Raw genomic sequence first — 115,343 nt, forward strand, 5'->3', positions numbered from 1 at the left:
CCCGCGTCGGTCCACCGACGAGCAGATTGACGGCGGCGCCCATTGCAGTCAGATCGGCAGCGATGTTGATCGTGTTTGCAACGAGCAAGAGAATGACGGTGCCATATAGCAACCACCGCGGGTAGTGGCGTCGCAAATTCGTCGCGAGACCATGGCCACTCACCCGACCGATCCTCGCGCTCACGACCTGAATGGCCACCATCAGCGGATACGTTAGCAAGACCGTCCATAGGAGATTGAGGCCGAATTGCGCGCCCGCCTGCGAATAGGTTGCAATGCCGCTCGGATCGTCGTCTGCGGCACCCGTGATAAGCCCTGGTCCTAGCTTCGCAAACCATGCATCGGCTTCGCTTTCCGCCTTCGTGGACGCGTCGACGTCATATTCCATGACCGCTCGTAAGTGGCTGAGAAGATGTCCCATTGTAGAAGCGAACCAGCTGAATTTGGCAATGGGGCCGAACCCGCTATCGGACAATCATCCGGCCCGTGCGGCAGGGCTTCTGGTTCCCAAACACCTCGTTGAATCGCGCCAGGAACGTAGCGGCCTTCGTCCGCAACCCCGTCACGCCTGCGACGACGTCCAGCACATCGTAATTTCGCCATCGGCAACAACGCATCGTAGACCCAGTCCTATGTCTCTTAGAGAGGCCGCGGGATTTATAGCGATCGACTACTATCGGCAAAAGAGCCGCAGACTTAATTTACATCATGCGGCGTTCACTGACACGTTGGCCGTTCAATGGGTTGTTCGTCGTCACGCAGTTCGGTTTCTTGGCACTCACGCAGCTCGTCAGGAGTTGGACGCGGGCGGTACTTTTCCAGACACTGTCTGGAAGTGGTACTGGTCTGCCGCCGCGTGTCCGTTTGGCGCAAACGAGAAGCACCATCGGAACAGCGTCCCGTGATCGCACACCCGCAAATTGGAGTTGCGAGGCCGACTGCAACAAGGACAACATTGATCCATGCGGAGGATGGTCGCCGAAAGCTTCTCTCCCGATCACGGTGAAGCGAGGTCGTCGTAATCAACTCGGTCGGTTTTACGATTGGCACGTGAGACCGGTGTCGTGCTGTCGGTTGGCCGACCAGGTTAAGCTGATCGGAATGAAAAGGTTGCAGCCGGCGCGGACTCGACGATAGTCCTCGAATAGTGCGCAGGCCAAACTGCGCGCGGGCGAAACGAGGAGGCTAATGCGCGAGAGGTTCGACTCCCTGATGGATTTCCCTAGAGGAACCTTTCGGGCGAGCCGATTCGATCGAGTATTCCAGCGGGTCCAAAATGCTAGCGGGAGCGAGCACCACGTCCCGCCCACACTCATTTCGTTAGAGTAGATATCCATAGCTCTTTGTCCCGATAATTGATGTGGCCGCCTAGATCGTACTCGGCGCAACGCACCAGAATCTTTGCATTTCCGCTCGGGGTCGTCGATCGATACTTGTATTATCAACCAGCGACGTGCGGGGCTTACGCACCGAGCTGGGCAGCAGTACGATGAGGCCTCTTAGGAGTAAGCATTCGTCCAAGCACATCGACGCCATGTCGTACAAATATCTCGGCACTGGTCGCGACGCCCAACGGGAACACCTTCAGTGCCGCGAACTGCGATCCCGAGTGTTGCCGTCCTCCACATCAGTGCGTTATTTCCGGCGCATCGGGCACGAGATGCGCCAGCATCAAGGTGTCACGTCCGGATATAGGTGCGCCGGTCATGGGTAACGCCGAACGCGAATTGCCGGTACCTCCCTCCATCTCTCGCGTTGGCCAGCGGGCCAGACCCGGGATGCCGTCGGCGATTCTGGCGCCTAGCCGTACATGTACCTTCGCGACCATGCGAGCGAATCGTCCTGGCGTCCGGCTTTCTGACATACGACCTGATAGATCGAGAGTCGATCCTGCTGAAAAGCGTGGGCGCATCCAGCGAGATAGATGCGCCAGACTCGGAACGTCTCTTCCCCTGCGAGATCCTTGATCGATGGCGTGTTTCGTTCAAACGCATCCGTCCATGCGGCCAAAGTGTGCGCATAGTGTCGTCGCAGGTTTTCCACGTCGAGCGTTTCCAGGCCACCCCGCTGCATTGCTTCGAGTACTTGGCCGATATGCGACAGCTCTCCATTTGGAAAGACGTACTTATCCATGAACCCGCTGCCATCCACAGCCGGCGACCAGGCGATATCGGGGTCAGTCGACGTAATGCCGTGATTCATGGCGATTCCGTCGTCAGCCAGTAACGCAGCTATTCGGGCGAAGTACGCGGGAAGATTGGCACGGCCCACGTGTTCGAACATTCCTACGCTCGTGACGCGATCAAACTGGCCGTCGATATCGCGGTAGTCCTGGAGTCGAATTTCCACGCGGTCCGCAAGGCCTGCCTGCGCTACTCGCTCAGTGGCGAACGCATACTGCTTCTCGGAAAGCGTAATGCCGACGCACCGCGCGCCAAATTTTTCCGCGGCACGTATTACCAACGTCCCCCACCCGCATCCGATATCAAGCAGCGTTCGTCCGGGTTGCAACGCGATCTTTCTAAGAATGTGATCTATCTTCTTCTCTTGGGCCGTGTCGAGATCTTCGGCGCCGTTTTCGAAATACGCGCATGAATACACCATCGTGCGACCAAGCCACAGGCGATAGAATGCATCCGACACGTCATAGTGAAATTGAATCGCCTGCTTATCGGATTTCCTCGTATGGTGGAACTGCTTGAAGTTCACGAGGCTACTCGCAGGGGCGGCTTGCTTTCGTGCCAAGGCATAGGCGACAGCAATGACATCCGGCAAACGACCATCGATGTCGATCTCATTGTTCACGTAGGCTTGCGCCAGCCCGTCTAGCGTCGGTCGGCGCAAGCGTCGCAGTGCGGACGCTTGCTTGATGCTCAGGGTGACCTGGGGCTCGCCTGAATGACCTACATTGAATTCCCGCCCATTCCACAAAACAAGTCGCGCCGGAACCGGAACGAGTTTGCCTACATCGTCAAGCCACGACTCAAGTTTATTTTGCCAGAACATGAGTGACTCCTAGGTTACCCGCATGAATCGCGCGAACGAGGGCGTTGATATCGACCAATACCAAAACGTGTCGCGAAAGACGCACGTATGTCCGGACGAATTCCTGGTCGATGCGGGCAATTGGTAAGTCCTGCATTCCGTTGCAGGGTGGACCGGAAATTGCAACGTTTCAACTGAGTTAATTGTATATCACAACGTGATCTATAGTGGAATACAGCTTCGAGTCTGGTGGGTTTGCTGCCGCTGACATAGCGAAGCGACGGATCGTCGCTCCTCTCGCGTTGGTCGTTGTCTTCGCGATCCCTGGACTCCCGCAAAAACCAAGGACCTTTCAAATGAGCCAATCGCTCCCAACTTCACTGTCTGCCTCCGCGCTAGACGATCTGTGCATCAATACTCTGCGTTTTCTTTCGGTCGATGCCGTACAGAAGGCTGACAGTGGCCACCCAGGTCTACCCCTGGGTGCCGCACCCATGGCCTATGTGCTGTGGACGCGCTTTCTCAAGCATCACCCATCGAACCCGGCGTGGCTGGACCGTGATCGTTTTGTGCTGTCCGCAGGGCACGGCTCGATGCTGCTGTACAGCCTGCTGCATGTAACCGGTTACGATCTCTCGCTCGAACAGCTCAAGCAGTTTCGCCAATGGGGGAGTATTACCCCGGGCCATCCGGAACGCGGTCTCACGCCCGGCGTCGAGACGACGACGGGCCCACTGGGTCAGGGTTTCGGCAACGGGGTTGGCATGGCAATGGCCGAGGCGCATCTGGCCGCACGCTACAACCGTCCTGGCTTCGATATCGTCAATCACTTCACCTACGGGCTCGTGAGCGACGGTGACCTAATGGAAGGCGTCGCGTCGGAAGCTGCCTCCCTTGCCGGTCATTTGCAGCTTGGTAAGCTGATCTACCTCTACGATGACAATCGGATCACGCTCTCCGCCGGCACCGGCATCACGTTTACCGAAGACCGCGCGCGACGCTTCGAGGCTTACGGCTGGCACACCCAGTCAGTCGACGACGGCAACGATCTGGCGGCGATCGAACAAGCGCTCTGCAACGCTCGCGCCGAAATCAGGCGTCCATCGCTTATTTTGATCCGCACGCATCTCGGCTACGGTTCGCCGAACAAGCAGGATACTTACAAGGCACACGGTTCGCCTCTCGGGGCGGAAGAAGTGCGTTTGACCAAGCAAAATCTCGGCTGGCCAACCGAGCCGACGTTTTACATTCCCACGCCGGCCCGCGATCATTTTTGCGAAGCCAACGCGAAGGGCCAGCGAGACGAAGCCGAATGGAACACCAGATTCTCCGCGTACGCGCGGGCGTTTCCCGAACTCGCGCTCGAACTGGAACAAGTGACACGCGGTGAATTGCCCGCCGGTTGGGATGAGGACATTCCCATTTTTCCCGCCGACGCGAAAGGCATGGCCACGCGGATTGCTTCAGGCAAGGTGATGAACACCGTTGCGCCCCGTGTGCCCGCGTTGATCGGCGGCTCAGCGGATCTGGACCCATCCACGTACACCGCGCTGCAAGGACTCGGAGATTTCGAACCACCAGGCGTGAGTGCCCGCGATCGTCAGGGCTCCGAAGGCGGCGGCTGGAGCTGCTCCGGCCGCAATCTGCACTTCGGGGTGCGTGAGCATGGCATGGGAGCGATCCTAAACGGTCTGGCCGCCCATGGTGGGACTGTCCCGTTTGGCGCGACGTTCCTGATCTTTTCAGACTACATGCGCCCGCCGATGCGCCTTGCCGCGTTGATGGGTCTGCCGGTGATCTATGTGTTCACCCACGACAGCATCGCGCTTGGCGAGGACGGCTCTACGCATCAGCCCGTGGAGCAGCTTGCCTGCCTGCGCGCAATTCCTCGCCTCAACGTCATTCGCCCCGCGGACGCCAATGAAACCGCTGTGGCCTGGCGCGTGGCATTGGAAACCCGCGATCGACCAGTGGCACTGATATTGACGCGCCAAGACGTGCCGACTCTCGATCGCGCGCAATTTGCCGCGGCCGACGGTTTGCGGCGCGGCGGATACGTCCTGGCCGACGCGCCAGGCGGCAAACCGGCATTGATCTTGATCGCCACAGGCTCGGAAGTCGCACTGATCGTGGACGCACGAGAGAAATTGTTGGCGCGCAACATCGCTGTGCGCATCGTCTCGTTGCCAAGTTGGGCGCTGTTTGATGCCCAACCGCAACAATACCGAGACGCGGTGCTTCCGCCATCGATCGGCGCACGGCTTGCGGTCGAAGCCGGCGCTCCGCAAGGCTGGCATCGCTACGTCGGCGATCACGGCGATGTGCTTGGCATCGAACGTTTCGGCGCTTCGGCCCCGGGTGATGTCATGTTGCGCGAGTACGGTTTCACTGTCGAGAACGTCTGCGCGCGGGCTTTGGCGCTGCTCGATTGAGCATTGCACGCAGTCTCGGCCGGCACCTCATCTCACATTTGATGCACGCCGAGGGAGTTGAATTGTTCCAGCGACAATTGAAATACGAGCCCGCCCTCGGCGGCGTAGCGTCAAGACCGGCACTCCCAAAGTCGTTCGCTCTTGTGTCGTGGCGCAGCCGGTCTTCTGTCAGGCCTTCAAGGCTGGAGCAAAGCAGGTTCGGCCCGCACGTCAACACCCGGCACCAGAGAAACCGTGCGTTCGGGGGTATTTTTTTCGATGCGTCAGTCGACCATCATTCGGTGCTTCGCTTTACCGACGACCAGATTCGGTGCTTCGCTTTACCGACGACCAGAGACATGAGTCGCCGCGCGCGTGAGTCTCCGCGTACGCGCGAACGGCTTAACCGCTTAAATGACTCCTGCTGCCGCCGCAATCGCGTGGACCGTAAAGAAAATGTGATCAAGCCAGATTTCTCTGGACATGCACACTGTCTCCACAAGGGATCGCTGGCGAAGCGTTGCTTGAAGATGTAGCTTGCGCGCCTTCCCATGATGCTCCGCGGGCACCTTCCACGCCGGCCGCTCCGTAAGCAGTTAAATCTAACCAGTTCGCTTCGTGATCACGGTTTTCTGGCATGCGTTTGACCAAGCTTCTCCAGCATGGTGCTCTTCGAGGCGATGCAGTCCATCAGATCGTTCCACGACTTGTCGAAGGATTCGGTTCCCTCGCGCTGAAGTTGGGCAGCGAGCGCCGTATCGTCGACACCGGTCCGGGCGAATTCGGCGAGCACGTCTTCCGCATCACCGCCATCATCTGGCAAGACCCCACCCAGTTCACCGTGATCGGCAAACGCGAGCAAGGTCTTGTCGGGAATCGTGTTGATCGTGTCCGGTGCAGCCAGCGACTCGATATAGAGTGCGTCGGAGACGTCAGGGTCCTTCGTACCGGTGCTCGCCCAGAGCAGGCGCTGTGACCGGGCGCCAACAACCTCAAATTGTCGCCAGCGTGGCGAGATCAACAGTTCGCGGTAGGCTTTGTAGGTACGTTTGGCGATGGCGATCCCGAGGCGGTTGCGTAGCTGCGGTGGAACCTTATCCTTCACGGCAACATCCCAGCGGCTGACGAAGATTGACGCGACGGAGCCGACCATTGGATCGAGTCCCGCGGCAATCCGCCGCTCGATGCCGCGCATATACGCTTCTGCTGCCGCGAGGTATTGTTCGCGCGAAAACAACAGCGTGACGTTGACCGGAACGCCGTTGAAGATCGATTCTTCAATCGCGGGAACACCTTCGAGCGTACCCGGAATCTTGATGAACAGATTGGGGCGCTGCGCGGCTCGATGCAGGTTCGCTGCCGCGGCAATCGTGCCGACGGTATCGTGTGCCAGCAACGGAGACACCTCCAGTGACACCCAACCGTCAACACCACCCGTGCTGTCGTGGACCGGACGGAAGAGGTCAGCAGCCCGAGTCAAATCCTCGATCGCGAGGTCGAAAAACAACCCCTCGCCAGACTTTCCCTCAGCGGTCTGTTGGCGGATGGCAGCGTCGTAGAAGTCTGCGTCTTTGATGGCTTTATCAAAAATCGTGGGATTGGAGGTCAATCCCGTCACCGCAAATTCGCGGATGTAGCGCTGCAGTGTGCCGTCCGTCAGCATCCCGCGCGTGATGTTATCGAGCCAAAGGCTTTGGCCGAGATCATGCAGTTGCTGGGTTGGCTTCATGATGCCTCCTGTTGCGCGTGGCCCGTGGCGACCTTGCCGAACAGCGTGGCCAACCAGTATCGACCAGATCGCCGATGCGCTCAATCGTTATGTCGGCCGGCAAGTCGGTCGCCAGAATCCCGGAGCCAAGCGTAGTATCCTTGGCGCGAATATCTCAGCAAGTGTGATGTCAACTTGAGCCTATCGGTATCAGCAGACGTTGATACTTGCCGTAAGAGATCCTTGACAATCGTGTACTGAAGACAGCTCTCGGCTGCCCCGCCACCGGTCGACTTACGCCGTCAACAGAGGTGTCCCGAGCATTCCGCTGACAAACCATGGTGGTCGGCTCTGCCGGATCGTTGACTCGCCGTTTGCGAGTCGAAAAATCGCGTTACCAAAAGCAAACGAAGGCCGCTCATCCCTTTGCGTTCTCCGCATAAATCAGCACGCTGGATTCCACTACGCCGTCGGAAGTCTGCTTGGCAAGATCAGAAGGTATGTCCGAAACCTATGGGCTTTCACTCGGCGATGAAGTGGCCGCCAGACTTATCGGGCTTGTGCGCCACACGTTCGAGCCGTGGAGCCGGGCGCGCATGAGCGGGTATGTCGCCGACGCACAGCTGACGACCCGTCGCGAGGGGCGCTTTATCCTGGACGAACGAATCCTCAACCCCCGCTCACCGGCAAAATTTCTTAAAAACGCTTCCCCACGATATGAAACTTGCCGAAGGTCACCGCCGAATTGAAGATCGTGTGCCCGATGCCCGCCAGATTGATGAAGCGCGCCACGGCGGCAAACGGATCTGCTGCGTGAGCAAAAGCGCCTTCCAGAAAGTCGCAAAGCCGTCGTGGCCAACCCAATCTGGTTTGGCTCCCCACACGGAGCAGTGGCAACCGCCTGCGGCAGACGTACGTCCAGGTACTCCTTGTGTCGAGTTGTGCAGGCTCGTAAATTGCTGGTCACTATTGAATGTTCGCCACTGGTGTCGGCAGCCAGCGCAGCCGTCTACACCAAGAACAAGCCAATCGGACGCCGTCGTTTGCCGGTTCAACATCGACGCCTCGTGAGACGAAATCGCTTTGATTCCAAGTGCGGATCTCAGCAGTTGAATTGTCGTTTGTCGTTCGAAAAGTTGTCTGTCGCATTCTGCAGCGATCCACCACTCCTTTGTCTGGAGCGAATGTCAAGAATTATAATTCCGCCTCTCATCAATTTCGATCGGTTGAGCGGTCAAGGGCGGGCAGAAGCTCGAAAACGCGTCCTCGTGACGCACGGTGTAGAGAAGCTGGCGCGTCAATCGGAGCCAGCAGGAGCCCGGAATGCCGACGAACGATGCAGCAAGCGAAATGGTTGCTCTCGATCTGCATGATCTTTACGAAAACGCGCCCTGTGGGTATCACAGTGTCGGTCGCGACGGCACCATCCTGCGCATAAACCAGACGGAACTGACGTGGCTCGGCTTCACGCAGCAGGAGCTCGTCGGCAAGAGAAACTTCGCAGAACTCATTTCAGCCCGCTGTTGCAGCGAGTACAAACGCGCGCTCGAAGTACTCGTCACCGACCAAGAAATCTCAGAGATCGAGCTAGAACTGTTCCGCAACGACGGCTCGATGTTTGACGCATTCTTGCGGATTGCCGCAGTGCGAGATAGCCAGAGGACGTTTCTCTACACGCGCGCGACTGTAATCGATATTACGGCGCGCAAACGTGCTGAGACCGAAGCGCGGATTCATGCAGAGCAGTTGCGCGCCATATCGCAGCGCGTCGTTGAGATCCAGGAAACCGAACGGCGCGAACTGTCTGCAGAATTGCACGATCGTCTCGGCCAGGATCTCGCTGCGATCAACCTCAATCTGCATATCATCAAGGACCAGCTCCCGGCCGAATTATGGACTAAGGTTGGCCAGAGACTGGACGATTCCATCGCGCTGGTCGAACGTACGGTGGAGGTCGTGCGTGACGTGGCCGGCGCGCTCCGCCCGCTGGTTCTCGACGATTACGGACTCGCGGTAACGCTGAAATCGTGCGGCGAGCAGTTTGCGGCCCGAACCGGAATTCGCGTAATCGTCAACGCGAAGCACCCGGTTCCACGGCTCCAGCCAGAAGCCGAAATGGCATTGTTCCGGACCAGTCAGGAGGCGCTTGCCAATGTCCTGAAGCACGCTGGCGCGGCAGCCGTACGCGTGACGCTCGCGGCCGATGTGAAAAGCGTATCCCTGACGATCGCGGATGATGGCTGCGGTTTTGATGCCAAGCCCCGCACCGACCATCGAACCAATGGATTGGGATTACTTATCATGCAGGAGCGCCTGCGTGCGGTGCAAGGATCGTTGCGGATCGAGTCGCGACCGGGGGCAGGCACGAGCGTGATTGCGACAGTAAGGAGAGTGCAGTCATGATCAGAGTGTTGCTGGCCGACGACCATTTGATACTTCGTGAAGGCCTGGCAGCTTTGCTTCAGGCGCAGGAAGGTATATCGGTTGTCGCGCATGCGCAAGATGGTCGCGAAGCTGTGCGCAAGGCGACCGAATTCAAGCCCGACGTGGCGATCATGGATATTGTCATGCCGGAGCTGGACGGGATAGAAGCAACCCGCCTGGTCCATCAGCCGTCGCCGATGACCCAAGTGGTCATCCTCTCAATGTACTCGACCACCGAGCACATCTTCCGTGCGCTGCAGGCGGGGGCCAAAGGCTATCTTCTCAAGGAGTCAGCGGGGGCCGAGCTAGTGGCCGCCGTCAGGAGTGTTCATGCGGGGCGGCGCTATCTGAGCCAGAAGATCACCGAAGCAGTGGTCGACAACTACATTCGCGAGCATCAGCCGACCGACCCGCTCGGCAAGCTGAGCAGCCGCGAGCATCAGATCCTGCAACTCGTCGCCGAGGGCAAGAGCACGGCAGACATCGCCCGCACGCTATGTCTGTCGCCGAAGACGGTCGATACCTATCGCAGCCGGCTCATGCAGAAGCTCGATATCGACAGTTTTGCTGGCCTGGTCAAGTTCGCGATCGCCTGCGGGCTGACCCCTCCTTGATGGAGTGTAGCCGCAGGAGTCAAGAATGCCTGACTCCGGCTGTCGAGGTTTTCCTATTCTTCCATCTTTCACGCACGTGTAGCATCAGCTGCGTAAGCGAGGCGTTGCAAGGCTCCGGTCAAGCCCGAAATGGCGCACTCCGGCAAGGTGTGCGAACCGGGCCTACGAACTTGTCACAAGGGAGATCCGTCATGAAAAGACTTTTCGCGCGCGCGTGCACCGCGCTCAGAATGCTCTGGCTGCAACCGTTAGAATTATTGACAGTGCCCTTGCTGCGTCCAATTCGCATCACGGCTTCTCCGCCCGCTCAAAAGGCCCCATCCTCACGCCGGCGATAACTCATCGCCGATGTGACAGACTGCCTGGAAATGAAGCGAGAGCACGGCCGAAACTGTATCTCCAGCCGGTACCGTCATGGTGTCAGTGACCATTGATCGGCAATCCAAAGAGGATACCCATGCGCACTCCCGCGAGCATCTTCAAGCATCCGATCACCCGATGCTGATTGTCTTCCCGATCGGGCTGTGGATCTTTCGCTGGCCCGCGATCTGATTCGTCTGGCGGGTGCCTCGGGAAACGCGTGGCCGACAGTCGCGCTGTTCAGTATGGTGGGTGGCCTCGTTGGCGCGCCCTGCGCGGTGATACCCGGATTCATCGACCAGCTTTTCTACAAGGGCGGCACTCCTCCGGTCAAAAAATCGCGCTGACCCACATGACGATCAATCTCACGGTCGTCTTGCTGTATGCGATCAATATCTGGCTCCGCACCAGAGATCCCACGAGTATGGGTCCTGGCATGAGCACGCCCGTTTTGCTTTCGATTGTCGGTGTCGCGCTTCTCTTTGTATCAGGCTGGCTAGGCGGAGAAAATGGTGCATTTCTATGGCGTAGGCGTCGAAGAGCGGGAATAACAGCGCCGGGGCGCCGTCCTCCATCGCTCGATCTTAAGCCATGCAAGTATCAATCAGTGGATATCTATTTGAAGCACCAGCTTGCGCGGCGGTACGTGAGCATATGCCAACAATCATCGAAGTCAGGAGGATCGAATGAACGAACCCGAGAACAAGCTCAGCGGGCCGGACCTCATCAAGGGCGTCACGCTCTCGGAAGTCGCTGACGGCGCCATGCTGGCTGGGCACGCACACGGCGAACCGGTGTTGCTCACGCGGCATGGGACGGAGCTCTTCGCGATCGGAGCCATCTGCACGCATTATGGCGCCCCACTGGCCGACGGACTGGTAGTCGACGGCACGGTTCGTTGCCCATGGCACCACGCTTGTTTCAATCTGCGTACCGGCGAGGCCCTCCGCGCGCCGGCACTGGACCCAGTCTCCTGCTGGCGTGTCGAGCAGCAAGACGGCAGCGTGTATGTTCGCGAAAAGCTTGCACCTGCCGAACAGAAAGAGGTTCCGCTGGCGGCCAGCACACCGCAAGCTATGGTTATCGTAGGCGGCGGAGCCGCGGGCAACGCCGCCGCCGAGATGCTGCGTCGCGAGGGCTACTCCGGGCGCATTACCATGCTGAGCGCCGATGCATCGAGACCCTGTGATCGCCCCAACCTTTCGAAGGGCTTCCTCGGAGGCACCGCGTCTGCGGAGTCGAATCCATTGCGTCCGCCCGAGTTCTACCAGAAGCACCACATCGACCTGAAGCTGGACGCGTCCGTCGCCACGCTCGACACGAAGAGCCGGCATCTGCAACTCGTGGACGGTAGTCGCGTCGCCTATGATGCGCTGCTGCTTGCCACCGGCGCCGAGCCGGTGCGGCTCGACGTGCCGGGTGGCAATCTCCGACATGTGCACTACCTGCGCACGCTAGCGGATAGCCGTGCGCTTGTCGCCAAGGCGCTCACTTCACAGCGAGCGGTGGTGATCGGCGCGAGCTTCATCGGTCTTGAGGTGGCGGCATCGCTGCGGGCCCGCAATGTCGAGGTCCATGTGGTCGCACCGGACATGATTCCCATGGAGAAAATCCTGGGAGCGGACGTGGGAAAATTCATCCGCGAGCTCCATGAGCGCCACGGTGTGACGTTCCATCTCGGCACCACGGCTGTTTCCATCGACAAGCAAAACGTCCATTTAGCGAGTGGCGAAACCCTGCTCGCTGATCTCGTCGTCGTTGGCATCGGTGTACGGCCGATGATCGCCCTGGCCGAACAGGCGGGCCTCGCCGTCGATCGCGGCGTCACCGTAGACGAATATCTCGAAACCAGCGTCCCGGGCATCTTCGCGGCCGGCGATATTGCGCGCTGGCCCGACCGGCTCACCGGCGAGCGCATTCGCGTTGAACACTGGGTGGTGGCCGAACGCCAGGGGCAGACTGCGGCACGCAATATGCTCGGTCAGCGCGAACGGTTTGACGCCGTGCTGTTCTTCTGGACTGAGCAGTACGATTTTGGCCTCGGTTATGTCGGCCACGCGGAGCACTGGGACCAAGCCGCAATCGACGGACAGCTCGACGCTGAGAAGCAAGACTGCACGATCACTTATCGCCGCGGTGGCAAGAAGCTGGCCGTGGCTGTTGTTCGCCGCGATCTCGATGGCCTGTGCGCGGAAGTCGAGTTAGAGAGGACGATTGCCGCAACAGAGTAACCAAAATTCGCAATACATCGAGTTGTAGAAGGCTCGATAACGGAGGGGAACCCATCATGGCAGCGAAATTCAAAGTGGGCGATCACGTGAGCTGGAACTCGGAGGCCGGCCATGTCACCGGAAAGATCATCAAGGTTCATACAAGAGATGCCGATTACAAGGGCTTCACGCATCACGCAAGTCCGGATGATCCGCAGTATGAAATCAAGAGTGACAGGACCGACCACATCGCAATGCACAAAGGCGAGGCGCTGAAAATGACGCACACCTGAGAGCCTTCCGATAACAGCACGTCCACGCATGTTCAGGAACGAAAGAAGCTTCTGGACGACCATTGCCAACGAAAGGGATGCCGGCACGGGTCAAAATGCTCTCCACGCTGATCCGATCATATGTGTCTCGGGAATCGGGGAAGCAACGGTTAAGAGGGACGCCCTGCCCGTCGTGTTGACCGTTGGTGACTCGACGCGACCGCTCGTCGAATTTACTGCTCGGCTGGCGGCCCACTCGTTGACTCGTTGAGTCGACTCATTGCCGCGTTCACGGTGTCGCGATCGCGTCACAATCCGAACCTCAACCGCGACACGCTTCCGCACGCGTTGAAGGTCGCCGGGCATGCTACCCGTCTGGGTAGGCTCCTGACGCACCCATCATGGGTCCCTAATGGCTGGCAAAATGCCTTCTTTCGTGATTTCGCGACTACATGCAGACACCTGAATTCGCGGAGAATCTGGTCCTCCGCATCGAACAGGCGTCGTGTGAGCGAGTCGCACCCATGTGTGCCAAAGCCGTACCGTGCGCTCCTCGCTCGCTGATCGCCGGCGCGCGGGTAGTCCACGGCATCCATGCCGAGGAAATTATCACCGCGCCTCGTCCGGGGGTACACACCCTAACGCGTTTTGCCAAGACGGACAGTATGGAGTCACCGTCCGCCGCAAGCGCCGTCGCCCTGAATCGCGGAGCGTCTCCCGTTCACGCTCGACAATGCCAAACGGCCAGTTACTTGAGCCAACGTGCGTTGTTCCTACAGCCCGTATCGCTTTTCCACTGCACCGCGCGGTACGGACGTCGCGACGCAGTTCGGGCAACATCGTCGATCGCTGGGATGGACAAACGCATCATCGCGTGTCGCCTTTGCTGGCTGGTCCGTCGGACTAGCTGTGCCGCAGATCAAGCCGGTCATAACAGTCGAAACACCTCTGCTTCGGGTTTCGGCAAATGAAACACGCCTGCATCCCGGTTGGAAGTCGAGCTTGGAATCAGCTCTGGAACGCATGTTCGGCCTGCACACCGATCTGGCCGCGCTCCGTCGCTCCGATTCAAGCCACGACCGATATAGGAGATCGCGCGAATCACGCGCAAGTCGTGGTTCGCCCGACCTCAGGAAAGACGCGACAAGCTGACAAGATCGGAACGAAATTCGCTGAAAAAACCGAGGCGCTGGATTAGACGGGATCCGGAGTCAAGAATGCCTGACTTCAGCTATCGAGGTTTTCGTATTCCATCCTCGCTCATGCACGCGTAATGTCAAAGTTGGTAGCCGAGGCGTTTCAGCGATGGACCGCCCTCTATTTTTAATTCGTCGAAGGCTTGTCGTTCGACGCTCTCGAAGGAGAAGGACCCATGTTACGCAGCATGAGCGATCTGGAGGGCTACGCCATCGCCGCGACCGACGGCACCATTGGTCATGTGAAAGACTTCTATTTCGATGACAAAGCGTGGGTTATCCGCTATCTCGTTGTCGACACTGGCAGTTGGCTTTCGAGCCGAAAAGTGTTGATCTCACCTATTGCGATCGGCCACCCGAACTGGACGAAAAAAATACTGCCCGTTTCGATCAACAAAGAGCAGGTGAAAAATAGCCCCGATATTGACACCGAAAAGCCGGTTTCACGACAGCACGAAATGCGGTACCTCGGGTACTACGGCTACCCGAATTATTGGGACGGTGCTGGACTCTGGGGTGCGGGAGCGTACCCGAACTTGATGAGACCGGGCTACCCAGGCTTCGCATCGACACCGCAAGCCATACAGTCAGAAGTGGTGAAGGAGGCACGAGCCCAAACAGCACAGCATCAGGAGGACGATCCGCACTTGCGCAGTTGTCAAGCGGTAGTGAGTTATCACATTCATGCGAGTGATGGTGACATCGGCCACGTACAGGGTCTGCTCGTCGATGAGGAGACCTGGGCCGTTCGATACATCATCGTGAAGACGACCAACTGGTGGCTCGGTCATCATGTGCTTGTCGCGCCACAATGGATCCAAGACGTGCGCTGGCGCGACTCCACGGTCTCCGTCAACCTGACACGACAAGCAGTAAAAGACGCTCCGTCGTATGACTCAACCGAGCAACTGAATCGTGAACAAGAAAAAGACGTCTATAAACATTATGGGCGTCGCGGCTATTGGACGGACGAGTGAATGAATCCACAACATCACGCCACAACGTCCGCGCGATAGGTGACATTCCGAATCGCAAGCGTCTTTGACGCAAGGAAAAGCAACTTCGCCTTGATCGAACGACTCATTCTTTGACCTGGATTGCTGTGTTACCCATACAGGCAATCCAGTCGACTCAGGTCGAAACGTAACAAGGAGACAACATCATGAAATGCGATAGGGAAATAAGAGTCATGCATCACTCAGCCATTGCCGCTTCGCTAGCAGCGTGTCTGTGTCTGGGCTTTGCCCCCCCGCTGCTCGCGGCTCAGTCGACGGAAACCAACACGATGCACAATCCGTCTGGCACCGCGAACGCAGCCACCAATATGAGGTCCGCGCAGAAATGCCTGAGCGATCTGAGCACCTTCGACAGCCAGATGCAGAAGGACGGCTACTGGCTCCGCGACTCCAGCTCCGGCTACGGCTATCCGATGTACGGTTACAGCTCCACCGAGCCTGGAGCGTTGCCCGCCAGCGGCGCCACTGGCGGCGGCACTGTCACCAACCCAGTCGCGGCCGACTACGGGCAAGTGCGACCGGGATACGAGATTCGCACGCTCATTGCCTCCGCCAACATTCTCGCGCGACGCGGTCAACAGCAAGCGTGTGAGTCAGTGCTCACCGCCACTCGCGGCATCTACAAGGGCTATGCAGCAGATCTGCGCAATCGTGATGTGCATAAGATGGACATGCCCGGTTGGCGGAGCAAGCAGATATCGACGGCGCAACCGGTCACAGGTGACAGCAACTCTTTCCGGTCCGATCAGCTGGTTGGCACCGACGTGGTCAACCCAAAACAAGAGAATCTCGGCAGCGTAAATGATATTGTGATGAATCCGCAAACGGGCAAGATCGCTTACCTGGTGATCGGCCGAGGGGGAGTATTTGGGATCGACGAGAAATACGTCCCAGTACCTTGGGCAGCCTTCAAGGCAACCACTGGCACCACCCTTCTGGTGCTCGACACTACCAAGAACGATATGGCCGCCGCCCCGCAGGTGAAGGAGGACCAGTTCTCCGCGCATGGCGACTTCGCCCAGCAGAGTCAAAAGGTGGATGACTACTGGAAAGTGCACCTCACGAAGTGAGTTCACCGAATGGCAAGGCGCCCCTCCCTTCAGGAAAAGACGCGTCAAAGCGGTTCATCGCCCAATGTAAATTTTGGGTAAATTTAATCATGCGGCGTAACTCTGGCCTTTGGTGCCGCTGCATCCTTTGCGAGCCAGTCGTTCACTTCAATCTCCGAACGATGAGTGCGTGCGCGTCTACTTCGACGGGAGGTCGCCAATTTAACTATCTGACTGGCAAACGCAAGACAACCTTCTGAACCTGCTTCCGGAGATGGGTGCCGCGCACGTTGCATTCCAAGGTCATCAAACGCTGGCTTCATGCCGTTTTGACTCTCTTTAATTAAGGATCGCTTAAGATAGACCACTTAGCCTTGGATTACTCCAGACCACCCGAAGCGCTACATACGAGATGCGAGGGAGACCCGAGGCTCGCAACAGTCAACCGCACGACCAAGATTCAAGGATTTTCGGTGGAAAGGATTAAGGGCGGCCATTCTCGATGGGTCATCGAAAGCAGCGTCCTTGCGATGGTGTTGATCGGGTTAGTCGCCGGCACGACAGCCGTGACTTGTGTGTTCGCGGCGGTATTAAAGATTTCTCACCTGTTCTGATCGTCGCGGGATGCATTGCAGCGAGCATGCTTTACCGCACGCGATAATAAACACTGGCTCCAGAGGAACTTACAAACGGTACACAGGAGCGATTCTTGCAACTTTGTACTCAAATAGGGCGATGAGCAGCACGTCCTCTGCGCCGATCCATTGGAGAGGTGAACTGTCGTCTCTCGTTTCAAGCCACTATTGTTTGCGAACGCCAACCCTCATTGAGAACCCATGAATCATTACGACGTCGTTGTGATCGGCAGCGGCCCTGGAGGCGCTTCGCTTGCGCACAAGCTTGCGTCCACCGGCAAACGCATCCTGTTACTGGAGCGCGGCGATTATCTAAAGAGGGAGCCGGCCAACTGGGATTCCAAAACGGTATTCGTCGACGGCATGTATCAGACAAGCGAAACATGGTACGGCGGCGATGGGCGCAAGTTTCATCCGGGGCTTCACTACTATGTCGGCGGCAACTCGAAGGTGTACGGAGCCGCACTCTTCAGGCTAAGAGAGCGCGACTTCGACGAGCTTCAGCACAAGGCGGGTGTATCACCTGCGTGGCCGCTGAAGTACACCGACTTTGAACCGTATTACGGGGAAGCCGAGCGCCTGTTCCACGTCCACGGAGAACGCGGCGAAGACCCGTTCGAGCCGCAATCGAGCACGCCCTTCCCTTACCCGGCTGTGTCCCATGAGCCGCGCATTCAGGCACTTCACGACTCGCTGGAGCAGGTCGGTTTGCGTCCGTTTCATTTACCGCTTGGCATTCTTCTCGATGAGAAGAACGGCAAGGTCACACCGACCAGCACATGCATTCGCTGCGACGCTTTTGATGGCTTCCCTTGTCTGCTGAACGGCAAAGCCGACGCTCAGGTCATGTGCGTCGATCCTGCACTCGCCGCTTACCCCAATCTCACGCTGATGACCCATGCCTACGTCACCCGGCTTGAGACCAATGCATCAGGGCGAACCATTACCGGTGTGCACGTCGAGCATGCGGGCGTGCACGAACGCTACACGGCGGACATCGTCGTGGTCGCTTGCGGCGCACTTTCGTCAGCATTGCTGCTATTGCGCTCCGCTAACGAGCAGCATCCGAATGGGCTTGCAAATGGCTCCGATCAGGTCGGCCGCAATTACATGCGGCATAACCAGTCGATCCTGATGGCGCTGATGCGGGAGCCCAACGAGACCGTGTTCCAGAAAACACTCGCCATCAGCGATTTTTACTTTGGTGCCGATGACTGGGAGTACCCGCTCGGCCTGATCCAGATGTGCGCGACATCTCACGCCGAGCAGATCCGGGGCGAGGCACTGCCTGAATGGCTCGAATGGCTCCCCGAGATGCCGTTCGAGCAGATGGCCCGGCACTCGATGGATTTCTGGCTATCGAGCGAAGACCTGCCCCGGCCCGAGAATCGTGTGCGATATGACGGCGAGCGCGTGATCCTGGAAATCGAGGAGGGCAATATGGAAGCGCACCATCGCTTGAAAAAGAAACTGGAAGGCTTGCTCGGTCACGCTGGCGCTCATTCAATCATGATGGACCGCAGCCTGTATCTCGGCAAGCAAATCCCAGTCGGCGGCACCGCGCATCAAGCAGGCACCGCACGCTTCGGTACAGACCCAACCACGTCCGTACTCGACCTCGATTGCAAGGCGCATGAACTCGATAACCTCTACATAACGGACGCAAGCTTTTTCCCGTCGATCGGCGCGGTTAATCCGACCCTCACCATCATCGCGAACGCGCTGCGCGTAGCCGATCGAATCGGTGAACGTCTCGGCGTCAAGCCAGTAGCGGCTTGACTGGCGCGAACATGGATCTTATCAACCTGGTCGCCGCCCCGCTGATCGCACGCGTGTGCCTCGTCGTCATGTTTCCCTTCAGCGGTCTCGACAAGATCGTGCATTGGAAAGAAGCGCTGCAGCAAGCCGATTCATCGTTCTTGCCCGGCGGCTCAGTGCTATTGGCGCTGGCGATCGTGGTGGAGTTCGTGACACCGGTCTGCATCGTGGTGGGTTGGCACGATCGCCTTGCCGCCTTCGTTCTCGCAGGGTTTTGCGCGATCACGGCCCTGCTCTATCACCCGTTCTGGAAATACCCGCACTTCTGGTCCAAAGCCGGCGACGGCCACAGTCACTTCTGGGACTTCCTGAAGAACTTCGGGCTGGCGGGTGGTCTGCTTCTCCTGGTTGTCGGCGGCGTCCCTCTGAGTGCGTCAGTTATCGTCGCGCAACCGCTCTCGTCGGCGCCTTATGCAGCGTCGGCTGCAGCTGCTTCAGCTCCTGCTTCCGACACTCCGTGATAACTGCTCGCATTCATCTTCCAAGGGAGACGACCCATGCCTGAATCCACCCAACCTGCCTCGGTGCTGGCTCAGCCTGGCAGCGGACACGACAGTCCAAAAGTCACCTATTGGCACCTGTGGAGCGACAAACACGGCGTCAGTCACCAGACACATTGCGAACTCGACCGCTTCGAATTGAAGGGCGTGGGTAACGCCGCGCCGCAATGGAACGATCCGCAACCGAGGACCGACACCACCGTAGTGTTCACAGTTCTGCCGGTCGACTGGGTTGGAGAGTGGCACGAAAACCCGGCGCCGCAATGGATCGTGCCGATTTCAGGCCGCTGGTGGGTCGAATCGATGGATGGCACGCGTGTTGAGATGGGCCCTGGGGACCTGTCCCTCGGTGAAGATCAGCGCAGTATCGCCGATGGTGAAAAGCGCAAAGGGCACCGGTCTGGCACGATCGGCGATCAACCGGCGGTCCTCATGACAGTCCAGCTTCACGTCGAGCCGGTGCATCGGCCGGGGCACTTTCGCTAGCGGAGGACGTCATGGATTTCGAGATTGTCGACTCACGCTTTAAGGCGATGGTTCTACCGAACGCCCCGCTCGAAAAGCTCGGCGAGGGCTTCAGATGGCTCGAGGGACCTGTATGGTTCGCCGATTTCGATTGTTTGCTGTTCAGCGACTTGCCAAACGACCGCATCATGCGCTGGACCGAGTCGGGAGGCATCAGCGTCTTTCGCCAGCCCTCCGGCTTCGCCAACGGTCACACGCGTGACCGACAAGGACGCCTGATCGGATGCTCGCATCGTCACCGGTGCATCACGCGAACGGAACTGGACGGCAGCATCACGGTGTTGGCCGACCGATATCAAGGCAAACGACTCAATTCACCGAACGACGTCATCGTAAAGAGCGACGGTACGATCTGGTTCTCCGATCCACCATACGGCATCCAGACTGACTATGAGGGTGGCAAACAAGCCGCAGAGCTGCCCGCCTTCGTGTACCGTCTGGTGCCTGAAATTGGAACATTGACCGTCGTATCGGAAGCTTTCACAGGACCCAATGGACTGTGTTTTTCCCCGGACGAATCTCTTCTATACGTTTCGGAAAGCGGCTTGCAGTTCGACTCATCGCCGGTGCAGCACATCAGCGTCATAGACCTTGCTGATGGCGGCGCACGCTGCTCGGAACCCCGTTTGTTTCATAAGGTCGAGCCGGGCTTCGCCGACGGGTTTCGTTGCGACGAGGAAGGCAACCTGTGGACGAGCGCCGCGGACGGCGTGCACTGCGTCGCGCCGTCGGGAGACTTGCTCGGAAAGATACGGGTGCCGTCTACGGTCTCGAACCTGACGTTTGGCGGCCGAAATCGAAGTCGGCTGTTTATCTGCGCCTCGCATACGCTTTTTGCGGTCTATACCAACCGGCGAGGGGCTCAGCGGCCATGAACGTCGGACACGTCAATCGCATTGTGCAAATCAGCCGCAACGTTACGGAACTGGGCCGCAGCGTTGCTTTCTACCAAGAACGCCTCGGCTTTCAGCCAAGTGGCCCGGTGTTCAGGATGGAAGATGCGTTGGTCGATCTGCTCGGCTTCGGACACCACGCAGTGAACGTGCAGCGCTTGCGACTTGGGACGCAAGAACTCGAACTCGTGGAAGCCGGTCCGCACGCGCGCCCATACCCGCTAAACAGCACGTCGGCTGACCTCTGGTTTCAGCATTTCGCGATATGTTGCAATAACATCCAAAACGCAGTTCGGCAGCTTTATCGACCCGACAGCACATCTGTCTTGCCGGCAGCGATATCTGGTCGACCAGGCGTGGTCCACTCGCCGATACGGTTACCGGCGAACAGTGGCGGCGCCACGGCTTTCAAGTTCCGCGATCCCGACGGCCATCCGGTAGAATTGATCCAGTTTCCCGGCGATACCGGTGCGCGGCAGGCTTTTAACGGCAAAATAGATCACTCCGCGATCAGCATATCCAATGTTGAAGCGAGCGTTGATTTCTATACCGGCATTTTGGGTCTGACGGTCGGTACTCATCAGACAAATTCGGGACACGAGCAAGGAATCCTCGACGCCTTGCATGATGCAGTGGTCGAAGTGGTTGCACTTCGGACGTTTCCGCAAATGTCGCCTCACATCGAACTTCTCGGCTATCGCAGTCCGGTTGGAACCGCGCTCAGGCACGTTGCCAGCCCCACCGACATCGCGAGCGACAGGCTAGTCTTGCATTTGAATGGTTTGCGCGGTGTCGTGGCGGCACTAAACGCTTCGTCTCAAGTTGTCAGACTGGTTTCGCATGAATCAGCGGCGCTGATTCGCGACCCCGATGGTCACCTTCTCATGCTGATCGAGTAAGGGCTCGGTTGTCGCAAAGAGCGTGGCACTTGTGCAGCGTCGATTGAGGTTTGGACCGCCCGATCGACGTCGTGTCGCAAGACCTCTGAAGGCTACGCTTATGAAAAACATACTCACTCATTTTGGCGCTTCGGTTGATTGCTAAGCGCGTAGTCTGGAGCAATCGCCCGCGCGAGCATATTTGGACGCTGCGATTTGACGCAGGTAGCGACGTCCTGCCCGAAATAACTGTAGGGAAAACCATAGAACGCCCCTTCCTTCGCGGCGGTCATGCAGCTGGGTACCGGCTTGTTGCCGAGGTTGTCGCGTTCGTTGACTCGTTTCGCGCAAAGGCTCTATCGTTTCCAAATAAGGCTAGCGGGCAGCCAGCGTACGTTTTTCCGATCCGGAAGGCACCGCTAACAGCAGACAAATAAAGACCGCAGCCCCGGCTGCAGATGGCTGCGTAAAATCGCTGCGTCGGCACGCCTTTCGCCTCAGAATGCAATTCCATACGGGCAACAGACCCGAATTCGACGGGGATTAATCTAAGTCGAGGGCACACATGTCTAACGTGGCAGTTACCTAGAGGATTCGTACTAATTCCGCTGGCGGCGTTTGACGAAGGATCCTACGCCGCAATGGCCATCATTGAGCAGCCGGACCGAAACAAAGAGCATCCGGGATACTTGAGCGTTTCTCAAATCCGGACGCGGCCTATCGCTACGCGGTCGAATGTGGGATGGCCGAGATAGATCGACGTCAAGATAGCGAGGCCATGAGCAATCCAATTGGAAACCCGCAGGCGATCCTTGCTGGGTCGGTCACACTCAATCTGTAAGCGCAGCCGCGCAAGCGATCGCGCCGACCGAATCTTGGGTAGGCATTGTGGTGGGTTCGTTTGTGCTCGTGTTCGCGGCGATTTTGTAGCTGGTCACTATCGTCGCGAACATCGTCGGCAGCGGCTATTCAGGAATCCGCTCCACACTTTCATTGGGTACGACAGTCACGAAGGTTGACGTCCGGAGTTGACGCCACGAAGAATCGAATAGGACCGAAGGACTGGTTGGGACCTTGAATCACCGATCCTGAAAAAATGTCTGAGCTTAACAAGCTCGAGAATTGAATGAGGCTTGAGTCAGCGGATTTCATAGAGCCCGCAGCAAATGATTCTGCAATAAGGTCGAATGCAGTGGAGCTGCAGCCCATCATCTTCGTCAGAGCCTCTGAGGACCTGGCGCAAAGGGAGGCGTTCATGTAGACGTTTTTATTTCGTTCGGACTGCAAGAAAAGTTGTCACCGCCGGGGCTGGAAAGTCCGTCTATGGGTCGGAGACCGGTGACAAAATTAATTTTGCGCTACGACAGCAGCGCGTTCAATTGAGATCAAGCGCGATGGGCTCGGCCCGCGTTCACTCTGCGCTAGGCCCATTGACGGAAGCGCACAGATGTACGCGCGTGTGCATCATGATCAACACACCAAACAGACACGGCAGAAGCCGATGTCCTCAGGCGGTTCGCCCACCAACGTTCCGCGGGCTAGGTCCGGAACAGAACTGATCAGTTGAGCATGCAAGGCCGGACAATACCCGTCTCGCCAGGCCGAAGGCGCAGCAGAGAGCCAGCAAGCGGCTCGCTCTGCCGCTGCTCCAACGTGAGCTTGTCTGTGGAACTTGTCACGTACAGCACGTCGAGTGCCCCGCCTGCGAATGCGCACATAGTCGGTTGGCTCACCGGCAGCGCAATGTCCCGATCGACCACGCCCGTTGCCGTGTAACGCCGCAAACGGCTCCCGCCGTGCAATGCACACCAATACCCGCCCTGGCTGTCGACGGCCGCGCCATCAGGGAGGCCAAGCATCGCCGGGATGCGAACGAAGAGATCGCGGGCACCCAGCCGCCCCTTTACCGGGTCGAACGGGAAGGCGAATACCTCTTTCGTTTGGCTATGCGCCAGATAAAACAAGTGACCGTCCGGGCTCCACGCCATACCGTTGTGCAGTTCGGAAATATCCGCTTCGGGACGCAGGCCACCGGCCAGAGTGAAGCTATGCAGGGAAGATTTTTGGGATGGAGCGGCGTGATCCAGCGGGTCAAACATGACGCCTATCCAGAAGCGGCCGGTACTGTCGCAGGCACCCTCGTTGAAGCGGAACAAAGCCGGATCAAAGGGCGGCAGCGTGAGCCGCGTGAGCGATCCGGATGCAAAATCGAGTCGGTAGATTCCCTGCCGGAGCGCGACTACGGCGCCTGGCGGGTCGCTAACGAGGGCAAAAGCGCCGATATCGCTCGGCATAGGCCAAGTCCGCTGGTTTCCGGTTGCCGGATCATAGCGATAAAGCGCGGGCTTCTTCACATCGATCCAATAAAGCGCTTCCTCCGCGGAGGACCAGGTTGGCGATTCCCCAATGGTCGCACCTGCATTCAGGACTACTTCGATCTCCATTGAGCGCTCCTGGCAAGAGTTTGATTCGCGTAAGCACATGCAAACTTTTTTGTGGCCCCGATGCTGCCTTTAACGCGGGGAAGTCCCATGCGTATCACGTTATAGATTTCGAATCCTGAACGAGCACTCCAGTGCTCCCATCCCCGTTCGGTTGCATCTGTCGGCGTTTCCCGCAATGAGCATGAAGGTCAGCGACTTCGGTTAACAGCAGTTTGGGGGCCGCTCTAATCGACCATTGGGCCATTGCGCCCTCGCAACGATCTTGTAACTCACAACACTAGCCCCGGATCGGTAAGCCGACTCATCGAGATGATTGATCGGTATCGTCATGTCGGCTGCGGCTGCGGCTGCGGCTTCGTGCTTATCGCGATACGCGCGGATCTGACCGTGGCCATATTGCCTTCAGACCATTTCCGGGTATGGAAGGCATCGGTGATCTATTTCCGCCATCCCGTATTCCACGGCGAACTTACACGCCGCGTCTGAGTTGATGAAGTGGCCCAGCACGCCGGACGCGCGTTGTACGCCGTCGGATTTTCCGACGATGAGCATCGACGCGTACAAACCATCATCGAACGCGGCGAGCGGGATAAGAATTGAGCCCTTATATAAAACTTCGACAGATGGCATATCAGTCACCTCGCAATTATTGTGGTCGCGTGAACGCTCGTCAACAACACGGACATGTCGACAGTCGGCGGCGTCTAGCGATTGTCTGCACTCAGGCCGGAAAAAGCTTTTAGGAATTGCCCCTAGGTGAGAAGTTCGAAACCGGAATTTCATTGCCAACGAACCTGCCGGGGCGGCCGCAGACCCAGCCATGAGAGCCGACTTCTTGCGTCCACTATTAAACCCGGTAAGTGTCTTCGGCCAACTCCTCATAGTGATTCGGAAGCTGCAAGTTAGTAACTCGTGTTGGCTTGCGATACAGCATTTTCCACGGTCGTGCCCCCAAGATTCATCGATCGACCTCGACTTGCTCGACCAGTCCTAAGCGAAGCGCCACTTTTTTCTCCATGCTCGAAAAGTTGAAACGAGACACTAACCCTACCGTGTATCAGCACTCGTTTCGCGGCTATCGAAGCGACACGAACGTACCTGCCGTTCCGTGTGTGTGCGATCAAATGCACGGAAGCGGAGACTTCAGCAACCAGAATGTCTTGCAATTATGCTATTTATATCACACCGTGCTATAAAATAGTACTGATGTCGTTGATGTCAGTGCTGTGAAACCCAATGACAGACGTTGCAGGTGTGGGGGAGGCAAGTTTTATATGAAGATCACCTTCGATTGACTTACTGAGGGGTACCTTTGCAATGCTCGAGGTCGTTTGAATTGGCAATTGCGTCAGTCGGCTACACATTGAGTAGTGCCACCCCGAAGTGGATCAGCGGTTCTAGTGGTGCCGTACGCTAGCACATTGCCGATGAAGGCTGCGTCGCCGCCACATGCCGCAGCAATTGATCTACAGTTGTGCTCATAGCATCATCTAAAGAAGTGGTGTCGATCAAGACACATTCCACGGTCCGCGCATCAATGGTATGGATACCCTCGCCGTTCGACGGGTGTCTATTTGGCCACGCGCGCCGTTTGCAGAACGTGTGTCGTCCTCCAGTCTTCTTTGCCCCTGTTCGACGCTGTGACGAGAGAGCTGCTCCGGTCATTTCGCAATGAGAACGCGGACGTCCTGCGAGGACAGTACAACCGCCGCGGACGGCAGGCGGACGCAGGGCGCAAAGAATCGCGCCGCGCCAAAATTCACAATTTGTCAGAGGAACCGATCTATGGAAAATTCAACCGTTGAAGACCGCATTCGGAAGCTCGCTTATGAGCTCTGGCAGGAAGATGGGGAAATGGAAGGATGCGCCGATGAATATTGGCGCCAAGCCCGGAAGTTCGTTGAAGCGGAGACAGCGAGTGACGGTGTCGAAAAGAGTTGTGTATCGGAAGAGTCGGATCCACATGGGCCGCAAAACATGCTCAATTTGGATAGTTCGCAACATTGTTGAGTTGAGGCAATGCACATCGTCGCTTTGTTGCTTGGCAACCTCCGCTCAAGGGTCAAAAATGGTCGAATTTCGTTTCCAGCCGCTGGAACCGAGACTCCGTGCTCTGCGACTTTCGTCGCGTTCAACTGCGTTGTGGTGCCGAGTCGCGCCGCGTAGGCCCGCAGCAAATGGTTCGGGGTGCTTCGCTGACAACTCATCGCGGTGACACTAAAGTCGAAGCACGGTCAATGTTCTTCTCATCCCAGCGAGGAATGTCAGCGTTACGCCTGTTACACGGCGAAATGACGCTCTTGTTGGAGGCGCTTTGGAGGTTCTCACTGAAACGAATACGACGCGTGCAACTTCGCGTAAATGTCGCGCGCCAGTGCGCGCCGAAAACTACAAATATGGCTGTGCTTCGCGCATAGATCGCGGTTTCATGGCGGTTGCGCACGCACGGGACCAGGCGGAGCCCGGCTGTGTCGTCCACCGTTCGAGCGCATTGCTGCGCATGTCCGTCACCGCTTGACGTTGATCGGCCGATGTGCAGTCCGTAAGTCTTCCAAATGGTATGGCTGCAATAAACATTGGCTCATTTATGAATCTCCTCGCGTAAAGACATCACTTGACGCGTCGTCACCGGGGCGGCATTGTTGCCCCACGTGCTGCGAACAAATGTCAGCACTTGCGCCATCTCTTCGCTAGTCAACTTGGTCGCGAACGCCGGCATTTTCTCGCGCTTCGGACCGCCATTCGTGTCCGGACTGCTGCCGCCTTCGACCAGTAGGCGCATTAGTGAAGTCGGGTCAGATGCGAGGACCGTCGGATTACCCGCCAGCTTTGGATACCTCAGGGGCTTACCGCTCCCGTCGGTTTGATGGCATTTGGCACAGAAGGATAAGAAAATGCCGGCGCCCGGGCGCTGCACGGCACCCGTGCGCATGGCTTCCACGCCCTGTTGAGCGCCTCGCGAGTTGGGCTCGTAGGCGCCGGAGCGCTGTTGGGCCGGCAGGCTCTTCAGGTAACGCGCAATTGCGTTCAGGTCGTCGTCGCTCATGTATTGCGTGCTGTCCTCGACCACTTGCACCATGCTGCCGAAGGTCACCAAGCCTCCGCCGTGACCTCCTCTCAGAAATGAAGCAATGTCCTCGGCCGAAACGCGGCCCAGTCCGGAGCCCGGATCGGCCGTGAGATTCGGCGCAAACCAATGGTCGTTCGCACCACCGGTGAGATAAGCTCCAGAGCTGTCAGTGTAGGCCCGCTCTTCGTAGGCGGGCCCACGCGGTGTATGGCACGCGCCGCAGTGCCCAACTGATTGCACCAAGTAAGCGCCTCGATTCCACTGCGCATCGCGGCCATTGCGCGGCTCGTACACACCGTTCGGCGCGAAGGCAAGATTCCAGAACACCAGTACCCAGCGCTGATTGAACGGAAATGGCAGTCTGGTGGCAGGCGGCTGCGTGTGAGCAGGCTCTACCCCCTGCATGAAATAGGCGTAGAGCGAACGCATGTCCTCGTCGGTTATCTTTGAATACGAGGGGTATGGCATGGCCGGATACAAATGCTTTCCGCCGCGCGCGACGCCCTCGCGTAACGTACGTGCAAAGTCTTCGTAGCTGTAGCTGCCAATGCCGTATTCCTTGTCCGGCGTGATGTTGCTACTGACGATCGTCCCGAAAGGCGACGCCAGCCCCAAACCGCCCGCAAACGGAACACCGCCCTTTGGCGCCGTATGGCATCCAGCGCAGTCTGCCGTCTTCGCGAGGTACTCGCCGCGCGCAACCAACGCGGCGTCATCGGCAGGCGCAACCTGAGGACTGCTTTCTGCGCGTTGGCCGTGCGCGGTCTCGGCGACACCGACGGCTGCGGTAACGCCAAGCGCCAGCAACAACATGACGACCCCTCGAAATCGAGCCATAGGATTCACCATTTTGCGCACGGCGACACGACGAAAGCGGCCATCGCTGTCAGCAGTAATCCCAGCATGAAAACCGAACTGCCGAGCACCCCAACGAGAGCGAGAAAGCGGGTTCGCCCCTCGCCTGAATCGAGCAAGCCTTGTGCTAGGCCCCCAGAACCCACGACCCGTTCTCGTCTAGTCGCGCGCCAACTCACCCAAGCGGCTGCGATGCCCGCGCTACTAACGACGAAGCACACGCCACTGACCACGGCAATCAGATGCAACAGGGAACCAAGCGCCGGTTCCGATAGAGGGTGTCTCATCGGAAAACATGCTTGCGAGGCGAGCGCTTCACACGTACAGATTTGAACGATCCATGCAAGGGGCGCGGCGACCAAACCTGCGAGGAGATATAGCGGACGGGCACGGCCGCGGTGCGGTGCCGGATGACTACCCCGCTCTTCCCGCGTCCCGCCGTTGCGAGGCGACTTTGCTGGACCTGGCGTTGCTGGTCCAGGCGGTGGGACAACGGATTGCGCTAACACGTTCATTCTCCTAAAGCACGTAGGGCGACAGGTAGAGCATCGTAAAGATGAACAACCACACGATATCCACGAAGTGCCAATACAGACCTCCGATCGCGAGGGCAGCGCATCGCTTGTCGTCGAAATATCCGAGAGCGGTCCAAGTTAGCAACAGCAATAGAATAACGATCCCCACGAGCACATGTAGCAGGTGAAACCCAGTGATAGTGAAATACAGCGAGCCATATAAATTTGTCGTCGGCCCGTAGGGATGGTTGTGCCACTCTTTGAGCTGGATGCCGACAAAGGCAATCCCCAGCACGATGCCGACCGCCATCGAGGCCACCCCTAGGCGCAGCCGTTTGCGCCGAACGCATCGCTCGCAGAACCACACAAACACGCTGCTGGACAGCAAAACCAGTGTGTTTGCGCCACCGAGCCCAAGCTTGGGCAACCCTTCTGGCGGCCAGTGTTGCGCAGTTTGCGAGGAAAGGTACAGATAGGAGAAGATCAGATAGCCAAACAGCGCGGCCTCAGTAGCGATCATCGTCCACACTCCCCACCAGCCGCTGGAGCGCTTGCCTGCGCTGCCAATCGGCAGCGCACGGTTCGTGTCGAATACGTCGGATGCATCAGCCAATTGCACCTCCTGCATCGTGTACCGGGTTCGGCTCGCGTTGGATGAGCGCCCGCTCGGGCCATAGCCAGGCGATTAGCGAGGCTGCGCTCGCAGCGAGCATGGCCGCGGTGAACCACCATGCGTGCAAGACCATGCCTGCAAACACAAGGGAAGAAAACACACCTAGTAAAAACGGTGCATACGAGTCGCCGGGCATTTTAAGAATGATGTCGGGCTCGCCGTCGAGGGCCGTCGTGCCGAGTGCCTCGCGTCCATGGTCAAGAATGTAGCCCTCGTCCAGGACGGACCCAATGCGCTCCCCTCGTTCCTTGGGAAGCCGGTCCTCCCATAGCGGGTGACGGCTCCCGACAAACGGGATCGTCGCGAAGTTATAAGGCGGCGGCGGCGACGAAATCGACCACTCCAGCGTGGGCGCGTCCCATGGATTGTCGCCAGCGACTGGCCCTCGCTTGTAGCTCCACACCAGGTCGATTAAAAAGATCAGCACACCGAGCGCAAACAGGAAAGAACCCAGCGAAGTGATGAGATTGACGGTGTTCCAACCCATATCGGCGGGATAGGTATAAATGCGCCGCGGCATGCCGAGCAGCCCTGCGATATGCATCGGGAAGAAGGCTACGTTGAATCCGATAAACATAACGACAAAGCCGATCTTGCCAATTCGCTCGCTCATCATGCGACCGGTGAACTTGGGAAACCAATAGTAGATGCCCCCGATGACTGGGAAAACATTGATCCCCAGCAGGACGTAGTGCAAATGTGCAACCACGAAGTACGTATCGGTGAGTTGCCAGTCGAGCGGCACGGCCGCAGTCATAACGCCTGACACCCCGCCGATCACGAACAGCAGCACAAAACCAGCGAAGTAGAAGAACGGCACTTTGAACACCGGCCTGCCCGTATAGATCGTTGCAATCCACGCGAAGGTGGCGACCGCGCTTGGGATCGAGATCACCATGCTGGCCGAGCCGAAAAACGCCAGCGCAAGCGCTGGAATACCGGTGGCAAACATGTGATGGATCCATACGATAAAGCCCACGACCATGGTACCGACTGTCGCCAGCGCAACCGGGGTATAGCCAACAAGGGGCCGCCGACAGAAGACGGGCAACGCGTCGGAGACGATGCCCATCGCCGGCAACACAACTGCATAAACCCACGGGTGCGCGAACATCCAGAACATGTGCTGCCAAAGGAGCGGCCGGCCACCATTCAAGACATCGAAGAAATGCGTGCCGAACTGGCGGTCGAGCCACAACATCAAGAAGGCGAGGCTAACCGATGGGACGGCCAGCAAGTTGCCGCCGGACGCCGTAAGCGTGCCCCACACCAGCACGGGCATCCGGTTGAGCGACATGCCGGGCGCACGCATTCGCACGAGCGTAGCGACAAAGTTGACCGAGCCCACCGTGGTCGATATGCCCAGCAAAACCATCCCGAGTGCGTAAATGTCGATATTCGGGCCAGTGTTGTATTCAAGACCCGAGAGAGGCACGTAGTTGAACCAGCCAGCGTTCGGCGCTTGCCCAAAAGGGAAACTTGAATACAGAAAAATCCCGGCGAACAGAAACACCCAGTACGACAGCGCATTGAGGCGCGGAAACGCCATGTCGCGCGCACCCAGCACGAGCGGCCATAAATAATTGGAAAATCCCGAAAGTACGGGTAACGCGTAGAGGAAAATCATCGTCACGCCGTGCATTGTGAAGAGCTGGTTGTATTGCTCGGGCGACAGCAACGTGGCGTTCGGACGGGCAAGCTGCAGGCGCATGATTAGCGCTTCTATGCCGCCCATCAACAAAAAGACAAACGCCGTAATGATGTAGCGAAGGCCGATGGTCTTGTGGTCCACCGTCGAAAGCCAGCCCCGCCAGCCGGGTTTGGCTTCCCATATCTCCTGGAGCCGCAGTTGCGTCGGGCTGCCGTGGGCTACCCGGCCAATCTCGGGCACGCGTGAAAGTGCCGCTGTGCTTGGCGAGTTCGCCTCGCGATCGGGCTTAACGGGTGCGTTCATAGCTTCGCGGTGCTCGTTTATTATTGCAGGGTGGCAAGAAAGGCGGAAAGATCAGTTGCTTCGTCGCGGCTCAGGATCATGCTCGGCATCATGGATTCGGGTTTGATCTGCTGCGCATGAGTAATCCAATCGAGTTGATTTGCAGCGGTATTGGGAAGCATCCCGGCAGCAATCAGTCGTCGCGAATCGAGATGCGTCAGATCGGGCGCCTGCGCACCAACGGCTAGCGATCCGCGGACCGTGTGGCAGCCAGCACAGCGCTCCTCGAAAAGCTTTTGACCCGCGGCGACGGATGAGCTTGCCATCGATGTCGGTGAGGATGTCGATGCGTGCGGCTTCGCTTGCTGCGCACTCCAGGCCGCAAAATCAGCCCGATTCTGGGCGATCACCTCGAACGCCATGTGTGCGTGTTGAGCGCCGCAGAACTGCGAACATTGGCCGCGATAAACGCCGGGATGGTCGGCCTGAATCCACTGCTCGTTCGTTTGACCCGGGATCGTCTGTGTCTTGCCGGCGAGCGTGGGCACCCAAAACGCATGGATGACATCCGCGCTATCGAGCTTGACGCGTACCGGCTCGCCCACCGGGATGTGGATCTCGTTAGCGGTGACAAAGCGCTGCGATGAATCGGGCGCGTCGTCGTAGGCCACCTTCCACCACCAGTCATACGCGGTAACCGTGATAGTCAACGTGGGCGGATCGTTCGGCGCGGCCACCCGTTCGAGCGTGATCAACGCATAGACCAGCATTGCAATCAGGACCACCGTGGACACGCCAACGCCGATATAAATCCAGTTGATACCGCCTTGTGTGGCCGCCAACGCACCCACGTTGTCGGGAAGCACTGGTGGACGTGGCCTTAGAATCGCGATGGCCAGCAGCACCGCGATGATTAGACAAACGCCGACACAAATGGCAGTAAATACCCAGCCGAGGAGAAGTGTCGGTGCGGACGCCGGTCCCGCCGCGTGAAGGAAGTAGTTGAGCGGCGCGGTGCTTTCGGCTGCCGGCGCTGCCGTGACGGCGAGCGCCGCCGAAGACGTACCGAGAATCGAAAGGCCCCAATGCTTCAAGCGCGCGTGAAGTCCCTGGCGAACTGGATCACTCATTTGGAGGGCTCCGGCGTGCTGCCAGACGAGCCCGTGTCGGCGGCCGGCGTTGTGGCCGGCGACATGGCGATGCCCGCGTTGACGAGCGCCACATGCGAGAACGCTTGGGGGAAATTTCCGCACTGCCGTTTTTGCTTGAAGTCGTACTCTTCTGACAGAAGGCCGACATCATTGCGCAATTCCAGTAATCGTTCGAATAACGCCCGCGCTTCCTTTTCACGCCCCTGAAGGTGCTGGACGTGCGCAAGCCAGAAACCGCAGGCGAGAAACGCGCCCTCGCCGTGTTCCATGCCGTCGCTCACAGCGTCGGTGCGATAGCGCAGCACCAGGCCGTCCTCCATCAAGCCACATTCGATGGCGTGCACTGTTGCACTCACACGCGGATCGTTGGCTGGCAGGAAGCCGGTGAGCGGAATCAACAAGAGACTCGCATCGAGCTGATCACCACCATAGGCTTGTGTGAACGTGTTCAGGTTTCGATCGAAGCCATGCTCGAGTACATCCTCGCGAACTAGGTCAGCAAGCCGTTGCCACTTATCCGTGGGTGCCGGCATGCCAAAGTCCCGGGCGGAGCGCAGCGCGCGGTCAACCGCGACCCACGCCATGACTTTCGACAACGTGAACGGTTTGCGGCCACTGCGCACTTCCCAGATACCGTCGTCCGGCTCGCGCCAGACATGCTCCAGGTGCTCGACCAGACCCTTTTCGAGCAACCAGGCGTCCGCGTCCGGCGCGAGACCCGCGCACCGGCATATATACAACGCGTTAAGAACTTCGCCATAGATGTCGAGCTGCACCTGCCCAACGGCCGCGTTGCCGAAGCGCACCGGTGTTGACTGTTCATAGCCTGGCAGCCACGAACACTCCCATTCATTGACGCGGCGTGAGCCGTTAAGCGCATACATGATTTGCAACTGTGCCGGATCGCCGCCGATAGCACAGATGAGCCAGTCCCGCCAGCGTGCCGCCTCTTCGTGGTAGCCACCGGCGAGCAATGCCTTGAGCGTGAAGCTCGCGTCCCGCAGCCAGCAGAACCGATAATCCCAGTTCCGCTTTCCGCCCAACCGTTCCGGCAGCGAACTTGTCGGCGCGGCGATTACACCCCCTGTTTTGAGGCTTGATAAAGCCTTGAGTGTAATTAACGAACGCTGTATCGCGTCGACGTAGGGGCCTGTCACCGCGCTGCGCGACGACCAATCGGTCCAAAAGGCCGCTGTGCTGCGAAGCTCGGTATCTAGATCGGGAACGGCCGGCGGCGGACCGGAAGAATCGCAGCAGGTGAGCGAAAACTCCTGTTGTTCGTCCGGCTGCATGTCGAAGGTCAGCCGAACGTCGTTTCCGTCGCAAGTCAATTCTGCTGAGGAGTCCAGCCAAACTGTATGAGGGCCAGCGATCAGTTGCACGCGCTTGCCCACCCTCTTGGTCCATGGCACGGCGCGTCCGTAGTCGAAGCGCATGATCAACTCACATTCGACGGATACAGGGCCGCCCGCGCAGCGCACGCGCCGGGCCAGCACCGGCTGCTCCGCGCCCCAGACCATCCAGTCCGTCAAGGTGACGGTGCCCGACCCGGTCACCAACGTAGTCTCGAGGATGAGGCCGTCATCACGATACCGCCGGACAGCCTGGATCACCGCATCGCGAGGGGTAATGCGCCAGCATCCGTGGCGCGCGTCACCAAGTAGCGCAGCAAAGCAGGTGTCCCCGTCGAACGTTGGCCAGCACAACCAGTCGACCGATCCATGCCGATCCACCAGCGCGGCGGAGCGGCCGTCTCCGAGCAGCGCGTAGTCCTCGATGCGCATAGGCATGGACTTCTCCTAATGGTTGGCGAACCGTCGCCAGACACACGCTGCGGTTAAAAAATCTGTACAGAACGTGAGGCCACGATGCGTTTCCAGCCGCAGCGATGCGCGCGTCCCCGTGGCGTCGGCATCAAAAGTACCGGCGCACCCGAAGCTTGTCCGAAACCGGACGCAACAGGTCCGCCGTCGAAACGCACGCATCGGTTTGGAGCGCCGCTGCACCGCGTAGCCCTTGCGGCCGAGGTCAGGATTCAGCAAAATGCGCGCCATCTTGTTCGCAAATATTACCTTGATGGACGACATAGGGACAAACATCTCTTGGAGAAGGTGGCTGGCCGTCCAAAGACCTGCACGCGCCGCGAGCTCCGGCTGAATGATCGGTGGGACAGGCTGCAGTTTATGAGGCATGTGACACTCCACCTGGTCAAATTGCGGCTTGTTCAGTGCATGCATTTGGAACACTACCGCGAACCGCCGCGGATCTCCGCGGCTAGAGTTCGCCGCGAGCAGCCAGCGTCTCAATCCGATCCGCGGTGCGGCAAGCAATTGCCTGGATCGTCAGCGATGGATTGACGCCGCCGACGGTGGGGAATACCGAGCCATCGCAGATCCAGAGGTTGGGGATATCCCAGCTCCGACAGTCCGCGTTCACGACACTGTTGCGTGAGTCGTCTCCCATGCGGGCTGTGCCGTTCAGGTGGCACGTGTCGTCGTTCTGGTTCCATACTTCGCTTGCACCCGCCGCCTTGAGCGCTTGCCCCATGAAGTCGAGTGAATGCGCGATGAGCCGTTTATCGTTGTCGCAAAGCGAATAGGTGACGCGCGCGATCGGCAGCCCATACTGGTCCATCTCCGCAGCAAGCGTTACGCGATTGCGTTCCTGCGGCAAGGTCTCGCCGACAACCTTGAGTCCTGCTTGGTGGTTGTACTTCTGCATCTCCGCCTCGAGTGCATCCCCCCACAGACCGCGCCCGTTCTGCACCGCTACCCAGGCGTTCGGCAACGGTCCCTGGCTCATGTAACAGTAGCCACCGAAGAAATCCTTACCCTTGTCCGTGTAGTTCCAGTGCTCCGTTATCGCGAGCGACGGTGGCCCTTTGTACCAGCGGATTTCTTCGTCCATCACGCCCCACGTGGCTTGATTGGATTGCACCATCAGGTTTTTTCCGACCAGTCCGGAACTGTTCGCAAGCCCGTCCGGAAACCGACTATTCGCGGACATGAGCAAGAGGCGCGGGGTTTCAATTGCGTATCCGGCCACCACCACGTGGCGCGCTCGCTGGAATTGCCAGCGGCCTTCGCGAAAATACTCAACACCGGTTGCATAGCCCGCTTCGCTGGTCTTGATTCTGCCGACCATCGCAAGGTCGCGAATCTCCGCGCCTGCGGCCAGCGCCCGCGGAATCCAGGTCACCAATGCGCTTTGCTTGGCGTTGGTCGCACAGCCCGATACGCAAAAGCCGCGATAGACGCACGGATGAGCCTCGCCACGGGGTGCGGACAACGTCGCGAGGGGTGTGGGCGCCCAGGGAATGCCGAGCGCCTCCGCGCCTCGTGCAAGGACGAGCGCGGCCGCGTTCAGTTCATGTGCTCGATAGGGATAGCGTCGCCGCTTCGGTCCCCACGGATAGTTCACGGGCCCTGAGATCTTCAACGCGTCCTCGACCTCGGCGTAGTAGCGCCACATCTCGTGCCAGGTAATCGGCCAGTCGGCGCCGTAGCCGAGCAAGCTGCGAGACTTGAACCATTCCGGGCGAAAACGCAGCGACACCATCGCGAAATGAACCGTGCTGCCGCCTACCGCTTTACCGCTATTGTTGTTGCCGAGCTTGAGCGGATTGTCGCCGTCGCAGATGCGTTCATCGGTCCAGAAGAGTTTCTCCTGGTGGGTCTCATCGGACGCGAATTCTTCGAGCGGACGCCACCACGCGCCCGCGTCGAATGCGACCACTTTGAAGCCTTTTTCTGCGAGACGACATGCGAGCGTGCCGCCGCCAGCGCCCGTACCGACAATCGCGAAGTCAACCTCCTCGGTCTGCGGGTACTCGCGCATCGGCGTCCATGCGCCGACATGAAAGACATTCGGCGCGCGCCCGTTCTTGCCGCGTGGGTGATGCTGTGCATCATCGAGCATTCTTGTTCTCCTTGCGCGCTTGCTCTTCGCGCCCCGGATGTGCCTCGGACGCTTCCCACGGATCGCGGCGATTAAAATTCATACGCACATAACCGCGTGGATTGGCTGGACCGCCAAAGCCGATTTCGCTCCATGCATGCGGGTGGGAGTAATACGCTCCGCAGACGTCATGCAGCACGCGCTCAGTAAAGAAGAGGCTGGACGGCATGTCGTTCCATGCAGCGCAGTGCAATTCGCCGCGTTGCATCGCCTCAAGCAGCGCAATCTGCGGCGCCGCGTCGAGGCTCGCGAATGGCAGCTCGAAGCGCGTGCGACATTCTTCGTCGAGCGCGGCGAGCCCAGTACGCCATGCGTCCCGGAGCGGCGGCAAACGCGCGTCGCGATAGCCATCGCCGCGATTGCTCGCGAGCTTTGCATCGACGAGCGCGGCTATCGGTACAGGCTGCGCCTCACTGCGCTGCGTCACGACACGGACGCAAAGCGCCGTCAGCGCACGCCATTCGACTGCGTTCAGGAATACCGGATCGCGTGGCGTGGCGAGCCGTTCGTCAATGACACTTCTTGTCGCAGCGTCCCAAGAGGGCGTGTCCCGTTTATTCAGAACGTCGTAGCCCGGATAGCGTGTCACGGGTGGCGACGTCATTTTTCCGTCTCCCGCAGCCGCAACGCGGCAAGGCCGGCGAGCGCCAGCGCAGAAAAGCTGGGTGGTGCCGGCAGAGGCGGCCCGTTGAGAATGTTCTGGGTCCAATTGCGCCACCCGCCCTGGTTGCGAGCGATACCGCGCGCATGAAAACCCATCCCGACAAAACCTAATGCAGCCGTGATTCGCAGCCACGCGCGCGCGACCCAGTGTTCGCGTGGTGCGGCGAGAGCGGCGTGAGCGAGCAGCGCGGACGCCACCGGCACAATAGTGACCGGCGCGTACATTACCGGGTTCTGATATGAACCGCGAAAATGCATGAGTGCTACTTCACCCACGGTACCGATAAGGCCAGCCGCTGCGAGCAACCCAAGCGCGCGGCCCGCTGCCATCCCGAGCAGCTGCGGTTCGACTGCAGGTTCGTCGCGCAGTCGCTCGGCAACAGCCCCCAATGCGCCGGATAAAAGCAATGCCATCGGTGCCCCGATCGGCGCTGCATAGAACAAATTGTTCCAGCTCCAGCCGCCAGGGCGCTTGAGGACGTTGTAGAGATGAAAACCTGTGCCCGCGATGCCGGCCGCTCCAGCCCCGAGGTAGATTGCATGCCTTGCCCGATGCCTGCGCGAGCCGGAATCGGCAGCACCATGCAGTCCGGCCGCGAGCGACAGCGCCGACGTGATGAGCGGCGTGAACATGGCCTTATTCGCAAACGATCCGCGATAGTGTTCGATCCCGCTGTCAGTGAGCACGGACAACGCGAGCAATGCCGAACTGCGATTGAACGCACGCGCGGCGGCTATGTGGGTGCCGCTTTCCCCTCGCGGCGTCAGGTCTTTGATTGAAGAACCTGCGCGTTCTCGCGCGAGGACCGCCACCAGCCCGGCAGCCCCGGCTGCCAAGCCGACAAACATAGCCGCGCGCTGAGTTGTTGCACTCATGGCTTCTCCTTCAACGAACTGCATAGGGTTGTGCCTCGGCGCGCCTGAATTCAAGGCCGCAGCCGGGGCGACTTAGGTCCGGGGCGATAGCACCGTCAACGGGGTGAGGCGCCCCTTCGAATAGCATGGCTTCGATGCGAACGTGATCGTGAAACCACTCTTGATGGCGCAATCGCGGCACTGCGCACGCGACGTGCAGGTGCAACGCGGGGGCGCAGTGCGCAGACAACGGAATGTGATGCGCATCGCATAAGGTCGCCGCCTGCAGAAAGCCGGTGATCCCGCCGCAACGGCTCACGTCGACCTGCAGCACGTCGACCGCCCGCGCATCGAGCATGCGGCGGAAATAGTCCAGCGTGTAGCCGTACTCGCCCGCTGCGACTTCCATTGCAGCGGGAACGGCTTCGCGCAACGAGCACAAGCCAGCAAGATCATCCGACGACACCGGTTCCTCAAACCATTCGACGTCGTGCTCCGCAAAAATAGCGGCGTAGCGCAGTGCCTGTTTCCCTGAAAATGCCCCGTTTGCATCGACGAAAAGTCCGCTCTCGCCGATCGCCTCACACGCCGTGCGCACTCGCTCAGGATCACGCTCAGGCGCAGTTCCGATTTTCATCTTGACCCAGCGGCAACCGTCGTCTGCAACCCACGCCCCAAGTTGTTCACTCAATTGAGCATCGGTGTAGGTGGTGAATCCACCGCTGCCGTAAATCGGCACGCTTTCACGCGCGGCGCCCAGCAAACGCACGAGCGGCCGGTCCAAAAGCTTCGCTTTCAAATCCCAGAGCGCACAGTCGATGGCCGAGATTGCGGTCGCGGCCATGCCCTCTCGTCCGAGGTTGCGGACAAGCTTCTGCATGCCCGCCCATAGAGCTTGAATATCCCACGCATCGTGCTGCAGCACCGCCTTTGCCAGCGCACCACGGATCAGCCCGACCGCGCTCGCATCCGTGTAGGTGTAGCCGATGCCGGTCATACCGCCCGCGTCCACCTCGACCACCACGAGCGTCGTGGCGTCCCACGCGAACGTGCCATCGGCCTCAGGCAAGTCGGTGGGAATCGAAAAGGCGTCAGCCCGGACGTCGGTGATCGTTGCTTCGTGAGTTGAGGTTTTCATGGCTCGACACCGCTTAGAAGGCCCGCTGCAAGTGAAGCGTCGGGTTACTTGTCCTTGCTGTCTTTATGACCGGGCAGCACGGCGCTCAGCACCTGCTTCGCAGCGTCGAGCAATATGTGACCCTCGTTGGGATCGCCCTTCATCAAGGTCGACGCGAAAGCCTTGGCTTGCGCAAGCGTGATGTGCGGCGGCAACGGCGGCACATTCGGATCGGCTTTCACTTCGAGCACGACGGGCCGATCCGCGGCCAACGCCTCGTCCCACGCTGCGCCCATCCGGTCTGCATCGTCCACGTATATGCCTTTAAGGCCGATGAGCTCTGCGAACTTGTGATACGGCACGGACGGAATATCCTGCGAAGCCTCAAACTTCGGATCGCCCTCCATGACACGCTGCTCCCAGGTAACCTGATTCAGGTCCTGGTTGTTCAAGACCATGCAAATCCAGCGCGGGTTTGCCCACTGCTTCCAGTATTTCGATACCGTGATGAGTTCGGCCATATTGTTCATTTGCATCGCACCATCGCCGACGAGCGCGATCACCGTCCGCTCGGGAAATGCGAACTTCGCCGCAATCGCGTACGGCACCGCCGCCCCCATTGACGCCAACCCGCCCGAGAGCGAACATTGCATGCCGCGTTGCACCTTAAGATCGCGCGCGTACCAGTTTGCACACGAGCCCGAATCGCTGGTGACTATTGCGTTGGCCGGCACACGAGGTGACAGTTCCCAGACCGTGCGCTGCGGATTGACGCCTCCGTCGGTCAGTTGGAGTGCACGTTTCTCAAGCGTCGGCCACCACTCGGCCGTCCAGCCTTCGATCTTCTTGCGCCAGGCGCGATCTGTCTTCTCCGTCAGAAGCGGAAGCAGCATGCGTAACGTTTCGGCGCTATCGCCGACGAGGTTCACCTCCATCGGGTACCGAAGGCTTAGCATGTCCGCTTTGATGTCGATTTGAACGCCGCGGGCGTGGCCCTCCTTTGGCAGAAATTCAGAGTAGGGAAAACCAGAACCGATCATGAAGAGCGTGTCGCATTCCATCATCATGTCGTAGCTCGGCTTCGTCCCGAGCAAGCCGATTGAACCTGTGACCCACGGCAAGTCGTCCGGTAACACTGCTTTCCCAAGCAGTGCTTTCGCGACGCCCGCTCCTAACTTCTCTGCGATCGCGATAACCTCGTCGGTCGCATTCAGCGCGCCCGCGCCGACCAGAAGGGCGACCTTTTTGCCTGCGTTCAAAACTTCAGCAGCGCGCTGCAGGTCGCTCGCGTACGGGACCGTTTTGGGTGCGCTGAATCCCACTCCAGAGTGCAACGTGCCGTGCTTGCGCCCAGGTGCTTGATACTCGAGGTCCTGAAGGTCATTAGGCAGAATGATGGCCGTTACCTTTCGCTCCGACAGGGCCGTGCGAATCGCGCGATCAACGAGATGGCGGACCTGAGCCGCCACGCTCGCCTGCTGCACGAATGCACCGGCGACGTCCTTAAACAGCGACGGAAGATCGAGTTCTTGCTGATAATGGCCCCCAAGGGCCGCGCGCGCCTGCTGACCCGCAATTGCCAGAACCGGCATGTGGTCCATGCGCGCGTCATAAAGGCCGGTCAGCAGATGGGAGGCGCCCGGACCCGAAGTCGCCATGCAAACGCCCAGTTCACCCGTAAACTTGGCGTGCGCGGATGCCATAAACGCCGCCATCTCTTCGTGGCGAACCTGAATGAACTCGATTTTGCCTTTGGCGCGATTGAGTGCCCCCAACACGCCGTTGATGCCGTCCCCGGGATAGCCATAGATGCGACGGACGCCCCAGGCGTGAAGACGCTCGACAAGAAAGTCTCCGACTGTTTCAGTCATTGCATACTCCTTATGAATGGGTGCGCTTCGACTGCCGGCGCACAACATGCCGTCCGCATCGCTGAAGCGAACCAAAATTCACTAAGATACGTAGGAATAAAGTGTCGACCATAATGCAAGCTTCGTGCCCTCGTGGAGCGCTGCCTTCACGAAAGTGATCGAACTAAGGATAGACCGGGCAAAAGGACCTATTCTCACGAAAGTGACGTCCCTTAAACGCAAGCGACCACGTGGTGGAAACGACGCACCGGGTAATTTCTATCACGTAATGATACAAATTACGCGCCGGTGATCATATCAGCAGTCGCTTAGCCGAAATGGGTGAACATGCAGACGCAATCAACCGAATCTGAACGATGGCTGGAAACCACAGCTCGGACATCGGCCTCGCGCACCCGGTCACAATGCGCTCATTAGGGCTGAAAAGTCGGTGTCGTGACGTGCGCGATGGCGGCGAAATCGCTTCGAAAAGTATGGACAGCCGGGGTGCCTCCGGTACTTGATACAACTCGATATCTCCCTTGAGACGCCAACTGCTAGGAAGTGACGCACCGTCGAAAGCAGAAATGCTCACGCGCCTAGCGCCACTCATGAACGGTGACGCGGCCCTCCTCGGAAATCCCAAAGTTTAAATCCAGAGACAACAGAGGCAGTGCGACACGGTGCGGTGGCATTCATTGCCGCGGTCGCCGAAGGCTAGACCTTGCGTCTCTTCGCCAGCAGGTGGACGCAGCCTATGAGGCCGATACCCGCTGCGGCCCAGAAGACAGTGCGATGTCGATCAGTGAACATTTCCCAGCTTACGGACTTGGATTGGCTATCAAAACGACCGTGAGCGCCGTAGTCGCCTGGCACTGGTTCGAACAGGTTGGCCGGCGCGTCGGCGTCGAGCGTCTCGTCAGTAAGTTGTCCCTTGTAGCCTGCCGTCGCCAGATACTTGTCAATGAGTCCCGGTGCTATCCGATTGGCAAGGATAGCTTTCACAGTTGGGAAGCCCACCCAGATCTCCCGGCGCTTGTGTGTGGCAGCGAAGAAGATGGCCTGCGCCGGAACCTCTGGTTGGTAGATTGGCGCAACCGGTTTGGCCTTCTTTCCCATCTTGTTCAGTGCCCAGTCGAACTGTGGCGTGTTCACCGCCGGGAGGTCGACCATCGTAAGGTGAATATTGAGCTTGTCATGGATGATTTCAGAGCGCAGCGCGTCGGTGAAACCCCGGATCGCGAATTTGGCACCACAATAGATAGACTGCAGCGGTACCGAGCGATAACCCAATGCAGAACCGACGTTCACGATTGTGCCACGATTCCGCGTGCTCATTCGAGACAGGGCCGCCATGGTCCCGTGCACTTGGCCAAGATAGGTGACCTTGGTGCCACGCTCAAACTCCTGCGCGGTGAGCTTCGACACAGGAGCGAACACTGTAGCCATCGCCACGTTGACCCACACGTCTATCGGGCCGAGATCCTCTTCGACCTTGGATGCCGCGGCTTCAACCGCATCAGAATCGGCCACGTCCGTCGAAATCGCTAGGGCGCGCACACCATACCTCGCTTTCAGGTGGACCGCCGCTCGCTCGAGGCGATCCATGTCGCGTGATAACAGAGCCACGTCGTAGCCCTGCTTCGCAAACTCCTCGACGGTCGCCCGGCCAACACCTGCGCCGGCACCGGTCACAACCACGACCTTAGACATTGTCTTTCCTCTTGTGAGAACCGCGACTATCCGAGAACAGCACATGCCGAAAACAGCGGAGGGCTCGTGACGATAGCCGCTCCTTCTTTTAGGCCCTGGGAATGGTCTCAGTGTCCTCAGCGAACCCACTGCGGAAAAATTTCGCTTTTGAGGTCTTCGCTTTGACCGATCGTCCACCAAAATTGAGGGATGAATTCCCCGATGTACCAAACACGCAATGGTCATGCCCGAAATCGTCGCAAGCTGCTCGTTGGGAGCGCCAATTGCTCGCGCGTCCTTCCGCACTGTTCGAGTTTTCACACCACACCGATCGACGCACGCCTTTCGCGCGGCGACCGCCTGCGCGACCCAATAACTCTACAGCGGCATGTTGCCTGAGCATGTCTGGCTATAAGGAGATTTCTGCCTCCCTGTGTTCACACAACACGCGCACGACGCTTATTTGGCTGCAAGCGAGTGCCGCCGGGTCGCCCTCTATTTGAAGCGACATTTGAGACTTTTTTCTTATCCCCGTCGACTCAAACGCGCAAAGACTAGTCTCCTCGTCCAAGAACGCCCATTGAACTGGGCGAAGAGCACAGCGGCATTCGCGGGCTAACCGCTGCGCGAACGGCGTCATATAACTCAGCGCGGATCTGAACCATCCGCAACCACCCATCGTAGACGTAGCCCCGCGATCACAGAGCGCCTCGGGCACCTTCACACGCGCCCCACCGGCATTTCAGAGCGCTCCCAGAATCCTTCCAGCTCTGATTTTCAAGCCCGGTCGATGAGCGCGTAACGTATCCCTGATGGCCGTCACCATCGCGCTCGCCGTACTTATCGATCCATTCCTCGCCGTGTCTTACCAATCTCTCTGCTGCTCGGGATGGTCACTGGGATAATCTTTCGGTGCCGTGGCCCCCAATCCTGAGTGTTGCTGGACTCGACATCAGTGCCGCTACTTCCAGTGCATCAAGCACGGGATGCGCCAGCATCGAGGCAACGCCATACAGGCCCGCCAAACAAGGGCAACCCCGCACGCAAATTGCCGGCACCTCGTGCTGTCTCTCGCGTTGGTCAGCAAGTCAGAGTTCCATGCCGTCGACGATCCTAGATCACGTTATGACATATATTCCGATAGCTTACTCATGCGAGTATCGCGGAGAGGCTTATTGACTCCGCTTGCGCCAGCCCATCTAGCGTGAGCGGGCACAAGCGCCGCAGTGCACTGCGGGTTGGCTGGAGGCAGGTGTCGTTCGTCGTTAAAGCCCGCGCGCGTATTTGCAGAGCACGGGCGAATAAACCGTGTACCAGCGCTCCGTTTAGGTCGGCCGCACGTGCAGGAACTCGCTAGCGCGGCGCACGTAGGGAAAGTCAGTTGTCGTCTGACCGGACTGGCGCGCGCTCATGCGGCGCCGGTTCGGCTTTGTCTGCGTCTGGACGTGGCGGTTCGGTCTGCGGCGTGGACGCAGGGACCGGCTTATCTCGCGTCGCCGGCGGCACGGTGGGATTTGCGGTAGGGTCTGATGGCATCACGTTCTCCCAAGACTGGGGAAAATCCCGATCTTCAGATTAGCACTGAATCAATCGATTGACGCGGGGCGCCAACATAACTAACTAACATCGCTAGCAGGATAGCGACCTTCAACGGCTGGGGGCGTCACAATCATCAGAGGTGTCGCGTCGACCGATCGAGTCCACCTCATTCAATCCGCGTGTCGTCCGACGCCTAGCGTAGGTCGCCGACTCCAAAAATCTCCGTGTGAATTCGCGATATGTCGATGTGCAGTGCCTTCAATGCGTCGACCTGCGCACGCATGAACGGCATCGGCCCACACACGTAGTAGTCCGCGTCGCGAAGCAGAACAGCTTCGCGAATCTTCGCGAGGTCGAGGCGTCCGTTGAAATCGAAGTCTCTGCCCAGCACGTCGTTCGGGTCGACTTCTTCGTAGAAGGTGACCTTCGTCGCATTCGGATGATCCGCAACGACGTCGTCGAGCCATTCGCGAAACGCGTGCACACGACGGTTGCGACAAGCGTGGAGGAAACTGACGCGGCGCGTGGCGGAATCCGCGACGATTGTCGCAAGCATGGAGATCATCGGAGTAAGGCCGACACCGCCGCTCACGAGTACGACCGGTGTTCGCTTCGTGCGATCCAGGACAAAATCGCCGTACGGCGCACTGACCTCGACATGTCCTCCAACATGCAGTTCGTCATGCAACAGGTTGGAGATTTGACCGGCCGGTTTTGTCATGTCTCCGTTGTCGGCGGCCTCGCGCTTCACGGAAATGCGCAGCCATTTCCCGTGCGGTGCATCCGACAAGCTGTATTGGCGCGGCTGTTCGAGACTGAGGTCGCCGACATAGCGCTTAATGCTGACGAACTGGCCCGGATCGAAGGGAGGAAGTTCCTTGCCGTCCGTTGGCACTAGATAGAACGATGAAATCTCCTCGCTTTCGTCAACCTTGCGCATGACCTCGAAGTGGCGCCAACCGATCCAGCCACCGGATTGCGTCGCACGCTGATCGTACAGATCCCTTTCAGCGCCGATCATGATGTCGGCGAGTTGCTGGTAGGCGGCGGCCCAAGCGTCGTGCGTTTCCTCGTCGAAGGCATCGCCCAGGGTTTCGCTCATCGCTGCGAGCAAGTGCTTGCCCACAATGGGATAGTGCTCGGGCTGAACGCCAAGGCTCGCGTGCTTCTGGGAGATGCGCCTCACGGCGGGCGCGAGCGCGGCGAGACTATCGATGTTGGAGGCGTAAGCCCAAACCGCATGCGCAAGGGCTTCCGACTGTCCGCCGGATCTCTGGTTGGCGTGGTTGAAGAGACTCCTCAACTCGGGATGATGTTCGAAGAGCCGGCGGTAAAACCGAGTCACTACGGTCATTCCGTGCTCGCTGAGAACGCCGGCGCTCGACTTGATGATCTCGGTCTGCCGTGGGGTCATGGCCATTTTGGATCTCCTGTGAATACAACGTGCGCGACCGGCATTGCGGTTTTGCCGTGCCTCAATTGCAGCTGGATCACGACGCGTAACACGTCTCGCACGGAATAAAGGAATCGGACGTCTCTCTGAATTATATTTCACATTGTGATACATTTAGCGAGAGCGTAGGCCGCTTAATTGACAGTGCCGAAGTAACGCCTGACGCGTTCGCATTCGAGAAACCAGCCGACGTGGGTTGGACCAAATTCGGGGACGATTTCTACCGCCGTCGGAACGGAGGACCTCGTGACGATTCATCGTAGTGAGAGATTTCGTGATTACGTTATCTTCGTCGGCGAGCTGGCTCCTCGAACATTTGAGATCACGATTCGAAACCTGAGCGGCGACAAGTTGGCTACCGACGAGCTGCGAGGCCGGGTCGACTCAAACATCAGTTTGCGCTATGAGTCGCTGGAAGAGGCACTTGATCGACATCCCAGGTCCGCCACGCAATCGATGCGTTGCTCGCGTTCGGAAAGTCGGAATAGGTGTTGGCATTGGCATCGCACATAACCAAGGCAGCGCTCGGTCTTGAAGAGCTTCACGGCGGTCCTGTGAACTAAGCCTGGTTTAAGTAACAGAATCTATTCTGAACGTGAGGGGTAAACACGCTTCGCGTCGCGAGCCCCTCTTGGGCCGGCATCTCTTGTTGGCGGCCCGCGGATGGTCCAGCCTCAGATAGGAAAGTGGCCAGCGGAACCTCCACCACTTGACTATGCAGACCATCTGATTTGGGCCCGACAAAAACGCCGGGCCCTTTTTTAATGTCGTGCGCACACAAGGTAAGCCGCTGCGCTCCGCTTTCCTTTAGGTCGAATCCACCGGTTGCTTGATCGTTCTGTTGCGCACATCTAACGGGCGTTTTAAAACAGACCGACTGCTTCAGGGCACCGCGCCGCCTAGCGGCGTTGTCATCCGAGCATGCTCAGTGCGTGCGACTGAACAGAATGGAACAAATGAAATTGCGGATTTTTTGCCATTTACATCATGTTATGATATAAATATGATCGTGCCTGTCCCGAACCGCGGAGTGACTTTTCACTTCTCATACGATCGATCATCGCACCGCGGATTCCAGACAGACCGTTTCGGTTCCCGGCTGCTCGGTTCGTTGTCGTGACGTGCCTGCGCAAGAGCTTCCGACGGCTCGTGGCACGAGGCGGTATGGGAAACAGGAGGATAAGCATCATGCTAATCACATTTCAATCAAACGCCACGCCCAATGTCCTGATGCTCAAGGATCTCGCAAGCTATCTGCTGGGAATTGTCGGCAAACGGCTAAACACCCGTGGCGTCATCACCCATGGCGAATTGCCACACGTCATCGATCGCCTTGAGACCGCGATTTCGGAGGACGAAAAAGCGGCAGTCGAACACGATGAACTCCACCGCTCGGTGCACAGCGGTCATCACGAACATCCTGCAGGATTGTCTCAGCGGGCCTATCCTTTTCTCGACATGCTGCGTGAAGCACATAAGCAAAATGCCGACATCATTTGGGGTCTCTGACGAGAACTTCAATTTGCAGCACGCCTCGATCATGGGGGACCACTCTATCGCTTAGCACTATTGTTCATCGTCTCAATCTGCTGGATTCGTCAGCATGAAGAACATCTCAAGAACGAACGTGGATCTAGCCGGCTATGCGTCGCGGTCCGGGTGGCTCACGAGAGTTCTGCAGCTTGAGTTGTGCAGCGTGATAGCCGAACTGCCGTTACCCTGCGTCGGAAAGGAGCGACAACGACGCAGCCTGCGTCGTATCCGTCAACGTCCGTTGTCCATCCGGTTTCACCGATGCCGGCGGTGTACGGTCTGGGAATCCTGATTCCGTCGGTGGGGCTTACGATCCAGTGCCAAAATGAAAAGAACCAGCATCGCAAGTATTACGGCCACAACAAAAAGTTGTACTAGCAAATCCATCATTGCCGCCTCCGTTTCCGTCTTGGTTGCCTCTGCCTTCTTCGTCGCCCTTTCGATCCGGGCGGCGTAGCCCATTGACGCACAACCACCAGCTTTGCCGTTTCCGTCAATAGCGTCTGTCCCGGTGCGCGACACGCGCCCGTTCAATAGTGCGTTCCACGGGAAAAAGCGCGGCCAGCCCAAAGCCGATCGCGGCAAAGACGAACAATGAGAGCAAGAACAGCACCCAGTAAAAGTCGATATTCACGGTGATCTCCTTTCGTCCCCGACTCCATGGGGACATCCACAATTGCCCTACTTTTCCATCGTCCACCAGCGCGCGGACAGCGCTATACGGTAATGCCCGATGACGACCAGGCCGACCTTCACCGAACGGCGAGGCGGGAGATCTTCAACAGGTCATCCAACATTGCGACAACGCCGTCAGGGATCCCTGCTCTACGGCTGAATCGACACCAGCTTTGCCACTGACGGACGATGGATTCATTTTCAGTATATGTCACAGGGTGATGTATATTCTTGAATTTTCTTGTTACGCATTGGAACCGAAAGCATCGGAGGCTCGTCTTGGTCAGCAGACACGAGAGCTGGCCGGGCCTCGATTTTTCGCTGCCCGCGGCATGCTACTGATCGAGGGTTTCACTGGACAAAACTTTCGCTGGGATCCGCCGATAACTCGGGCAGGAACCACCTGGAGCCAGACAGTCCACCGGCGCCAATCGGCGCGTCCATTCACGCGCCGCTTCGCATGGCAACCCTGCGCGATTTTCATTCGTTTGCAAGAGGACCCAGGATGCACAAACTCAGTTTTACGCAGAAGCTGTGGCTGCCGCTGATCATCAGCCTCGTCGCGTTGCTCGCCGTCTCGGTATCGGCGGCATTGCCGTCGCACGAGATGCGCATCGAGGAACGTAAACACGACCTCACGAACGTCGCGCACGTCGGGTTCAGCATCGTGACGGAGTATGCGACGCTGGCGCAAAACGGCACGTTGCCGGAGGCGGATGCCCGCAAGCAGGCGCTCGAACGCCTGCGCGGGATCCGCTATGGAGAAGACGGCTATTTCCTCGTGATTAACTCGAAGCCGCAGATGGTAATGCATCCGATCAAGCCCGCACTCGAAGGTAAGGATCTCTCGGGCAGTGCCGATGCCGACGGCCGTCACCATTACGTGACGTTCGCGTCGGTGGCACAGGCGCCGGACGGTGGCTTCGTCGACTACGTTTTCCCGCATCCGGGCGCGGCGTCGGCGCAGGCGGTCGGCAAGATCGGCTACGTGGTGCGCTATGCACCGTGGGACTGGATCATCGCGACCGGCGCCTATGTGGACGACATCGACGCTGCGTTCATGGAGTCGCTGTGGCTGATCGGCGCGATCTTCGTGGCGGTGTCGTTGGTGCTCGTGACGCTCGTCACGGTGACGAATCGCAGCATCGTGCGCACGGTCGGCGGCGATCGGGCATACGCGGTGAACGTGGCGGATGCGATCGCATCGGGCGACCTGACGGTGGCGATCCGCACGCGCGACGGCGACACGTCGAGCCAGCGAACAACTTTCCGATTAGCTTGATGAAGCGCGTGGCGAGCAGATCGGGCAAGCGCGCTGCTTTGGGCACATTTTCCTCTGCCTTGATGAAGTAGCGTCGGCAATGCTGTGCAACCTTGCACTAAGCCGGGGCGGTCTGCCGACACCGATCTCCCCACTTTTGCACGCTCTCCCCGCCGATGCAGCGAGTTGGTCTTACGACGGTGTGGCGCGTGTGCGAGCCCAAGCTTCAGCTATCGGCATAGGAATCCGGAATCGTGCGCAATTGTGCGGACCCAACCTATCAAGAGCACGACGTAACCGTAGCAAGAACTCCTGGTGATCGTCCGACGTTGCGTCAATTACCTCCGCCAGGACCTGCGCCTCTTCGCGGTTGTTCAGGACGACCTGTTGCACCGCATATTCGAGCTTGTAGCGATACTTTGATCCGAATACATCAACGTATTCAGGTTCAGGATGGCCGCCTGGGACGGAGTCAAGATTCAAGGTCACGGAGCGTTATGCATTGGACATTAGATGGCGCCAACGGCGCCTGAGACACGAATTCCACTCTAAAGTGAGGGCAAGCCCGTTCTCCTGCAAGCAGTGTAAGACAGATCAGACAGCGTCATGGACCTCCGGTGCTTCCGCCTCGCCGCATTTGTGCTGCCCTCAATACTGTCCCAGAGTAACTGGTGACCCTCGAAATGATTCGGGTCGGGCTGATTCCCGGTACAGCGTTTCATTTTCCCGCTTGCATCTATAAGCGAAAAAGCAGCGTTCATCTATTCCTTTTCCGGCATATGACCGAAGCCGTTTAATCTGCACAAGCTGGTGGGGCCTCATTCCGTATCTTTCCATCCAGGCCCACAACCGGTCCCTTAGAGAACATCCATGGAGGGGGCAGACTGCATCCCCGCCCTTTGAAATCAGATGGCGTGGAACCCGCCTTGCAAGCACAGCGGGCAGCAGCACGGATCAGGTGCCCACGAGACTTCCTGCAGATGCGCCAGCGAAACCAGGAGCGCCGCCTTCGGCGGCTGCCATGTCCAGTGCAATTGCACCTGCAGGAAGATTTCGTCGATCCATCCGGTACGATAGAAACTCAACCCGACACGAAACGCCTTCTCCCTGAAGAACAGTTGCTTCGCCAGCAATCGTCAACGACTATTGACCGCAGACAACCGCAGCAGCAATCCAAACCACGACTCATTCCGTAAGGGCTTCTGATCCGCTTCAGTCCGGGTCCAATTCTCCATGTCAGATCCCATACCGGATCAAGCCGAACCCATGATTTCAGTGGTCGTCCCGGAGCACTTCCCCGTCGCGCTGCTCCTTCCACAGGCAAACGCGATTCACAGCCTCAGCCGGCGCGGGCTGATTCGCCTCACACGGCACCAGATCACCCTGTGGCGCCCGCCAGGCAAAATACCGGATGTGCTTGCGCCCCCTCGCGTGATACGACCAGATCTCATCAATCGGAGTCATCCGGTCATGGGCAAGCGCAAACACTTTGGGTACCTCCGGCCATCGTTCTGCGAGAAGCGAGACAAGCAACTCCGTGCCGGCGACGAGCAGCACGTAACTGTCAATGTCGTCGGATTCGACGCCCGTGTGCCGCACCACAAACGTCGGCGTGGCGCGCGAAAGCCCCACCATCCTCCAACGATCATACGGCTCCCTCAGTACGCCAGTGAAACGGGGCACCGCCTTCCAAGAGTTATCGGTAAAAAACATTGTGTTTCGATCAGGGCCGCCGCTGTTCGTCAGGCAACCAGCTCAGTTAAATGGGTTGTAAATGCCGTGGCCCAAACTGTACCATAGCGCGACTATGCGCGCATGGATAGGGTTTCAGGGAAAGTCGACACGGAACAGCGCCTAGTGGCGCTTGGACGCGCCATTCGTCAGAAGCGGCGGGATGTGGGCATTTCCCAGGAAGCGCTGGCGTATCACGCCGGCATTGACCGCAGTCACATGGGAAAGATCGAGCGCGGAGAGCGCAATGTTTCGGTGCTCAATGTGCTCAAAATCGCTAACTCGCTGGACTGCAAAGCGTCAGACTTCTTTCTGTCCGCGGATCTATAGCAACCGCGTGCGGTCAGCGGCCTTCGTGTTGGCCAATATTGGGTCGAGTCAAGCTGTCAGGCTTTCTGGCAGGGCCGCCCTTAACGCCGTCAGCACCTGGATGCCGTTTCCATACCCGGCTGCAGCGCACGCCACGATGTTCCCTCATCCTGAGTGGCGAATCAATTCCAGATATGCAAACGCATCACTTGCGAGCAGCAGGTGATGCTCCGTGCAGTGCGTCTGTCGATCGCTGAACACGCTGCACGGACTTGTGGAGACCGGGACAATGTCACTCCAAAATGCCGCAACGTCAGGCTTCACACCGCGTACCCGTGCGGGAACTGTCTGCGCGGTCAAGCGCTGGCCGGTCCCGAGTCAATGCGCGCTTCCGAATTCGCGTCGGGCCGTGTTGGCCGGCCGCACACCGAATGGCCCCACATCTAGGAACGGGGCCGCTTGGAAAATCCTCACGCCGCGCTCCTCACCCGCGTCCGTGAGACATTTGACCTTTACCCCGCCACGATGCTGCCGAATTTTCTATTGCTCTTTCTCGCCATGCACCAGAGATAGCTCGCAATTGTGACCAGTTCGAACACACAGATCGCAGGGCGCTTCCCTCCGCGGCAATCACTCCATGGGCGAGGCGCATTCCGGACAAGGTCCGTAACACGTTCATGGCACAACCCGTCATCCAATGTGTACCCCCTTGATACTGCCCGTGCGCGAACTGTCGCGGATACCAGGTTTTCCTCGAGCAAATACTGCGATCGCTTCAACCCGTTGGCTATTGCAAGCTCCGGCACTTTGATCGTCGCTCGATTCATTCCCGTAAGACCTGCAGCATACCAACGCCCCCGATAGAGACGAACCTCACTTCGCGCCCTCAGCGCGCGTCTACAGTCGAGGCAAAAAGTATCCGATTGAGCTTACTGATGATCTCCGTCTTGTTAAAACAATTGTCTCGCACGAACGCGTCAATGATCTGATTTCGATTGTGTACGACAGCAACGCCGAACTGAATTCCATCGTCCTCACATCCAACGATCGACGAAAATTGACTTGGGATTGCGCGCGCCGCCCAGTAGTCGAACTCGCCCTCGTTGACATAGTTATTAGCCGCTGTCACTAGCACGGCATAAGCAGAAATTAAGGCAGCTCGCCAAGCCGCGCGTTGAACGACATTTTCAACAATCGCCGCTTGGAAGGCATCATTCGTAAGGTCCGGTACGAAGTCAAGCTCGTACCTCATCACTGCCAGAACCTCAAATGAATTTCTCAATAGCACGAATGCAAGTTGGTTCACGCGCCACTGGCGCCGCAAGATACATTTTCCGGCGATCCATTCGAGAGTTGGTACTTCGTCTTGGGTTAGTTCTTGCGCGTCAATGGCGCATTTCAACCGACGCAAGAACGCGCAGTAGACGCGCTTGACTCTCCCGGACGATGAGCCACCGCGGCGAGAAGGGTACTCCCGAGGACTCGATCCGCGAAGCGCCGGTCTAACCTGCCACGTTACGAAGAATACGTTTCTATTTTTTGCTTTGCACCCGATGGGGAACGGGTGCACTGACTGGATCGCACCGGTCCAAACTTCATCGTCGACCCGCTGCAAATCGTAGTCCGAGTCAACGATTTGCTTTCTCGCGACGGCAAGAAAAACCAGTCGGTGCGGCGCTTCCGACCACCAGTTTGCGAACGGTGCGGTTCGGGTTTCTATCTCATTACTTTGCTGCCGCCAAGCGACGTGCCGGTCGAGGTCGAACGCTGCACCGGAAAAAGGTTGGCCGCATTTCCCGCAAGCAAAACCTCTCGCCAATTGCTGTGGTGTGAGCCGATATTCTCCGATTTCCATGCGACAGTAGGCGCATTTTTCGGAAACCATGCACGCGTGAATCGGGCAGATTGCAAGTGGCTTGAACTGGTGCCAGACGCTGTGGTAGCCCGCGTCCATGCAGAGCGGACAGTAACGGAATCTTCCAGACCAAAGTATCGAGCCGAGGGAAGCAAGGCATGGCGCCAGAGATGGCTCGGCAGGTTGCCAGTGCCACCCGAGTAGTGATTCAAACGGGTTGCGGATGGCCGCCGCCGAGTCGTGCGAGTTGAGTCGCGCACGCTGCGCCATCGATGCGAGAAAGATCCGATCGACCTGGCTGGCCGAAAGTCCATTCAACTCGGAGATTCGAAGCAACACCCCATATGCCGATTCGTCGGTCAGCGGAGGCAGTTCATGGCCGGTGAGGTATGGTCGCACAAATCTGACTCTTGCAGTTCTGTCAGCGCGGCCGACGCCTACCTTAAGGCCTATGCTGTAAAACGACGGCAAGCGCCCCAAAACTTACCGCCGTTCGTGGTCTATGCCCTGTCAATCCTGGACCACTGATCCGCTTCGAAGCGCAAATGGGTCGTAAATACCGCATTCTGCTTGATAGCATAGCGCCGTCATTCGAGCATGGACAGGGTTCCCGGAAGAAATAAACAGGAAAAAGACGCCAATCCCTTGGATCAGAGGTCCGTGCGTGCCGCAATGAACTCGGCGTTTCCCTCACATGCATCAGGGGCGTTGACTGAAGTCATATGGGCCGTATCGACCGCGGCGAGCGCGACGTAACCCTGGCGAATATCTCCGGGATCAGTCGGCGTCACACGGGAAAGATTGAGCGTGGAGAGCAAAACGCAACTGCTTTGAATTTGCTGCGCCTTGCCGATGCCTTCAATTGCAAAGCATCCAAAATCTTGCAAGCCTCTGGTTTGTAAGCTGAGCAGACTAGCGGCATGCGCCCGGCGACGTTTGCGCCTGCTGGATAGCGTCAAGCAACACGCCGGACCTAATCATTGTCGCGGCTCAGGCTGCACTAGGCGCAGTTGCGTCGCGAAACTGAAGATGTGTTTGCGCAAATCCATCTGAGGAGGATCGGACCTTACACCTATATTACCGATGAAGTCGCTGACATCGTATTGATTCGCGTCGTCTCCAGCCGACGCGCTAGTCATCGGCCTCAAGGGGCGCACATCGAAATCTTCGAGCGAGGGGATCACCATAGCTTCAGTGACCCTGCCCTTCTTATCGCGCGCTTGCAATGCGGAAGGTGCGAGCTCGCGAAGCGTTGAAACCAGATCCCAAACAGTACGACTGCCGCGGGTCTTGACGAGAAATTGCGCGATGGAGAACATCCCGACGAAGTAGGCAAACCAGGTAATCCGACTGCATTGCCCCCCGATGTGGTACCACTTGGGTATCGTGCTCAGTTTCCCATCTTGGTCCTCGCAAGACGGATACTCGGGATTCCCCTCCTCCATCGTTCGCCGAAGTAGCAGATATGCATCCCTTCGGCTCTCCGTTTGGTCGGCAGCCGCTCCTCTTGCGGAAGTGGCCGCGAGCGCCCGCTCGATTCGTCTCAAGACCACTCGGTAGACGCCACTTCCTAGTCGGATAACTGTCGACGAATAGTATTGTCGCCGTTCATATGGATTGAAGGGGCGTCGCCAAGCGAGTACGTTTACGGCGGGTAGCGAGGATGGAGTAAGGTCGCTCGGAAGGGGCGACATTTCGTTACAGATCGCTAACAGCAGGCGTCTGAACCTACGCGACTCGTCCGATGCCATCAAGTCGTTCCATTCGACTGCCTTCAGCACAGATATCGAGCGTTTCGCTTGAATGCACCAAGCGTTGAGCCCTCCCATGTTCCTGCGCAGGTCATTGTCATGGTCGACAAAGAAAGCCATGTCAGCGACGTTTATCGGTGCACCCGCCAAAGGACAATTACATTGCAAGCACATGTAGGGTCGCTTCAGTAGCGACGCTTCGAAATCAAAAAGCCTCGTCGGTGCGCCGCAAGCCTGACATTGGCTAGTCAGTCTGCATCGATGTAAAGGGCAAATCGGAAGCCAAAACAATTGGAATAGGTACGAGTGATATCCGTATTGCAAACAGATCGGGCAAAAGATTAACCTGATCGCAAACATGTGATCCGCTAACGAATCACCTGTACCCAGTGCATCGGTTTGCTCCGTTATCGCCCTTTGCCATCCAAGTTCGTCGCTCCGCGGTCCCTGGAAAAGATCGGCCCTGTAAAAGGAAGTATGTGGCCCCGGGCAACATTGAAATGACGTCCGGAGAGTACTTTGATTCAAAGGAAATCTATACGCAGCTCGCGTGACCGCTCCATAGACAGATTCGTACGGCACGCCAATGTATGGAATACAAGTCATGGCGGTAGCGGAAAAAAGGTCGTGACAATGGGGCTGTTAGTTGGTGGGAGCAACACGTCCCACGTAACAAATTTGACCTCACCGCGTCGGAGCGACACTTTCGGCGACGCAGCGGGACTTTAACCTACCCCTCTCGCTTATTACCATTGGTCCGTTCGCCACCGATCGGCAGGATGACTTGAGTCCAACACTTCTGTTTTTCGGCAGGACCCGATGGCGGCCACTCTCCGTGTTCGTCAAGGGTGCCGGCCGCTGTCAAATACTCTCTGATTGCCTTCATCGCGATTCCGACGGGAATCGTCCTATCTCCTTTGACGCGTGCAAGATATCCACCGTGCTCGAAAGCCAGCACTAGGTTCGTGATTTCGCCTTTTAGGCGCCATCCCCTCGTCCAGGCATTGGGAACAAAAAACTGCGTCCAAGTTTGCGGTGGCTTTTGTTGATCCAAAGCTTCATCGATACTTTGCAGCAATTTTTCAAGTTCGCAACCTGATTCATCACCATCAACGGACAGATCTCTAAAGCCTCTCCTGAAGTCAAGAAATCTTTTGACAACATCTTTTCTATCTTGGCTTAGCGCGTTGTTGATGGACCTTTCCATAAACGGTCGCTGTCCGACTGACACGGTGATCATTCGAATGCCAGATCTGTCCAGGTCATTATGCAGATCTTTCAGCATTAGCAAGTCTGACATAACGAGATTTTGCGCCTCATCAATAAAAACCAGGACGATCGAAGATTCGCTCGTCGTAGCGTCTTCAACCATGCGTGCCGAAACTCGCCGAAGAAGGGTTCCTTTGTTCATATCGCTTTGCCCTTTCATATTATATAGGATCCCTACCCAATATGAGAAAAATTCTCTGATCGCATTTGCCCTGTGATTCGAAACGCTGACTACATAGATAGGTAACCACGGAAATTTTTCATGGATCCTCCCTTCGGCCATAGCAATCGCTGTCGATTTCCCCGAATCGGGAACAGCATCAAAGCAGCGACTCTCACCACCTGCGGCGAGGAGCCAAAGCACCTGCCGACAGAATTCGGTTACCGGCTCAGTCCAGATTCGACCTCCACCATGGAGTGGATGAAACAGTCTGAGACGGTCATCGTCTGATGCCGACATGATTAATCTCCTTGCTGGTTCGACTCATCGCCAAATACATCGAAGATATCGGGGGTCTTCCGCCTAGGTGTTGCTGGTGGTGTATCTCCCGACGGGTCCCGATCTGCAGCGTTCAGCAATGTTTCAACGCGCTTGCCATGCTTTGCAAGCTTAAGGCCTGCGTCTGAAGGGCGTGGAGTCTTGCCGTTGCGAGCAGCCCTCTTCGTAGCACTTTGGCTCTGTTCTTCATACCACTGTTGCGCGGGTCGTACTGCGCCCTCGTCAGGTTCGGACCTACCCCTCCTAAGGAGACGAAACAGCTGCCATGGAAGGGCATGCTCACTCCAAGATCCTCTAGCTGCCACCGTCCCAAGATCCTCGTAGACTCCCGCGCCCTCTGCTAATTCGACAAAGAGGTGGCCATTTCGGAAATCGCGACGAGAAATATAGGCTATGTACCTGTGATGGAAGTAGCCCTTGCTGATAGCGAGCTCTTCATTGCTATATTCCACGCCGTCTGTCTTGAAATAGGCTCGCTTTGCAGTAGATTGGTCTATCCGGGTTTTTGACTTTACCCGGCCAGCGATGCGCCCGGTGACGATATGGCTTAACAACCTGGGTTCTTCAATCGTTCTCTTCGGCAAGGTCTGTACTGAGGCTCCTTCAGTGTTTCGAAAAAAGTGAGTTAGTCGTGTTAGTGGGGTTGACCCATTATTTCTATCGGATCTCGAATGAATATTGTGATATCTAATCGATCGTCGGATTACTGATATCAGATCATCCAGTTCTATGTGATACTTGACCGCGTTCTTTTCAGCGTCCTTGCTTGCTGGGTCTCGGGGACTCGATCCGCAAGTGCTTGGCATCTTCTTAATGCCAATTTCGTCTATTGCCCCGATCACCGACTCAATAAGGCTTCTCGTCCACCAGGCTCCGTACGCGCCGTACTGCAAGAAGCAGCCAAATGTCGAAATCGCATTATTTGAGAAGTCTCGGCTGAGATTGGCAAACGCGTTGTCGATACGAAGTATCGCGAACGCTTGGTATTGAAGCTCCGGCAGGAAATGATGGATCAAATATTTGTCTTCCTCATTCACGGACGCGCCTTTTTCGAGGCACATCGGCGCTTCAAGAGCGCCCTGCAGTACTTCGATTGCGGATTCCGCACTTGCTTGTTTCTCGAGCGAACAGGTGGCACCTCGGACTGCCCCTGTTTTTTCGCATGCAAGATATCCGACATACCACCGAGGAACAGACACATAAAATGATTCATTATGGACATTCCTCACCCTAAATATTGATTTGGCATCGATCAACTGATAATCGAGTTGAACATACATCATTGGAATATATGGATTGATCAGGGGGGCGATCGAAGTCCCGACCGCCTGATTCCTCTTCTGATCATGAGTCAAAGGAGGCCATTCTTTATCGTGTAGGATAGCGTACTTTTTTGCATATTCATTTAGGGATTTTTTAGCTCTGTTTGCCGTCTTATACAGCCATAAATTGGACAGCGCTAAATTCGAACGCCTTTCCATTTCTTCCAGCTCACTCATGAACCAAGCATGGAGACTGTCAATACGCTTTCCGATTGTTGGCTCCAGCAGTTTTGGATTTAGTATTCTGGCCTCCAAGTCGGTACGCAATTGCTTGAAAGCGGGGCGCGAGAGAAGTTGACCAAATGCGCCAGAGCACCCTCCGGAACCATCTCCCTCCCAATGTTCGACTTCTTTGCCACGGGTGTACGATTTGACGCGCGCGAATTTCATCAACGCCCGGAAGCCAAATATTTTTCCCCGCGGGTCGGTCGTCATGCATCTATCGAACATCTTCGATGCTTGACCAATAGTAAAGCCACTCTCCTTCCGGATTGTCTCTGCGTCGCTTTGCTTCATATACAACTCGACCGCTTTCACTCTCATTTCATAGTCGAAAGGACGCATATTGCTGCTGATCGTGATTTCCTCCCATCTATCCATGGGAGGTATATTAGGCGAAACTGCTTTACGCGGTCTTCCACGAACTTTGACGATTGGACGATCTTGCCGCGAAGTCTCAGCTTCGACGAGTAACGGCTGCGCAACGCTTTCCTCAGGCTGCTCGTCCGGGGCGAAAATTTTTTCCAAAAGGTCGCGACTACTACTAGACGGTCGGCAAATCGCGTTATACAGCAACGGCTCATCGTCGATATCTGCGACAATTGCACCCGTTTGCAGGAGTTCGCCAATCGCTGCGAGTGCAATTGCAGAATCACTGTCGGCGGTGGCTGCTAAGCGACCAATCGACATCGCGCCGTGCTGCTCTAGCGACCTTTGTATCGCGATTCGCGCACTGATTCGGCTGATATCGCGCGCACGCGCCGCGTTTATCGCGCGAATTAGTTGAAGCCAGTTGTCCAACAAGATCTGCGAATTCTGAATCTCGCGAGTTGATATATACCGATATTTGGCACCGGCTTCTTTCGCCAGACGGGAGCAATTGATACGCTTCTCACTCGGTTGACGGACTTCCTCATCATCCTGAATGCACCACCATTCAACCTGTCCTGAGCGAAACGTAACCACGAAATCGACGCTTCGGTCGTTCGTTGACAGACCGGTTATCTTTGCGATTTCCGCGATGTCTACGATATAGGAGGCGACGGTTGGTTCGGCCTCAAGTTTTGTGATAACAAAACAGAATCGCTGCGTTCCTTCAACGTGAGCTCGGCGGCGCAACTTTGGGAAATCACCAACCCAAACGTCCGATGTGTTTGATCGGCGGCTCTTGGCTAGAGACCACGCAGAAACAGGCTGGTGGTCGAATCGAGTCTCCGCTTCGCTTTGCCAGTTCATACGCACCTCATCTTCAACGCTAATGAATTTCTGAGTGCGCGAGAGCCCGCTTGAATTTTGCTGACCGCTGCCCAAAAATCAAGTCACAGAATCGCGGGTACCTAGCAATGGGCCGTCCGCAGACAGTCTGTTGCATTCCGGTTTGTTTCTCCGCAAGTCCTCCGGCGTGATTTGATATGAAGAAAAACTGGCTTATCCAGCCAGTCTTTTTTTGTTTGTGCATGCGACCGCGATTTTTCGCAAGAACCGGTGCGCTAGTCGCATCTTGTCAGTATAGGCAATATACGAGATATTTTCACTGGCATTGCAACCAAAGGCGCACCGTAAAAATCAGTAGCTGGAAAATAGAGTGAATTTTATTGCTACGTGTTTTGTATCGATGGCACGTAGTTCGATTGAGCTCCGAGTGTATTTTCATACTTGCTGGGCGCGATCCCTCTAGTTCACTTAAGCCTATAGGAGCTTGTCGATGGAATATTGGTTTACGAATTTCTTCGTAGAACTGACTTATAAATTGACAATATAAACTTAAACACCGGCGTCTTCCCAACTCCCGGACTAGTTCTGCAATTTGCTGTCTGATCCGGCGCTCGCTCAATGCGTGCGCCGTTCGCCCACGGCCTTCATCCGCAATACGACGCTGACATTGCTGCGCATAACTGCGCTGATGAAGTCGGGCATGTGCAAATGAATGCGGACCGCACTCGATGGCCCGTTTGGCAAGCTGAGCAGCCATGTCGTGCGCACCCGTGCGGTGCAGCGCGCAGGCCTTTGGTAAGGCGCTGAGAGATTGTCTGCCCCGCTCTTCGAACTTGCCCGCGCTCGCCTGATAGAGCTGGCACCACCCTAGATCGATTAAACGCGTAGGAATGCACTGAGAGCGGTAGCGGCCTGCGGGTCACCACACGCGTGCGGTGAAGTATGGGTCGATCGATATGCGTCCGCCGAGTTCCTGTGGGTCCCGATCTTGCCTTACACGCCGCACTTCGCCCAGTTAACGGTGGTGAACGACAAATGCTGTTCGAGGCGCTGGATGCGCTGCAGCCGCATTCCGATCTGCCGCCGCTTGATCGCGGCTATTTCGGCTATATGATGGTGGCCACGTCGGCGCAGCGCGGGATCCCTTCTGCCCATGCGCCGATGCAAGCTCCTGGAAGTGCGCCGACACGTGTACGCGTAGCGGCGAGGCTGAGCGCACTATAACGCTGGCCGAGCCAATGAGCGGGACGCTGAGGACTATGAGCAGGCGCGCATGCCCGCCAACAGTGAGCCTCATCCTTGACTTCTTACGCGGCGGGAGCGTGTGTGTGCTGATGATCTTGCTGCTGAACTCCGGGCATTATCCGGCGAACGCGTTCGACGCGCGTTGTCATCGATGTTCGCGGGTTGAAGAAGCGTTCACACGCTTGAAGCACCGGTTGCGGCGTGACGTTGTGACGGGGCTGGATTATCCGGCACCGCAGCGGCATCTTGGCGGACTGCCCGCAAAAACCATAGCCGACAACCTGCACACACTGCTCGGTGAGTTTGATGTGCTGCCTCGTGATTGCCCGTCAGTCGTCCGAACCGGATTTACGCGCAGAGCGCTCAAGCGTCCATCCGCAACGCGTGCCTTCTGCGAATTGAGCGTTGCCTCGACAGGCTCGCCAATGCTCTCGACGTCATCCGCCACACACGATGCCGCAAGCGGCCCCTGCTTGCCTATTCGCGATCGGCCCAGGAAAGCGAAGCCCCATCTGAATCTCGCATACAAGGTCGCTTGACGGAATGGGGCTTAATTTGAGCGCGGTGAGGCCACCCTCGGATAGTCGAACCGATGAACGCATCGCAGACACGCAGAAAATTCGCTTTTTTTCCAACTTCTCTTCCATTAAAAAATCTGCTCGCTTTAATGCTAAATTCTCGTATCGAAGACGTGCAAATTGCCGGTGCGGGGATTATAAAAATGACCAACGTTGGAAGTAATTTGTGAAAGAAGTCCTGCCCAAGCGGGTTTCCGGCTTACTCTTTATTGACGGGTTCACGTACAGGGCCTATTCAAATGTCCGCTTTCGGGCGGCATAAGCTTACCCGGCGTCGATTCCCACGGCGCCGGGGGCTACGATGGCGGCGACGGACAGAATCACCATGACGATGCGCGAGTTGGACCGGTTCAAAGTGATTCAGTCGGTGGTCGAGGGGCTGCTCAAGCCGTGGCGTGCCGCCGAGCGGCTGTCGTTGACGACGCGTCAGGTTCGACGCCTGGCAGCACGCCTGCGCGAGCAAGGGCCGCCTGGGCTGATCTCGGGCCGCTGTGCCAAGCCGAGCAATCACCGGATCGATGCTGGGCTCGCCGTGCGCGCCGTGGCGATCATCCGTGAGCGGTACGCCGATTTCGGTCCGACGCTCGCCTGCGAGAAACTGCGTGAGTGCCACCACCTGAAGCTGGCCAAGGAGACGGTCAGGCGCTTGATGATCGACGCGGGCTTATGGACGCCGCGCCGACAACGTCCACCCAAGATCCACCAGCCGAGGAACCGGCGTTCGTGCCTGGGCGAGCTGATCCAGATCGACGGCAGCGATCACCGCTGGTTCGAGGAGCGCGCGCCGGCGTGCACGTTGCTGGTGTTTATTGATGACGCCACCAGCCGGCTGATGACGCTGCACTTCACCGCGACCGAGTCGACCTTCAGTTATTTCGAAGCGACGCGACGCTATATCGAGCAGCATGGTAAGCCCATGGCGCTCTACAGCGATAAAGCCAGCGTATTCTCGGCTAATCACAAAAGCACCGCTGACAAGGGAATAACGCAGTTCGGCCGGGCCTTGTACGAACTCAATGTCGACACCTTTTGTGCCAACAGCAGCCAGGCCAAGGGGCGCGTGGAGCGCGCCAATCTGACCTTGCAGGATCGGCTCGTGAAGGAGTTGCGGCTGCGCGGAATCGACACGCAGGAGGCCGCGAATGCTTATGCGCCCCACTTCATCGCGGACTTTAACAACCGGTTTGGCAAGGCTCCGAAGAGCGACTACAACGCTCATAGACCACTGCGCGACGACGAGGACCTGGATTCGGTTTTAACGTCTCGCGCATCGCGCTGCGTGTCGGCCACACTGACCGTGCAATACGATCGGGTGCTCTACCTGCTCGATGATTCGCCCGTGACCCGAGCGCTGATTCATCACTATCTGGACGTATACGAGTACCCGGATGGTCGCATCGAGATCGTGGCCAATGGCACTGCCCTGACCTATCGCCAGTACGATCGGCTCTCGGATGTAGACCAAGGTGCTGAGATCGATAACAAGCGCCTTGGCCACATCCTCGCGCTGTCTCGGCAGGTGCAAACAGAGCGCGACAACCGGCGTATTGGAGCCGCGCCATCACGCACGAATAGCGGCGAAGAAGTCCGGTCGAAGATGCGCAAGAGCGGCACGCGTAAGCAGCGCGAACTCAAGCAAATTGACCTGAACGCGATGATCTTGCGAACCTCTGAAATACAGGCAGCCGCGGTGGGGAAACTGCCTTCTACAGAGATAATTCTCAACCCAAAACCGGACATTTCAATTTAGCCCAGAGGCGGACATCTGTATCTGGCCTCGACACACTGATTGTAGTAGCTTTATAGAGATGTCGTGTTCTGGCCATTTAGAGATGTCGTGTTTTGTCCCCGGTATGCTTATCGGTTCCTTGCGGGATAACGGAGCCGGCTATGCATCCCACTGCACTGGTGACATTAAACATGCGCGAACTCGACCGACTCAAGGTGATCCAGGCTGTTGTTGACATAGGTCTGAAGCCCGGACGTGCTGCCGAACGGTTGGGCTTGACCGTTTGGCAGATCGAGCGACTGGTCGTCCGATACCGTGAATCGGGTGCAGCGGGACTGGTCTCGCGCAAACGTGGTCGCCGTGGTAACCGTCGGCTGGACGACGACGAGGCACAACGTGCGCTGGCGATTATCCGGGAGCGCTACGCCGACTTTGGGCCCACGCTTGCCTGCGAGAAACTGTACGAGTGCCACGGCATCCGGCTGGCCAAGGAGACGATCAGGCGGCTGATGACAGACGCTGGATTATGGATTCCACGCCGACAGCGTCCGCCGAAGATTTACCAGCCACGGGCCCGGCGCGCGTGTTTGGGCGAGTTGATTCAGATCGACGGTAGTGAGCACCCGTGGTTCGAGGATCGGGCGCCTCAGTGCACGCTGCTGGTGTATGTCGACGACGCCACGAGCCGGCTGATGCACATGCTTTTTACGGCCACCGAATCGACGTTTAGCTACTTCGAGGCGACGCGTGCGTACATCGAACGTCACGGCAAGCCGGGAGCGTTCTACAGTGACCGAGCGAGCGTATTCCGCAATACGGCCGCGGGCAAGACCGGCAACAGCGTGACGCACTTTGGCCGCGCGATGTACGAGCTGAACATCGACACAATCTGTGCAAACAGCAGCTCGGCCAAGGGACGTGTCGAGCGCGCGCACCTGACGCTGCAGGACCGGATGGTGAAGGAAATGCGCTTGCGCGGCATCAGCACGATGGCTGAGGCCAATGCCTGGGCGCCCTCGTTCATCGCAGCCTACAACGCGCGTTTCGCTAAACCTCCGAAGAGCGATTTTGATGGACACCGCCCGCTCAGGGCCGACGAGAATCTTGACCTCGTGCTCACGTGGCGTGAGCCGCGCAAGGTGACGAAGGCGCTGACGGTGCAATACGATCGGGTTCGGTATTTGATGGACGATACGCCGGAGAACCGGCGGCTTATCGATCGGTATATCGAGGTGTGGGAGTACCCGAACGGGCGCATCGAGATCCGTGCGGATGGCAAGGCGATCCCATGCCACGCGTATGACAGGCTGACTCAAGTCGATCAGGGGGCCGTTGTTGAACACAAGCATCTGGGCCACAGCCTCCAGCTATCCCAGGTGATTCAGGCACAACGTGATAACCGTCCGATTGGCAAGGCACCGTCCCGCATGCATTTGGGCGTGCCGGTCAGAGCTCAAAACAGTCCGCCGGGCAAGAAGAGACAACGCGAGTTCACGCAGGCAGACATTGAACACGTGATCATCGATCTGGCTCAGCAAAGACAGGCGGCACAACAAACTCACAAACCTGGCCGTCGGTCTGCAAGTGTCAGTGAAACAGGCATAAGCGCCCTGCCAGTTCAGGCCGGACTCTTCGACACTGCGTGATCTGTAACCCGAAAAGACAAACCTTTTAACCCTTGAAAACCCGACATCTGTATTTAGCTGGCACCCCGACATCTTGAAATGGCTACGACATGTAACTAGATACTTTATAAAATAATGAAGCCAAATGTACGTGAATTCGGCGTCTAGCCACCACCCGATCCTCGCGGCTGAGCGCCTCCTCGTGCGACCGTCCGTACGCCGGCTTCAGATACGGGGTAATCGTCCGATTCGTGCAATTTCTAGCGGTTTTTGGTCGGAAAGACGTTATCTATCAATGAGTTGCTTGCTTCATCGATCCGGTGTTCAACTCGGCAGCGGAGCCTTGCTGGGCGCCGCTTTGCGCGTGGTCAGCGCCATATTTGACACGAAAAGTACGAGAACCCCATGTTGTTGAGCATTTTCATGTTGGCCCCCTGGTTTTTTTGTTTGCTACTGCCCCGTGCTGGTGTTCTATTCCGGCATCGACATGACTTCCCTGGCAGCTGTCGGCGGGGCTAGCCGAATGAACGGCAGCAACGCGACGCCGATGCACCCGAGCAGCATGCCCGCCGCCACTGCGAAAAACGCGACGTGCAGCGCATGTGTCAACGCGATGCGCGCGAGATCAATGAGCGCGTGGGCATCGGCGCCGGAGCGGCTGACGAGCGACACAAAATGTGCCGTGGCATCGGCACTCATTAGGATCTGCGGATTATCGAGTTGTGCGCGCCACGCTGCCGCGCCTGGCGATGCCGCGAGACTCGCGTGGTAACTCACCCGCACCGTCGCACCGACGAGCGCCGTGCCGAGCATTCCGCCGATCATCCGCGCGGACTGGATCATCGCCGTCGCAATGCCGAGTTGCCGCTTGCCCGCGACCTGCTGCGCAAACACCGTCAAGTTCGGCATGATGAACCCGATGCCCACGCCGCCCGCCACCATCGCGAGCACGAAAGCCGGATCGTCGCTGGTAGCGCGTGTCAATGCCGCGCCTGCACACGACAGCATCAGGAGTGCGAAGCCGAGATACAGCAGGCTGTTGGGACGCTTGAGGCGCGTGACGAGCCGCGTATTGGAGATCGTGCCGACAGTTATGCAGACGACTAGCGGCGTCACCGCAAGACCTGCACGCGTGGCGCTAATGCCGTTGCCGCCTTGCAGCAGCAAGGGCACGTAGAACAGCAGCGAAAACAAGCCGATTCCCATCATCGCCGAAAGCAGCAGGAGGACCGCGAGGCCGCGTTCGCCCAGCAGCGTCGGCGGCACAATCGGATTCACGGCTCGGCGTTCCTCGCGGATCAACAGCAGCAGTCCGGTGACGACGGCGACCGCATACGCGATCGCGCGCAGATCGAATTCGCCGCCGCTCAACGCTTCGACGAGCAGTTGCAACGCGCACAACGCGACGGCAACGTAGAGCGCGCCGCGCCAGTCGAGCCGGATCTTGTCGAGATGCATATGGCGGATGTGCGGCAGATGCACCGCCGCCAGATAGAGACTCGCGACGCCAACCGGCAGGTTGACGAAGAACACCGAACGCCAGCCGTAGTGCTGACTCAGAATGCCGCCGAGCGACGGACCGATCGCATTGGCGACGCCGAACGCACTGGAAAACAGTACCTGCCAGCGCAAACGGACGACAGGATCGGGAAATAGATCCGGGATCGATGCGAATGCGGTGCCGACCAGCATGCCGCCACCGACGCCCTGTAACGCCCGGAATATGACGAGCGCCGTCATGCTGCCCGCCGCACCGCACCGCACCGCACCGCACAGCACCGACGCCACCGTGAACACGACGATCGCCGCGACCACCAGCGGCTTGCGCCCGTACCAGTCCCCGAGCCTGCCAAAGATCGGCACGGTAATCACCGAGGTCAGCAGATAGGACGTCGCGACCCACGCGTACAGATCGAAACCCTTCAGTTCAGCAACGATCGTCGGCAACGCCGTGCCGACCACGGTTTGATCGATCGCGACCATCATGACGATGCACGACAGCCCGAGCATTGACAGTAGCGACTGGCGGAAGCTGCGCACGTGCGGCTCGTCGCATTCGCTACCGGCGACGGCGGGCTGCGGCCGGTTCATCATCGAGGACGGCTTTCCGGATGCGATGCCGGGAGCGCCGTATTTAGAGCCGCATATTTAGCCCACGCGAGTCCCGCCAATGCTACGTCCTGTAAGCCGATACCCACTGCCTTGTAAAGCACGATGTCGTCGGCGTGCGTGCGTCCGGCCGCGTTGCCCGCGAGTACATCACCGAGTTCGACGGTATCAGCCCAGTCGAAAAGACCGGCTTGCGCTTGTACCAGATCGCCCGCTTCTTCGCATGCTTGCTCGCGCAGTTCCACTACGATACGCGACGCGCGTGCAATCAGCGCGTCGTCAAGTTCGCGAGTGTGCGGCAGACTCGAACCAATCGCCGCGATCAGCGTCCCCGGATTCACGATGCTGCCGTCGAACAGCGGTCCCGTCGCGCGTGTGGCGGTGACGATGACATCCGCGCCGCGCACGGCTTCGTCGCCGTCACACACTTCGGCGTGCACGTCACGATCCGAAAACTCGCGATTCAGCCGGTCCGCGAATTGCGCCATCCCCTCGATTCCGACGATGCGAAAACGACTGAGCGCGCCAGACGCGGCCAGCGCCTGCGCGTGGGCCTGTGCCTGAATCCCAGTGCCGAAGATAGTGACGTTCCTCGCGCCCGGCTTCGCGAGGGCGCGCACAGCCAGCGCCGTCGTCGCCGCTGTGCGGATGCGGGTGATCGCGTTTGCTTCGAGTGTGGCGAGCAAGCTGCCGTCATGGGTCGAAAACAGCACGATCGAAAAATTGAATTTTCCGGCAATGGTCGAGTACACCTTTGCGCCCGCGACGCCCTGCGACGGCACGACCGCGCCGAGCGTAGAGAGTTTCACGCCGCCCACTTCTGTCCGCACACGTCGCTGCACGGCCGCGTTACCGCCCGCCAGATCGCGGAAGGCCTGATCGAGAACCGGGATGGCATCAGCGAATCCGATCAGTTGCTCGATCTGGCTATCGGTCAAATGAATCATGAGAAGAAGTCCTCTGGGGCTGCCTGTGCGATTTTAAAAAGACCGTGGTCAGGCCGTGACGTGTTGAAACGTGAAGCCATCGGCGTAGAGATGATCGATACTCGCGCCATTCGCTATAAACGCATGCTTCGCGCTGCTGATCATTTCAGGCGAGCCGCACAGATAGATCGAGCACTCGGATAGATCCGGGAAATCGGCGCGAACGGCGTCCTGCACGTAACCGCGCCGTCCGTCCCAGTCATCGCTCGCGCGTGACAGCACCGGCACGTAGCGGAACTCGTAGAGCCGTTCACCCCATGCGTGAATCTCATCGTGCAGATAGAGATCCTCGCGCCGCCGCGCGCCCCAGTACAGCGACACGGGCGGGCAGTCGGGATCGTCCATCAACGCTTCAAGCATCGACTTGAGCGGCGCGAGTCCGGTACCCGTTGCCACCATCACGACCGGTCGATAGTCCTCGTGGTGATAGCGGAAGCCACCGAGCGGATATTCGATTTCGAGCGTCTCGCCGGGCTTTAGCGCGGAGATCGCGCCGTCCGTGAAAAGGCCGCCAGGAATGCGCCGCACGTGGAAATCGAGTGCCGTCGAAGCGGTCGCGGATGCCATCGAAAAGCTGCGCTTCGTGCCGTCGTTCAGGATCACGTTGACATACTGTCCGGGCCGGAATCGCGCCGGTTCGTCGGCGGGAATCATGAGGCGCAGATGTGTCACGTCTCGGTTGAACCTTTTGACATCGGCGATCTGCGCAACCATGCGAACCGGCTCCGGCACTTCCGCCGCCGTGTCCGCGTCGCCGATTACAAGATCGCTCGACGGCTTCGCCTGACACGCGAGCGCGTAACCCGCTTCGGCTTCTTCGGGTGCGAGCGCCATGGGCAGTTCGTCATAGCCGACCTGCCCTTCGAGCACGCGAACGCGGCACGTGCCGCATCCGCCCAGCCGGCAATCGTGTGGAATCCGCACGCCCGCGCGCAACGCGGCGTCGAGCAGCGTTTCGTCGGAATCCACGTTGAAGTGCGCGCCTGTTTCGCGCACGGTAATCTGGAAAGCCATGTCTGCCTCGCCGGTTTACTTCTTGATGTCGGCTTCGACCAGCACCGTGTGGCCACTCGCCGCTAGACGCTCATGGAGCACCTGCAGCGCTGCCAGCCCGCATTGCGTGTCCTGTTCGCCGTTGCCGCCGCTCAGTCCGACGCCGCCGATCACCCGGCCATCGACGACGACCGGGAAGCCACCGACGAACGCCGCAAAGCGCCCTTCGAAACTCAGCTGGATGCCAAACGCCTCGTTGCCGGGCAACGCCGGTCCGTGCGGCGGTTTCGTGAACAGGTGCGTGGAGCGCTTGTGACCGGCCGCGGTGAACGCCTTGTTCCAGGCGATCTGCGGGCCGGTGATGCGCCCTTCGTCCATGCGTTCGAGCACGATCGGGTAGCCGCCTTCATCGACGATGCACACTGATTCGGGCACGCCGATCTGCTGCGCCTTATCGAGCGCGGCACGCGCCATCTCGCGCGCTTCGGATAGTTCGAGTCGGAAAATGGTTTTCATGAGGTTCTTCGTTCGTTCGATTGAGTCGATTGATTGGACGCGCGCACGGCTCTCGTCAGATGCCGCGATACACGGTTTTGATCTGCATGAAGAATTCGAGGCCCGCGCGGCCGGATTCACGGAATGTCGATGTGCTCGAGCGCTTCAATCCACCGAACGGCGCGTTGATAACGTTGCCCGTCGTCGTGCGGTTGATCTTGACGGTGCCTGCCTCGATCTCGTCGGCGAAGCGATGCATGTAGCGCGCATTCGAGGTCACGATTGCCGCCGACAATCCATATTCGGTGTCGTTAGCTTTCGCGATGGCGTCGTCGTAATCCTTCACCGAAACGATCGCGATCACTGGCCCGAAAATTTCCTCGCGGCAGATGCGCATGTCCTGCGTGACGTCGGTGAAAACCGCCGGCGTGACGTAATAACCGTGCTCGTAAGCTGCTCCGCCCAGACGCTCGCCCCCGATCAGATGAGTGGCCTGGTGCTTGCCCGATTCGACATACATGAGCACGTTTTCCAGTTGCTGCCGCGTGGCGAGCGGGCCCATGTCCATGCCGGGCGTCAGGCCGCTGCCGATCTTCAGCGTCCGGATCTTCTCAACCAGTTTTGCGGTGTAGGCAGCGCACACCTGCTCCATCACAAGCACGCGGCTCGTGCCGGTGCAGGCTTGACCGGCGAGCGACAGACCGCCCTTGATTGTCAGATCGACGGCCTTGTCGAGATCGGCGTCGTCCAGCACGATCAACGGATTCTTGCCGCCGAGTTCCATCTGCGTGCGCGTCGTGATCGGCACCGATCGATGAATGTGCTCGCCGGCCGTGGTCGATCCCGTGAATGTGACCGCACGCACTTCAGGCGACGTGGTAATCGTCGATCCGATCGCCGACGCCTGGCCAGTAATGAAATTCAGCACACCCGATGGAATGCCGGCCTGAGCGAATGCCTCGGCAAGCCGGTAGCCGATCATCGGCGCATCCGAGGACGGCTTGAAGACGACCGTATTGCCTGCCATCAAGGCGGGCGCGATCTTGCGGGCGGGAATGGAGATGGGGAAATTCCACGGTGTGATGACCGTGACGACACCCAGCGGCTCGCGATGCGTGTAGATGGCAAGATCGGGATCGTCGCTCGGGAACGTTTCGCCGGTGAAGGTCTGTGCCTCGGTCGCGTAAAAGCGCAACACCTGCGCCGAGCGCAGGATCTCGTCGCGGCTCTGTGCGAGCGGCTTACCCTCTTCGCGCGTCAGTTCCATCGCGAATTCGTCCACATGCGCTTCGAGCCATGCGGCAGCCTTGTTGACGATCGTCGCGCGCTGGCTCACGGGCGTGCGCCGCCATGCCCCGAAGGCTTCGGATGCGGCTTGCACGGCTGCGTGCGCGTCGTCTGCATTCGAGGCCTGAAAGCGGCCCACAATGTCACGGGTGTCTGCCGGATTGATATTGACGAATGTCTGCCCGCTGACACTGGCAGACCACTCGCCCCCGATCAGATTTTTGAATTCTGTCGCCGGTTGGCTCATCACATTACCTCAGCCCTAATAAAGTCTGATGCGTGGTTCCACAGCGCACAGCCGGACGGCCGGTCGGACCATCATGGCTGACGCTGCCCTTGACTGTGCCGGGTCGTGCCCGCTGACGCTTAAGCGGCGAGACCGAGCTCCACCAGCGGCAATTCTCTTTCGACGTAGTCGTAATAGAGCGCGGTCGTATAGAGCAGGCGCATCTGCGCGCCGATTTCACAGATCTTCAGACAGCGTTGCTGCAACTCGACCGTGTTCGCCTGTTCAAGGACGATCTGATAGCCACGCTCGCCGTGGATTTCGTCGGACACAATATGGAGGTCGAAGAATTCGACTTCCTCGTCGGTAAATTGATACTTCTCGCGCAGCGTCGGTGTCTGCTTGCGGTAGATCGACGGCACCTGTGATTCGAGTCCTACCACGAGGCCAGCCACTGCAACGATCGGATCTTCACGCATCGCTACCGAATAGCACCACGCCTGCAGCCCGCGCGTAGTCGGTGACATGTTGTCGGGATTGACCACGCGTTCGCGCGTCGTGCCGCAGGCTTCGGCGAAACGGATCAACAGATCCGTATGACGGTCGCCGCCAATTTCCTCTTCGTACATGTTGGCGAGCAGGAAATCCTTTGCGTCCGTCAGGTGGTCCGGCATCCGCGCATACATGTAGGCGAGATAATCCGCGAACGGCCCAACGTAGTGATAGTGGTTCTCAGCCCAGCGCGCCAGATGTTCTCGGCTCAATTTGCCGCTTGCCCACGCAATGCTGAATGGCGCCTTGTTGGCACTCTTGCCCTTGATCGCTTCTTCGAGCGACTTGCGAAAATCGTCACGACTCATCAACTCAGCCATTTTTTGCTCCAGGTTCGGTGGAAGTGTTCTCGAGGGGCTGCTGCGACCCTCGATGTAAGCAGAATAATGCTCACATAGAATACTGTATACCGTGGTAAACGATAAGATGGTTGGAATCATCCGATGCTTCGCGTTTAATGGCATTTCTTACTGGTAATTATACCTAATCCAAGTAGCGCAGATCCGATTTCAGTATACAATGTTCCATAACCTCCATAGAATGGATTCACAAGGGCTGCCGACGTCGGCCCGTACAAAGACAGGTTTCAGATGCCCATCGTCATATTTGAGAAGAACGGTTCGACCCATCGAGACGAAGTGCCCGAGCACACAAATCTCGTTGTGCGCGCGGGAATCAAGCGCTTTCCCTATCCGCATCTGCGTTATGAGTGCGGCATGGGCAAATGCTCGAAATGCGCCTGTGTCGTCAAAAACGGAGGTGAACACCTGCCCCCGCCTAACTGGAAGGAGAAGAAGCAGCTGGGCGAGCGGCTCGAACGGGGTTATCGGCTGGTCTGCCAAGTCTGGATCGAGCACGACATTGAACTCGAACAGTTCGAGGAGAGCGCGCAATGAACGATGCGGACCATGTCGCGCTCAGCGGCGAACTCTTCGTGATCCTGTCGAGCAGGCCTGGTGAATACCACACCGAACCGCTCGGCGATCTGACGCCCGTGGATGCCTGGGACTATTTCTATTGCGGCCGGCATCTTGCCACCTTCGTGATCGCACGCGTGCATGGCTCCGCGCGCATTCGCGTGATCGACGAAACCGAGTTTCCCTACGCAGTCACGGTGATGCCGATTCGTTTTCTCGAAAAATTCCGCGATCGCGCCGCCGCAGTGAGCGCGCTGGGTGTCCTGGTGGGATCGAATCAGGCGGAAATCGAACTCAGGCAGCAGCACCCACAGCAACCATTTTGAAACGGCAGGATTCGGCATGGTCAGGATCACGTTCATCAACAAGGAACACAAGACGGTCAATGCGCCCGTGGACAGCAATCTGCTGCGCGTCTCGATCCGCGAACAGGGTGGCATTCCGTTCAAGTGCGGCGGCGGCCTTTGCGGCACCTGCAAGTGCCGGATCGAACGCGGCCTCGAGCACACCGATGCCGTCAAAGACAAAGAAAAGCGTCATCTGAGCGACGCCGACTTCGAAGCCGGCTACAGGATGGCCTGCCAGACTTTCGTCAACGGGGATGTCAGCGTCTCATGGTGATACCGCCATACTCCACACTCGAGCCGCTCGGTTCGCTGCCTGAGGCGCAACGTCGCTTGATGCTCGAAATAGGGCCGCGCTGGGGCAGCGATATCGTGGCCCATCGCAAGCTGGTGATCGACTGTTACACGCCGCTAGTGGCCGCGACGCCCAAAGATGGCATCGCCGTGCAGCGTAATATTCAGTACGGCACGCATCCGCGTCAGGTTCTCGATGTGTTCGCACCGCGCGACTTCGAGGCGAATCTTTCGGGCGCCATGCCCCGGGTGGCCGTCGTCTTTGTGCATGGCGGCGCGTTCGTGCGCGGCAACAAGAGCGTCAACGGCGAGATTTACGACAACGTGAGCTACTGGTTCGCCGCGCAGGGCTTCGTGGCGATCAACGTTGAATACCGGCTGGCCGACATTGCGCCCTACCCTGGCGGCGCCGAAGACGTACGCGACGCACTGGCGCTCGTCGCCAGCGAGGCCGAAAGCTGGGGTATCGACCGGCGCCGAATGTTTCTCGTCGGCCACTCGGCGGGCGGCGCACATGCGGCAACCTGCCTGTTCGATCCGGCGTTGTGCGCGATGCGACCGGCGCCGCCCGTCGCGGGACTGGTGCTGATCAGCGCGCGGCTTGTGGCTGACGTTCGTCCCGGCAACCCGAACGCGAATCCGGTGCGGGCCTATTTCGGCAACGACGAGCAACTGTATGAAGCCCGCTCCGCGCTGACCCACATTGCGCGTTCCAACGTGCCATTGATGATCGCGGTCGCGGAATTCGAGAATCCTTATCTCGACGAATATGGCGCGCAATGCTTTCTCAATGCGCTTCGGCTTCGCGGTGTACCGCCCCGCTTCATTCAGATGCGCGGCCACAATCACACGTCGATCGTTGCCCATTTCAATTCGGGCGAAGACTATCTCGGACGGGAAATTCTCAGATTCATTGAAGACGCCGCTTGACCCTTCCCGGCGGAATCGCCGCGGAAGAAAAACTGCCACACCGGGAAGACAAATTGTGCCGGAATGGGATGCACAGCTGAATTGATGCGGCAAGTGAATATATTATACTAACGACTATATGCCGCGTTTGTCGGCTGGATTGGCCTCACAGCCAATGCAGACGGCCCATTCACGTGTTTCTTGAGTGTCCTATGAAAATCGTCGATGCACCTATCGAGAGTGCGGAATCGCGGGGTAATCCAAGCGCGCCGCTCGGGCACCAGCAGCTCTCGCAACTCGTCACGTCCCGGCTGCGGGAAAAGATCCTGTCCGGGCAACTGGAACCAGGCCATCGTCTGGTCGAAGGTCGCATAGCCGAGGACCTTGGCGTCTCGCGCGTTCCCGTCCGCGAAGCCTTGCGCGCGCTCGGCGCCGAGGGCCTTGTCGAAATCCGGCCGCGTCTCGGCGCAGTGGTGGCGTCACTCGAAGCGTCCGCAGCGCGCGAAATGATCCAGATCCGCGCTACGCTTGAAGGGCTGAACGCCCGTTTGGCCGCGGAACATCGCACACCTGAACTCATCGCCAAGATCGAACAGGTGCTCGATGTTGGGCGCAAGCAGATCGAATCCGGTGAAGTGGACGGCCTGCAGGATCTTAATTCGCGGTTCCACGATCTCCTGTACACGGCTGGCGCAAATTCGATGCTCTCCGATCTCATGCGCTCATTGCGCGAGCGTACTCGCAGGTTGTTTTTTGCCACGACCGAAGAGGAAATCCGTCGCACATGGGACGAGCACTCGGCAATCCTGCGCGCGGTGCAATCGGGCGACGGCGCCCTGGCCGCATTGCTGGCCGAACGACATGTCATGCGGGCCGCTCAGTATTACTTGAGCAAAGTATAAGCGGGCTTGGCTCTTAAATTAAAATACTGTATACCGAAAGCAATCAATAAGGCGCCGCGAGGGGCCTTATTGATTGCGTACAAATTGTGCTGAAACTTCAGAACCTGTGCCTCATGCCTAGCGCAATCGTCGCCTGCTCATTGGTACTCGACGCGCTCAGAAACTGGCTGACCTGCGCAAACTTGGCCGAGCCGTTGGCGCGCTGCCCGGTTCCCATGAGATACACATCCGTGCGCTTCGACAAGCTGTAATCGAGAAAAAGATCGGCCTGCTCGTAGCGAGGATGCGTGTCGCCGGCATCGACCTTGCCGTCGGTGTAGACAAAGGCCGCACCTAGCAGCACTGCGGGCGTGAAGCGATACGATGCGTTCAGTTCATAATTGCGAAACGTCACGTCCTGCGTCTCGAAGCCGCCTTTGAAAGTTGACTGCGTGAAGGCGCCACCGATCTTCGCCGCTCCAAACTGGTAGCTCGCACCAGCACCGAACACATCGTAGGCGTGCGAAGCCAACGCGTAGGCGCCATCCGCGCTGTTCGCGGTGGTCCAGAATGTGCCCGTGGCGAGCGCAGACGGATGATCGACGTGCGTGTACGCCGAACCCACATACAAGCCACTCGTCTGATAGTGCGCGCCTACGCTCCACACACTGTCGAGTGCAATGGAGCCCGACTGACCACCCGGCGCGTACATCGCCGTCACCTGCGCGCCGCCAAGGACTGGCGAGGTGTACTTGACCGTGTTGTTGACGCGAAAACCACGATTGGTGTTGTCATTATCACCAGGATGCTCGAACAGCACGCTCCATTGGTCGGTCGTGATCGGCGATACGTTTTCGACCATTTCATCGTACTGGCGCCCCAGTGTGACGCTGCCGAACTGATCGCTTGCAAGTCCGACATAGGCTTGACGGCCGAACATCAGGCCACTCTGGCCGAGCGTGCCGTTTGCGATCGAAAAGCCGTTTTCGAGCACGAACACGGCATGCAGGCCGCCTCCAAGATCTTCGCTTCCCCTGAATCCCCATCGATCCCCCTGCGTAATGCCGCTCATCTGCTGATACGTCTGGCCGCCCTTCTGATTCGTCGTGAACGTCAGGCCGCCGTCGAGTACGCCGTACAGAGTCACGCTCGATTGCGCGCGTGCGGTGCTGTAGAGCGATGATGCGGCAAGCACCACGAACATCGTTCGTCCAAATGTTTTCATCCAGTTCTTCTCCGGTACTTAGGTTGTGTTAATCATCAGCAAAATCGCAATCGCAGCACGTCTTTTCGAAATCTCTTCTTACTTTCGATTCGTTATACTTATTATTTTGAGTATTGGTTGATTACGTGTCGTTCCTTCGATGCCTGGTCTCAGGCGGTTTTTCGCACTCCAAGCAATGCGCGTGGCAAGATCACCAGATCAGGATTGCGACAAGCGTCGAAATGAGCAGGCCGCACATCACCGGCAAGATCAGATGACGCACAGCCTGCAACACCGGCACGCGCGCAAAACTGGCGACAGCCGCGAGCGCCGACCACGCCGTCAGCGTCTTGCCAGTCCACACCGCACCCATCTGACCGATTGCGGCAAGGGTCGATACATCGAGTCCGACTGCACGTCCCAGCGCGCCCGCCAGCGCGCCGGTCAACGGCAAACCTGCGAATCCCGATCCGTCGATGCCTGTGACCATGCCTGAAAAGAGGATGCCGTACGAAACGAAGAACTTGTCGTGCGGAATGATGTGTTCACACGCTTTCACGAGATCGGCAAGCAGGCCGGGCGCGGCTGTGCCTGCAGGCAAACCCAGGATCGGCGCCGCCGTCCCTGCAACGCCGATGAAGAAAAACCCGGCGATCGGCAGCACGGAGCTCATCGCGCGGAACGAAAACACGAAGCCTTCCGTGACGTGCTCGGCCGTGCTGCGGCATACTGAGTGATAATCGCGTGCGGCCGCGACGACCACCATCAGCAGAGCGGCAAGACCGCCGACCAGCGCCGCCGCTGCGTTACCGCTCGCACCTCTAAAGCCGGGTATCAGATGCGGCAACACCATATACGCGACAATGCCGAGAAACGCGACCGGCGTGACGATCGCGAAGCATCGCGACCACCGTTCCTGCGCGAGTGTCAGCAGATCGCGCTGTGATGTCGACGTGCGGACGAGCGCAGCACCATGACCGCCCGGCTGAACGATTGCCGCAGCGGCCTGCAGTGCGCCTCCCTGGACACCACGTCCGCCATGTCCACCTTCGTCGCCGGCCGACGCATGCTGCAGCTTTTCACGGCGAATGCGTGCACGGCTCGGCACATGACCTTGCGTCGATGAATTTGCGGTGATCTCGATGGCTTCCCAGCGCTCGAGATTTTCCAGGTCGGGAGCGACGATTTGGCGGCGAATCTTCAGATAGGCGATCAGGAATGCAATGCCACCCGTGATGAGCGACAGCAGCAATGCTTTGTCCGCGACTGCGGGCATGGCTACCGCAGCCGCTTTCGCGCTAATGCCCGGAGCAACCTTGATGACATAGTCCGACGACAGTGCCGTGCCCAGGCCTGCGATGCCTATACACATGGCCGCACCAAGCGGCGGCACGCCGGCATAGATTGCGGCGGGCAACAGAATGCCCGCAATCAGAGGAACAGCGGGCGTTGGCCAGAAGAACAGCGCGAGCACATAACTGACCGCGCCGAGCACGAAATAGCCGACATGCCCGTTGACCATTAGGACCTTGAACGGCTGGACCATCTTGACGTCGGCGTTGATGCGTTTTAGCGCATTGAGCAGTGCCGTCATCAACGAAATCACGAGAAAGATGTTGAACAGCTCGCGTGCTGCTGTCAGCGGCGCATAAAACACAGCTTCCAGCGCAGCCGACGTCTGTCCTGAATACGCCAGAACCGTGGCAAACGTGGCGATGATGGCTGGCGCGACGACATTCGCCCTGCATACCATCGTGCCGATGATCACGACGATGCCGCACAGATAGATCCAATGCGCGGGAGTCAGTACAACGTGGGGTTCCATTACGTCTCCAAGGTCGGCTATTACAATGTAACTTTTGCAAGTAAACGGTGTTCTGTATACTATGTTCCATGTGCGACGAAGACAACTGAAAATAAAACGGCGTTTACCCGCACTAACTCCGGGAGCTCTCCAGCCCAACGAAAGGCGACTTTCATGCGGTGGACGCGAGATGTCGTATCGCAACAAGGGAGTGCCACGGAAGACGGCAAATGGCAGAGTCGGCCGTATGCCATAGAAAGCATGCTGCCCACCACTGACGCGCTCATGGAGGGTTCAAACCGGGTTGTGGAAGGACGAACTTATTGACGCATGCCTATCTAAGGCGCCAATTTGGACGTGGCAGGAAATCCAGATAGTTGCTTAAGAGCACTCGCTTTTGACGTAACGCCCGTTGTCGCTTCCGGACACGGCCCCGCTCACACAAGCGGCTTCCACGCTAGACGTACGTAAAAATCCGAATCTTGAGAGCACCCCGAGTAACCGAGGCCGACTTGGTAGTACTCGTTGGCACCCGTACCAACCAGAACGGCACGGACACCTATGGGCTCTATCCGCGAACAGCTCGCTATATCCACATTGACATCGACGCCTCTGTCAAGTTGACGGGGGTAGACTGCCTGAGTGGCTCAAGCATAGTTATCATCCGATGTTGGCGCGGACAATCGTGAAGTGAGCTCGCGGGGTTCGGCACGGCAGTGTGCTGGAGGGTGCGCGAATTTGCCGACGCGCATTCCAGCAGCCGAAACGCTAGCGCGCCATCGCCGGTGCGGTGTCTTCGGCCACTGGTGCGGTCATTGATGCGGCATCAGGCGCCACATGAGACAGCTTCATCATGCGCGGCTGAAGCAGCAACGCGACGAGCCCGCTCCAGCCGGTCTGATGCGAAGCACCAACGCCGCGTCCGTTGTCGCCATGAAAGTACTCATGGAACAGGACGAGATACTGCGAACGCGGGTCGGCCTGGAGCAGCGGATAGGCCGCCATGACGGGGCGCACGCCGTATGCATCTTTGAGAAAGAGCGTGGTGACGCGCCGTGCCAGATCGTCAGCAATCTCACTTAGCGAAAAGCTGTTGCCCGATCCCGTCGGATATTCGACGCGAAACTCATCGCCGTAGTATCGATAGAACTCGTACAGCGACTCGATCAGCAAGTAGTTGACCGGCATCCAGACCGGCCCGCGCCAGTTCGAATTGCCGCCGAACGCGCGCGAGTCCGATTCGGCCGGTTCGTATTTGATGCAGAAGTCCACGCCGTCATGGTCGAAGAGGTACGGTGCATCGCGATGCACACGGGACAGCGCCCGCAAGCCGTGCTCGGAGAGAAACTCGTTTTCATCGAGCGCGCGTTGCAGCAGTGCTTTCATCCGGTGTCCGCGCAACATCGACAGCAACGTGGTGTTGCCCTTGCCGGGTTCGGTCCAGCGCGACACCAGCTTTGCCAGATTCGGCCGATGCTCAAGGAACCAGGCCAGCCGTTCGCGCAATCCCGGAAGATGACCGTACACCCGCTCCTCGAGCACGTGAACGGCGAAGAGCGGAATCAGCCCGACGATCGAACGAATGCGCATGGGCACACGGGTGCCGTCCGGAAGGTGCAATACGTCGTAGAAAAATTCGTCCTGTTCTTCCCATAACCCTGTGTTGCAGCCTTCGCTGCAACTGACCGCTTCCGCGATATACAGAAAGTGCTCAAAGAACTTCACCGCGATTTCTACGTACGCGTTGTTCGTCATCGCCAGTTCGAGCCCGATCTGCATGAGGTCGAGCGCGTAGGAGGCCATCCATGCCGTGCCATCGGCCTGATCGATGCGGCCACCGGTCGGCAGCGGCGAAGACCGGTCGAAGATGCCAACGTTGTCGAGCCCGAGAAAACCACCCTGAAAAATGTTGCGATCGTCGGCGTCCTTGCGGTTGACCCACCACGAGAAATTAAGCAGTAGTTTGTGGAACATGACTTCGAGAAACTCGTGATCGCCAACGCCGGTCACCTCGCGGTCGAGTTCGTACACACGCCACGTTGCCCACGCATGAACCGGCGGATTCGCATCGCCGAATGCCCACTCGTACGCGGGCAATTGCCCGTTCGGATGCATGTAGCGTTCCTTCACGAGCAGCAGCAACTGCTTCTTCGCGAAGTCGGGATCGATCATGGCAAACGCGGCCGCATGAAATGCGAGGTCCCACGACGCGTACCATGGGTACTCCCACTTGTCAGGCATCGACACGATGTCGCCATTGCACATGTGCCGCCAGTCCGCGTTGCGGCCGCGCCTGCGTGCTCTCGGTGGCTTCGGTTGGCCAGGGTCGCCGTCGTGCCAGCGTGTCACATCAAATTGGTAGTACTGCTTACTCCATAGCATGCCGGCGAGCGCCTGACGCTGCACGAGCCTTGCATCAGCGTCGGCGATGTCGTGCTGAAGCGCCGCATAGAATTCGTCGGCCTCCGCCAGCCGGCGCGCAAAGAGCGCTTCCATGTCGATCAGCGCGGCGTCCAGAGCCACAGTTGAGGAAGTTTCCGGACGCCAGCGCAAATACAGCACCGAGCGCTCATGAGGCGCGAGCTCCAGGCAGGTATGCGCGGCGGCGCGGGTGCCCCCGTCGCGCCGGATTGCGTGCTCGTCGCCGTCGATGAGGTAGTCGTTGAAGCCGTCCTTGAATGGCCCCGGACCCGCTCCTTCGAAGCCAAAAATGCGGCGCATATTCGTTTCGTTTTCGCAGAAGAGCCACTCGATCGGCTGCTGCGCCGACGCCGTCACGATCATTGTTCTGAGCGCGGGAGCGTGTGCGGGGTTATGTGCAATGACGCGTGCGCCTTCCCGTGCATTCGGCTCCAGCTTGAGCGACGGCTTGCCGGGCTTGCCCGACCACGCCCATCTGTTGCGCGCCCAGAATTGCGGCAACACATGAAGCGCCGCGCGTTGATCCGCGCGGTTTTCGACGGTAACGCGCATCACGATATCGTCGGGTGTGTGCTTCGCATACTCGACGCAGACGTCGAAGTAGCGGTCATCGTCGAACACGCCGGTATCGAGGATTTCATATTCGGGTTGATCGGCGCCGCGCCGCAGATTTTCGTCGATCAGATCCTGGTACGGGTATGCGTCGTGAGGATACTTGTACAGCATCTTCATGTACGAATGCGTCGGCGTGCCGTCAAGATAGAAGTAGAGCTCCTTTACGTCCTCGCCGTGATTGCCTTGCTCATTCGTTAACCCGAAAAGCCGTTCCTTGAGGATCGGATCGTGTCCGTTCCAGAGCGCGAGCGATACGCACCAGTCGAGCGGGTCGTTGCCGAATCCGGCAATGCCGTCCTCACCCCAGCGGTACATGCGGCTGCGCGCATGATCGTGTGGAAAATAGTCCCATGCAGTGCCGTGTTCGCTGTAGTCCTCGCGAACAGTGCCCCATTGCCGCTCGCTCAAATAAGGTCCCCAGCGGCGCCATTGATCGAGTTCCGGACCGTGAAGCCGGGCACCTTCCCTCGACTGGAGAAGATTGATTGCGCGTAGCGGTGGCATGGAACCTCCCGATTGCGTGTTGAAACTCGAGGCGATTATTGATCGAGGAATTCTGGTCCGGCTCCTTCGCAACCACACCTTGCGTGATGGCCCGCTGTAGAAGAGTACCGCGCCAGCGCAACCTGTTCAACGGGGCTGGCAGCCATTCCCCTATGCCGGCTGTGGCGACAAGCATAAGCCGCCAGTTCGAGCGCGATGGTGCGCAGGCTGCGACAACGCCAGCCGCTGCCCCGCACGCGTCAGGCTGCGCTCCTCAATGATCGCGTTGAAAACGCGCGGCAAGTTGAGGTCGACGTGGTCGATGGAGGTCATGATATTTGCCGCATTGATGGGCCTACCAATTTTAGATGAATTTGACCTATAAGCACCATCGGCCGACACTTCAATCCATAGCTAGCGTCACGGCCCTCCCCACTTTACTCAGGTGATCGATGAGCGATATCAATCCCACGGCCTCTCAGGTCATGGATACAAGCGCGCTCTACAAACGCGCGCAAACCGACCGCGTTTCGCCTTCGCTTTATAACGATCCGGCGATCTTCGAAGCCGAACTCGAACGCATCTTCTACAAGACGTGGATCTGGGTTGCGCATGAAAGCGAACTGCCGAAGCCGGGCGACTTTCGTACCACGACCATCGGGCGCCAACCGGTGATCGTGGTCCGCAACAAGAGCGGTGAAATCAATGTGCTCGAAAACCGCTGCCGCCATCGGGGCGCGACCGTCTGCGAGCAGCACAAAGGCAACGCGCGCGGCTTTACCTGCCCGTATCACAGCTGGACCTACGGACTCGACGGTGCACTGCGCGCATTGCCTTATGGCGATGGCTACGAGGGTATCGTCGACAAGACCGAACTGCCGCTGAAGAGCCTGCGTGTCGGCATCTATCACGGACTGATTTTCGCGAGCTTCGATCAGTCGATCGAACCGCTGGAGGACTTCCTGGGCGGGGCGAAACCGTGGATCGACCTGTTCATGAAACAAGGCGCGGGATTCCCGGTCAAGGCGAATGGCGAACACAAGTTCAAGTTCAAGGGCAACTGGAAGATACAGTTGGAAAACACGACCGACCTGTATCACTTCCCCATCGTCCACAAGTCGTGGATGAAGACCATCGACGACGAAACCGCTGCTGCGATCACCAGCTTCATGACCAGCGACAAAGCATTTTGCCGCTCGCTCGGCAACGGCCATAGTCTCGCCGTCCTGGTTCCCGAGATTGTCGACCTGGATGAAGACAACGGTGCACCGATCCCGACACGCTACGAGGCGCTGGCAGAGTCCTTGGCGAAGGACTATCCGCCCCATCAAGTAAGACGAATCGTTCGCTCGCTGATGGGCGTTGGCTTCAACCTGAACCTGTTTCCGAACCTGGCGTTGTCGATGGCATTTTTTCGCGTCCTGCGGCCGATCTCGGCGGAGGAGACCGAGATCCGTCATGTGGCGCTCGGCATGGACGGCGGCCCCGAGGAAGCAAACCGCGCCCGCTTGCGTGTGCATGAACATTTCCAGGGCCCGTTTGGTTTTGGCAGCCCCGACGACGCCGAAGCGTGGGAGCGCGTGCAGCGCGGCTCGCATGCGGGACCCGACGTACCCATCCTCGTCAATCGCGGATTGAACCGCGAAACCACGGCGGCGAACGGCGAGAAAACGGCGCACGCCACCGACGAAACCGGCATGCGCGCCGCGTACGCAAAATGGCGCGAGCTGATGGAGCAGCAATAACATGGACAATACCAACGCCCTCCTCATGCAACCAGCGTTCGCGAATGCCGTGCAGTTCATCTGGCGTGAAGCCGAGATTCTGGACCGGAAGGATTATCGTGCATGGCTGGATCTGTGGTCGCCCGACGGGTTTTACGTGGTGCCCATCGACCCGCTTGCGACCGACTTCGCGGCCACGCTGAACTACGCCTACGACGATGACACCATGCGCGCATTGCGCGTGCAGCGGCTGAGTTCGGGCTACTCGCCGTCCGTCACGGACGCCGCCCGCACGGTACGCACTGTGTCGCGCTTCACGATGTCGAGTGACTCGCCGGACACAGTCGACGTGCGCAGCGCTCAGGTCGTCGTCGCCTACAAGCGCGGGGTCAGCGCGCTGTTCGCGGCGGACGTGGAGCATCGCATTGATCTATCCGGCGATGAGCCGCGCATTGTGCAGAAGGTCGTGAGGCTGATCGATTCCACCGACGCACTCAACGCGATCGGGTTTTTGCTCTAGCTCGCTACACTGGCGGTCCGATAAAAATTTCAGGAGAACTCCATCATGGTGGACAACGTATCGTTGCCTCTGCGCGTACTGTTTTGCTGCGGCGTGACGCAGAATTTCTTCGACCTTCCGCGCGAGCAGATCGGCACGGTGTGGCAGGCATATGGTGTGATGTTGAAGAACATCGAAGCCATGGAAGGGGTCAAGGTCCTCGGCATCATGGACGACGACCGCGTGGTCGTGGGTCAGTCCGGCGGCGCGCCGTGGACCTTCTACATCATGGCCGACGTCGACAGCTTCGACATGGCGGCCGCCGTCTGCAACCTGTACCGGACCACTCCTGTGGGCGAATACAACCTGTGGCGCTACGGCAAGATCGAAGCTCGCATAGGCCGGGCGCTGACCGTGCCGAACCCGGCATGAACGAGACCCTGGCCGATCTGACTGCCCGGCTCGCCGTGCTCGAGGCTGAGCGCGCAGTACGCCGGACCATGATGCGATACATGGCGCTTTGCGATGTGCCATCGGGCGGCCGGCCGCACGAGACACTCGCTGAGCTATTCAGCGAAGACGCCATATGGGAAGGCGTCGGTCCCCAGTACGCAGAGAAGTTCGGCGCGCTCACCGGCCGCGAAGCGATCATCGGCATGCTGGCGCGCTATCTGCCGCCTACGCTGCATTTCAGTGTGAACACGCACTTCATGGCATCGGAGACTATCGATGTCGATGCTTTCGCAATGCATGCCGCCGGGCGCTGGATCATGTTGCAGGCATCGGGCTATGCGGCGGGCGGGGCCGAGCTGGTATCGGCGAGACTTGATGTGGATTTCGTGCCGGCTGCCGATGGCCGGCGCTGGCTCATCAGGCATTTCCGCACGCAACGCCTGTTCGATGCGCCCTGGCAGGTCCATCCCTCCACACCCAGCCCTTAGGGTCGCTTAGGCAATGAACGAATTCATCAGCGAATTTATGCTTGGCGACGCCGACGGGCCGAGCATTGCGCTCAAGGACACCATCGACGTCGCGGGGTATCCGACTACGGCGGCGAGCCGCGCGTTGTTGGACGCGCCTCCGGCGCAGAGTCACGCTGAAGTGGTGGACCGCTTGCTCGTGCAGGGTTGGCGCGTGGTCGGCAAAACCAACATGCACGAACTGGCGTTCGGCATGACCGGCATCAACGACTTCACCGGCACGCCCGAGAATCCGCAGGACGAAACGCGTATTCCGGGCGGTTCGTCAAGCGGCTCGGCTGCAGCGGTCGGGTTGCATCTGTCGTGCGCGGCGCTGGGCACCGACACAGGCGGCTCGGTGCGTGGTCCCGCTGCCTGCTGCGGCGTGATCGGCATGAAGCCGACGTTCGGGCGCGTGTCGCGACGCGGCGTGGCGCCGGCACAAAGCACGCTCGATTGCGTCGGACCGTTTGCGCGCGAGATGCTGACATTGATCGATGTGATGGCGGCTATCGCGCCCGGCTTTAATGAACACGTGGCGAACACGGTGCCGCCGTCATCGATCAGGATCGGCATAGTGTCCGCCGATGCAACCCGTGAAATCAACGACGCCGTGGCGAACGCTCCGTCGCTCGCGGGCTTCACATCGCAGGGCATCGAGTTGCTCAACCTGCGCGCCGCGTTCGATGCGGGCCTGACCGTGATCAACGCCGAAACGTGGGCCGCGTTCGGGCATCTGCTCAATACGGGCAAGCTCGGTGCAGATCTGGATGCACGCTTGCGGATGGCGTCGAAGACGACAGAGGCTGATCTTGCCGTTGCTGAATCGGTGCGCGCCCGCTTTACCGCGGAGGTCGATCATGCATTGCAGAACGTCGATGTCATCGTGCTGCCGACACTCCCCGCACTACCGATTACACTGGAGGCGGCGAGAAACGGTACGCCGGTGATCGCCATGTCGTCGTTGATCCGGCCATTTAATCTCAGCGGTCATCCAGCGCTCAGCCTGCCCTTGCCGATTGCCGGTTCGCCCCTGCGAGCAGGTTTGCAGATCGTCGGACGCAAGGGTGAGGACGAACTCGTTTGCGCTCTCGCCGCGCGTTTTGAAGCTTGTTTTGAAGCTTATTCTGAAGGTATGTTCGTTCAATGATCGAAAACAGCATGACGGACAGGGTAGTCCTGGTAACAGGTGCGGCGCGAGGTCTGGGCGCAGTCATTGCGCGGCGCTTTCACGCATCGGGATATCGCGTGGCGATCGGCGATATTGCGTTCAACGCCGCGCAAGAACTGGCGAGCGAACTCAGCGCCGATCATTCAAGCGCGTTTGCGTTGAACCTCGACGTGACATCGAAGGACGATTTCAGCGCCGCGCGCGATGCGATCCTGAACAAGTGGCAACGCATTGACGCGTTGGTCAACAACGCGGGCGCCTCGAAGGTCGTGCCGGTAATGGAAATCACCGAGGAGCAATTCGATCACGTCATCAACGTGAATCTGCGCAGCGTGTTATTCGGCTGCCAGGTTTTCGGCCAGCATTTCGCCGATGCAGGCGGCGGGCGCATCGTTAATATCGCATCGCTCGCGGGGCAGAATGGCGGCTCTGCAACGGGCGCGCACTACGCGGCATCGAAGGGTGGCGTCATTACGCTCACCAAGGTCTTTGCGCGTGACCTCGCCTCGCGCGGCGTCACGGTCAACGCCATTTCGCCCGGCCCGATGGACTTGCCCATCGTTCATGAAAGCGTGCCCGCCGAGAAGTTGAACGCGGTCATTGCGAGCATTCCAGGCGGACGTCTTGGCTCGGCCGATTACGTCGCCGATGTGGCCGTCACGCTCGCCGCAGAGAATGCCTACTTTGCGAACGGGGCATGCTGGGATGTGAACGGCGGCTTGTTCATGCGCTGAGGTTGGTGTTTTCAGAAGGCGACGAAACCGCGTTGGCGCCGTCGCCTTTTCCCTGTTAAACCGGCTTGCCTTCACTCGATGCCCAGTTCGGCATCAACGTATTCGTCGGCAAGGTTTCATCGATCATTTTCTTCGCCGTCTGAATGCCCGCGACCGGCAAGCCTGTCGGATCGAGCGCGCCGATCTGTACCAGCACCGAGGCCTGGTCCCAGTAAATATGCTCGTTGTACAGCTTGTCGCCACGAAAACAGATGACCGCCAGCATGGGCACTTCGAAGTATTTCCCGGTTGGTTTCAGACCCGGCAAGAGCCAGTCGATTTCCCGATCGTGCGTCGCGCAGAACACAAATTCGTCGACCACACGATCCGAGCCGATCGTGCGCGACACCGGAATAAGCCGCGTATCGGCCGGATTCGAATCGACGAAATGGTACTTGTAGAAACGCTTGAGCTGATCGTGGCCGACACCACCGGTCATCGTGGGAACGTGGTTGACGTAAGGCTGCGCCACCATGGTCGGCATCACGGCGTTGACGTCGCGCGTGCCGAATTCGTAGTAGCAATGCATCTCCCAAAGCTGGTTCAGGTCGTACACGGGGCCGAGCACTTTACGCAGCAACGTCATGGTGCGCGAGTACGCCATCATGGCCGCGGGTTTGTCGAAGTGCTCGCGCTCGGGCGTGGCGAATGCGTGATCGCAACCCGGATAGACATAGGTTTCGATCGACGCTTTTTGCTTCAGCGCCGCGATGATCTTTTCACGCGATGCCGCCGGTGTCATCACGTCGTTCTCGGCGAAATGGAAGATCATCGGGCAGTGGATCGCCGGGATCTTGTTCGTGTAGGCTTCGAGTCCAACGCCGTAATAGCTCACGGCGCAATCCACGTCGGTGCGCGCGGCTGCGAGCATCGCAAGACGGCCGCCCAGGCAATAGCCGATGGCGCCAACCTTGCCCGCCTGCTCCGGCAACGCGCGAATCGCAGCGATGGTCGCGGCAATATCGTTGACCGCGTTCTCCTCGTCGAGCCTTTCGTTGTAACCGAGCGCCTCCTTGAAATCCGCGTCGCTGTAGCCAAGCTCCACGCCCGGTTTCATGCGCCAGAATAAATCGGGAACGAGCACCACATAACCTTCCTCGGCATATCGGTCGGCCATCGATTTCATATACCCATTGATGCCGAAAATCTCCTGCAGCAACACGAGGCCGGGACCCGACCCTTGTGCCGGCTTCGCGAGATACGCCGCGAACTGGCCGCCGTCCTGCGCTGTCACCTGGATTGTCTGACCGCTCATCATCTCTCCTCCGTCCATGTTCAAAGATAGCCCGCGAACTGCTTCTGCACCGCATCGCGATCGGCTGCGAGACCCGCACTGACGCCTTGCGCCATGGCGCCAACATACACCTCGTCGGGACCATTCGCGAGCGCGGCGAACACGGCGTCGTCCACTTCGGTTACCGAAAGCTTAGGCGGCGGAAAGTCACGGCTCATGTCGGTATCGATAGCGCCGGGCAGTACGCCGAGCACCCGCACATGATGTTCCGCGAGTTCTGCACGCAGGCATTCCGTCATGCGCAACGCCGCCGCCTTCGACGCACACAGGGAACCCATCATGGGCAACCCGACGCGCGCGAGAATAGACAGCATGTTCACGACCGCGCCGCGATTGGCGATCAACGCGGGCGTGAACGCGCGGCACATGCTGAGCGTGCCGAAGTAGTTCACTTCCATTTCGGCGCGGGCAGCGGAGTCGTCGCGGGGAAGAATGGCCCGATCGAGCCGGTTAATGCCGGCGTTGTTGATCAGCAGCGTGACATCGCCTGCTATTGCCGCCGCTTGCGCCACCTGCACGGGGTCCGTGATGTCGAGCGTGATCGGGATAACCCGTGAATCGCCCGTCTCAACCGTGCCGCCATCGCGCGCGGCGGCATACACCTTGCGCGCGCCGCCTTCGAGCAGGCTCGCGACAAAGCGCGCGCCCAAGCCGCGATTGGCGCCTGATACGAAGGCGACGGAATCTTCAATCTGCATCGCATGCTCCTGGTTTGATAGGGACTTGAATCGAAGGACTCAAATCACTTGCGCTTGTATTCGACCGGCAGGATATAGCCGCTATCGAAAGTCTTCACATCAAGATTCGATCGATACGCAATCGTGGTCACCGCCTGGAGCAAGGGCACGACCCACGACTTCTCCGATGCTTCCTGACTCAGCGCACGATACCCCGCCATGCGCTTGTCGTCATCGACTTCAGTCATCAGGGCCTCCACGCGCGGCGCGAGTGCGTCGTCTTTCCACGCGGAGAAACGCAGGCGCGGATCAAGAATGCGGCCCGTATAGTTCTCAGGGTCGCCGGTCGAATTGGCCCAGCTATAGAGCAGCACGCCGCTCATCTTGGTCGCCTGGATCTCGCCGATGACCTTCGCCATGGTGGTCTGCGTCAGGTCGGCCTGGATGCCGACGCGCTGCCACATGCCGGCAATGGCGCGCGCCATGTCGTAGTCGCTCGGGAACGTGCCGTTGGTCGTGAGGAACGGCACCTTCACGGGTTTGTTCGGGCCGTACCCCGACTTCGCAAGCGCCGCGAGCGCGCGCTGCGGATCGAAGCCGATCTTGAATCCGGGCACGTCCGCGGGTGAACCGGGCGTAGCCGTGACCGACAACGGCACCGCTTCGCCGCCGTAGAATGCCTTGGACAGCGCTGCGGTATCAATCGCGTAATGCATGGCTGCCCGCACGTTTTCGTCGTCGAATGGCTTGACGTAGTTCGGCATGCGAAGCATGTAGATCTCGCTGTACGGATAGATCTTCGTGGTGATGCCAGGCGTCTTCGCCAGGCGCTGCGCCTCGCGCAACGGAATCTGCACGGCCACCCCCGCGCGGCCGGACTCTACCGCGGCCACCCGCGCCGACGGCTCAGTCGCAATCTGGAACGTCACATTCCTGATCGCGGGAACACCGCCCCAGTATTTATCGAAGGCTTCGAGCACGATGCGCGAACCGCGCTGATAGTCGACCAGCTTGTAGGGCCCGGCGCCAATTGGCTTGGCCAGGAAACCGTCGACGCCGACCTTCTCCATGTACGCCTTCGGCACAATGTAGCAAGCGAGGAACGCGAGATAGATCGGGGCGGCCGGCGTCGGTTTGCTATACACCAGCACAGCGCGCGTGGGCGAAATGATCTCGACGTCCTTCAGCGTCTGGAACATGCCGCCAACCGCCAGTTTCTTGTCGGCGGACGGACGATCGTGAAGGCTGTATTTCAGGTCGGCGGTCGTCAGCTTCGAGCCGTCATGAAACAGGATGTCGTCGCGCAACGTGACTTCGAGCCGCTGGTCAGCCGTGTCCTGCCACTTCCATGCCGTGATCTGGCGGGCTTCCAGTTTCAGCTTGGGCGAGTAGCGCAACGGGGAATCGAAAACCGTCTCGTAGATGGACTGCGCCTGCGGCACCGTAATCGCCGTCGGATCCCAGGTTGGCACGTCGGAGATGTACGCAATGTTCAATATGTCGTCGCTTGACGAACCCTGTGCACGCGCTAAGTCCCACGGCAGTATGAGGCCGGCCCCTGCGGCCAGCGAACCCAACAACCATTGCCTGCGCTTCGCGTCGATCTCGAAACTGTCCATCGAAAACTCCTGTAATCCGGCATCCCGCCGGATGAAGATGCGCAAAAGCGTGCCGCGACCTGACTCGCAGCACGCGTAAAGATAAATTATTGCCGCTCAGAAACGATGACGCAGCCCCAATCGCACTTCAATCTGGTTAGGCGTGCTCGAGCGCTGCAAGACCGGCGCGAGATCGGCGTATTGAGCGTCGCCGGCGGCGTGCATGTAAGTGGCCTGCAAGTAAGTATCGGTACGTTTGGAGAGGAAGTAGTCCACGATTGCATCCACGTTGTGATACTTCGGCTTCTGCGACGTCGCCGAGACCTGGCCTTCCGTATAGCTGTACCCGGTGCCGAGTTGCAAGGACGGTGTCACGAAGTAGCTCGCCACGATTTCAAAAATATTGAACGAGACATGCCCGCTGATGTTTGCGCCGACCGTGGGGTCCAGTCCGAGGAATTTCGTGTTCGTATAGTCGGCGCTGATTTTTGCGTTGCCGAACGAATACTGCCCGCTGATACCGAACGACTGATACTTCGACGCAGCCAGCCCATAGTTGCCATCGACCGTGTTCGTCGCTGTCCACACGCCTTCGGGCACAGCTTCAGACGGGTGATCGATCGATGTGTAAGCCGCTGCCAGTGCGACCGGGCCGCCCGCGTATTTCACGCCGACCGACTTGACCGCGTCGCGGTTGGTCGCGCCCGCCACATTCCCGAACCCGTACAACGCCGACGCCTGGATCCCCGAGATGATCGGCGAGGTGTATCGGACAGCATTGTTGACGCGAAAGTCGATGCCGGTGTTGTCCAGATCGCCAGGGTGCGGGAACAGGATGCCCCAGTTGCCGTTCGCGGTGTACAGGCCCACGTAGTCGCCCATCATTTCGTTTTGACGGCCAAGCGTGACCGTTCCCAAGGTCTTGCTCGACAAGCCAACATAAGCGCCGCGGCCGAATTCGCGGCCTTGTTGGCCCAGCTTCCCCGAGTTGATGTCGAAGCCGTTCTCGAGCCGGAAGATCGCCGACAACCCCCCTCCCAGATCTTCCGCACCCTGAAGCCCCCAGCGGCTGCCCTGCGAAATGCCGCTTTGCATCTGATAGGCTTTCGCGCCAAGCTGATTGTTCGAGAATGTCAGCCCTTCGTCGATGATCCCGTACAGCGTCACGCTGCTTTGAGCGCACACAGAGCCACTCGCGCACAACGCGGCGAGCGATGCAGCAATAAGAGGTGTTTTCACTTGGGTTCCGTTGGAGATCGTGGGTGGATGACGCGCGAACGTTTATGGAATCATCAACATTCTGAATTCAGATTATTTCAGCAAAAATTGGACGTCAAGAACTTGCCAAAAATGTTTTTTCGAGGAAAGTGCGGGAAAGACTGGGACGCTCAGTCAATGGATCGAGATTGTTCGCGCCGCTCGACGTGATCCGCATGAAACGGAATATGATGGACGCGATGTTTGCTAGCCATCGGGTAACGTGATCGCGGCATGGATCCAATAAAAGTGCCGTCAGTAGGCCATCTTTGCACCTAAACAGCGCTTTTTTCGATCAAGCGTCCTTGGCTACTCTGGGTGACACGGCCGGTTTTGAACTGTCGAAGGATACCGGCGAACATCGCTGCACCGCAGCGAACTTGTCCTGCAGGCTACACGCTCCGGCACGATCGCTTTTCGCACCAGTACAACGCACTGCACATGATCCTTGACATGCGAATTTTCTGAATTCAGTATTCTTCAATAACCGCCCTCGATTCCAAGGAGCATGTCTTGACCGAACTCACCGCGAATCCAATGCGGCTCGCTCACGCGTTCAAGCTTGGCGTCTTTGCAGCAAACGCGGATCGTGGCCTCTCGTTCACGACCGTGCCCGAGCAATGGCGCGCGACGTGGGACGACGTGCAGCGCGCTGCCGTCGCGGCCGATCAAGGCGGCATGGACTTCTTCCTGCCCATCGCGCGATGGCGTGGTTTCAGCGGCACCACGCATGTTCGCGAGTGGTCATTCGAGACCTTCACGTTCGCCGCTGCGCTTGCGGCGGTGACGCGTCGCATGGCGTTATTTTCGACGGTTCACGTGCCGCTCGTGCATCCGCTGTATGCGGCGAAAGCGCTGGCGACCATTGACCATGTCAGCCATGGCCGCGTGGGACTGAATATTGTGTGCGGATGGAACCCGGATGAATTCGACATGTTCGGCGTGAAGCTGAACCCGGAGGCTTATAAGCAGGCGGCGGAATGGTCCGAGATCCTGATGAAGCTCTACACGTCGGCCGAGCCCTTTGATTTCGAGGGCGAGTTCTATCATCTGAAGGGGGCTATTTCACGGCCCGTGCCATTGCAGGTACCTCGTCCGGTGACGATGAACGCCGCGTTCGGTGCGCCGGGACGCGACTTCGCCGCGAAGTATTGCGATTATCTGTTCACCACGTTTTCGGAACTCGACGCCGGCCGCGAACACGTCGCGGATATTCGTGGCCGTGGGCAAGCGGCGGGACGCAACATTGGCGTGTACACGGTGGCACATGTGGTGTGTCGTGAAACCGGTCAGGAGGCGCAGGATTACTACCATCGCTATTCCGTGGAACACACCGACGAAGCCGCGCTCGACTATCACATGAAGCAGAAGAAGGGCTTCAGCAACAGTCACGACGACCGGGCGTTCACCGAATATAGACAGCGTTTTGCAGCCGGGACCGGCAGCTTTCCACTAGTTGGTACCCCGGTTCATATAGTAGATCAACTCATCAAGATCCACGAGAGCGGCTTTGCCGGTGCGGCCCTCACGTTCGTGAATTACGCCGATGAACTGCCCTTTTTCTGCGAGCAAGTCATGCCCCTGATGCGCGAAGCAGGTTTGCGCAACGACTCCGACTGACTCTCTCGTTACCGGATTTATTTGAATCCAGCGCTTTGTCTGAACGGGCATGACACGCTCGTTCGGGAAACGCTCGTCCGAACGCTTTACATCACTCTCGCCCCATGTCACTGACCTCCCCCTATCTCGCGTTCAAGCAAACTGCACTGCAGTATCCCGACAACGACTTTCTGTATATTCCCGCCTCCGCTCGCAAGCATTACGCAACGCCCGAAGCACTCACGTTGAAATACGGCGAGACGCTGGCACGGATCGATGCACAGGTCGAACGCTATCGCGATGCGGGTTATCGCGCGGGCATGCGCGTGGCGTTATTGCTCGAGAACCGGCCTGAGTTCTTCGTTCATTTCTTCGCACTCAATGCACTCGGCGTCAGCGTGGTTCCGCTCAACACCGACTCGCGTCCACATGAAATAGCGTACGTGGCTGAACACAGCGAGATCGTGCTGGCGATTGGGATTGATACGACGAAGCCGCTCCTGCTTGCCGCGCTCCAGGACAAAGTCCCCGTTGCCGATGCAAGCGCCTCTGTGTTGCCGAGGATCGAAGCCGCTGGCCGCATGGCGACCGCACCGTCCCTGGACGATGAATGCGCCATTCTTTACACGTCCGGGACCACGGGCAAGCCCAAAGGCTGCATTCTCGATAACCGCTACTTCTTGTCCATTGGCGAGCTTTACATTACGGAAGGCGGCTTGTGCGAAGTCCGTCCAGGCGCCGAGCGTTTGATTACACCGCTGCCGCTATTCCACATGAATGCGCTCGCCTGCTCCACCATGGCCATGGTGTTGTCGGCCGGCTGCGTGATCCAGCTCGACCGGTTTCATCCACGAAGCTGGTGGGCCGATGTGGAGACAAGCGGCGCGACAATCGTCCACTATCTCGGCGTCATGCCTGCAATTTTGCTAGGCATGGAAGCCGATCAAGCCGTCACGCATTCGGTACGATTCGGCTACGGCGCGAACGTCGATCCGAAACATCAGCAGGTGTTTGAGCAGCGCTTCGGCTTTCCGCTCGTTGAAGGGTGGGCCATGACCGAAACCGGCGGTGCCCTGGTGATCGCATCGAGCCGCGAACCACGCCACGCAGGCACGCGATGTTTCGGCCGGCCGCGCTCAGGCATGGAAGTGAAACTCGTCGATGCCGAGTGCAACGAAGTCGAGAGCGGCGTGCCGGGTCACATGCTGGTGCGCCGGGACGGACCCAATCCGCGTCTCGGCTTTTTCCGCGGCTATCTGAAAGACGATGCCGCAACCGAAGCCGCATGGCAGCACGGCTGGTTCCATACCGGCGATATCGTGCGCCGCGACGACGACGGCAGCCTTCATTTCGTCGACAGGCAGAAGAACATCATCCGTCGATCGGGGGAGAATATCGCGGCACTGGAAGTGGAAGCGTGCCTGCTTGATCATCCCGATATACGCCAGACCGCCGTGATTGCCGCACCCGATTCTTTGCGCGATGAAGAAGTGATGGCCTGCGTGATCGTGTCGCCGGGAACGGTGCGCGATGAAACGACCGCACGGGCGTTGCAGGTGTGGTGCCTGGAACGCCTCGCGTATTACAAGGCGCCGGGTTATGTCGCGTTCGTGGACGCATTGCCGGTGACATCGACGAACAAGGTGCAGAAAACGCAGCTCGCCGCGTTCGGTGCAGACCCGTTGAATGCGCCGGAATGCTTTGACTTGCGCTCGTTCAAGAAGCGGGTAAGTTAGTCGCTGGAACCGACAATGGCGCCGTCGCTTTCGACACGAAGCGAGACGACGGCGCCCGGTGTGACCAAGAGCTCAAGCCGCGCAATGACACGTGGCCCAGCATGAGTCAGCACCGTTGCAATGTACGCAACATCCCCACCCGCCTTCCCCGCCCGATGATGCAAGGCAGTAACGTCTTCAACGCTGCCTTTGCAAGCCTCCACCTCGACGAATTCATCGCACCCGCACGACGGGCACAGCAAGCGCCGGGGAAAATCGACCTGAGCACACGCGACGCAGGCGAATACATTCATTGCGCGGCTCCCCGTTCGAGCACCACCGCATTCGCACACATGCCGTATCGATACTGCACCATGCCGTAACCGCTCACCGCCGCGAAACGCGCATCGTCAACCTGGCGCGCACCGGCTTCGTGACGCAACTGGATGACCGCTTCGACAAGCCCATGCATGCCCGCCGCAGCCCCCGCCTGTCCCGCCGACAATTGGCCGCCCGACGTATTCACCGGCAAACGACGTGGCGCAATTCGGTCGTGGATCAACGTGTGCAGGCTGGGCTGGTCATCGGCGAATCCGAGGTCAGTGAGTTGCGCGAGGATCATCGACGGATAGTCGTCGTAGACCGAGACGAGGTTCATATCGGCAGGCTGGAGGTTGGCGTCGCGCCAGAGGGAATCGCGTATGCTTGCAAGACCGGTGACAAGCCCGTCGCCATGCTGATGATCGACGTTATACGCCGCGCGCAACGCGCGAATGCGAACCGGAGAACGCTTAGCACAACGATGGGTCGACGAGGTCAGCACAATTGCATTCGCTCCCGATACGACCGGCACGCAATCGAAACGACATAACGGTTCTGCTACGAGCGGCGCAGCAAGATAGGTTTCGAGCGTCAACGGTTCACGGTAAACGGCCCGTGGATTCATCGACGCCCACTCGCGTTGCGCGATGCACAGCGCCGCGTAGTCCTCGCGCGTCAATTGCGAGGCGCGCATCTGGCGTTGCGTGAGCATCGCGAACACGGGGTTCGGGCCGCCCGTGTTCAACGGCCGCAGATGCGTCCGCGTGGTCACGTTGTAATTCTCGACGAGCGACGTAAAATCCGCCGCCTCGAAATGATCGCCGCTGACCAGGACGATCACGCTTGCGTCGCCGGCCTGGATGGCACGCGCCGCATGCTGCAACAGGTTGATCCCACTTGCGCCGCCGTGACAGTCGTCCATGCACCAGCCCACGCGCAAACCGGCGCGCCACGCGAAGTCAATCGCGTGATCGGGTGGTAGGGTGAACGACGCAACGCCAAGACCGTCAACTTCATTTGCCGACAAATCGGCTTGCAAAAGCGCAGCCTTCAATGCCTGAGCGAGCAAACCTGCTGTGCTCGTGCCGGCCGCCGCATGGCGGGTGTAGGGCACTTCGACCGCGGCCACGATCGACACGCCTGAGAAGTCGTTCATCACGTGTGCGCGTCAGACCGCATCGTCGTTGTTGAGAAAATACTGCTGTTCGGCGTCGTCGATAAAACCCTGGGTCGCCGAGCGCACCTTCATGGGATCGCGATCCACGAAGCCTTTCAACAACACCTGCATGCCGTCGGTAATCAGCTTCATCGTGCCCGGTTTCGTCATGGTTCCATGACGCACCTGGCGCGTGTGATCAGCGAAACGCAGGATCGTGCCTTTCAAGCGCATGTTCAACACGCCTTCGAGCCAGATCGCGCGAAACTCGACATTGGCCTCGGTCATCAACGCGATGTCCTTGCGCTCGAACGCGCGACGGCATTTGCGATAAGCCGCGCCCATGCCGGCAAGCTGTTCATCCGTGAGCACGGCGGCCGCCGCAGCGGCTGCGCCCGGCTCGAGCATGCGGCGCACTTCGAAGATCTCGCGCACATCTTCGCCCGTCAGCACCGGCGTGACGAACCCGCGCGTGGTGCCAACCAGGTATCCCTCGTTCACGAGGCGCAGCAGCGCCTGGCGAACCGGCATGCGTGTGCACTCGAATTCCTCGGCGATCTCGTAGTCGAGCACGCGGTCATCGGGGCCGATCTGACCGCGCTGAAGGCGCCCTAATACTTCCTGATACACCGACTCCATCAATGTGGCCGGACGCAGCGCAGTCCGTCGCGGCTGCTTGATAACCGTCGGGTCGGCGGTTGCCATGGTTCTCTCCATTGTGTTGTTTCGCGTTTTCGTCACGACTCGTATGCCGCCGCGATGACGGCAGTGTCACGCTGTCAATAATTGTACCGGCTGGACTCCGGCCAGCCTCTCAAAGCTCGCCGCGCATGATACTCATGCCGCTTCCTCCAGCGCGGCGGGCGGCCATGGCGTTCCCGCATGATCGCTCGGCACCGCGTCGATCAGCGCGCGCGTGTACGGATGGCGCGGCGCAGCGAACACGTCCTCGGTCAACCCCTGCTCCACCACTTCGCCACGACGCATCACGAGCACGCGGCTGCACAAGTAGCGCACCACGGACAAATCGTGCGAGATGAGCAGCAGTGCAATCTGCCGCTCGCGGCGCAACTCCAGCAGCAGATTCAGGATCTGCGCCTGGACGGAAACATCGAGCCCTGACACGATTTCATCGGCGACAATCAATTGCGGCGATGCACATAGCGCCCGGCCAATATTCACGCGCTGCTTCTGACCGCCCGACAACTGCGAGGGAAAGCGCGTGAGGGTATCGGCGGGAAGACCCACGTCGCGTTGCACCGACTGGGCGCGGGCCAGCCGCTGCTTTGCATCGAGCGGCGCCACGCCGGCCGCTTCCAGCGCCTGCGTCAGGAGCCGCTCGACTGAACGGCGTGGATTCAGCGCCGACTGCGGATCCTGGAAAATAATCTGAACCTGCTCGCGCGCGCGCCGCACGCGCTCCGCGCTGCCACGCGTCAAGTCTTCGCCGCCGATCATCACCCGACCACCGGTCGGCTGTTCAATACCCATCAACAGCCGCGCCACCGATGTCTTGCCACTGCCGCTTTCCCCCACGATCCCCACGAACTCCCCGGGGAAAATCTGCAGCGACAGCGGCTTGACAGCATGGAACGAAGTCTTGCGCTGCCCGAACACACCGCTGCGGCTCATGTACGTCAACGCTGCCTCGCGCAATTCCGCCACCGGTTGCGCGCCCATGACAGGGGCGGGCGGCAACAGCGGTGCCTGCGAATTGTCTATCAGCGGCGCGTGCTCGCAGGTCTCGCTGCACGCGACCCGATGGCCGTCGGGCGCCACGCGCGTCTGCAGCACAGCAGCGCACGCAGCGCCAGCGCTGGGGCAACGCGGCGCGAAACGGCACCCGGCAATACCGGCCAGCGCGGACAAGCCCGGCATTTGCTGAGCGAGTACCGGCAGGCGGCGCCGGGGACCGGTCAGGTCCGGCGTCGCGTATTTCAACGCACGCGTGTACGGGTGGCGCGGTTCATCGAGGACATCGCGGGCCTGGCCGTATTCGACCAGATCGCCTGCGTACATCACGGCGACGTCATCGCAGACATGAGCCGCCAGCCGCAGATCGTGGGTAATCAGCAGCACTGCGGTCGAATGCACGCGCTGCTGTTCGGCGAGCATGCGCATCACGCGGGTTTGCGTGATGACATCGAGCGCGGTCGTGGGTTCGTCGGCAATCAGCAGCGCCGGGTTGCTAGCGAAGGCCATCGCGATCAGCACGCGCTGGCATTGGCCGCCCGACAACTGATGCGGATAGCGCTTGAGCATGTCAGCGGGAACCGGCAGTTGCACCGACTCAAGGGCCTTGCGCGCAGTTTCCCAACGTTCGTTCGACGGAACGCCGATACGCGCAAGATGTTCATTGAAGGTATTCGCGATAGTCCACAGCGGGTTCAACGCGGTCAGCGGTTCCTGCGGGATGAAGGCGATTTTCCGGCCGAGCAGTGCGCGGCGTTTGACCTTCGACATGGTCAGCATGTCCTGTCCGTCAAAGTGCATGCTGCCGCTCGTCACCGTGAATCCGCCTGGCAAAAGGCCCGAGATCAGCCGCGCCAGCATGCTTTTTCCCGCACCCGATTCACCGACCACGCCCAACACGCGACCCCGTCCTATCGATAACGTCAACTCCCGCAGCGCCGCGACCGGCAAACCGCCCAGCTTCGCGGTTAGCGTCACGCTATCCAGTTGCAGCACCGTCTCAGTGATAGGTGTCGCCATCATCATTCTCCCTTGCTGCGCATGCGGGGATCGAGCGCGACACGCAGGCCGTCGCCAAGAAGGTTACAGCCAAGCACCGTGATCACGATGGCAAGCACTGGGAACAAGAGCCCGGACAACGACTCATGCATGGACACGCGTGCGTCCGCGATCATCACGCCCCACGCGGTCACATTGGCCGGCACGCTCAAGCCGATGAAACTCAGCAGCGCCTCCACGGTGATCGCAACGCCCATTTCGAGCGAGAACAGCGTGATCATCAACGGCAGTGCGGCAGGCAATATTTCTCGCAGCATGATCCGCAGGTGCGTGAAGTTGAGCAGTTGCGCAGCGAGCACATAGTCACGCTGACGCACGACCATCACCTCGGAGCGGACGACGCGGCAAAAGCGCGTCCAGTCCACCAGCACGATCGACAAGATCACGTTTTCTATCCCCACGCCGAGACTCACCATCAGCACCAGCGACAGCACGACCGGCGGAAACGACATCCACAGGTCCACCAGATAACTGATGCTGCGATCGACCCAGCCACCGAAATAGCCGGCGAGAATCGCCAGCACGCTGCCGACAATGCCCGCGCCAAACGCGGCAATCACCGCGACCGTCAGCGCGATACGGCTGCCGTACAACAAGCGCGATAACACGTCGCGGCCGAGGCTATCCGTGCCGAGTGGAAACGCGGCGTCGCCGCCGGCCATCCATGCGGGCGGCGACAGCATGTGGAGCAGATCCTGATCGAGCGGGTTATGCGGCGCGAGCCACGGCGCGAACACGGCGCAGAACAACACGCCCAACACGATCGCGCCGCCGAGCCACAGGTTGACGGCAGGCTTGCGGCGCGCGCGAGCCGATTTGCCGATGACTGCCGCAACCGGCGCGGCGGCTTCCGGCGATGGGTCGACTGAAGTGGATTCGTGCAGCATGTCAGCCTTCATATCGTGCTTCGAACTGTGCTTGGAACTCAGCGGGGTCGTGGACATTTCGGTGCTCATGCTGTTTTGCGCAGGCGCGGATTCATGATCACGTACAGCGTGTCGACAATCGCGTTGATTACCAGCATCAACGCGCAGAACACGATCGCGATGCCCTGGATCAACAGCAGGTCGTTGTTGCGCACCGCCTGCACCATCAGGTTGCCCACGCCCGGAAACGAGAAGATCATCTCGACGAGCAACGCGCCGCCGAACAGGAAACCGAACTGCACGCCGATCATGGTCAACGCGGGTAACGCTGCGTTTTTCAACATGTGACGCCACAAGATCCGGCTCTCCGATACCCCGCGCAACCGCGCCACGCCCACATAAGATTCGTTGCGCTGATCGAGCAGACTCGAGCGCAGCACGCGAATCACTAGTGGGGCGAAGCCGAAAGCCAGCGCCAGCGACGGCAACACGAGATGACTAGCCGCGCTCAGCCAGTCGCTGAATTCGCCCTTCACCAAAAAGTCGATCAGCAGGAAGCCGGTGAGATGCGGCATCGGAATGCCGTCGCCTACGCGACCGGAAAACGGCAGTACGGGCAAATACACGCCAAGCAGCGCGATCAACAGCAACGCCCACAGGAACGACGGCACGGACTGCATCAACACCACAGCGAAGCCGACCGGCAACTCGCCGCGGCGATCGGTGACGGCGTAAGCAAACACGCCGCCCGGCACGCTGATGATCAGCGAGATGACGAGTGCCGTGAGACAGAGTTCGAGCGTTGCCGGCAACGTCGAGCCGATCAGCGTGGCGACCGGTTGCTGGAACGAAATCGATGCCCCCAGGTTGCCGTGCAGCGCATTCACGAGCCAGATCAGGAACTGGGCAGGGATCGGTTTATCGAGGCCGAGTTGGTGGCGCAATAGAGCGGCATCCGCTGGCGTGGCGTTCGGCGGCAACATCATCGCGAGCGGATCGGCGGGGATGAGCCGCAGCACGACGAACACGATCAGCGAGAGCATCAGCAGCGTGGGGATCGCGGCCATGAGCCGGCGCGAAAGAACGGTCGAGATCAGCCGCAGCATCATAGCGCTCCAGTGGGGCTCGACTCGCCAGGCGCAGGGTCAAGCAACACCTTGCCGGGGTTGAGCAGGTTTAAAGGATCGAGGGCGCACTTGATCGCGCGCATTGCGCCGATCGCGCCGGCGTCGCGCGTGTAGCCGAGATACGCGCGCTTCTTGCCGCCAACCCCATGTTCCGCGGACACCGCGCCATGCCATTCGCGCGTGAGTTCGTAGACTGCGGCATCGACGTGTTCGTGGAGATCGGGCGGCGCGTTCTTCAGATGCGCGATGACGTGCAGGTTGCCGTCGCCGAGATGGCCGTACACCAGCGTGCGCATATCGGGCCAGCGCGCATGCAGCATGGCCTCGCATTGCTGTGCAACCTGACCGATATCGGCAATCGCAAAGCTGATGTCGAAGGCGATAAGACCCGGGAGAAGAATCGGGAATTCAGCGGGCGCGTCGCGAACGGCCCAGAAACGGGTGGCATCGGCGGCGGAACTGGCAAGCGATGCGTTCTCGATCACGCCGGCATCGAGCATCTCGCCAAGCATGGCTTCGAAGTCTTCGGCTTGTCGCTCGGCATCGGAACCCATGCTTTCGAGCAGCACATAGAACGCATGCGTGGTGTCGAGCGGCGCGCGAACGGTCTTCACGTTCGCCAACACGTAGTCGTAGTAGCTGGGCCACATCACTTCGAATGCCGAGACCCCGCCCGACATCCGCGCGCGGGCATGCTGCAGCAAACGCGTGACGGCCGCGAAGTCAGGCAGTCCGCACCAAGCCGTCGATACCCCCAACGCCTTCGGCGCCAGCCGCATGACGGCCCGCGTGATGACCGCGAGCGTGCCTTCGCTGCCGATCAGCAGGTTCTTCAGGTCATAGCCGCTGTTGTTCTTGATCATCTTGTGGAGATCGGTGATCACGGTGCCGTCGGCGAGAACGGCTTCCAGACCCAGCACCTGGTCGCGTGCCATGCCGTATTTGATGACGCGATTTCCGCCCGCGTTCGTCGCGAGGTTGCCGCCGATCGTGCAGCTGCCACGCGCGCCGAGATCGAGGGGAAACATCATGCCGGCGGCATCGGCGGCTTCCTGCACGCGTTGCAGCACCACCCCTGCCTGCACGGTGATCGTGCCCGAGACGGTATCGACTTCTTCAATCGCGCTCATCCGTTCCAGGCTCAGCGCCACTTCACCGCCGAACAGGTTGGCGCCGCCCGCGAGGCCGGTCAACCCGCCCTGCGTGACGACTGCCTGCCGGTTGGCGTGGCAAAAGGCAAGCGCGCGCGATACCTCTTGCGTCGAACGCGGCCGGATCAACGCAACAGGTTCAGCTCCCGGCGTTCCGCTCCAGTCCTGTACCCGCCGGGTGCCAAGATCGGCGCGGGGCGTTACGACGTCGGCGCCCAGTTCGGCCACCAATCGTTCGACGAAGCTGCTTGAAGATGACGTCATGGTCGGCTCAGTCTTTAAGCGCTGTGACGGCTTGTTCGAAGCCCGCACGCACCACTTCGATATCGCTTGCGGCCACGACGAAATCGAAGCCGAGCGCGCGGGCGGCCAGCGCGGCCTGCGTCGAGCCGGTGTAGATGCCGCATGGAAGGTTGTTCGCGCGGGCGGCTTTCAAAATTCGCGCGCAGTCCTCTTCGATCACGTCGGGCGCGACATCGCCTCGCGACAACGACAGGTCGCCGGTGCCGATAAACAGGTAGCCCAGCCCTTCTACGGAAGCGATTGCTTCGACTTGCTCCACGCCCGCAACCGTCTCGATCATCACGCCAATCGAGATCCGCTCGCCGTCGTTTTTCATCGCTGCCATGCCGGCAATCAGCGGCCTGACACCGCCTGCGGAGCGCTGTCCAAAGGGCGGATATCGGCCGAAGGAAACGGCGCAGCGAGCTTCATCGGCGGATTCGATTAACGGAACCAGCGCAGACGCCGCGCCCGCATCCAGCGCTTCCGAAATCGCCTGAGCCGAGTTCTCGCCCACGCGCACGATCACCGGAACCTGATGCCGCACCTGGCCGATCACCGCTTCGAGCGCGGTGCGTTCCCACAACCCATGCTGCCGGTCAATCACGATCAAATCCGGCGCGGCCGTCATGCCGATCTCCACGAGCGGCGTGCTGCCCATTGCAAACCACACGCAGGACAAAGCGCGTTTTTCCGCGAAGGCTGTTTGCATCGACTGGGGCACCGGGCGGACATCGGAAATTGTTTGCATCGAATTAGCGGCGAGGACTTCTTCAGAAACGGGGTTGGAACGCGCGGGTCGAAACTCGATAATCAACTGACCTTAAACCGCGTTTACGACATTCTGAATTCAGATTATTGGGTTAAAAATTGGGCGTCAAGCGTTTTCAACCTCCGTCCTCCATGTTTAGCACGATCCGGCCGCGCGTGACCTGACCGGCTTCAAACTGGCGGTGAGCATCGGCGGCGGCAGCGAGTGGGAGCGTGGCCAATACGTTCGGTATGAGCACGCCTTGGGCGGCGAGTTGCGCGACTGCGTGGAGCGCTTCGGGCGCGTCAGAAATCAGCGCGCGGGTGATACTGACGCCGTATTTTTTAGCCTGGTTTTCAAACGGCGCCGCGCTCAGGTAGACGAGTTGACCACCCGTTTTCAGTACCTGATATGACCTCGCATGCGTCTCGCCGCCGATGAGATCGAACACAGCATCCATATCACGCAGCGAGCCGAAGTCATCGCGATCGTAGGCCACTGCCCGATGCGCGCCGAGCCCCAGCACATAGTCGATATTCTCCGCGCGGCAGGTCGTTGTCACGTTAAGCCCGAGATGGCGCGCGAGCTGGATCATCTGGCCGCCGACCGCACCCGAGCCACCATGAATCAGCACGCTCATGCCTTCTGTAAGTATCGCGGTCCGACACATCGGGATCCATGCGCTGACGCCGGGCTGAAGCAATGCAGCGGCTTGTGACGTCGAGAGGTTGGGCGGCGTTCTCACCACGCGTGCTGACGCACAAACGATCGCTTCGGCGTAGGTCCCGCCGCACGTCGGGTCGGCCGCAACGCACACCTCATCGCCTATGGAAAACCCTGCTACATCCTCTCCTATTTGATCGATGACGCCTACACCGTCACGTCCCGGAATCTTCGGAAATGTCAGTGAGAAATGCGCTTGCAACGCACCGGAGCGCAGCTTTGCATCAATCGGCGATATCCCCGCGGCCTTCAGGCGAACACGGACTTCGCCCGGTCCCGCGACAGGGTCGTCGAGCGTGACAAGTTCGAGGACATCGGGCGAGCCGTATTGCGAATAGCGGATCGCTTTCATGCCGATGGAGCGTCGCTGTCACGACCCGATTCAAGCAACGCCCGGATCAGGAACATCTCGGTTTCGTGCGTCGAACAGATTTGCGCCCATGCGTCGTCGGATTGCGTGGCGAGCCGCCACGTGAAAAGCGTGATGACCGCCGTGCCTGGCGGATGCCCCAAAACCGGTCCATCGAATACGCGAGCGGCGTTGCGGAATCGCAGGCCGTGTTCATTGCCACCGACTTCGTAATTGATTGTCAAAGCAACCGGATCCGCATGAATCCGGACCCAGGTTTCAACGCCCGTGAACACCGATTCACCAACAAACGTCTGCGGCCCAACCGTTCTGCGCTTCCAGCTTCCTAGCGCCCACTTGCCTTGACGCTCCCCGTCGGCCATCAGCACAAATGCTCGTTGAGCGTCAGCCTGAACGCGAATGCTGCTGCTATGACAATGTGAATCGATCACCTTGGGTTTCCAGTCAGGGTTTCAAAAAGGGCGTGAACACAAGCATCACACTCAAAGCTTTTTACAACATTCTGAATTCAGATTATTATCGGAAACATTGTTCGTCAAGCGACGTTTCCAAATCGTTTCAGCCTGTCCAACCGGAAGCAAAACCCATGGATGTCTGCCTCTTTCTGATCGCGACCGAGCGCGCCGCCACGACCAACGTGACTCAAACGATTGATGCCCACGGAATTCACGATCTTGCCGCGACCTTCCCCGGCATCAAGCGCGCCGTGGTTCACGTGCCCGTGGAAGGCGGCGCGAACGACCCGTACCTTCACGCCGAGAAACCGCCGCGTTGCACACTGCAGTTTTATTTCGAGAGCGTTGATGCGCTCGAAAACGTCTTGCGCGAAGGCGGCAGCGCGCATGCGCTGTTGAATCTGACAGGGTTGAAAAAATGCGACCTGACACAACAGGTCATGGCCGTGCGGCGGTACCCGGTGCAGGACCCTGACACGCAACCAGCCGCTGATACGCGTTGCACCTACCTGGTCAGCTATGAAGGTCCTGCTGACGATTTGAACGCGTGGCTAGGTCATTACATTGATAGCCATCCGCCGATCATGGCGCGCTTTCCCGGCATTCGGGAGATCGAGATCTACACGCGGATGGATTATCGCGGCGCGCTACCGGTGACACGCTCGAACGCGATGCAACGTAACAAGGTCGTCTTCGATTCGCCCGACGTGTTGAACGCCGCGCTGGCCTCGCCGGTGCGCCACGAGATGCGCGCCGACTTCAAGAACTTCCCGCCATTCAGCGGCGCGAACCTGCATTTCCCGATGATCAGCGTCGCGCGTGACTTCAGGTGACTTCGCGTGACGTCACGCACGGCTGACCGGCGCGTGAGCGTGCCCCACGCGTTCAGCAAGCGGCCGACGCTCTCGCCACCCGCGCCAGCCGATGAAAATCGCGATCGAAATAGATCAGGCTATCGCCGTCGTGGCGCACCACCATGTCGGCGATTTCCACGAACATCACGGAGTGCGACCCGACTATCTTGCGCTCGACAATCCGCCCTTCGAGGCTCGCGAGCGCATCGGTCAGAACGGGCGTGCCAAGGAGTCCTGCGGTCCAGGTCTGCTGCTCGAAGCGGGCGTTCATCGGCAGCCTGGTCATTCCGGCGAAATGCCGCGCAAGCTCCTGCTGATTGCCGGGCAGTACATTGATGCAGACTTGCCCATTCCCTGCGAACACCGCGTGCGCGGCGCTCGACTGGTTCACGCAGACGAGCATGGTAGGCGGGCTATCCGTTACCGAACAGACCGCGCTTGCCGTAATGCCGCAGCGGCCATGCGGGCCATCGGTCGTAATGATATTCACCGCCGCCGACAGATGCGCCATGGCTTCGCGGAACAGCGTGCGGTTATCGACTTCGTTCATGCTCTCTCCCAGCTTACGGATACGGCGTGATCGTGGGCGCGATGCCCGCGAAAATGGCGCCGGCGCCGTCATAGGTCGCTTCGCCCAAAAAGGCGTGCTGCGTGACGACCATGGAGTCGCGAACGAGCTGCTGCATGCGGTGGTTCCGGTAGATTGCCGCGACACCGGCCAACCTGTAAGCCTGCTGGACAACATCCGCGCATATATGGGCGGCGTGCGTGGCGCTCAGGCGCAACAGGCTCGTTTGCTCGAGCGTAACCGGGTTGCCCGCCATGATCGAGTTCCACGCATCTTCGGACGCTTCATAGAAGAACGCGCGGGCGCTGCGCCATTGCGCTTCGGCGCGGCCCAGCTCGATTCGGAAGTAGGCGCGATCCGCCAGACGCGGCGCGCCGGTCGTGGTTTTCGCGCCGCCCGAAATCTCCGCGGCCAGGTCGAGCGCCGCGCGTGCCAGTCCAACGTTGACGGCGGCATGGACTTCCGCCTGATACGACACGGCGGGATATTTGTACAAGGGTTCATCGATTATCGCGCTGCCGCCGCGCACGAACGTCCACGGATCGGCGACGAACTTGTCCTTCAGGCGCAGGTCATGGCTGCCCGTGCCCTGCATGCCGACCACGTTCCAGTTATCGACGATCTCGACTTCTTCCGCACGAAACACCGCCGTCAAAGGCTTGCCCGCGTTCGGACTATCGCCTCCAGCGGGCGCCCCGCCGATGCCCACGCCGATCCAGTCCGCGCCCTTGCAGCCGCTCGCGAAGTGCCATTGCCCGCTCACGGTCCAGCCTCCCGCGCCGGCGACGGCCGGTTGCACCGGGTAAAGACCGCCGGCGAATACCTGATCCGGACCGTCTGCATAGATTTCACGCTGGATCTCAACAGGCAACGCCGCGAGATAGACATTGGCCGAGCCGAACGCGGCCACCCATGCCGTAGATCCATCCGCCACCGCGATGCGTTCCAGCATGCGAAGGAAGTCAGCGGGCGCGAGCGCGTCGCCGCCAAAACATTTAGGCGTGCTGGCGCGGAAAATCCGCGCGCGTTTCATGGTCGCGATCATGTCGCGGGGGACATGCGAGAGTCGATCGAATTCATCGCGGCGTGCGGCGATTTCCGCGATGACATCGTCCAGCGCGAGCGGATTGGCGATTGCGCTCGACGCGCGGGTGAGAGTCGCCAGCTTGGGATCGTCTACGAGATTCATCAGGGGCTCCGGCGTGTATTTGTATCGGTGAAATGGCTTGCCCTCAAGATAGAATCGACCCACCCATGCGTCAAATTCGCACCATTAATGGATGCCATGAACCAGACGAATAGCGCTCTCACCGACCTCAACCTGCTGCGAGTATTCCTCGCGATCTGGGACTTGCGCAGCCTCACCGCGGCAGGCGAGCGGCTTGGCTTGACGCAACCTGCCGTGAGTCATTCGCTGCGGCGCCTGCGCACGTTGTTCGACGATCCCCTGTTCGTGCGGACACCGCAAACCATGGTGCCGACCGAGGCTGCGGTCCGTCTTCATGGTCCGCTGGATGAAGCGTTCGGCATCATCAGCCTTGCAATGCAGGCACACGGTCACTTCGATCCCGCAACTGCATCGCGCGTGTTCAAGATATCGATGTCGGATATGTCGGAGTTCTACTTCTTGCCGCCGTTACTCGCCGCGCTGGAAAGCACCGCGCCGAAGGTTCGCTTCGAGATCGTGCAGCTCGCATCCGAGTCCGCGGGCGCGGCCATGCGTGCGGGCGAGATCGATCTCGCGCTCGGCTACGTGCCGGGGCTGGAGGAAGGGTGTATAGGCGACACGCTGTTTTCGGACGAGCACGTGTGCCTGGTTCGCGCGGGACATCCGCTGAAGGGGAAAAAGGCGTCGAAGCAGAATTTGGCTAGTTTGCGATACGTCTATGCAAGCACGAACGCCACGGGGCACCGGATGATTGAGCAATGGCTCTCCGAACTCGGCATGGAGCGCGAGATCGTGCTGCGGCTGCCGCATTTCATCGTCGCGCCGGAGATAGTCCGGACGACCGATCTCGCGGTGATCTTTCCACGCAGCATTGCCGAGCGCTTCAATCGCGGCCACGCGTTCCGGTTGCTGACGTTACCGTTCGATTTGCCTCCCATCGAGGTGAAAATCCACACGCATGTGCGCTTCTCAAGCGATGCCGGCATTCAGTGGCTGCGCGATGTCCTCATGGATATGTTCGCCGTGCAGCCATGAGGCGTCACTGCACATTAACCACCTCGTCCACCGCGATCACCGCGATCACCAATCGTCGTCCCGCACGGACGAGGCATGGCGGGACAACGCACCCTATCGAGAGCCTCCTGGAACCGGAACCCCGGTTCTTGTTAATGAGGCTGTTGCATAAGATTGTTAGTCGTATTTCAGGCTTTGGCATTGCCGGGCACGACGCTGGGCGGACTTGCGATCACGAGGGACGCGGCCGGTCAGACGACTCAGGTGAATGAGGCGGAGGCGCGATCGTTTATCGCATGAAGCTGCGCGGCGCCGGAACTGGCAGCGCCTTCGGAACGCGCGCCTATACTTGATTAACACTTGCGGCCGGTCCACGGTGCCCTCCTTCGTCCGTGCTGCTGCAACAGGCTCGCCAGAGACAGGATACGGTCATGTTCTCCTTGCCGCTCAAGACACCCAAAGCCAACAGCCCTCCCTTCGCGGCGCCCTCGTTTTTCTCACGCAGCCCGGACTCGATGCAACGGGCGACGGACCTCGCCGATGCGGGCATGGCAACCCGGCAAGCGCCAGGGCCGATGCGCACGCGCGAGGCGGCGTCGGCCTCGCACCCGGTATTGCGGCGCACGCTCAAGGCGAGTAAGCCGGCGGACAACATTGACAATCCGGGCGGCAAAAGCCCTTCGTGGGATTTCGGCACGATCCGGATATTTCCGCCTGACAGGCCAAGTGGACGCCTACATGTTCCCGGCGCGGGAGCGGCTCGGACCGAACCAGCGATCGACAAGCCGGGAAATGGATATGTCCAGACAGCCGAGGCGCCAGAAGAAAGGATGTCGAACCTCGCTCCGCCGCCCGTGGCTCAGGGTGTCCATTTCAATTTCGCTCGCGCTCCCGTTACGGAGCGACCGTTGCAGTGCAAGCCGCTAGAGATCGGCGCAGCCGACGATCCATTCGAGCAAGAAGCGGACCGGGTGGCTGAGTGTGTGATGCGGATGCCGGCGGGAGATCCGCCTCGTATCTCGACGATCGGTCCGTTATTCGCGGGCTCGCAAAGAGCCGCTCCGCCAATTGTGGAGGAAGTGCTCGAAGCGGCCGGAGAGCCTCTCGCACCGGCGACAAGGGCCTTCTTCGAACCGAAGTTCGGACATGATTTCAAAACGATTCGACTGCATGCCAATGACAGGGCGGCAAGGTCGGCGGATGCTGTTCACGCGCGCGCCTATACGGTTGGCGATGACATTGTGTTTGGCAGAAGTCAGTATCAGCCGGAAACAGGAGAGGGAAGACAATTGCTTGCGCATGAGCTTGCGCACAGCATCCAGCAGTCTGGGCGCAGCCGCGTCATGCGGCAACCGACGCCAACAACAACACCGCAGCCGCGAGTCGCTCACCCGAACGTGATGCCAGACATTGAAGGCAAGTTTACGCAGTTGTACGCGAAGCTGAGTCCCAAGGCGCGTTATAGACTTTATCGGAACATCACCATCGCTATTGGAGTTGTCACCGAAGAGAGTGACACAGAGGCTAACGAGCCTCGTTTCGTATATGTGCTTTCGGGCAATGCGTCGAGCAAAGATATTGATGCCGCCGCCGAAGAGCTGGGCTTAACCCGGTGGAGACCCTCGGCGCGCGCGCCGGGGCGCGGAGAGGTTGGCGCACCAAACGACGCGGAACAGTTGCTCACAGAGGGTGCTGAAACCAATCACTTCGATGTCTGGGCCGCGGGAGTGAACCGCAGGTTATGTCCGGATTGTGCGATACACATGAAAGATGCAGAGGTTCCGACGCAAGCATTTCCCGACGGAGCGTTCCGGCAAGGTGGAGCGTTATACAAATATCAGCCTCCCACAGGGGGAGGGGAAGAAGGCGGTGGTGAGCCAGCCGTTGCAGCGCCCGGCGGCCCAGACAAGCAAACCCCTCCGCCCAAGACTCAAGGTGATCCCGAACCACCAAGTGGAACGCCGCCGACCGCAAAGAAGACACCCGGCGAAACTGGCACCCAATCCGAACACGAGGGCGGGGAAACAACGCCAAGTACGGGAGGGACGGGACAAACGCCAGGCGTCAGCCGCGCTTCCCAAATAGGGGTGCACATCGGCATAGGAGCCGCGTCGGTGGCCCTGTCTGTGCTGGCTGCCTACCTGAAGGCTCGCGTCGACGCAAAGATTGCACAGAAGCAGATCGATGCATTCCTCCATTTTGCGGGAGAGTGGATTGACGCCCATCCGGACGAAGCGTTAAAGAAGATGATGTTTGCGCCCGAGGTGACAACGTATGCCTGGATTTACCTCAACAGCTCCGTCATTACCTTCTTTGAACCCAGCATGTCGCCGGAACCGAATACGAGCGAATCCTCACCGATGATCGATCTCGCAGGAATCGATTACCTTTATAAACCCGTAGATCCAGCAATGCCGCAAAACTTCTTAACGGGAATCAGTGGCGGCGGACATCATCTGACGACTACGCGCATGTTGGTCATTGATATTCCTCTGGTGACCCCCTCCGTTGAGGACATGTTCGACTACGCTAAGTCGCGCAATATCCCGCTGGGTGGTCTGCGTGAATACGTGATGTACCGGCTCGAGAAGTCCGTCGCTAATCTTCAGCTCGCTCTCGCGAATCTTCAGATGCACAAGGGCACCCAGCAGGACATTGACAAAGCCACACTACAAAATCGCTATTGGCAGAACATGGCGGATCAGATTCTCGGGGCGGAGAAGAAGCAAGCGACGCCAGGACATTAAGTAAGCTTGCTCCAAGCCACGATACTTGTCGTCGAAGCTCGGACACGTAGCTGTCCTACCCGCTTTGATGCCCGATGAAAAGCTGGTGTTGCACTCAATCCGCATTCCAGGCGACGACGGAAACTGCTCGTTCGACTAACGGCTTCGCTATGCGACCCACCTTCACTGGCCGCGCCAATCAAAGCCGTTTCGATGCAGGTCTCAGCGCAACGCCTTCCGGTATATCGATGCTGCCCGGGAAGGATTTTTCCGGCAGCGCGTGTCGCAATAAAACCGCGGGGCCGGACTTTAGCGAGATTGCCCCTTCCCCACTTCCCAACGCGATCTTGCGAACCTTGCCATCGCGTATGGTCAGCGTCGCGGATTTGAATGTCATGCTCAGGCCGATCTCGAGGTCGACGGTGAAGGCCTTCATTCCATCGACTGCGATCACGATTTCCGGGTGATCGGTCAGTTCGACCTCGTGCTCCATCAGCGTCACGATCCGCGTGGTCCCGGGCGGCGTTCGCGCCCGGTCAGTGGCCTCGTCAATCTCCGCCATGTCGGACCAGGCTCTAATGAGCATGCTGACAAGGTCCAAATTGAATACGCCCGTGATCTGGTCTTCAAGGGCTTGTGTAATCTGGTTCCATTGCACGGGCAACGGCGTCGCCGAGGCAACCTGGATGCTGTGCTTAAGACTCCCGGCAAGCATTGCGGATCCAGCCTTGGCCGAGCCGTTCCACAGGAATGTAAGCAGGGTCGGTACTGTATCAACCATGCTGCACTCCCCTGGCGTTCTTCGGGCGCATGACCGTGGCGGCAGTCCATGGCGACAATTGAATCCGTACGGTGACTGGCGGACATGCCATATGGGGCGTGACCCGGCAACGCGATTGCCACGTATGGTCCGGCTGCATCGCGACGTGCCACGTGTGCACAAGACAGACGCAAGTTCGAGGAGTCGCCGGCCAATCCAGCGCGATGCGTTCGCGACGCGGCCGCTCGCCCGCCAGGCCGAGCAAGAGAGCGATCCGTCGAGCGAAACCGCTCAAGCAGTGCTCGGCCCTATGTGGAGTTTCAGCAAGCTTCCGCCCCCTGATATCTACGACTTCAGCCAGCAGGGCCACGCCCGGGAAGGGACCGGGAGACAAAACCCCTGATGGAAAGCAGTTTTGCGTTATGGATTTTGTCGAGTGATGTTTGCGCGTGGTCCCCATCGACCAATATATTGTCACTGGAACCGCCAAGGGGTGCTCAACTCAAGCGATGGCCTTCTCCCCGGCAGCCTCCTCGCGCATGCGACGGGCTTCGTCGCGCAGGAACTGCTGGTAATCGTCCAGATCGCCGTCGAAGGGCTCGACGCCACCCTTGGTGACGAGCCAGAACTCGTCACATACCGCGCGCAGCAGGGACCGGTCGTGACTGACCAGCAACACTGTGCCTTCGAATTCGTTGAGTGCCATGCCTAGCGCTTCGCGTGTAGCCAGGTCGAGGTGGTTGGTAGGCTCGTCGAGCAGCAGCAGGTTGGGACGCTGCCACACGATCATGCACAACACGAGCCGCGCCTTTTCGCCGCCGCTCATCGTGCCGACCGCCTGATGGACCATGTCACCACTGAAACTGAAGGTGCCAAGGAAGGTGCGAAGCGATTGTTCGGTGCCACTCTGACCGGGGGCACGCATGTTCGGCGGCGTGTTCTTGGCAAGGCGGATCATGTGTTCCATCGGCGTGTCGAGAGGACGCAGCACGTCGAGTTCCTGCTGTGCGAAGTAGCCGATGTTCAGGCCTTTGCCTTCGCTGATTTCGCCGGCAATCGGCGCCAGCTCGTGCGCCACTGTCTTCACCAGCGTGGACTTGCCTTGGCCGTTGGCACCGAGAATGCCGATGCGCTGCCCGGCCAGCACGGATCGGTTGATGCCCCGCACGATGACCGTCGGCGGCGTGCCCGGCGGTGCGTCGGCCGGTGCCGGGTAGCCGAAGCTCGCGTCCAGCATCGACAACAGCGGGTTCGGGACGTTGAGCGGCTCCTTGAACTCGAAGGTGAACTCTGCGTCGGCAAGCACGGGTGCGATCTTCTCCATGCGTTCGAGCGCCTTGACCCGGCTCTGCGCCTGCTTCGCCTTCGAGGCCGTGGCCTTGAAACGGTCGATGAATTTCTGCAGGTGGGCGATCTTGTCCGCCTGCTTGGCCATCGAGGCCTGCTGCAACAGCATCTGCTCAGCGCGCATGTCTTCGAACTTGCTGTAGTTGCCGCCATAACGCACGAGCTTGGCGTTGTCGACGTGCACCGTCACCTGCGTCACCGCGTCGAGGAATTCGCGATCGTGGCTGATCACTACCATGGTTCCTTGATAGCGCTTGAGCCACGCCTCCAGCCAGACCAGCGCGTCGAGGTCCAGGTGATTGGTCGGTTCGTCGAGCAACAGCAGGTCGGACGGGCACATGAGCGCACGCGCCAGCTGCAGTCGCATGCGCCAGCCACCGGAGAAACTGTTGACCGGCTGGCTGAGCTGCGCAGCACTGAAGCCAAGGCCCAGGATCAGCGCTTGGGCACGTGCGGGGGCATCATGTGCACCGGCGTCGTGCAGGGCCATGTAGGCGTGCGCCATGCGCATGCCATCGTCGCTGGCCTCAGCGGCGGCTACTTCAGCCTGCGCGGCCAGCATGACGGTGTCACCCTCGATTACGAAGTCGGTCGCACTCTGCTCGGTCTCCGGCATCTCCTGCGCGACCTGGCCCATCTTCCATGCAGCGGGAATCGAGAACTCGCCGCCATCTTCGTGCAGCGTGCCGTTGAGAAGGCCGAAGAAGGACGACTTGCCGGCGCCATTGCGGCCGACAAGGCCAATCTTTTCGCCGGGGGTGAAGGTGACGGACGCGCCGTCGAGTACGACATTGACGCCGCGGCGCAGCGTGACATTACGGACGGAAATCATAAGGAGCTACTTCGGGGAGGATTGGCATGATAGCCGACCGGACGGGCAGGACGGTCTCTTTTCTGGCCGCACGAGTGAAGAACCGCTTGCGCTTTGCGGCGCCCACCGGCCACAAAGCAAGGCGGGCACTGGCGCACCGGACGTTCCGGCTGCAGGGCCAGAACAGACGGTGAGTGACGGCTCCTGGCTGAACCCGGTCTGCCCCTGATTGAGCGAAGTCGGCCGCCGTTTATCGGCCTGGGTGTCGGGCAGAAGTCGTTCAGGCTCGTTCAACGCCTGCCAGCAACGTATTCAACACCGCGCTGGATGACGCGCTCCCTTCATCGCCGGCCGTACTGCGGATTAATGCGTTCACGTTCATTGATGAAGTCCTCCCCCACGCTGACAACATCTACATGTTCGCCGATGCCTATCATCCGGCCACTCACCTGCAAAAGCTTATAGCGGACTACGTCGTGGTCAAGATCGACACGTGGTTGCACTAATAGCGTGCCCTAGCCCTCCGTTGCTCCGAACGTCAGCCCGGCGACGACGTGCGCCGCATGTACCGGCGACGGATGAAACGGATCAATGCGCGGGAGTCTCATGAATTCACCTGAAGGTATCCCGCTCTTCGGTCACCCAGGCGGACACTGCGCGCTCCAGCCAGTCGACTCACCGACCTGTGGCGAAGCGCTCGTGAAGCTACTCGAGCGCTATGGCGTTGAACGGGTGTTCGGCATCCCCGGCGTCCACGCTGTCGAGCTGTATCGTGGACTGGCAAGGTCGACGCCGCGCCGCGTCACCCCTCGCCACCAATAATTCAGCGCTAATTCTTCGACGTCACCATGGCATCCGTGCTCACTACTCACCGGATACCCATATCATGAAACGTTTAAGACTCGCGTGCGCGGCAACACCTCTATGCCTGATCGCCCTCGCCTTGACCGGGTGCGCCGTCATTCCCCCCACCGGCCCGACCGTGGTCGCGTTGCCGCCGGCAGGAGAGCCGCTGAGCAAATTCCAGCACGAAGACTACGCGTGCAGGGACTATGCATTCCGCTCTGACAATGCCTCGCAACCATCGGCGGTGGCGGGCAACGACGGTCTGCGCAGCGGGGCGATCGGCACCGTAGGCGGCGCGGCAGCGGGCGCACTTCTCGGCGCAGCAGCAGGCGATGCCGGTGTCGGCGCGGCGATCGGCGCTGGCGCTGGCTTGCTGTTCGGCGGCGCCGTGGGCGCCAACGGCGCTCAGGCCACCTCGGCCAGTCTCCAAGCCCGCTACGACGCCGCTTATTCGCAATGCATGGCGTCCAAGGGAAATCAAATCACTCACCCGGCCGTCTATTCGACCGCGCCAGTGTACGCACCGCCGCCTGTCCTTGCGCCTGCGCCCATCGTCTATGGCTATCCGCAACCTGTGGGCTACTGGTAATACGGACGACCCAGCCGGTTTTGTCGAATTCGAGACGTACAACCCGAATTCCCGTGTTCCTGAAAACCTTGCTGTAGATAACGAAGCACTAAGTTTTGTCGCTTATATTTGTTGAACCATTTTCCTTGGAGTTAAAGCCATGAAAATCAGCTATCCTTATCAAATTGAATTGATTAACGCATCAAAGATCGGCATTGAGCATATTGACATGACGATCGAAAAATTGAAGGCTGAATGTCCGGAAATGTTCCATACGGACAGTACTCTGGAAGAGCGTATATTCCATCACAAGCCGACAACAGAGACGCCATGTCGTGGCTTCGTCGCTGACGGTGATTCGTGAAGGTCCTGACTGTCAGCTACTAGCTGCCAGTGATCCGCCAAAGAAAGTCCGCCGGCCGCAAATGCACACCTCAGCAGATGGCATCGCCCACTATCCGCTCATTTTCCGCTCACTCTTCAGGCCTACGATGCAGTCCATCGACGAGCTGCACCCTGATTCACGGCCGATTCCAATTGCCTGCTGCAATCGTCGCGACGCGGTAGACCGCCTGTCTGCCATGAATCGAATCACAGACTGGAGTGCATCATGTTCGTAAAATTTTCCAAAACGCTGAGTGAGTTTTTAGTCACTACCGAAGACCAGGAACGCGAGTCCTATCTGGCGTCGTCAGTCGACTTCGCCGATCTCGAACACCGCATACACGCCTTCGAAATGAATCACCAGCCGATCACCCTGTATTCGAATGGCGCGCCGCGTGACTGGCACGTTTGATCTCGCGTGAAACGTGGCTGCGTTGTTCTCAGGCTCTTCGAATATCGCCGTCTTGCCGGGCGGTAACCT

The 115,343-nt window shown here is 59.1% G+C and carries 95 protein-coding genes and 4 pseudogenes (1 of these 99 only partly in view); 43 read left to right on the top strand and 56 right to left on the bottom strand.

What is annotated here, in order from left to right:
• From SBC1_RS36315 to SBC1_RS36325, 3 genes are all read right to left on the bottom strand, one after another.
• Positions 1-388: the beginning of an NRAMP family divalent metal transporter gene (locus tag SBC1_RS36315; protein ID WP_165105211.1), read on the bottom strand. It extends 899 nt beyond the left edge of the window; only the first 388 of its 1,287 coding nucleotides appear in the window; its start codon is at positions 386-388; its stop codon lies beyond the left edge, outside the window.
• A 1,239-nt stretch (positions 389-1,627) separates the two neighbouring features.
• Entirely contained in the window at positions 1,628-1,828 is a 201-nt protein-coding gene (locus tag SBC1_RS36320) for a hypothetical protein (RefSeq protein WP_165105209.1), read from the bottom strand.
• Positions 1,801-3,006 (bottom strand): cyclopropane-fatty-acyl-phospholipid synthase family protein, encoded by a 1,206-nt coding sequence (locus tag SBC1_RS36325; RefSeq protein ID WP_165105207.1) that lies wholly within the window; start codon positions 3,004-3,006, stop codon positions 1,801-1,803. The genes SBC1_RS36320 and SBC1_RS36325 overlap by 28 nt, the downstream gene beginning before the upstream one ends.
• 335 nt (positions 3,007-3,341) lie before the next feature.
• Between SBC1_RS36325 and tkt the strand changes: the two genes are divergently transcribed.
• On the top strand, positions 3,342-5,417 hold the full coding sequence (gene tkt, locus SBC1_RS36330; protein WP_165105205.1) for a transketolase: 2,076 nt from the start codon (positions 3,342-3,344) through the stop codon (positions 5,415-5,417).
• Positions 5,418-6,018: 601 nt separating this feature from the next.
• Here the strand turns inward: tkt and tal are convergent.
• Both tal and SBC1_RS36340 read right to left on the bottom strand, forming a co-directional pair.
• Complete coding sequence (tal, locus tag SBC1_RS36335) at positions 6,019-7,125, bottom strand: transaldolase (RefSeq protein WP_165989239.1); 1,107 nt, start codon at positions 7,123-7,125, stop codon at positions 6,019-6,021.
• Between the two features lie 675 nt (positions 7,126-7,800).
• Entirely contained in the window at positions 7,801-7,968 is a 168-nt protein-coding gene (locus tag SBC1_RS36340; RefSeq protein ID WP_165105184.1) for a hypothetical protein, read from the bottom strand.
• Between the two features lie 459 nt (positions 7,969-8,427).
• On the opposite strand from SBC1_RS36340, the gene SBC1_RS36345 reads away from it, so the two are divergent.
• The 13 genes from SBC1_RS36345 (at position 8,428) to SBC1_RS40755 (ending at position 21,515) form a co-directional block, all read left to right on the top strand.
• Positions 8,428-9,507, top strand: a complete 1,080-nt coding sequence (locus SBC1_RS36345; protein WP_165105180.1) for an ATP-binding protein — start codon at positions 8,428-8,430, stop codon at positions 9,505-9,507.
• A complete protein-coding gene (locus SBC1_RS36350; RefSeq protein ID WP_165105176.1) occupies positions 9,504-10,142 on the top strand; it encodes a response regulator transcription factor in 639 nt (212 codons plus the stop codon). Before SBC1_RS36345 ends, SBC1_RS36350 begins: the two co-directional genes overlap by 4 nt.
• A gap of 524 nt (positions 10,143-10,666) precedes the next feature.
• Positions 10,667-10,849, top strand: coding sequence for a hypothetical protein (locus SBC1_RS40290; RefSeq protein WP_241202478.1), 183 nt, complete (start codon positions 10,667-10,669; stop codon positions 10,847-10,849).
• Positions 10,850-10,854: 5 nt separating this feature from the next.
• Positions 10,855-11,259, top strand: coding sequence for a DUF2231 domain-containing protein (locus tag SBC1_RS40295; protein WP_241202477.1), 405 nt, complete (start codon positions 10,855-10,857; stop codon positions 11,257-11,259).
• Complete coding sequence (locus tag SBC1_RS36360; protein WP_165105173.1) at positions 11,189-12,733, top strand: FAD-dependent oxidoreductase; 1,545 nt, start codon at positions 11,189-11,191, stop codon at positions 12,731-12,733. The genes SBC1_RS40295 and SBC1_RS36360 overlap by 71 nt, the downstream gene beginning before the upstream one ends.
• Positions 12,734-12,789: 56 nt before the next feature.
• The gene (locus SBC1_RS36365; RefSeq protein WP_165105169.1) at positions 12,790-13,005 is read left to right on the top strand and encodes a DUF2945 domain-containing protein; all 216 of its coding nucleotides are present in this window, start codon (positions 12,790-12,792) and stop codon (positions 13,003-13,005) included.
• A gap of 1,351 nt (positions 13,006-14,356) precedes the next feature.
• Positions 14,357-15,157, top strand: a complete 801-nt coding sequence (locus tag SBC1_RS36370) for a PRC-barrel domain-containing protein (RefSeq protein ID WP_165105166.1) — start codon at positions 14,357-14,359, stop codon at positions 15,155-15,157.
• A gap of 212 nt (positions 15,158-15,369) precedes the next feature.
• Positions 15,370-16,266, top strand: coding sequence for a PRC-barrel domain-containing protein (locus tag SBC1_RS36375; RefSeq protein ID WP_165105164.1), 897 nt, complete (start codon positions 15,370-15,372; stop codon positions 16,264-16,266).
• Between the two features lie 815 nt (positions 16,267-17,081).
• Positions 17,082-18,659 (top strand): GMC oxidoreductase, encoded by a 1,578-nt coding sequence (locus SBC1_RS36380; RefSeq protein ID WP_165105162.1) that lies wholly within the window; start codon positions 17,082-17,084, stop codon positions 18,657-18,659.
• A gap of 11 nt (positions 18,660-18,670) precedes the next feature.
• On the top strand, positions 18,671-19,159 hold the full coding sequence (locus SBC1_RS36385) for a DoxX family protein (RefSeq protein ID WP_165105159.1): 489 nt from the start codon (positions 18,671-18,673) through the stop codon (positions 19,157-19,159).
• A gap of 36 nt (positions 19,160-19,195) precedes the next feature.
• Complete coding sequence (locus SBC1_RS36390; RefSeq protein ID WP_165105157.1) at positions 19,196-19,684, top strand: cupin domain-containing protein; 489 nt, start codon at positions 19,196-19,198, stop codon at positions 19,682-19,684.
• An 11-nt stretch (positions 19,685-19,695) separates the two neighbouring features.
• Positions 19,696-20,598 (top strand): SMP-30/gluconolactonase/LRE family protein, encoded by a 903-nt coding sequence (locus SBC1_RS36395; RefSeq protein ID WP_165989191.1) that lies wholly within the window; start codon positions 19,696-19,698, stop codon positions 20,596-20,598.
• Positions 20,595-21,515: a VOC family protein gene (locus tag SBC1_RS40755; RefSeq protein ID WP_371826768.1), complete on the top strand. Its 921-nt coding sequence runs from the start codon at positions 20,595-20,597 to the stop codon at positions 21,513-21,515. The genes SBC1_RS36395 and SBC1_RS40755 overlap by 4 nt, the downstream gene beginning before the upstream one ends.
• A 137-nt stretch (positions 21,516-21,652) precedes the next feature.
• On the opposite strand, the pseudogene SBC1_RS40300 reads toward SBC1_RS40755, so the two are convergent.
• The 3 genes and pseudogenes from SBC1_RS40300 to SBC1_RS36415 all read right to left on the bottom strand — a co-directional run.
• Positions 21,653-21,832, bottom strand: a pseudogene (locus SBC1_RS40300) (sorbosone dehydrogenase family protein); the annotation flags it as partial.
• Positions 21,833-23,053: 1,221 nt separating this feature from the next.
• Complete coding sequence (locus SBC1_RS36410; protein ID WP_165105147.1) at positions 23,054-23,938, bottom strand: SMP-30/gluconolactonase/LRE family protein; 885 nt, start codon at positions 23,936-23,938, stop codon at positions 23,054-23,056.
• Positions 23,939-24,340: 402 nt separating this feature from the next.
• Entirely contained in the window at positions 24,341-24,568 is a 228-nt protein-coding gene (locus SBC1_RS36415; RefSeq protein WP_165105145.1) for a hypothetical protein, read from the bottom strand.
• 1,155 nt (positions 24,569-25,723) lie between these two features.
• On the opposite strand from SBC1_RS36415, the gene SBC1_RS36420 reads away from it, so the two are divergent.
• Entirely contained in the window at positions 25,724-25,948 is a 225-nt protein-coding gene (locus SBC1_RS36420) for a DUF2934 domain-containing protein (protein WP_165105143.1), read from the top strand.
• 571 nt (positions 25,949-26,519) lie between these two features.
• On the opposite strand, the gene SBC1_RS36425 is transcribed toward SBC1_RS36420, so the two are convergent.
• The 13 genes from SBC1_RS36425 to hmpA all read right to left on the bottom strand — a co-directional run bounded on the left by SBC1_RS36425 (position 26,520) and on the right by hmpA (position 45,222).
• Positions 26,520-27,845 (bottom strand): cytochrome c, encoded by a 1,326-nt coding sequence (locus SBC1_RS36425; protein ID WP_241202476.1) that lies wholly within the window; start codon positions 27,843-27,845, stop codon positions 26,520-26,522.
• Positions 27,846-28,382: 537 nt separating this feature from the next.
• Positions 28,383-29,006 carry a cytochrome c oxidase subunit 3 gene (locus SBC1_RS36430; RefSeq protein ID WP_165105140.1) on the bottom strand — a complete coding sequence of 208 codons (624 nt, stop codon included), beginning with the start codon at positions 29,004-29,006 and terminating at the stop codon, positions 28,383-28,385.
• Positions 28,984-31,005 (bottom strand): cytochrome c oxidase subunit I, encoded by a 2,022-nt coding sequence (gene ctaD / locus SBC1_RS36435; RefSeq protein WP_165105138.1) that lies wholly within the window; start codon positions 31,003-31,005, stop codon positions 28,984-28,986. Before ctaD ends, SBC1_RS36430 begins: the two co-directional genes overlap by 23 nt.
• Before the next feature lie 20 nt (positions 31,006-31,025).
• The gene (gene coxB / locus SBC1_RS36440) at positions 31,026-32,114 is read right to left on the bottom strand and encodes a cytochrome c oxidase subunit II (protein WP_165989195.1); all 1,089 of its coding nucleotides are present in this window, start codon (positions 32,112-32,114) and stop codon (positions 31,026-31,028) included.
• Complete coding sequence (locus SBC1_RS36445) at positions 32,111-33,919, bottom strand: glycoside hydrolase family 15 protein (protein WP_165989241.1); 1,809 nt, start codon at positions 33,917-33,919, stop codon at positions 32,111-32,113. The genes coxB and SBC1_RS36445 overlap by 4 nt, the downstream gene beginning before the upstream one ends.
• Before the next feature lie 15 nt (positions 33,920-33,934).
• Positions 33,935-34,372 (bottom strand): hypothetical protein, encoded by a 438-nt coding sequence (locus tag SBC1_RS36450; protein WP_165105133.1) that lies wholly within the window; start codon positions 34,370-34,372, stop codon positions 33,935-33,937.
• A gap of 37 nt (positions 34,373-34,409) precedes the next feature.
• Positions 34,410-36,053, bottom strand: a complete 1,644-nt coding sequence (locus tag SBC1_RS36455) for a GMC family oxidoreductase (protein ID WP_165105131.1) — start codon at positions 36,051-36,053, stop codon at positions 34,410-34,412.
• A complete protein-coding gene (locus tag SBC1_RS36460) occupies positions 36,043-36,696 on the bottom strand; it encodes a gluconate 2-dehydrogenase subunit 3 family protein (RefSeq protein WP_165105129.1) in 654 nt (217 codons plus the stop codon). Before SBC1_RS36460 ends, SBC1_RS36455 begins: the two co-directional genes overlap by 11 nt.
• The gene (locus SBC1_RS36465; RefSeq protein ID WP_165989197.1) at positions 36,693-37,631 is read right to left on the bottom strand and encodes a hypothetical protein; all 939 of its coding nucleotides are present in this window, start codon (positions 37,629-37,631) and stop codon (positions 36,693-36,695) included. The genes SBC1_RS36460 and SBC1_RS36465 overlap by 4 nt, the downstream gene beginning before the upstream one ends.
• Positions 37,632-37,641: 10 nt before the next feature.
• Complete coding sequence (locus tag SBC1_RS36470) at positions 37,642-38,748, bottom strand: enolase C-terminal domain-like protein (RefSeq protein ID WP_165105124.1); 1,107 nt, start codon at positions 38,746-38,748, stop codon at positions 37,642-37,644.
• A gap of 44 nt (positions 38,749-38,792) precedes the next feature.
• Entirely contained in the window at positions 38,793-40,598 is a 1,806-nt protein-coding gene (locus SBC1_RS36475; RefSeq protein ID WP_165105121.1) for a thiamine pyrophosphate-requiring protein, read from the bottom strand.
• Positions 40,599-41,294: 696 nt separating this feature from the next.
• Positions 41,295-42,290, bottom strand: coding sequence for an SDR family oxidoreductase (locus SBC1_RS36480; RefSeq protein ID WP_165105119.1), 996 nt, complete (start codon positions 42,288-42,290; stop codon positions 41,295-41,297).
• A 1,711-nt stretch (positions 42,291-44,001) separates the two neighbouring features.
• The gene (hmpA, locus tag SBC1_RS36485; RefSeq protein ID WP_241202505.1) at positions 44,002-45,222 is read right to left on the bottom strand and encodes an NO-inducible flavohemoprotein; all 1,221 of its coding nucleotides are present in this window, start codon (positions 45,220-45,222) and stop codon (positions 44,002-44,004) included.
• A 1,227-nt stretch (positions 45,223-46,449) separates the two neighbouring features.
• Between hmpA and SBC1_RS36490 the strand changes: the two genes are divergently transcribed.
• Positions 46,450-46,770 carry a DUF1840 domain-containing protein gene (locus SBC1_RS36490; protein ID WP_165105114.1) on the top strand — a complete coding sequence of 107 codons (321 nt, stop codon included), beginning with the start codon at positions 46,450-46,452 and terminating at the stop codon, positions 46,768-46,770.
• 517 nt (positions 46,771-47,287) lie between these two features.
• On the opposite strand, the gene SBC1_RS36495 is transcribed toward SBC1_RS36490, so the two are convergent.
• Positions 47,288-47,428: a hypothetical protein gene (locus tag SBC1_RS36495; RefSeq protein ID WP_165105112.1), complete on the bottom strand. Its 141-nt coding sequence runs from the start codon at positions 47,426-47,428 to the stop codon at positions 47,288-47,290.
• A 546-nt stretch (positions 47,429-47,974) separates the two neighbouring features.
• Between SBC1_RS36495 and SBC1_RS36500 the strand changes: the two are divergent.
• A pseudogene (locus SBC1_RS36500) lies at positions 47,975-48,724 on the top strand (cache domain-containing protein); the annotation flags it as partial.
• Positions 48,725-49,635: 911 nt separating this feature from the next.
• Here the strand turns inward: SBC1_RS36500 and SBC1_RS36505 are convergent.
• Together SBC1_RS36505 and SBC1_RS36510 are read right to left on the bottom strand one after the other, a co-directional pair.
• Positions 49,636-49,863, bottom strand: a complete 228-nt coding sequence (locus SBC1_RS36505) for a hypothetical protein (protein ID WP_165989199.1) — start codon at positions 49,861-49,863, stop codon at positions 49,636-49,638.
• Between the two features lie 139 nt (positions 49,864-50,002).
• Entirely contained in the window at positions 50,003-50,443 is a 441-nt protein-coding gene (locus SBC1_RS36510; RefSeq protein WP_165105105.1) for a hypothetical protein, read from the bottom strand.
• A 102-nt stretch (positions 50,444-50,545) separates the two neighbouring features.
• Here SBC1_RS36510 and SBC1_RS36515 point away from each other — a divergent pair, with 102 nt between their 5' ends.
• Entirely contained in the window at positions 50,546-50,791 is a 246-nt protein-coding gene (locus SBC1_RS36515; protein WP_165105102.1) for a helix-turn-helix domain-containing protein, read from the top strand.
• Between the two features lie 865 nt (positions 50,792-51,656).
• Here SBC1_RS36515 and SBC1_RS36520 read toward each other — a convergent pair.
• Positions 51,657-53,024: a TniQ family protein gene (locus SBC1_RS36520; RefSeq protein ID WP_165105098.1), complete on the bottom strand. Its 1,368-nt coding sequence runs from the start codon at positions 53,022-53,024 to the stop codon at positions 51,657-51,659.
• A 323-nt stretch (positions 53,025-53,347) separates the two neighbouring features.
• Between SBC1_RS36520 and SBC1_RS36525 the strand changes: the two genes are divergently transcribed.
• Positions 53,348-53,527 (top strand): helix-turn-helix transcriptional regulator, encoded by a 180-nt coding sequence (locus SBC1_RS36525; RefSeq protein WP_165105095.1) that lies wholly within the window; start codon positions 53,348-53,350, stop codon positions 53,525-53,527.
• Positions 53,528-53,602: 75 nt separating this feature from the next.
• Here SBC1_RS36525 and SBC1_RS39700 read toward each other — a convergent pair whose 3' ends face one another.
• From SBC1_RS39700 to SBC1_RS36540, 3 genes are all read right to left on the bottom strand, one after another.
• Positions 53,603-53,944: a hypothetical protein gene (locus tag SBC1_RS39700; protein WP_165105092.1), complete on the bottom strand. Its 342-nt coding sequence runs from the start codon at positions 53,942-53,944 to the stop codon at positions 53,603-53,605.
• A gap of 1,162 nt (positions 53,945-55,106) precedes the next feature.
• On the bottom strand, positions 55,107-56,105 hold the full coding sequence (locus tag SBC1_RS36535; RefSeq protein ID WP_165105089.1) for an ATP-binding protein: 999 nt from the start codon (positions 56,103-56,105) through the stop codon (positions 55,107-55,109).
• Positions 56,106-56,107: 2 nt separating this feature from the next.
• A complete protein-coding gene (locus tag SBC1_RS36540; RefSeq protein WP_165989204.1) occupies positions 56,108-58,921 on the bottom strand; it encodes a hypothetical protein in 2,814 nt (937 codons plus the stop codon).
• 1,014 nt (positions 58,922-59,935) lie between these two features.
• On the opposite strand from SBC1_RS36540, the gene SBC1_RS40305 reads away from it, so the two are divergent.
• From SBC1_RS40305 to SBC1_RS36555, 4 genes are all read left to right on the top strand, one after another.
• A complete protein-coding gene (locus SBC1_RS40305; RefSeq protein WP_243830331.1) occupies positions 59,936-60,124 on the top strand; it encodes a hypothetical protein in 189 nt (62 codons plus the stop codon).
• A gap of 104 nt (positions 60,125-60,228) precedes the next feature.
• Positions 60,229-60,684 carry a hypothetical protein gene (locus SBC1_RS40310; RefSeq protein WP_241202473.1) on the top strand — a complete coding sequence of 152 codons (456 nt, stop codon included), beginning with the start codon at positions 60,229-60,231 and terminating at the stop codon, positions 60,682-60,684.
• A 340-nt stretch (positions 60,685-61,024) separates the two neighbouring features.
• A complete protein-coding gene (locus SBC1_RS36550) occupies positions 61,025-62,473 on the top strand; it encodes an ISNCY family transposase (RefSeq protein WP_241201903.1) in 1,449 nt (482 codons plus the stop codon).
• Between the two features lie 140 nt (positions 62,474-62,613).
• Positions 62,614-64,098: an ISNCY family transposase gene (locus SBC1_RS36555; RefSeq protein WP_165107259.1), complete on the top strand. Its 1,485-nt coding sequence runs from the start codon at positions 62,614-62,616 to the stop codon at positions 64,096-64,098.
• A 450-nt stretch (positions 64,099-64,548) separates the two neighbouring features.
• On the opposite strand, the gene SBC1_RS36560 is transcribed toward SBC1_RS36555, so the two are convergent.
• The 6 genes from SBC1_RS36560 to SBC1_RS36585 form a co-directional block, all read right to left on the bottom strand.
• Positions 64,549-66,168 carry an MFS transporter gene (locus SBC1_RS36560; RefSeq protein WP_165107494.1) on the bottom strand — a complete coding sequence of 540 codons (1,620 nt, stop codon included), beginning with the start codon at positions 66,166-66,168 and terminating at the stop codon, positions 64,549-64,551.
• On the bottom strand, positions 66,168-67,133 hold the full coding sequence (locus SBC1_RS36565; protein WP_165107263.1) for an ornithine cyclodeaminase family protein: 966 nt from the start codon (positions 67,131-67,133) through the stop codon (positions 66,168-66,170). The genes SBC1_RS36560 and SBC1_RS36565 overlap by 1 nt, the downstream gene beginning before the upstream one ends.
• Positions 67,134-67,181: 48 nt before the next feature.
• Entirely contained in the window at positions 67,182-68,186 is a 1,005-nt protein-coding gene (locus SBC1_RS36570; protein WP_165107266.1) for a 2Fe-2S iron-sulfur cluster-binding protein, read from the bottom strand.
• 15 nt (positions 68,187-68,201) lie between these two features.
• Positions 68,202-68,681: a heme-binding protein gene (locus SBC1_RS36575; protein ID WP_165107268.1), complete on the bottom strand. Its 480-nt coding sequence runs from the start codon at positions 68,679-68,681 to the stop codon at positions 68,202-68,204.
• Between the two features lie 55 nt (positions 68,682-68,736).
• Complete coding sequence (locus tag SBC1_RS36580; RefSeq protein WP_165107270.1) at positions 68,737-70,194, bottom strand: aldehyde dehydrogenase family protein; 1,458 nt, start codon at positions 70,192-70,194, stop codon at positions 68,737-68,739.
• A 119-nt stretch (positions 70,195-70,313) separates the two neighbouring features.
• The gene (locus SBC1_RS36585) at positions 70,314-71,045 is read right to left on the bottom strand and encodes a TenA family transcriptional regulator (RefSeq protein WP_165107272.1); all 732 of its coding nucleotides are present in this window, start codon (positions 71,043-71,045) and stop codon (positions 70,314-70,316) included.
• 270 nt (positions 71,046-71,315) lie between these two features.
• Here SBC1_RS36585 and SBC1_RS36590 point away from each other — a divergent pair, with 270 nt between their 5' ends.
• From SBC1_RS36590 to SBC1_RS36610, 5 genes are all read left to right on the top strand, one after another.
• Positions 71,316-71,621 (top strand): 2Fe-2S iron-sulfur cluster-binding protein, encoded by a 306-nt coding sequence (locus tag SBC1_RS36590; RefSeq protein ID WP_165107274.1) that lies wholly within the window; start codon positions 71,316-71,318, stop codon positions 71,619-71,621.
• Positions 71,618-71,968 carry a hypothetical protein gene (locus tag SBC1_RS36595; protein WP_165107276.1) on the top strand — a complete coding sequence of 117 codons (351 nt, stop codon included), beginning with the start codon at positions 71,618-71,620 and terminating at the stop codon, positions 71,966-71,968. Before SBC1_RS36590 ends, SBC1_RS36595 begins: the two co-directional genes overlap by 4 nt.
• 16 nt (positions 71,969-71,984) lie before the next feature.
• On the top strand, positions 71,985-72,263 hold the full coding sequence (locus SBC1_RS36600) for a 2Fe-2S iron-sulfur cluster-binding protein (protein WP_165107278.1): 279 nt from the start codon (positions 71,985-71,987) through the stop codon (positions 72,261-72,263).
• Complete coding sequence (locus tag SBC1_RS36605; RefSeq protein ID WP_370469754.1) at positions 72,257-73,210, top strand: alpha/beta hydrolase; 954 nt, start codon at positions 72,257-72,259, stop codon at positions 73,208-73,210. Before SBC1_RS36600 ends, SBC1_RS36605 begins: the two co-directional genes overlap by 7 nt.
• 191 nt (positions 73,211-73,401) lie before the next feature.
• On the top strand, positions 73,402-74,091 hold the full coding sequence (locus SBC1_RS36610; RefSeq protein ID WP_165107280.1) for a GntR family transcriptional regulator: 690 nt from the start codon (positions 73,402-73,404) through the stop codon (positions 74,089-74,091).
• A gap of 97 nt (positions 74,092-74,188) precedes the next feature.
• On the opposite strand, the gene SBC1_RS36615 is transcribed toward SBC1_RS36610, so the two are convergent.
• From SBC1_RS36615 to SBC1_RS36630, 4 genes and pseudogenes are all read right to left on the bottom strand, one after another.
• On the bottom strand, positions 74,189-75,295 hold the full coding sequence (locus tag SBC1_RS36615) for a porin (RefSeq protein WP_241202523.1): 1,107 nt from the start codon (positions 75,293-75,295) through the stop codon (positions 74,189-74,191).
• Positions 75,296-75,485: 190 nt separating this feature from the next.
• Positions 75,486-77,099: a hypothetical protein gene (locus SBC1_RS36620; RefSeq protein WP_165107282.1), complete on the bottom strand. Its 1,614-nt coding sequence runs from the start codon at positions 77,097-77,099 to the stop codon at positions 75,486-75,488.
• Between the two features lie 747 nt (positions 77,100-77,846).
• Positions 77,847-80,618 (bottom strand): glucosidase, encoded by a 2,772-nt coding sequence (locus SBC1_RS36625; protein WP_165989205.1) that lies wholly within the window; start codon positions 80,616-80,618, stop codon positions 77,847-77,849.
• A 201-nt stretch (positions 80,619-80,819) separates the two neighbouring features.
• Positions 80,820-80,930 (bottom strand): annotated as a pseudogene (locus tag SBC1_RS36630) (LysR family transcriptional regulator); the annotation flags it as partial.
• Positions 80,931-81,049: 119 nt separating this feature from the next.
• Here SBC1_RS36630 and SBC1_RS36635 point away from each other — a divergent pair.
• The 6 genes from SBC1_RS36635 to SBC1_RS36660 are packed head-to-tail and all read left to right on the top strand — an operon-like array spanning position 81,050 to position 85,684.
• Positions 81,050-82,342, top strand: coding sequence for an aromatic ring-hydroxylating dioxygenase subunit alpha (locus tag SBC1_RS36635; RefSeq protein WP_165107284.1), 1,293 nt, complete (start codon positions 81,050-81,052; stop codon positions 82,340-82,342).
• Position 82,343: 1 nt separating this feature from the next.
• Entirely contained in the window at positions 82,344-82,841 is a 498-nt protein-coding gene (locus SBC1_RS36640; protein WP_165107286.1) for an aromatic-ring-hydroxylating dioxygenase subunit beta, read from the top strand.
• A gap of 45 nt (positions 82,842-82,886) precedes the next feature.
• Positions 82,887-83,252, top strand: a complete 366-nt coding sequence (locus tag SBC1_RS36645) for a hypothetical protein (RefSeq protein WP_165107288.1) — start codon at positions 82,887-82,889, stop codon at positions 83,250-83,252.
• Positions 83,249-83,761: a nuclear transport factor 2 family protein gene (locus SBC1_RS36650; protein WP_165107290.1), complete on the top strand. Its 513-nt coding sequence runs from the start codon at positions 83,249-83,251 to the stop codon at positions 83,759-83,761. The genes SBC1_RS36645 and SBC1_RS36650 overlap by 4 nt, the downstream gene beginning before the upstream one ends.
• 13 nt (positions 83,762-83,774) lie before the next feature.
• Positions 83,775-84,929, top strand: a complete 1,155-nt coding sequence (locus SBC1_RS36655; protein ID WP_165107292.1) for an amidase — start codon at positions 83,775-83,777, stop codon at positions 84,927-84,929.
• An 11-nt stretch (positions 84,930-84,940) separates the two neighbouring features.
• Positions 84,941-85,684, top strand: coding sequence for an SDR family NAD(P)-dependent oxidoreductase (locus SBC1_RS36660; protein ID WP_165107295.1), 744 nt, complete (start codon positions 84,941-84,943; stop codon positions 85,682-85,684).
• A 55-nt stretch (positions 85,685-85,739) separates the two neighbouring features.
• On the opposite strand, the gene SBC1_RS36665 is transcribed toward SBC1_RS36660, so the two are convergent.
• From SBC1_RS36665 to SBC1_RS36680, 4 genes are all read right to left on the bottom strand, one after another.
• Positions 85,740-86,978, bottom strand: a complete 1,239-nt coding sequence (locus SBC1_RS36665; RefSeq protein WP_165107500.1) for a dienelactone hydrolase family protein — start codon at positions 86,976-86,978, stop codon at positions 85,740-85,742.
• Positions 86,979-86,998: 20 nt separating this feature from the next.
• A complete protein-coding gene (locus SBC1_RS36670; protein WP_165107297.1) occupies positions 86,999-87,715 on the bottom strand; it encodes an SDR family oxidoreductase in 717 nt (238 codons plus the stop codon).
• A gap of 44 nt (positions 87,716-87,759) precedes the next feature.
• Complete coding sequence (locus SBC1_RS36675; RefSeq protein WP_165107299.1) at positions 87,760-89,313, bottom strand: ABC transporter substrate-binding protein; 1,554 nt, start codon at positions 89,311-89,313, stop codon at positions 87,760-87,762.
• 96 nt (positions 89,314-89,409) lie between these two features.
• Entirely contained in the window at positions 89,410-90,531 is a 1,122-nt protein-coding gene (locus tag SBC1_RS36680; protein ID WP_165107301.1) for a porin, read from the bottom strand.
• Between the two features lie 555 nt (positions 90,532-91,086).
• Between SBC1_RS36680 and SBC1_RS36685 the strand changes: the two genes are divergently transcribed.
• Both SBC1_RS36685 and SBC1_RS36690 read left to right on the top strand, forming a co-directional pair.
• A complete protein-coding gene (locus SBC1_RS36685) occupies positions 91,087-92,169 on the top strand; it encodes an LLM class flavin-dependent oxidoreductase (protein WP_165107503.1) in 1,083 nt (360 codons plus the stop codon).
• Between the two features lie 104 nt (positions 92,170-92,273).
• Positions 92,274-93,884: an AMP-binding protein gene (locus SBC1_RS36690; RefSeq protein WP_165107303.1), complete on the top strand. Its 1,611-nt coding sequence runs from the start codon at positions 92,274-92,276 to the stop codon at positions 93,882-93,884.
• On the opposite strand, the gene SBC1_RS36695 is transcribed toward SBC1_RS36690, so the two are convergent.
• From SBC1_RS36695 to SBC1_RS36740, 10 genes are all read right to left on the bottom strand, one after another.
• Positions 93,881-94,177: a hypothetical protein gene (locus tag SBC1_RS36695; protein ID WP_165107306.1), complete on the bottom strand. Its 297-nt coding sequence runs from the start codon at positions 94,175-94,177 to the stop codon at positions 93,881-93,883. The two genes, SBC1_RS36690 and SBC1_RS36695, sit on opposite strands and share 4 nt — an antisense overlap.
• Positions 94,174-95,340 carry a thiolase family protein gene (locus SBC1_RS36700; protein WP_165107309.1) on the bottom strand — a complete coding sequence of 389 codons (1,167 nt, stop codon included), beginning with the start codon at positions 95,338-95,340 and terminating at the stop codon, positions 94,174-94,176. Before SBC1_RS36700 ends, SBC1_RS36695 begins: the two co-directional genes overlap by 4 nt.
• A gap of 12 nt (positions 95,341-95,352) precedes the next feature.
• Positions 95,353-96,045, bottom strand: a complete 693-nt coding sequence (locus tag SBC1_RS36705; protein ID WP_165107313.1) for a GntR family transcriptional regulator — start codon at positions 96,043-96,045, stop codon at positions 95,353-95,355.
• A gap of 132 nt (positions 96,046-96,177) precedes the next feature.
• A complete protein-coding gene (locus tag SBC1_RS36710) occupies positions 96,178-98,052 on the bottom strand; it encodes an ABC transporter ATP-binding protein (RefSeq protein WP_243830326.1) in 1,875 nt (624 codons plus the stop codon).
• Positions 98,053-98,054: 2 nt separating this feature from the next.
• Positions 98,055-99,035: an ABC transporter permease gene (locus SBC1_RS36715; RefSeq protein WP_241202525.1), complete on the bottom strand. Its 981-nt coding sequence runs from the start codon at positions 99,033-99,035 to the stop codon at positions 98,055-98,057.
• An 8-nt stretch (positions 99,036-99,043) separates the two neighbouring features.
• Complete coding sequence (locus SBC1_RS36720) at positions 99,044-100,066, bottom strand: ABC transporter permease (protein ID WP_241202526.1); 1,023 nt, start codon at positions 100,064-100,066, stop codon at positions 99,044-99,046.
• Entirely contained in the window at positions 100,063-101,499 is a 1,437-nt protein-coding gene (locus SBC1_RS36725; RefSeq protein ID WP_165107317.1) for an FAD-binding oxidoreductase, read from the bottom strand. The genes SBC1_RS36720 and SBC1_RS36725 overlap by 4 nt, the downstream gene beginning before the upstream one ends.
• A 7-nt stretch (positions 101,500-101,506) precedes the next feature.
• Positions 101,507-102,229 (bottom strand): HpcH/HpaI aldolase/citrate lyase family protein, encoded by a 723-nt coding sequence (locus SBC1_RS36730; protein ID WP_165107320.1) that lies wholly within the window; start codon positions 102,227-102,229, stop codon positions 101,507-101,509.
• Between the two features lie 175 nt (positions 102,230-102,404).
• Positions 102,405-103,343 carry an NADP-dependent oxidoreductase gene (locus SBC1_RS36735; RefSeq protein WP_165107324.1) on the bottom strand — a complete coding sequence of 313 codons (939 nt, stop codon included), beginning with the start codon at positions 103,341-103,343 and terminating at the stop codon, positions 102,405-102,407.
• On the bottom strand, positions 103,340-103,792 hold the full coding sequence (locus SBC1_RS36740; protein ID WP_165107327.1) for a hypothetical protein: 453 nt from the start codon (positions 103,790-103,792) through the stop codon (positions 103,340-103,342). Before SBC1_RS36740 ends, SBC1_RS36735 begins: the two co-directional genes overlap by 4 nt.
• A gap of 155 nt (positions 103,793-103,947) precedes the next feature.
• Here SBC1_RS36740 and SBC1_RS40315 point away from each other — a divergent pair, with 155 nt between their 5' ends.
• The gene (locus tag SBC1_RS40315; protein ID WP_241202527.1) at positions 103,948-104,649 is read left to right on the top strand and encodes an EthD family reductase; all 702 of its coding nucleotides are present in this window, start codon (positions 103,948-103,950) and stop codon (positions 104,647-104,649) included.
• 52 nt (positions 104,650-104,701) lie between these two features.
• Here SBC1_RS40315 and hpaC read toward each other — a convergent pair whose 3' ends face one another.
• Together hpaC and SBC1_RS36755 are read right to left on the bottom strand one after the other, a co-directional pair.
• On the bottom strand, positions 104,702-105,220 hold the full coding sequence (hpaC, locus tag SBC1_RS36750) for a 4-hydroxyphenylacetate 3-monooxygenase, reductase component (protein ID WP_165107331.1): 519 nt from the start codon (positions 105,218-105,220) through the stop codon (positions 104,702-104,704).
• 13 nt (positions 105,221-105,233) lie between these two features.
• Positions 105,234-106,427 carry an acyl-CoA dehydrogenase family protein gene (locus tag SBC1_RS36755; protein WP_165107334.1) on the bottom strand — a complete coding sequence of 398 codons (1,194 nt, stop codon included), beginning with the start codon at positions 106,425-106,427 and terminating at the stop codon, positions 105,234-105,236.
• A gap of 96 nt (positions 106,428-106,523) precedes the next feature.
• Here SBC1_RS36755 and SBC1_RS36760 point away from each other — a divergent pair, with 96 nt between their 5' ends.
• A complete protein-coding gene (locus tag SBC1_RS36760) occupies positions 106,524-107,441 on the top strand; it encodes a LysR family transcriptional regulator (RefSeq protein ID WP_165107337.1) in 918 nt (305 codons plus the stop codon).
• 887 nt (positions 107,442-108,328) lie between these two features.
• Positions 108,329-110,167, top strand: coding sequence for a DUF4157 domain-containing protein (locus SBC1_RS36765; RefSeq protein WP_165107339.1), 1,839 nt, complete (start codon positions 108,329-108,331; stop codon positions 110,165-110,167).
• A gap of 178 nt (positions 110,168-110,345) precedes the next feature.
• Here the strand turns inward: SBC1_RS36765 and SBC1_RS36770 are convergent, their stop codons facing one another.
• Positions 110,346-110,927 carry a hypothetical protein gene (locus SBC1_RS36770; RefSeq protein WP_165107341.1) on the bottom strand — a complete coding sequence of 194 codons (582 nt, stop codon included), beginning with the start codon at positions 110,925-110,927 and terminating at the stop codon, positions 110,346-110,348.
• A 481-nt stretch (positions 110,928-111,408) separates the two neighbouring features.
• Positions 111,409-113,085 carry an ABC-F family ATP-binding cassette domain-containing protein gene (locus SBC1_RS36775; protein ID WP_165107344.1) on the bottom strand — a complete coding sequence of 559 codons (1,677 nt, stop codon included), beginning with the start codon at positions 113,083-113,085 and terminating at the stop codon, positions 111,409-111,411.
• A 585-nt stretch (positions 113,086-113,670) separates the two neighbouring features.
• On the opposite strand from SBC1_RS36775, the pseudogene SBC1_RS36780 reads away from it, so the two are divergent.
• The 4 genes and pseudogenes from SBC1_RS36780 to SBC1_RS36795 form a co-directional block, all read left to right on the top strand.
• A pseudogene (locus SBC1_RS36780) lies at positions 113,671-113,883 on the top strand (thiamine pyrophosphate-binding protein); the annotation flags it as partial.
• A gap of 67 nt (positions 113,884-113,950) precedes the next feature.
• Positions 113,951-114,499, top strand: a complete 549-nt coding sequence (locus SBC1_RS36785) for a glycine zipper domain-containing protein (RefSeq protein WP_165107347.1) — start codon at positions 113,951-113,953, stop codon at positions 114,497-114,499.
• 139 nt (positions 114,500-114,638) lie between these two features.
• Positions 114,639-114,842, top strand: coding sequence for a hypothetical protein (locus SBC1_RS36790; protein WP_165107349.1), 204 nt, complete (start codon positions 114,639-114,641; stop codon positions 114,840-114,842).
• Between the two features lie 246 nt (positions 114,843-115,088).
• Positions 115,089-115,274 (top strand): DUF3563 family protein, encoded by a 186-nt coding sequence (locus tag SBC1_RS36795; protein ID WP_165107352.1) that lies wholly within the window; start codon positions 115,089-115,091, stop codon positions 115,272-115,274.
• Positions 115,275-115,343 lie beyond the last annotated feature (69 nt).

The organism is Caballeronia sp. SBC1 (assembly GCF_011493005.1).
Taxonomy (GTDB): Bacteria; Pseudomonadota; Gammaproteobacteria; order Burkholderiales; family Burkholderiaceae; genus Caballeronia.

Excerpts from the sequence above, each read along its gene's own strand:
- SBC1_RS36570 (WP_165107266.1), bottom strand. The coding sequence starts at position 68,186 with ATGGCTTTCCAGATTACCGTGCGCGAAACAGGCGCGCACTTCAACGTG.
- SBC1_RS36580 (WP_165107270.1), bottom strand. The coding sequence starts at position 70,194 with ATGAGCCAACCGGCGACAGAATTCAAAAATCTGATCGGGGGCGAGTGG.
- SBC1_RS36700 (WP_165107309.1), bottom strand. The coding sequence starts at position 95,340 with ATGAACGACTTCTCAGGCGTGTCGATCGTGGCCGCGGTCGAAGTGCCC.
- SBC1_RS36555 (WP_165107259.1), top strand. The coding sequence starts at position 62,614 with ATGCATCCCACTGCACTGGTGACATTAAACATGCGCGAACTCGACCGA.
- SBC1_RS40755 (WP_371826768.1), top strand. The coding sequence starts at position 20,595 with ATGAACGTCGGACACGTCAATCGCATTGTGCAAATCAGCCGCAACGTT.
- SBC1_RS36675 (WP_165107299.1), bottom strand. The coding sequence starts at position 89,313 with ATGGACAGTTTCGAGATCGACGCGAAGCGCAGGCAATGGTTGTTGGGT.
- SBC1_RS36725 (WP_165107317.1), bottom strand. The coding sequence starts at position 101,499 with ATGACGTCATCTTCAAGCAGCTTCGTCGAACGATTGGTGGCCGAACTG.
- SBC1_RS36460 (WP_165105129.1), bottom strand. The coding sequence starts at position 36,696 with ATGACGTCGCCACCCGTGACACGCTATCCGGGCTACGACGTTCTGAAT.
- SBC1_RS36535 (WP_165105089.1), bottom strand. The coding sequence starts at position 56,105 with ATGTCGGCATCAGACGATGACCGTCTCAGACTGTTTCATCCACTCCAT.
- SBC1_RS36590 (WP_165107274.1), top strand. The coding sequence starts at position 71,316 with ATGCCCATCGTCATATTTGAGAAGAACGGTTCGACCCATCGAGACGAA.
- SBC1_RS36770 (WP_165107341.1), bottom strand. The coding sequence starts at position 110,927 with ATGGTTGATACAGTACCGACCCTGCTTACATTCCTGTGGAACGGCTCG.
- SBC1_RS36695 (WP_165107306.1), bottom strand. The coding sequence starts at position 94,177 with ATGAATGTATTCGCCTGCGTCGCGTGTGCTCAGGTCGATTTTCCCCGG.
- SBC1_RS40305 (WP_243830331.1), top strand. The coding sequence starts at position 59,936 with ATGCTGTTCGAGGCGCTGGATGCGCTGCAGCCGCATTCCGATCTGCCG.
- SBC1_RS36350 (WP_165105176.1), top strand. The coding sequence starts at position 9,504 with ATGATCAGAGTGTTGCTGGCCGACGACCATTTGATACTTCGTGAAGGC.
- SBC1_RS36730 (WP_165107320.1), bottom strand. The coding sequence starts at position 102,229 with ATGCAAACAGCCTTCGCGGAAAAACGCGCTTTGTCCTGCGTGTGGTTT.
- SBC1_RS40295 (WP_241202477.1), top strand. The coding sequence starts at position 10,855 with ATGACGATCAATCTCACGGTCGTCTTGCTGTATGCGATCAATATCTGG.
- SBC1_RS36475 (WP_165105121.1), bottom strand. The coding sequence starts at position 40,598 with ATGACTGAAACAGTCGGAGACTTTCTTGTCGAGCGTCTTCACGCCTGG.
- SBC1_RS36775 (WP_165107344.1), bottom strand. The coding sequence starts at position 113,085 with ATGATTTCCGTCCGTAATGTCACGCTGCGCCGCGGCGTCAATGTCGTA.
- SBC1_RS36540 (WP_165989204.1), bottom strand. The coding sequence starts at position 58,921 with ATGAACTGGCAAAGCGAAGCGGAGACTCGATTCGACCACCAGCCTGTT.
- SBC1_RS36715 (WP_241202525.1), bottom strand. The coding sequence starts at position 99,035 with ATGTCCACGACCCCGCTGAGTTCCAAGCACAGTTCGAAGCACGATATG.
- SBC1_RS36325 (WP_165105207.1), bottom strand. The coding sequence starts at position 3,006 with ATGTTCTGGCAAAATAAACTTGAGTCGTGGCTTGACGATGTAGGCAAA.
- SBC1_RS36705 (WP_165107313.1), bottom strand. The coding sequence starts at position 96,045 with ATGGCAACCGCCGACCCGACGGTTATCAAGCAGCCGCGACGGACTGCG.
- SBC1_RS36790 (WP_165107349.1), top strand. The coding sequence starts at position 114,639 with ATGAAAATCAGCTATCCTTATCAAATTGAATTGATTAACGCATCAAAG.
- SBC1_RS36465 (WP_165989197.1), bottom strand. The coding sequence starts at position 37,631 with ATGAGTGCAACAACTCAGCGCGCGGCTATGTTTGTCGGCTTGGCAGCC.
- SBC1_RS36410 (WP_165105147.1), bottom strand. The coding sequence starts at position 23,938 with ATGGAGATCGAAGTAGTCCTGAATGCAGGTGCGACCATTGGGGAATCG.
- SBC1_RS36650 (WP_165107290.1), top strand. The coding sequence starts at position 83,249 with ATGAACGAGACCCTGGCCGATCTGACTGCCCGGCTCGCCGTGCTCGAG.
- tkt (WP_165105205.1), top strand. The coding sequence starts at position 3,342 with ATGAGCCAATCGCTCCCAACTTCACTGTCTGCCTCCGCGCTAGACGAT.
- SBC1_RS36375 (WP_165105164.1), top strand. The coding sequence starts at position 15,370 with ATGCATCACTCAGCCATTGCCGCTTCGCTAGCAGCGTGTCTGTGTCTG.
- SBC1_RS36625 (WP_165989205.1), bottom strand. The coding sequence starts at position 80,618 with ATGCCACCGCTACGCGCAATCAATCTTCTCCAGTCGAGGGAAGGTGCC.
- SBC1_RS36565 (WP_165107263.1), bottom strand. The coding sequence starts at position 67,133 with ATGATTCATTTGACCGATAGCCAGATCGAGCAACTGATCGGATTCGCT.
- SBC1_RS36795 (WP_165107352.1), top strand. The coding sequence starts at position 115,089 with ATGTTCGTAAAATTTTCCAAAACGCTGAGTGAGTTTTTAGTCACTACC.
- SBC1_RS36610 (WP_165107280.1), top strand. The coding sequence starts at position 73,402 with ATGAAAATCGTCGATGCACCTATCGAGAGTGCGGAATCGCGGGGTAAT.
- SBC1_RS36510 (WP_165105105.1), bottom strand. The coding sequence starts at position 50,443 with ATGTTTTTTACCGATAACTCTTGGAAGGCGGTGCCCCGTTTCACTGGC.
- SBC1_RS36670 (WP_165107297.1), bottom strand. The coding sequence starts at position 87,715 with ATGCAGATTGAAGATTCCGTCGCCTTCGTATCAGGCGCCAATCGCGGC.
- SBC1_RS36620 (WP_165107282.1), bottom strand. The coding sequence starts at position 77,099 with ATGGAACCCCACGTTGTACTGACTCCCGCGCATTGGATCTATCTGTGC.
- SBC1_RS39700 (WP_165105092.1), bottom strand. The coding sequence starts at position 53,944 with ATGTTCTCCATCGCGCAATTTCTCGTCAAGACCCGCGGCAGTCGTACT.
- SBC1_RS36560 (WP_165107494.1), bottom strand. The coding sequence starts at position 66,168 with ATGAACCGGCCGCAGCCCGCCGTCGCCGGTAGCGAATGCGACGAGCCG.
- SBC1_RS36585 (WP_165107272.1), bottom strand. The coding sequence starts at position 71,045 with ATGGCTGAGTTGATGAGTCGTGACGATTTTCGCAAGTCGCTCGAAGAA.
- SBC1_RS36605 (WP_370469754.1), top strand. The coding sequence starts at position 72,257 with ATGGTGATACCGCCATACTCCACACTCGAGCCGCTCGGTTCGCTGCCT.
- SBC1_RS36365 (WP_165105169.1), top strand. The coding sequence starts at position 12,790 with ATGGCAGCGAAATTCAAAGTGGGCGATCACGTGAGCTGGAACTCGGAG.
- SBC1_RS36615 (WP_241202523.1), bottom strand. The coding sequence starts at position 75,295 with ATGAAAACATTTGGACGAACGATGTTCGTGGTGCTTGCCGCATCATCG.
- SBC1_RS36320 (WP_165105209.1), bottom strand. The coding sequence starts at position 1,828 with ATGGTCGCGAAGGTACATGTACGGCTAGGCGCCAGAATCGCCGACGGC.
- SBC1_RS36690 (WP_165107303.1), top strand. The coding sequence starts at position 92,274 with ATGTCACTGACCTCCCCCTATCTCGCGTTCAAGCAAACTGCACTGCAG.
- SBC1_RS36655 (WP_165107292.1), top strand. The coding sequence starts at position 83,775 with ATGAACGAATTCATCAGCGAATTTATGCTTGGCGACGCCGACGGGCCG.
- hmpA (WP_241202505.1), bottom strand. The coding sequence starts at position 45,222 with ATGACCCCACGGCAGACCGAGATCATCAAGTCGAGCGCCGGCGTTCTC.
- SBC1_RS36645 (WP_165107288.1), top strand. The coding sequence starts at position 82,887 with ATGGTGGACAACGTATCGTTGCCTCTGCGCGTACTGTTTTGCTGCGGC.
- SBC1_RS36710 (WP_243830326.1), bottom strand. The coding sequence starts at position 98,052 with ATGGCGACACCTATCACTGAGACGGTGCTGCAACTGGATAGCGTGACG.
- SBC1_RS36395 (WP_165989191.1), top strand. The coding sequence starts at position 19,696 with ATGGATTTCGAGATTGTCGACTCACGCTTTAAGGCGATGGTTCTACCG.
- SBC1_RS36490 (WP_165105114.1), top strand. The coding sequence starts at position 46,450 with ATGCTAATCACATTTCAATCAAACGCCACGCCCAATGTCCTGATGCTC.
- SBC1_RS36455 (WP_165105131.1), bottom strand. The coding sequence starts at position 36,053 with ATGCTCGATGATGCACAGCATCACCCACGCGGCAAGAACGGGCGCGCG.
- SBC1_RS36385 (WP_165105159.1), top strand. The coding sequence starts at position 18,671 with ATGGATCTTATCAACCTGGTCGCCGCCCCGCTGATCGCACGCGTGTGC.
- SBC1_RS36480 (WP_165105119.1), bottom strand. The coding sequence starts at position 42,290 with ATGTCTAAGGTCGTGGTTGTGACCGGTGCCGGCGCAGGTGTTGGCCGG.
- tal (WP_165989239.1), bottom strand. The coding sequence starts at position 7,125 with ATGAAGCCAACCCAGCAACTGCATGATCTCGGCCAAAGCCTTTGGCTC.
- SBC1_RS36390 (WP_165105157.1), top strand. The coding sequence starts at position 19,196 with ATGCCTGAATCCACCCAACCTGCCTCGGTGCTGGCTCAGCCTGGCAGC.
- SBC1_RS36380 (WP_165105162.1), top strand. The coding sequence starts at position 17,082 with ATGAATCATTACGACGTCGTTGTGATCGGCAGCGGCCCTGGAGGCGCT.
- ctaD (WP_165105138.1), bottom strand. The coding sequence starts at position 31,005 with ATGAACGCACCCGTTAAGCCCGATCGCGAGGCGAACTCGCCAAGCACA.
- SBC1_RS36420 (WP_165105143.1), top strand. The coding sequence starts at position 25,724 with ATGGAAAATTCAACCGTTGAAGACCGCATTCGGAAGCTCGCTTATGAG.
- SBC1_RS36345 (WP_165105180.1), top strand. The coding sequence starts at position 8,428 with ATGCCGACGAACGATGCAGCAAGCGAAATGGTTGCTCTCGATCTGCAT.
- SBC1_RS36640 (WP_165107286.1), top strand. The coding sequence starts at position 82,344 with ATGGACAATACCAACGCCCTCCTCATGCAACCAGCGTTCGCGAATGCC.
- SBC1_RS36635 (WP_165107284.1), top strand. The coding sequence starts at position 81,050 with ATGAGCGATATCAATCCCACGGCCTCTCAGGTCATGGATACAAGCGCG.
- SBC1_RS36595 (WP_165107276.1), top strand. The coding sequence starts at position 71,618 with ATGAACGATGCGGACCATGTCGCGCTCAGCGGCGAACTCTTCGTGATC.
- SBC1_RS36600 (WP_165107278.1), top strand. The coding sequence starts at position 71,985 with ATGGTCAGGATCACGTTCATCAACAAGGAACACAAGACGGTCAATGCG.
- SBC1_RS36550 (WP_241201903.1), top strand. The coding sequence starts at position 61,025 with ATGGCGGCGACGGACAGAATCACCATGACGATGCGCGAGTTGGACCGG.
- SBC1_RS36370 (WP_165105166.1), top strand. The coding sequence starts at position 14,357 with ATGTTACGCAGCATGAGCGATCTGGAGGGCTACGCCATCGCCGCGACC.
- SBC1_RS36450 (WP_165105133.1), bottom strand. The coding sequence starts at position 34,372 with ATGCATGCACTGAACAAGCCGCAATTTGACCAGGTGGAGTGTCACATG.
- SBC1_RS36445 (WP_165989241.1), bottom strand. The coding sequence starts at position 33,919 with ATGCGCATCGAGGACTACGCGCTGCTCGGAGACGGCCGCTCCGCCGCG.
- SBC1_RS40315 (WP_241202527.1), top strand. The coding sequence starts at position 103,948 with ATGGATGTCTGCCTCTTTCTGATCGCGACCGAGCGCGCCGCCACGACC.
- SBC1_RS36735 (WP_165107324.1), bottom strand. The coding sequence starts at position 103,343 with ATGAAAGCGATCCGCTATTCGCAATACGGCTCGCCCGATGTCCTCGAA.
- SBC1_RS36515 (WP_165105102.1), top strand. The coding sequence starts at position 50,546 with ATGGATAGGGTTTCAGGGAAAGTCGACACGGAACAGCGCCTAGTGGCG.
- SBC1_RS36525 (WP_165105095.1), top strand. The coding sequence starts at position 53,348 with ATGGGCCGTATCGACCGCGGCGAGCGCGACGTAACCCTGGCGAATATC.
- SBC1_RS36660 (WP_165107295.1), top strand. The coding sequence starts at position 84,941 with ATGACGGACAGGGTAGTCCTGGTAACAGGTGCGGCGCGAGGTCTGGGC.
- hpaC (WP_165107331.1), bottom strand. The coding sequence starts at position 105,220 with ATGAACGAAGTCGATAACCGCACGCTGTTCCGCGAAGCCATGGCGCAT.
- SBC1_RS36430 (WP_165105140.1), bottom strand. The coding sequence starts at position 29,006 with ATGCAGGAGGTGCAATTGGCTGATGCATCCGACGTATTCGACACGAAC.
- SBC1_RS36785 (WP_165107347.1), top strand. The coding sequence starts at position 113,951 with ATGAAACGTTTAAGACTCGCGTGCGCGGCAACACCTCTATGCCTGATC.
- coxB (WP_165989195.1), bottom strand. The coding sequence starts at position 32,114 with ATGAGTGATCCAGTTCGCCAGGGACTTCACGCGCGCTTGAAGCATTGG.
- SBC1_RS36575 (WP_165107268.1), bottom strand. The coding sequence starts at position 68,681 with ATGAAAACCATTTTCCGACTCGAACTATCCGAAGCGCGCGAGATGGCG.
- SBC1_RS36665 (WP_165107500.1), bottom strand. The coding sequence starts at position 86,978 with ATGAGCGGTCAGACAATCCAGGTGACAGCGCAGGACGGCGGCCAGTTC.
- SBC1_RS36720 (WP_241202526.1), bottom strand. The coding sequence starts at position 100,066 with ATGATGCTGCGGCTGATCTCGACCGTTCTTTCGCGCCGGCTCATGGCC.
- SBC1_RS36755 (WP_165107334.1), bottom strand. The coding sequence starts at position 106,427 with ATGAATCTCGTAGACGATCCCAAGCTGGCGACTCTCACCCGCGCGTCG.
- SBC1_RS36470 (WP_165105124.1), bottom strand. The coding sequence starts at position 38,748 with ATGAAAACCTCAACTCACGAAGCAACGATCACCGACGTCCGGGCTGAC.
- SBC1_RS36415 (WP_165105145.1), bottom strand. The coding sequence starts at position 24,568 with ATGCCATCTGTCGAAGTTTTATATAAGGGCTCAATTCTTATCCCGCTC.
- SBC1_RS36360 (WP_165105173.1), top strand. The coding sequence starts at position 11,189 with ATGAACGAACCCGAGAACAAGCTCAGCGGGCCGGACCTCATCAAGGGC.
- SBC1_RS36760 (WP_165107337.1), top strand. The coding sequence starts at position 106,524 with ATGAACCAGACGAATAGCGCTCTCACCGACCTCAACCTGCTGCGAGTA.
- SBC1_RS36685 (WP_165107503.1), top strand. The coding sequence starts at position 91,087 with ATGCGGCTCGCTCACGCGTTCAAGCTTGGCGTCTTTGCAGCAAACGCG.
- SBC1_RS36425 (WP_241202476.1), bottom strand. The coding sequence starts at position 27,845 with ATGGCTCGATTTCGAGGGGTCGTCATGTTGTTGCTGGCGCTTGGCGTT.